The following is a 110873-nucleotide window of genomic DNA, read 5'->3' on the forward strand; positions in this document are numbered from 1 at the left end:
TGACGGCGTTCGACGATTCGCCTGCGCCCGTGGTGCGCGGCAATCTACCGAACGTCTATGACGGCATCTATCGCACCGCCTATTCCTACGGCATGTCCAAGGCGATGACGCAGCGGCTGATCAAGTTGCTGGCATCCGGTGTCGATTTCCAGTCGCGCCTCAGTCCCACGGATCGCATCGAGGTGCTGTTCTCGCAGCCCGATGGCGACGACCAGGCGTCCGACGAATCCGAGCTGCTTTACGTCTCCGCGACTTTCGGCGGCACGACGCGAAATTTCTACCGTTTCCAGATGCAGGACGGCAGCACCGACTATTTCGACGAAAACGGCAGCAGCGCCCAGCAGTTTCTGCTTCGCAATCCCTTGCCCAATGGCAGGTTTACGTCGGGGTTCGGTGCCAGGCGCCACCCCATTTTGGGGTATGTGAAAATGCATACCGGCACCGACTGGGCAGCTCCGGTGGGCTCGCCGATTATTGCCGCGGGCAACGGCGTCGTCGAAAAGGCCGGCTGGGCTGGCGGCTATGGCAAGCAGATCATCCTGCGGCACGCCAATGGTTACGAGACGTCCTACAATCACCAGAGCGCCTTTGCCAAGGGCATCGAGCCGGGTGTTCGCGTTCGCCAAGGTCAGGTTATCGGCTATCTCGGCTCAACCGGCCTCTCCACCGGTCCGCATCTTCATTACGAACTGATCGTCAACGGCACCAAGGTCGATTCGATGCGCGTCCGCCTGCCGGTCGGCAAAACGCTGAAAGGCGACGACCTCGTCGCCTTCAAGCGCGAGCGCGAACGCATCGACGACCTGCTCAAGCAGGAAGACAGCAATCAGCTGAAGGTAGCGAGCGCCAAGATCGAAGGCTGAGCCGACGTTTTCGTCGTCAGCCCTGCTGATTCGCCGTGTCGCGCGCCCATGGCAGCCGCTCGCCGGAAACCGTCATCCAGGCGGTGATTGCCGAAAGCAGGCAAAGCAGCGCGGTCACTGCGGCAACGGCCGCGAATGCCGCGTCGCTGGCGGCAAGCCGTGCCGCATCGAGACCGGGCGCCAGGCCGGCGGGCGCCGGTTCGCCGAAACCCGGAATGCCGGCACCGGTGCCGAGCACGGCAGCGTAGACCCAGGCCGCCAGCGATCCCATCGCCGCCACGGCAATCAGGCCGCCGATGCGCGAGACGGCGTTGTTGATGCCCGAGGCCGCACCCGTATCCTTGTCCTCGACCGCCGTCATGATGGCGGTCGAGAGCGGCGACACCACCAGCGCCATGCCGAACCCCATCAGCGCCATCAGCGGGAACACCCCCAACCAGAAATTGTGGATGCCCCAATAGGCCAGCAAGGCAAGCCCGGCAAAGGCAACAGCCACCACCAGACTGCCGCTGGCGATCGGAAAGCGAGGCCCGATGCGGTCGGACCACTGGCCGACCGGCCCGGACAGCAGCGCGATCAATGCCGACAGCGGCAGGAAGATGAAGCCGACCTCGGCCGTGCTCAGCCCCCATCCGGCGATCATGAGCATCGGCAGATAGAACAGATTGGCCGACAGCGCGAAATAAAGGAAGAAGGTCGCCACATTGGCGCCCGCAAACGCCCCAATCCGAAACAGCGATAGGTCGATCATCGGCTCGCGCCGCCGGCGTTCGAAGACTATGAACACGACGAGCAAAACTGCGCCGGCGGCAATACTCGGGCCGGACATCAGCCCCTCCCCGTCACCGCTCATCGAGGTCAGGCCGTAAGCGAGCGCTCCGAACGCCAATATGGCGAGTGCTGCGCCGCCGAGATCGAGGCTGCGCTTTTCCGCCGGCGCGTCGGCGGGAACCTTGGCCAGCAGAAGATAGATCGAGATAAGACCGAGCGGCAGGTTGATGGCGAAGATCGCCCGCCAGATGCCGTCGCCGAAGGCCGACAGCACGAAGCCGCCCAGCACCGGACCGAGCGCCACCGTCAGCGCTGATGCCGCCGCCCAGATGCCGATCGCCCGGCCGCGTTCCTTTTTCGGATAGGCTTTGGCGATAATGGCCAGGCTGCCCGGCACCATGACGGCCGCTCCAACACCCTGGATAGCCCGAAACGCAATAAGCACCGCCGGGTTAGGCGCCAACGCGCAGGCAAGCGAGGCGGCGACGAACAGGACGATGCCGGCGACGAAGGAATGGCGCAGGCCGAAGCGATCGCCAGCGGCGCCGCCGACGAGAATGAGGGCTGAAAGCGTCAATGCATAGGCATTGGAAATCCATTGCGCCTCGGCGAGGCTGGCGCCGAGATCGACGCGGATCGCCGGCGTCGCAATGGCCAGGACCGATCCGTCGATAAAGCCCAGCGCGGAAGCCAGGATCGCGGCGATCAGCACGAACCGCCGCTGCGCCTGCGGGCAGAACGTATCGGCCGGAAGTGAGCCGGTCAGGGGAACGGCGCCGATACCGACTTTGGTTGGCGTGTGCATGCCGCCTTACCTAGACCGCCGGCACGCCGCCGACAACCGGCCAGCAGGCTGTTCTCGTTGAAACCAGCCCGAACCTGGCCATGCAGGCAGGACCACACCAGTCCGGATGCAAACGGCAGATGCCGTGCTATGCTTCTTGCAGCGCGACTGGCAAGGGGGAAAATACCCGCATGAAACGACCGCTCGAACCGTCGGCGGAAGGGCGCGGGCGCGTCGTCGGCATCACCGACGGCGTGTTCGCCATCGCGCTCACCTTGATCGTCCTCGAGATCAGGGTGCCGGCACATAAAACGGTGCATTCCGAAAGCGAGTTGATCGCCGCGATCACAGCACTGGCGCCGCGTTTTCTGACCTATGCGCTCAGCTTCCTGACGCTGACCATCTTCTGGTTCGGCCAGCAGGCGCAGCACGGGCTGATCGCGAAGTCCGACAGGCGGCTTGCGACGCTGAACCTTTGTTTTCTCGGTTTCATCGCCTTGCTGCCGTTCTCGACCGATCTTTTGGCCGACTTCCTCGAATTCAGAACCGCCGTGCTCGTCTACTGGCTCAATCTTTTGATGCTCGGGCTGACGCTGCTCGCCAGTTGGCGCTATGCGGACAAAAACGGCCTCCTGGCGGAAGGCGTCGATGCGGAGACCACCCGAACGGTCTATCTGCGCATCGTCAAGGCGCAGATCCTGTGGGCGATCGGCGCTGCACTCTGCCTCGTCAGCCCGCTGCTCAGCGTCGGCTTCATGTTGGTGGTGCAGCTGATCTATGCGGCGGCGCCACGCGCGCGATTGCTGCGCAAGATCATCGGGTGAGTGGAGCGAAAACGCTCAACTCAGTCGACGAACTCCACCGTCACGCCGGGCGACACGATTTTGGCCAGCTCGCGCGCGTCCCAATTGGTCAGCCGCACGCAGCCATGGCTTTCGGTCTTGCCGATCTTGGACGGATCCGGGGTGCCGTGAATGCCATAGGTCGGCTTGTCCAGCGCAATCCAGACCGAGCCGACCGGACCGTTCGGCCCCGGCGGGATGGTCAGGATCCTGTCGTTTTCGCCCTGCTTGAAATTGATGTTCGGGTTGTAGGTGTAATTCGGATCCAACGCGACACGCGACACCGCATGGGTGCCGGACGGCGACGGCGTGTCCGACGAGCCGATGGTCGCCGGATAGGCCGCGACCAGCTTGCCCGCCGCATCATAGGCGCGGACCTGCTTGTTGGCCTTGTCGGCGATGATGCGCGCCACCGGCGTCGCCACCAGCCTGCCGAAATTGGCGACCTTGATGATGGTGCCGGGGCGGCTGAAATTGGCGTCCGGATTGAGCGATTTCAGATAGGCCTCGTCCATGTGGAAGCGCTCGGCCAGCGCCTCGGGCACCGACGTGTAGCCCATGCGGTCGAGCTGGGCCTTTTGGCTGTAGTCCTCCGGTATCGAGGCGACATAGGGGCCGGCCGCATCCTCGGGCGTGATCGTATAGGAGGCGAAGGCATCGCCACCGGATTGCGCCAGGGCGGCCTGGATGCCGATCGCATCGGTCGATTTCAGATTGCTGCCGGTGATCTCATTATAGGCGGCAAGCGCCTTGTCGACATTCGAGCCGAAGCGTCCGTCGATGACGCCTGGCGAAGAACCGGCACGGTCGAGCAGCACCTGCAGTGCCGCCACGTCCTGGCGGGCGCCGAGCGATAACGACGGGTCGACCGCCGTTTTGCCGCCAGTGCTTGGCGGCAAGGCCGCCTGCTCGCCCGGCACTGTCGGTTCGACCGGCTCGATCGAAGCCTCATTGAGCGGCTGGCGCTCAATGGTGCGCGGCTTCACCGGCTGCGCTTCCTCCGGAAAATTGTTGCCATAGCCGCCGTCATCCCGCGGCGCTTCGGGGAAGACTTCTGCCGAATTGTCGCCATAGGGGTCGTACTCGTCAGCCGGCGGCACGATGACCCTGCCTTCGTCTTCCAACCGCCTGCGACGGAACCGCGCCGTGTCCTCCGGATCGTCAAGATAATAGCGGTCGTCTTCGACCGGTCCGAGATTGCGCAGGCGCTCGCGGCGCAAGGCACGGCGATCGAGCCTGGTCTGCGGCGGCTGGATGGCGATAACCTTGCCGGTCTCCGCATCGACGATGACGCGGTTTCCCCTGGCGTCGTAATAGATGTCGAGATTGCCGTTCTGGGCGACAAGAATGCCGCCGTCATCGGCAGCACGACCCACCCGTGGCGCAGTATCCACTATCGGCGATGCCATCGTATTCGAAGCCAGCAGCCCGGCAGCAAGCGCTGAAAGGGTAAAGATGGTGCGCAACATGGTGGCCAAAATTCTCCGGTCCGTAATTGCCGCCGCCGGCATTGTCTCTCAAGAGCGCCGCGCGTCCTTTTGGGCTTAAGGACACTCTAACGCTTTAAATCTCCGCATCGTGCTTTGCGAAAATCAAAACTCGATTTCGGGCCGATGTGGTCGCGAACCCCTTCGCCAGCAAATCACTTGCGTACGATAAGGTTCCAATATGAACCGGGCATGAAGATGGCGGATTTCTGGCAGATCAACCGGCAATGAGTCCCAATTCCTTGCGCGCCTGCTTCGTCAGCTTCAGCGCGACGAGACGGTGGCTTTCGCGCAGATAATCCTTCAGCGCCTCGTCATCCATGCTTTCGCCTGTCTGGCGCTGGATCCATTTCATGCCGCGCGAGGCGAGATAGGGCGCCGGCCGAAGGCCCGGCTGTTCCCTCAGCACGTCATAGGCGATATCGGAGCATTTGAAGGTGACGAACGGCTCTTTGCCTTCACTCCAGCCGCCGATTGCAAACACCTTGCCGCCGACTTTCCAGACATGGGCGCCGCCCCACTGCACGACATGGGTCGTCGAAGGCAGCGAGGCGCAGAAGCTGTTATAATCGTCCAGTGTCATCTGCGCCCCGCCAATGATGGTAGACCATGAGATCATGGTCAAAAAAGAAGAGAGGAGCCCATCCCGATTCCATCGGGATGGAACAGGCTTTGGCTTGAAGTCAGGCGGCCGCCTCGGTTGCCACGACCGCCGGCTTCGAGCGGAAGTTCAGCCGGTCGGACCCGGCGGTGACCTTGACGGTCGAGCCGTCGAGGATCTCGCCGAGCAGGATCTTTTCCGCCAGCGGATCCTGCAATTCCTTCTGCATCACCCGCTTCAGCGGCCGCGCGCCGTAGGCCGGATCATAGCCCTTGGCCGCCAGCCAGTCGATCGCCTCCTGATCGAGCGAAAGCGCGATCTTGCGGTCGACAAGCAGGTTTTCCAGCCGCTTGAGCTGGATTTCGACGATGCGGCCCATATCCTGCCGGCGCAACCGGTGGAACAGGATCACCTCGTCGATGCGGTTGAGGAATTCCGGCCGGAACGAAGCCCTGACCACATTCATCACCTCGTCGCGCACCACGTCGACATCCTGGTCCTCGCCGAGATTGACCAGATATTCGGCGCCGAGGTTGGACGTCATGATGATCAGCGTGTTGCGGAAGTCGACCGTACGGCCCTGCCCGTCGGTCAGCCGGCCGTCGTCGAGCACCTGCAGCAGCACGTTGAACACGTCCGGATGCGCCTTCTCGATCTCGTCGAACAGCACGACCTGATAGGGCCGCCGCCGGATCGCTTCGGTCAGCGCGCCGCCTTCCTCATAGCCGACATAGCCTGGGGGCGCGCCGATCAGCCGGGCGACCGAGTGCTTCTCCATGAACTCCGACATGTCGATGCGCACCATGGCGCTCTCGTCGTCGAACAGGAAGCTGGCCAGTGCCTTGGTCAATTCGGTCTTGCCGACGCCCGTCGGTCCGAGGAACATGAACGAGCCGAGCGGCCGGTTCGGGTCCTGCAGGCCGGCGCGCGCACGGCGCACCGCTTTCGACACCGCCTGCACCGCCTCACCCTGGCCGACGACGCGCTTGCCGACCTCGTCTTCCATGCGCAACAGCTTGTCGCGTTCGCCTTCCAGCATCTTGTCGACCGGGATCCCCGTCCAGCGCGACACGATATGAGCGACGTGATCGGGGCCGACCACTTCCTCGACCATGCCGACCTTGCCATCCCTGGCTTCGGCCTGCTTCAGCTGCTTTTCGAGTTCCGGGATCTTGCCATAGGCAAGTTCGCCGGCGCGCTGGAATTCGCCCTTGCGCTGGGCAATGGCAAGTTCGTTGCGCGCCTCGTCGAGCTGCTTCTTGAGGTCGGCGGCAAGCCCGAGCTTCTGCTTCTCGGCCTGCCACTTCGAGGTCAGCTCGGTCGATTCCTCCTCGAGGTTCGAGAGTTCCTTCTCGAGCCGGGCGAGCCGGTCCTTCGAGGCATCGTCCTTCTCGACCTTGAGCGCCTCGCGCTCGATCTTGAGCTGCATGATGCGGCGATCGATCTCGTCCAGCGCCTCGGGCTTCGAATCGACCTGCATCCTGAGCCGCGAGGCGGCCTCGTCGACGAGATCGATCGCCTTGTCCGGCAAGAAGCGGTCGGCGATGTAGCGGTTTGACAGCGTAGCGGCCGCGACCAGCGCCGAATCCGAGATGCGCACCTTGTGGTGCTGCTCGTATTTCTCTTTCAGGCCGCGCAGGATCGAGACGGTGTCTTCGACCGTCGGCTCATTGACGAAGACCGGCTGGAAGCGGCGGGCAAGGGCCGCATCCTTCTCGACATGCTTGCGGTATTCGTCGAGCGTGGTGGCGCCGACGCAGTGCAGTTCGCCGCGGGCCAGCGCCGGCTTCAGCAGGTTCGACGCATCCATGGCGCCATCCGCCTTGCCGGCGCCGACCAGGGTGTGCATCTCGTCGATGAACAGGATGATGCCGCCGGCGGCAGACGTGACTTCGGAAAGCACCGCCTTCAGCCGCTCCTCGAACTCGCCGCGGTATTTGGCGCCGGCGATCAGCGACCCCATGTCGAGCGCCATCAGCTGCTTGTCCTTGAGCGATTCCGGCACATCGCCATTGACGATGCGCAGCGCCAGCCCTTCGGCGATCGCCGTTTTGCCGACGCCGGGTTCGCCGATCAGCACCGGGTTGTTCTTGGTGCGGCGCGACAGCACCTGGATGGTGCGGCGAATTTCGTCATCACGACCGATGACCGGATCAAGCTTGCCCGCGCGGGCGTCCGCCGTCAGGTCGCGCGCGTATTTCTTCAGCGCGTCGTAGCCCTGCTCGGCGCTCGCCGAATCGGCGGTGCGACCTTTGCGTACGTCGTTGATGACCTGGTTCAGCGCCTGCGGCGTGACACCGGCCTTGGACAGGATGTCGGCGGTCTTGGCCGACTTTTCCATGGCAAGCGCCTGCAGAAGCCGTTCGACGGTAACGAAGCTGTCACCGGCCTTCTTGGCCAGTTCCTCGGCGGTCGAGAACACCTTTGCCAGCGGCTGCGCCAAGTAGAGCTGGCCATTGCCGCCCTCGACCTTGGGCATTGCCTCCAGTGCCGTTTCGACGCCGAGCTTGACGTCACGGACATTGCCGCCGGCGCGCTCGATCAGCGACGCAGCCAGGCCCTCGTCGTCATCGACAAGGACCTTGAGGATATGCTCGGGGGTGAATTGCTGGTGGCTGCGGGAAAGCGCCATGGTTTGCGCGGACTGGATAAAGCCACGCACGCGCTCGGAATATTTTTCAAGATTCATGCCTGTCTCCTTCCGTCACCGGCCCGCTTCGCGGCACCGGATCAGATTGCGGTGACGGACCCGCCCGTTCGAGCCGGATCCTGTTCACGCAAGATATGGGACGCAAACCACGGACCCTCAAGACGCCTCGACACTGGCGAACGCATAATATTCCGAGCGCGCAAAAGGAAAACGGCGGAGATTTCTCTCCGCCGTCCAGGGTAAAGGATGCGCTAAGATCGTCTGAACGTTTCTTCGATCAATTCTCGACGTCGGCAATAATAGGTTGACCGCCGGCATCTTCAGCCGGCGCCGCATCGACATTGCCAGTTTCGGCACGGTCAGGGCCGGAACTGTCAGGGCCGGCATTGTCGTTGCCGCCATTTGCCTGTTCGACATCGAGGCGCGGACGACGCGGACGCCTGGGGCGGCGGGCCGGGCTGTTTTCGGCAGCAGCTTCGTTGAGCTCGGCCTGGGCGGCGAGACCCGCCGGCGAAAGGTTTTCGAATTGCGGTGCGGGCTCGCTCACAAAGACCGGCTCAGCGGCCGGCACGGGCTCCGCCTGCGCCGGCATCTCGTCGCGCTGTGGCTGTTGTTCGACGCGCTGGCCACCCTGCTGCTCGCCGCGCGCGCCATATTCGCCGCGCTGGCCGTTCTGACCGTAACCGCCATTGGGGCGACGGTCGCGGTGGCGTCCGCCATTGTTGTCGCGGCCGTCACGGTTATCGCGGCCGCCCCGATTGTCGCGGCTGTTTTCCTGGTTCAGAGCCAGTTCGGCCGGCGTGCCATCGATGACCGGCTGCGGGCCGGCACCGTGATTGGCCGACGCCGAGGCCTCGTTGGCATTGTTGTTGCCGGCATTGTCGAACTCGTCGCGATCCTCGTCGCCGTCATCGTCGAAATCGTCTCGATTCTGCTGCGCGTTCTGGATCGGCATCTGTGCCTGAGCGGCTGCGATGATGCGGTTATAGTGCTCGGCATGCTGGAGATAGTTTTCCGCCATCACCCGGTCGCCGGAGCTTTGCGCGTCACGGGCAAGGGTTGCGTACTTCTCGGCAATCTGCTGAGCCGATCCGCGGATCTTCACGTCCGGACCGTTGCTCTCATAGTTGCGCGTCAGGGGATTCGGCCCCTTTCGGTTGTTGTTGTTATTGTTGTTGCCGCCGCCGCCATTGTTGTTGCGACCGCGCATGCGCCTGTTTTGCTGTTGTGGCCTCATTAGACTCTCTTCACTTTGAAATTTTCGAAAAACTCTTCACGAACGGAGGCGCTCATGCGGCCAGCCGTTTCGTTCCTTCACCGGCGTTCGCCCGCATCAATTGCGTTGGCGCCACGTGCCATCCTGTTCCGGTTACTTCACTTGCCGGACGATTCCCGCACGAAGCTTGGGCGTCGTTTGCGCAAGAAGGCAGCTATTTCCAAGGAAAACCGAATCGCTAAGAGCACTGCCTGCTTCGTCTCATCCGGTTAAGGCGACCCTAGCCGCATTCCCCGGTATTGCCAAGCGCTTTTTTCGCACTGCATCACGGCTTCCACCGTTCGAACACAAGAACTCTGTCGTTTCCGCCGAGATCACGAAACACCCCGACCGGACAGTACCCGGCCGCGGAGAATATCCCCGTAACCTGTTGGTGCTGCGTATGGCCGATCTCGACCGCAATCCTGCCTTGGAGTTCCAGATAGGCTGCCGCTCCTGCGGCGATCTTCCTGTAGGGGCTCAGACCGTCCACGCCGCCATCCAGGGCCTGGCGTGGATCGAAACCGCGGACCTCGTCCTGCAGATTTCCAATGTCGTCTGAGGGTATATAGGGAGGGTTTGCGACAATTACATGGTACCGGCCAGAAACTTTTTCAAACCAGTCGGATTTGAGCGCCGTGAACCGACCGGCGAGCCCCAATTCCCCGGCATTACGCATGGCCGTGACCAGCGCCTCTCGCGAAATGTCGACGCCGGTGGCGGTCGCGGCCGGGACAGCGCTGAGCAGCGCCAGCGCGATGGCACCGGTGCCGGTCCCCAGATCGAGGACGCGGCAGCCGCCTTCGCGTGCCGCCACTGCCTTGACGAAGGGCAGTATAGCCTCGACCAGCGTTTCGGTATCCGGCCGCGGCTCCAGCGTTTGCGGCGAAAGCGACAGGCGCAAGCCGTAGAATTCGCGATAGCCGAGGATGCGGTGCACCGGCTCGCCGGCGATACGCCGCCGCAGTGCGGCATCGATCGCTGCTCTCACGCCCGCATCGACCGTTTGCTCGGGATCGGCGATGGCCTGCGTGCGGGTCGTGCCGGAAAAATGCTCGACGATCAGCCTGGCATCGAGCGCCGGATCCGCGATCCCGGCCGCGGTAAGCCGGTTTCGCGCCTCCCGCAACAGTGAGGCGAGCGTGCCGGGGAGGCCGTCAGCCATCGAGGCCGATATCGGCGAGCAGCTTCGACTGGTGATCGGCGATCAGCGCGTCGATGATCTCGTCAAGCTCACCCATCATCACCCGGTCGAGCTTGTAGAGCGTCAGGTTGATGCGATGATCGGTGACGCGCCCTTGCGGAAAATTATAGGTGCGGATGCGTTCCGAGCGGTCGCCCGAGCCGACCTGCGACTTGCGCGATTCGGAGCGTTCCTCGTCCGCCTTGCTGCGCTCGAGGTCGTAGAGCCTGGCGCGCAGGATCTGCATGGCCTTCGCCCGGTTCTGGTGCTGCGACTTTTCCGCCTGCACCACCATGATGCCGGTCGGCAGATGGGAGATGCGCACGGCCGAATCGGTGGTGTTGACGTGCTGGCCGCCGGAACCCGAGGCGCGCATCGTGTCGATGCGGATGTCTTCGGCCCTGATGTCGATATCGACCTCTTCCGCTTCCGGCAACACCGCGACCGTCGCCGCCGAGGTATGGATGCGCCCGCCCGCCTCCGTCGTCGGCACACGCTGCACGCGGTGCACGCCGGATTCGAATTTCAGATGCGCAAAGACGCCCTTGCCCGAAACGGTGGCTATGATTTCCTTGTAGCCGCCGACCTCGCCCTCGCTGGCCGACACCGTCTCGAAACGCCAGCCATGCGCCGCGGCATAGCGCTCGTACATGCGAAACAGGTCGCCGGCGAAAAGTGCCGCCTCGTCACCGCCGGTGCCGGCGCGGATTTCGAGGATGGCGTTCTTTTCGTCGGCGGCATCCCTTGGCAACAGCAGGATTTGGATGTCCTGCTGCAGCGCCTCGATGCGATGCTTGACCCCTGGCAGATCGGCCTCGGCCAAGGCCCGCATCTCGGCGTCGGTGCCCTTGTCGGCGAGCATCGCCTCCAGATCGGCCTGTTCGCGCTCCGCGGCGCGCAGCGCCCTGATCTTTGCCACCATCTCCTGGATGTCGGCATATTCGGAGGCCATCCTGACATAGGCGTCCGCCGCCGGCCCGGCCGACATCTGCGCTTCGAGCATGTCGAAACGCTTGACGACTTGGTCCATACGGTCGCGGGGCAGGTTGATCATGGCGAAGTCTATAGCGGTATGGAGCGGTCGTCGGCAAAGGCTTGCAGCAGCGCCCGCATCGGCAGGCCTTGCGCCGGCGCCATCAGATTGTCGTCGAAGAACGCTTCCAGTTCGCTGAGCGGCAGTTCCGTCAGCATCGCCTTGACCGGGCCGATCGAAGCCGGCGACATCGAGATCGAGCGATAGCCAAGGCCGATCAGCGCCATCGCCGAAATCGGCTTGCCGGCAAGTTCGCCGCACAGGGTCACCGGCGTATGGTTGCGCGCTCCGGCGTCGGCAATTTTCTTCAAAACACGCAGGAACGGCGTCGAGAGCGGGTCGAAGCGGTCGGACAATTGGGTGTTGCCGCGATCCACCGCCATGACGAACTGGAACAGATCGTTCGAGCCGACCGAGACGAAATCGACCGCCTTCATCAACTCGTCGAGCTGGAACAGCAGCGACGGCACCTCCAGCATCGCGCCCACCTTGAGGCTGGTCGGCAAATGATGGGCAAAGCGCGACAAATGCCGCACCTCGCGATCGATGATCTCGCGCGCCTGCACGATCTCGCCGAGTTCCGTCACCATTGGCAGCATCAGCTTCAGTTCGCGCCCGCCGCACGCCTTGAGCAGTGCGCGGATCTGGGTGCGCAGCAGGCCGGGCCGGTCGAGCGTCAGGCGGATGGCGCGCCAGCCGAGCGCCGGGTTCTCCTCCTGGATCGACCCCTTGAAATAGGGCAGCACCTTGTCGCCGCCGATATCGATGGTGCGGAACGTCACCGGCTTGCCGCGCGCCGCCTCGAGCACGTCGCGATAGAGCCGCTCCTGCGCTTCGGCGCGCGGAAAAGTCGAGGCGACCATGAATTGCAGCTCGGTGCGGAACAGGCCGATGCCGGCCGCGCCAGCTTCGGCCAGTTGCGGCAGGTCGACCGCCAGCCCGGCATTCATCAGAAGATCGACCTGGACACCGTCCTTGGTCACCGACGGCTTCTTGCGCAGCTCGCGGTAGACCTCCTGCCGCCGCGCCCTGAAGCGCACTTTCTCGGCATAGGCCGCCTCGAGGTCGGGCTGCGGGCGCAGATGGATCGCGCCTTCCTCGCCGTCGACGATGATGGCATCGCCGTTTTCCGCCATGGAAACGGCGCCCTTCATCTGGCCGGCGACCGGTATGCCCATCGCACGGGCCACGATGACGACATGGCTGGTCGCCGCGCCGTCCTCCAGCACCAGTCCGCGCAGCTTGTCTCTGGGATAGTCAAGCAGCTCGGCAGCACCCATCGAGCGGGCGACGATAATGGCGTCCTTGGGCAGCGAGGCCGCGACGTCCTCCGGTCCGCGCCCCATAAGCTGCCGCAGCAACCGGTTGGCGAGATCGTCGAAATCGCTCATCCGTTCGCGCAGATACGGATCGGTCATGTGCAGCATGCGGGCACGCATGTCGCTCTGCACCTTTTCGACCGCCGCTTCGGCCGTCAGGCCGTTGCGGATCGCCTCCTCCAGCCGGCGTACCCAGCCACGGTCGTTGGCGAACATGCGATAGGCTTCGAGCACCTGGCGATGCTCGCCCTCGAAGGCGACGTCGCGGCGCTCCAGCATGTCGTCGATGGAGAGCCTGAGCGAGCCGAGGGACGCGTCGAGCCGCCTGACCTCCTCCTCGCTGTCCTCGTTGAACAGGTTGGTGACGACAATGCGCGGCTCGTGCAGCACCACATGGCCGAGCCCGACGCCTTCATTGAAGGACAGGCCGGTAAAGCTTACCGGGCGACGCAGATCGAGCTCGAGGCCGGGGCGCGTCAGCCGCTCCAGATCGCCGGTGGCGATCATCTCGGCGATCACCATCGCCGTCGTTTCCAGCGCCTCGACCTCGTCGTCTCGATAATGGCGCATGGTCTTGTTCTGCACGACCAGGACGCCGAGCGTCCGCCCTGCCCTCAGCACCGGCACGCCGAGGAAGGAATTGTAGATTTCTTCCCCGGTCTCCGGCAGGTAGGCGAAGGCAGGATGCTCCTGTGCATTGGAAAGGTTGAGCGGCCGCGCCGAGGCCGCGATCGTGCCGACCAGGCCTTGACCCAGCCTGAGCTGCGCCAGGTGGACGGCGTTCGGGTTCAGGCCTTCGGTGGCGTAGAGCTCGAGCACCGAATCGGCGCGCAGCACATAGAGCGAGCAGACCTCGGCAACCATGTTGGAGGCGATGTCGCGCACGATCCGGTCAAGCCGCTCCTGCGGCTCCAGCGGCTCTTGCATGAGCTCGCGGAGCCGTTTCAGCAAAACGCGCGGGCCACTGGCCGAATCACGCATCGCGGCTTCTTCTCCAATAGCATTTCAGCCGGTGCAGGTTGCCCTGCACAGCGGCACAAACGCAACAACTCAATTAGAGCGCCGTGCGTCCAATCGGACGCATAAAGGCCGCTCCAAGACTTTCGATCTGCTACTGCTTATCCAGACCGTAGACGGAATGCAAAGTGCGAACTGCTAGTTCCGTATAGGGACCGTCGATCAGGATCGAAATCTTGATTTCGGACGTTGTAATGGCGCGGATGTTGATCGACCTGTCGGCCAGCGCCTTGAAGGCGGTGGCGGCGACGCCGGCATGGCTGCGCATGCCGATGCCGATGACCGAGACTTTTGACATGCCGGCTTCCGACTGCACCACATCGTAGCCGATCGTCGCCTTCAGCCGTTCGAGCACGGCAAGCGCCTTGTCGACGTCGCCGGATGGCACGGTGAAGGTCATATCGGTGAACTTGCCGTCCTCGGAAATGTTCTGGACGATCATGTCGACGTTGATGTTGGCCTCGGCGAGCGGCCCGAAAATGCCGGCGGCGACGCCCGGCCGGTCGCCGACGCGGCGCAGCGATATCTGCGCCTCGTCCTTGGCATAGGCAATTCCGGTGACGACCTGCTGTTCCACGATCTCTTCCTCGTCGCAAATAAGCGTTCCCGGCGGATTGAGCAAATCCCCCATTCCGGGTGCATCGGGATCGTCGAAGGACGACCGCACAAAGGTACGCACCCTGTGCACCATGGCAAGCTCGACCGAGCGCACCTGCAGGACCTTGGCGCCCAGCGAGGCCATTTCGAGCATTTCCTCGAAGGAAATCTTGGCCAGCCGCCGCGCCTTCGGCTCGATGCGCGGATCGGTCGTGTAGACCCCGTCGACATCGGTGTAGATGTCGCAGCGGTCGGCCTTGACCGCCGCCGCGATGGCGACAGCGCTGGTATCGGAACCGCCGCGGCCGAGCGTTGCGATCCGGTTGTCCGGCCCGATGCCCTGGAAACCGGCCACCACCGCCACCTGGCCTTCGCCGAAGCGCTTGATCAGGAACGCGCCGTCAATATCGAGAATGCGCGCCGCGCCATGCGCGTTGTCGGTCTTGATCGGGATCTGCCAGCCTTGCCAGGAGCGGGCATGCACGCCGATATTCTGCAGCGCGATCGCCAGCAAGCCGGCGGTGACCTGCTCGCCGGCCGCGACGACGGCGTCATATTCGCGCGCATCGTGCATCGGCGAGGCCTCGCGCGTCCAATGCACGAGCTCGTTGGTCTTGCCGGCCATCGCCGAGACCACGACGGCGACCTCATGGCCGGCATCGACCTCGCGTTTGACGTGACGCGCCACATTGCGGATGCGGGCGATGTCGGCGACGGACGTTCCGCCGAATTTCATCACGATGCGCGCCATGGAAGCGAAATGCCTTTGACTGAATGCCGGACCGAGGGCCGAAAAGCGGAAATGCGTCCGACCGGGCCGGACGCTCAATGCGCGGCCTCCTTAGCCAAATGATCGCGGTTTCGCAAGGCATGCCGCCGCTGCCGGCCAGGCGACACACGAGCGCAGTGTCACGCCTGCACTGCTTGTTGGCAAATGCCGCTCGCTTCAGCCCTGCAGTGCCGTGGCTCTCCACAGGCGCGGATAATCGAGGACGAAACCGAGCGGCGAGACCTCCAGCATCTCGTTGTAGCCGAACAGCGGCGCGGCATAGGCGTAGTGTGCTGCATCGACGCGCTGATAGGTCTGTTCCAGGTGCGTCAGCCTCAGGTCGGGAAATGTCAGATAGGCCGCCGGGGCGGGCGTCGCGGTGCCGACATCGAGGGCAAAACGGCGGAGCGCCAAAAGGTTTGTGGCAGGCGTGAAGCCGAGATCGACATCGATGAGACCGTCGGCTTCCGCTTGATGCTCGCCGTTCAGCGTCCATTGGCGCTCGGTAAGCCGGTCGATGCCATAATGCAGCTCTTGCGTGCCGAGGAAGCCGTCGGCACGCGCCGAGCGCGTATGCCAGCCGGTATCGCAGTCCACCTCGTAGGCGATGCTGCACGGCTTGCCGTCCTGGACGAAAAGCGCGTGTCCCCTGAGGTTCCACCCGGAACTCGCTTCCGACAGCAGGCAAGCGTCGTGGCCTTCCTGGTCAAGCCGGCGCCAAAGAATGGAAGCAACCGTTCGCATCGTTGTGCACTCCTTCGATCACCATGTCTCTGCTTCGTCCGCCAGGGCATTGGTGTTTCCTTCCGGGACACCATCAACTGACATGTGCTGACACAATTGCCTCCGGCAAAAGGCGGTGCTGTCAGGCATCACGCGCATCGCGCTGCCGGCGGTGAATTTCGCGCCTTGACATTCGCAGCCTTGCGCCCGACTTCCTAGCGTCCGAGGAGACCACGCCATGCCAGAGCCCCGACGATCGACGATCGATGCCGGAGAGGTGGAACGATTTTCCGCCCTTGCCGCCGAATGGTGGAACCCGAACGGCAAGTTCCGCCCGCTGCATAAGTTCAACCCGATCCGGCTTGCCTATATCCGTGACCAGGTGGCGGCCCGCTTCGGCCGTGATCCGCGTGCGGCACGGCCGTTCGAAGGCCTGCGCTTCCTCGACATAGGCTGCGGCGGCGGGCTTTTGTGCGAGCCGATGGCGCGGCTTGGCGCCGAAGTGGTCGGCGCCGATGCCTCCGCCACCAACATCGAAGTGGCCAAGCTGCATGCGGCGGAAGTCGGCGTGAGCGTTGACTACCGCGCCATGACCGCGGAAGACCTGGCCGATGCCGGCGAAAAATTCGACGTCATCCTCAACATGGAAGTGGTCGAGCATGTCGCCGATGTCGATCTGTTCCTGGCCAAATGCGGCGAGATGGTCAAGCCCGGCGGCATCATGTTCGTCGCCACCATCAACCGCACGCTGAAGGCCCTGGGCCTGGCCATCATCGGCGCCGAATATGTGCTGCGCTGGCTGCCCCGCGGCACCCACCAGTTCGGCAAGCTGGTGCGCCCCGAGGAACTCGAAAAGGCGCTTGCCGGCGCCGGCCTGACCGTCATCGACCGCACCGGGGTCACCTACAGCCCGCTCGCCGATCGCTGGCAGCGGTCGAAGGACATGGATGTCAACTACATGGTGCTGGCGGAGAAGGTATCCGTCTGAAGCTTACGCCTTCTGGCCATATGTCTTCTGGCTTTGCGCCTTGGTGGTGATGAACACGCCGGCGGTGATGATGGCGGCACCGGCCCAGGTCAGCAACTGATAGCGCTCGCCGAGGAAGAGCGTCCCGGCAAACAGCCCGACCGCCGCCGCCACATAGCCGATCTGGCTGAGATAGACCGGGCCGCCGACCGCTTGCAGGCGGAAGAAGAAGGCGAACATCGCCGAGGCTGATGCCGCCTGTGCCGCAGCGACCAGCGGCACGCCGCCGAGCGACCCGAATGCATTGCCGCCCAGCAGGATCAGAATGCCGGCAAGCAGCATCAAGGCTGCTGCCAGATGGCTGCCGACGGCAAGCTCGATCGGGCCGGTGTCTTCAGGCCAGTCGACGGTGCGGTAGATGTTGCCGGCGGCGAGGCTGACCGGGATGAGCAGGCCCATCGCCACCCAGAAAAATTCGGCCGGATGGCCCGCTTCCCCGCGCGTCACGGCCACCATGACTGCGCCCACGAAACCGACGACTATGCCGACGATGCCCAGCATGGTCGGGCGCCTGACCCCGAGCAGCATCGAGAACACCAGCGTGACGACCGGCGACAGCGTGAACATGATGCCGCTGTAGCCGGCGCCCAGATGCGGAATGGCTGAAAACATCAGCAGATTGGGGATTGCGTAGGAGACGGCCGCGGTGACAAAGAAATAGCGCAGCCTGTGCGGCGAAAGCCGCATGCGCTGCCCGTTGAGCAGCAATGCGCACAAAAGCACGCCGCCGGCGCCAAGCGAGATGACGAAGGCCCAGACCATGGCGGGGACGCCGGCCGCCGTCGCGATCTTGCCGAACGGCAGCGTCAGGCCGAGCAGTCCACCGGTGACGACCAGAAGGCCAAGCGCCGAGTCCCAGAGAAATTTCATCGCCGTCCCATCGCCTGTTCGCACTTGGCCGATACCACAAGCTGAGGTACGATAAGGTAAAGATTCTTCACGTCAAGATACATAACGGTGAGAGACATGGATCGCGCAGCAAAAGCGATCGAGCAGTGGAAAAAGGAACGGCCGGATCTCGATGTCTCGCCGATGGCCGTGCTCGGACGGTTGAACGAGGCTGCCTCGTTGATCGCGCGGGAGCGGCTGGCGCCGCTGTTTGCAAGTTACGGACTGCAATCCGGAGAATTCGATGTGCTGGCGACGCTGCGTCGTTCCGGGCCGCCATACGCGCTGACGCCGACCGCTCTGTACGAGGCGACGATGGTGACATCGGGCGCGATGACCAACCGCCTCGATCGGCTCGAGAAATCCGGCTTGATCAAGCGCGGGCCACATCCCGACGATCGCCGCGGCATCGTCGTACAACTGACCCGGAAGGGCCTCGCTTTGATCGACGAGGCGGTTGCCGCGCACGTTGCCAACGAGCACGAGATACTTTCCGGCCTGATACGCCCGGAGCAGGTCATGCTGGCACGCCTGCTCGAAAAATTGATCGCGAGCCTAGGCTAACCAAACCGGCCAAAAAGGGCCGGCCGAGAAGGTGGAAAACTCAAATCCTGGCCGCGGAGCCTCGTTTGGGCCGGCGGACAGCTCTGATCTTGCCGCTGTTTCCGCCGCCACAGAAAAACTGGTCACCGCCATCGGATTCGAGCCCCGACACGCCTGTTCCTGGCGGCATATCGAGCTTCTCCAGGACCTTTCCCGTTTCAGGATCGATCCGCCGGACATCGCTCTCCTCACCCTCCCAGGTGCCATGCCACAGCTCGCCATCGACCCAGCTGACCCCGGTGACGACGCGGTTGGAAACGATGGTGCGAAGGATTGCCCCTGTCTCGGGATCGACCTGATGGATCTTTCGGCCCCGATGCTGCCCGACCCAGAGCGTTCCTTCGGCCCAGGCGAGCCCGGAATCACCGCCATTGCCGGGCGCCGGGATCGACGCCAGCACCTGGCCATTCTTCGGATCGATCTTGTGGATGCGATCCTCGGCGATCTGATAGAGGTGCTGGCCGTCGAAGGCCGTGCCGGCGTGTGCCGCGACATCGATCGAGCGCACCACTTTGCCGCTCGCCGGATCGAAGGCGTTCAACCTGTCACCTGACGCAAACCAGACATGCTCACCGTCGAAGGTAACGCCGTCGACGTGGTCGACACCCGGAAAGGGTCCATATTCACGGAGGATTTCGGCTGAGGATCGTTTCATAATACCACCCTAGTAGCCCGGCAGCGGGCCGGGGAGTAACAAGATTGTCGGGAAACCCGGCACCGGCGGGGTCATCCAGCGACGCGCCCGCCCGCGGCCGAACGACTGCACCTTGCCTGACTGGGCGAGTTGCTCGAGCGCCCGCTGCACGGTACGCGAACTGGCTCCAAGCGCAATCGCCAAGGCCGAGCTCGACCACGACTCGCCGTCGGCGAGGAAGGCGAGCACCGCGGCATGATCGTCCTCGACGGGCGGCGCCAGCACGACGACCTCGCCGGCGCGGCGCGGCGCCAGGGCAAAGCCCCGCTTCGTCGCGCTCACATCGGCCAAGCTCCGAAGCTCCGCGCGAAGCCGCCCGATTTCGACCCGTAACCGCGCGCGATGTGATTCGTCCGCGTCCTTTCCCCGGAAAGCGCGCGCAATAAGCGTCGATCTTGCCACGTCCCCCGGCCAGGCTTCGGCCAGCGCGCGGGCAACAGCGAACAGCACCGGGCGGGTCGCCAGCGAGACGACGGTGTCTGCGACCCGCACGACATTGCGGCATGCATCCACCACGAGCGCCCCCGACGCCAGGAGCGCTTCGACTTCGTCGAGCAGAAGGGGCCGTTCCTCGCCACGGGCGACAAGGCGTGCCGCCGGCGTCTCCAGCACCAGCGATGCGCTCTCCACCTCTGCGGTCAGCGCGGGGATGCCGGCCGCGGGGGGCCGCCCCGCCCCCCGCCGGCGCGGGGGCCCGGGCGGGCCCCGCCGCGCCCGCGGCCCGGGGGGGGAGGGGGCCGCGCGACAGCGGGGGGCGCGGCGGCCGCGCCCAGGACCGGTCCGCAAGCGGCGGATGGCGATGCCGGCGACAGCCAGCTCGTGGGCGGCCCGCGATGCCGGCGGCAGCGGCGAGGGATCGAAGCCGTCCAGCCTGCGCTCGGCTTCGTCTAGATGACCAATCAGCAGCAGGCGCCGAACTTCGAGGTTGCGCGCATGCGCGGCGTTGACGCGGTCGCCATGCTTTTCAAGCGTCGCCCGCGCGGTGTCGAGTGCCTTGGCCGGCCAGGCGAGGTCGCGCGAGACGAGCGCGATCTCGGCCTCGGCGACGATACACCTCGCGCGGGCCACGGCCTCCCTCGGGCTGAATGCGTGCGCCGCCCTCTTGAGAAGAACCTTCGCCCTATTCAGGTCGCCAAGCTGCGCCATCGCGATACCGCGCAACGCAAGGGCCGGCGCATCGTCGCGCAGCGCAACCCGTTTCAAGGCGCCGAGCGGATCGCCCGCCGCGAGCGCATGCGCCGCGGCCGTGATCAGCGAGTCCATCGGAATCCCGTCACACTTGTCACTCCCATGGCTTCGACATCCGGCGCTAAGTCCATCTCACCAACCAGTCGTATCGAGAATGGCGACTGTAGCCAACCTGAGTTGCGGCGCGCCTGAGTTGCGGCGCGATTGTGCACTGAGCTCGAACACAACGATAAGCACTAGGAGAGACGCAATGAAGATCGAAGGCACAACTATCCTGGTGACTGGAGCCAATCGGGGCATCGGTCGGGCACTGGTCGAGGAAGCCCTGAGCAGAGGCGTAAAGCGCGTCTATGCCGCAACCCGCCAAGCCATGGCTCACCCGGACCGGCGTGTGACGTCCCTGACCATGGATGTAACGAACGCTGCGCAGATCCGGGAGGCCGTCGAGAAAATCGATGCTCTCGATATCCTCATCAACAATGCCGGCGTATCGCCCTTCGACGACCTCAGCGACCGTCGCGTGCTCGAACAACAGCTCGCCGTAAACCTCTTCGGCGCGTATGACGTGACCCAGGCTCTGCTGCCGTTGCTGGCCCGGTCGCGGGGAGCCATCGTCAACATTCTGTCGCTGGCCTCTATTGCTGCCGTGCCGTTCAGTCCGGCTTACTCGATCTCGAAGGCGGCCTCGTTCTCACTGTCACAGTCGTTGCGCACCCTCTTGGCCGGACGGGGTGTCAGCGTCCACAGGGTCCTTCCCGGCCCCGTGGACACGGACATGACACGGGGCCTGGACATCCCGAAGGCCTCTCCGGAGTCTGTTGCGCGAGCGATCCTGGACGGCGTGGAGAACGGCGAGGAGGAAATCTTCCCCGATCCCATGTCGGAATCCGTGGCGGAGGGTTGGCGCAGCAGTGCGGTCAAGGCGCTTGAACGCCAGTTTGCAGGCTATGCGGAAGCAAGCCCGTCAAGTGAAGCAAGCCCGTCAAGCAGTGGGCACGAAAGAAGCAGCGAAACGACTACCCGAGAAGCCCATCCTTGCTGCTCGGCATGAAACTGCAGACGCCTGTGCAGGGGGCGGCAGCACCGCCGCCCTCGACGCCGGCGGTCGGCTGTCGCTGGCGACGGCGCCGACCTTCACGGTCATGGCGCGGCCTGGCGGAGATGCCTCGTTATGTCCCGGGCAAGTTGACGGATCAGTTGCGGTCGTCCGGGAAGCTGGGAATAGGCAAGAACTCGACGCCGTCGTCGGCGAGGCTCTTGGCCTCCTCCAGCGTCGCCTCGCCATAGATGCCGCGCGGATCGCTCTCGCCGAAATGGATTTTGCGCGCTTCCTCGGCAAACTTGTCGCCGACATAATCGGCGTTCTCGCGCACCTTCTCGGCCATGGCCTTCAATTGCGCCAGCGCCTGCTTCTGGGCCTCGCCCATGGCGAGCGCAATCTTTTCCTGGTTGCGCCCGGTCGAGACCGCGGGCGCCATCAGCGCCTTGTCGACCTTACGCGAGCCGCAGGCCGGGCAATCGACGAAACCGCGCTTCTTCTGTGTGTCGAAATCGTCGTTGCTGCGGAACCATGCCTCGAATTCGTGCTCGTGCTCGCAGGTCAGGGAAAAGCGGATCAAGAGGCGGCACCCCTGAGCGGCAGCGCGTCCACCGGACCGGCGTTGACGGCAAAATCGCGTGCGTTCTTGAGGTTCGGTATCTTCTTGCGCGCTGCGACCGACTGCGCCGGGTCGATTTCGGCGACGATCACCGCCGGCTCGTCATGCGCTGCTTCGGCGATGATGCGGCCCCAGGGATCGACGATCAGCGAATGGCCATAGGTTTCGCGACCGTCTTCGTGCACTCCGCCTTGCGCGGCGGCGACGACATAGGCGCCGTTCTCGATGGCGCGCGCCCTGAGCAGCACATGCCAATGCGCTTCGCCGGTCTGGCGGGTGAAGGCGGCGGGCACCGCAAGCAGATCGGCGCCGGCCAGCGCCTCGGCGCGGAACAGCTGCGGGAAGCGCAGATCGTAGCAGACGGCAAAGCCCAGCTTCGCGCCATCGATTTCGGTGACGACAGCCTCCGTGCCCGGCTCATAAGCGGCGGATTCGCGCCAGCTCTCGCCATTGTCGAGATCGACGTCGAACATGTGGATCTTGTCATAGGTGGCAATCGTGGCGCCGTCAGGCCCGAACAGAAGTGCGCGGTTGGCGAGCTTGCCGTCGGCGCGCAGAATGGCGGTCGAGCCGATATGCAGGAAGATGCCGAGTTCGTTGGCCAGCTTCCGCGACGTCGAGACGATGATGTCTTTGTCTTCGGAGGTGAACGAAGCGGCCCGGGCTTGGCTGTCGCGGATCAGCGCGCCGGTCATTTCCGGGGTCTGGATGTAGCTCGCGCCCAGGCCTGCCGCCTCGCGCACCAGCCGTTCCAGATCGACCGCATTGCGCTCCGGGCTGGTTCCCGAACGCATCTGGATCGCCGCCGCCTTGAAACCAGTCATCGTCATGTCCTTACCTGGCCGAGCCGTTGGCGAGCAATCTGTCCAGCCGTCCTTCCGCCTCCAATTCGTGGAGATCGTCGGAGCCGCCGACATGCGTGTCGCCGATGAATATCTGCGGAAAGGTGGAACGGCCGTGAGCCCGGGAGATCATCTCCTGGCGCAGCTCCGGCGAGAAGGAGGCGTCGTGCTCGGTGTAGGCGACACCCTTCCTGTCGAGCAGCCGCTTGGCCGCAGTGCAATAGCCGCACATCATCCGCGTGTAGATCGTCACATCGCCCATCGGTCAGCAACCCTGCCTCGTTCCGCTGTCATATAGGCTATATAGGCGCCGATTCGTCGGCCCGAAAGTCCCCCGGCAGCACGCGCGCGAAGGTCAGTACGTCGACTGCGCCGGCACCGCCCTTTTTTAACGCCCTGGCGACCGCACGGACCGTGGCGCCGGTGGTGTAGACATCGTCGATCAACAGCACCCGGCGGCCGGCGATTTCGATCTCCGCTTCATCAGGCACTGTGAATGCGGCGCGCACATTTTCCTCGCGTTCCCGCCGCTCCAGCCCGACCTGCTGGCGCGTGAGTTTGACGCGCTTGATGGCTGATGGCGCGAAGGGCCGATCGCCGAGCTGCGCCACCGCCCGCGCCAGTTCCGCCGACTGGTTGAACTGCCGCCTGAAGAAGCGCCGCCAGTGCAGCGGCACCGGCACGACCACGTCGGCCTCGGCGATGAGCTCGGCACCGGCGCGAAGCATCCAGCGCGCCATCCACGGCGCCAGATCGGTGCGGTCCTGATATTTCAGCCCTTGCACCATCTGGCGGGCAACGCCGGAATAGGCAACCGCCGCCCGCGCGCGCTCGAATGGCGGCGGGTCGGCTATCGCCTCCGCCGACAGGAACCCCTCACCCATATTGTGGGTGAACGGCGTGCCCATCACCGGGCACCATGGCCGTTCCAGCAGCCTGAGTTTCGGCCAGCAGGCGCCGCACAACACGCCGGGTTGCGAGACATGGCGGCGGCAGCCGGCGCAGACCGGCGGGAACAACAGCCGCGCCGGCCAGCCCAATGCCTTGCGGGCAATGCTCTTGATCGCAATACGCTTGATCTCTGGCATGGGATCGGCCACGTGGTTGGTCCTCCGCATCACTATATCAGAGAGCGAAGCACAAGGACCTGCCCATTGCAGCCCGTAATCGACACCTCGCTCTGGCTGGCGCGCAAGCGCCGGGCACTGGCCCGCCCTATCGCCGGGGCGGATTTCCTCATGCGACGGGCGGCCGAGGATCTTGCCGACCGGCTCGGCGCCGTCGAACGCAAGTTCGGCAAGGCGACCTCATTGTTTTGCCAGACGCCGGCAGCAGCAGAGGTGCTCGCAGAAAGCGGCAAGGTAGCGGAAAACGTATGCGTCGAGGCCGACGCCGCTTTCCTCGACGGCCGGCCAGGAGTGGTGGCGCCGTTGGAAACCGTGCCATTCGAGCCGGAAAGCCTCGATCTCGCTGTCTCGCTGCTGTCGCTGCAGGCGATGAACGACATTCCCGGCATGCTGGTGCAGATCCGCCGGGCGCTAAAGCCGGACGGGCTTTTCCTCGGCGCCTTCGCCGGCATAGGCACGCTCTCCGAACTGCGCGAAAGCCTGCTTGCCGCCGAGACCGAGCTCTACGGCGGCGCCAGCCCGCGTGTGATCCCGTTCACCGATGTCCGCGACGCCGGCGTGCTGCTGCAGCGCGCCGGCTTGGCGCTGCCGGTTGCCGACGTCGAGACGATTACGGTGCGCTACGATTCCCTCTTTGGCCTGGTCGCCGACCTGCGCGCAATGGGCGAGACCAGCGCGCTTGTCGACCGCAGCAGACGGCCGGGCACCCGAGCGCTGTTCGCGCGCGCCGCCGAAATCTATGCGGAGCGGTTTTCGGACGCCGATGGCCGCGTCAGGGCGAGTTTCTCCGTGGTCTGGATGTCAGGCTGGGCGCCCGATGCCTCTCAGCAAAAACCGCTGAAGCCGGGCTCCGCAAAAATATCGCTGAAGACGATCCTGGAAAACCCCGGCGGCCCCTGAGCATATCCCTGCGCAAAAGCTAGGCGTAGCCCTGCGCAACAGCCGAGCGAATCACTGCGCAAATGCGTTGGCAAGCCTGCTGCTGTTGTCGCTGAACAGCCACTCGATCGCACCGGCAGCCTGGCCGATGCCTGTGACAATGGCAAGCGACAGCACGGCCACGATCAAACCATATTCGATAGCCGTCGCACCCCTCTCGTCTTCTAAAAATCGTTGCAGCAAGATTTTCATGGGCGCCCATCCCTCTTGCCGGAACCTAGCGCCGACCCGTTAAGAAAGGTTAACGTGACAGGCTTAACGCGCGGTGAAACAGCTGCATTCCAATGCATGTCGCGCAAAAGTGTGCAGCGGTTTTGCGATAGCGACATGCATCGAAACAAGAACATAAAGCGCGTCGCATGAGGCCGGTCGAACGCGACGCGCTTTCAGATATCTGTTGAGGACGTCAGCAGTCACCGCTGCTTCTGCCATCGGCCCGAATGACGCAAACCGAACTGGGCAGCGGCTGCAGCACGCTCTTGCGCAGCGTATAGCTGTCGCGCTGGCCGATCGAGCCGGTGCTCATTGTATCAAGCCCATCGCGGGCAAACTGCGATCGGGTCCGGCTGTCGAGGTAGGGTGTCGCGATCAAGGCCAGAGCCACCGCGGCCGAGCCGAACAAAAGGGCGATGCGCAATATTCCCATGCCAGCATTGGCGGCGCCAGGAAGGCGATCGGGCCAAGGCAAGTCCCAGTCCTTGTCGAAGCTCATGCAAATCGCTCCCCAGCGGTGGAATCGGCGTAACCGCTTTGCGTCAATTTTTCACGGCCAGATAAATCTTTCATTAACGCTGCTGATATCGCTTCGCGGAGCTGCCCGGTTTACGGGAGATCGGCCGTTACAGCAGATCGATGAGGAACTGGATCAGCGGGGCATCGGCCGGCGGCATTGGAAAATCGCGCATCTGGCGCGGCCGCGCCCATTTCAGCACCTGACCTTCCCTGGGCTGGGCAATGCCGCGGAATCGACGGCAGACGAACAGCGGCATCAGCAGGTGAAAATCTTCATAGGAATGGCTGGCGAAGGTGAGTGGTGCCAGGCAAGGGATATCGGTCTCGATGCCGATCTCCTCATACAGTTCGCGGATCAGGCATTGTTCCGGCGTTTCGCCGGGCTCGACCTTGCCGCCCGGAAACTCCCATAGGCCGGCGAGTTGCTTGCCTTCGGGCCGCTGCGCCAAAAGCACGCGCCCGTCGGCATCGACTAGCGCGCAGGCCGCAACCAGGAGCAGGCGCTTGCCGACCGTGTCTGAGCCGCTCATGCGCCTTGTGGCCGGCGATAGTGATAGCGATAGACTTCGTCGAATCCGAGCGAACGGTAAAGCGCCAGCGCCGGCGCGTTGTCCGCCTCGACTTGCAGCCAGGCTTCCCGCGCCCCGCGCAGTCGCGCCCATTTCAGCGCCGATCGGATGAGGTGGCGGCCATGGCCCTGGTTGCGCACCGATCTGTCGGTGGCGATCTCGAACAGCCCGGCAAGGTCGCCGTCATGCACGCAGATCAACGTTGCCAGCGGCTCGCTGCCGTTCTCCAGCGCAAACAGCCCGGCCTCCGGCTGGATGGCGCCAATGATCTCCGACAGGCCGGGCCGCAGCGACACATCCGAGCCGCTCACCTTGAGCGCCGCGCCGATGAAACGGCTGATGTCCTTCAACGGAATCTGGTCCATGGCGTCGTCGAGCATAGCGTCCGCCAGCGCCAGCCGCATGACCAGCGACTCCGCGAATGTGCTCCAGCCCTCGCTGTCGAGGTACTTTGAGAGATCCGGCCCCGACAGCGGCGAGATGCGAAAGGTCAGCGGCCTGCCATAGGCGTCGAAGCGACGGCTGGCGCGGCCGATGCGCTCGGCAATGTGCTGAATGTCGCCCGGATCGAGCGGATTGACCGAATTCAGCCGCTTGGCCGGGTGGCCAGCCGTCAGCCGCACCACCCAGGTGCCATCATAATGGACGGCGGCCGCCGGCCAGGCGCGAAAGCCGGCCGCCTCGTAGCGGCGCACGATCGCCAACACGCTTGCCGGATGTCTGGAGGCCAATGTCATCAGCTCCGATAATCGCCATTGATGGCGACATATTCCTTGGTGAGATCGCAGGTCCACACCGTCGCCTTGCCGCGGCCGATGCCGATATCGGCGCGGATGCGGATCTCGTCGCGCTTCATATACGCCGAAGTCGCCGCTTCGGAATAGGCGGCGTCGCGCTCGCCCTGAAATGCCAGGCGGTTGTCGCCGAACCAGATCGACAGAAGGTCGCGGTCGGCCGGTTCGCCGGCCTTGCCGACGGCCATGACGACACGGCCCCAATTGGCGTCCTCGCCGGCGACTGCCGTCTTGACCAGCGGCGAATTGGCGATCGACAGCGCAATGCGCTTGGCCGAGCGGGCCGATTTGGCCCCGGTGACGGTGACCTCGACCTGCTTGCGGGCGCCCTCGCCGTCGCGCACCACCTGCAGCGCCAGCGATTTCAGCACCTTGCCGAGGGCACGGCGGAACGCGCCGAGGCGCGCATCCTTGGGGTCGGAAATTGCCGGCGCGCCACGCCTGGCGGCAGCACCTGTGGCGAACATCAGCAGCGTGTCGCTGGTCGAGGTGTCGCTGTCGACGGTGACCGCGTTGAAGGTCTTGGCCGTGCCGCGCGACAACAGATCCTGCAGCACCGGTGCTGCGATCGGCGCATCGGTGGCGATGAAGGAAAGCATCGTCGCCATGTCGGGCGCGATCATCCCCGCGCCCTTGGCGATGCCGTTGATGGTGACGTCGGCATTGCCGAGCTTGACCGTCGCGGTCGCCAGTTTGGGATAGGTGTCGGTGGTCATGATTGCCTTGGCGGCTTCGGTCCATAATTCCGGCTTGCCGTCCTTGATCAGCCCGGCCAGCAGGTGGCTGAACTTACCAGTATCGAGCGGTTCGCCGATGACGCCGGTCGAGGCCAGGAACACCTCGCCCGCTGTGCAGCCGGCCGCCTTAGCCGCCGTCTCGCCCGTGAGTGCCGTCGAGGCGCGGCCCTTCTGGCCGGTAAAGGCATTGGCATTGCCGGAATTGACGACCAGAACGCGCGCCTTGCCCGCCGTGAGGTTTTGCCGGCAGAAGTCGACCGGCGCCGACGGGCATTTCGACCTGGTAAACACGCCCGCGACGGTGGTTCCGGCGTCGAACACCATGGCCAGCAGGTCGGTGCGGTTCTTGTATTTTATGCCGGCCTCGGCGGTGGCGATGCGCACGCCCTCGATGGCCGGCATCTTGGCATATTTCTTCGGCGCGAGCGGCGAAACCTGTGCGGACATAGAAGACCCCGGGGCGGGAAAATCGCGAAAGGAACGCCGGTTTGCCCGATAGCGCGCGTCGGCGCAAGCCGTTTTCACAGCCGTTACGGGTGCCGGACGCCTGACACTGCCTCATGCCGCAAGCAGGGCTGTTGCAAATTTGTTGGCATCGCTGCGGCCGATAGCGCTATGATCCTGCCCTATGGGCAGGCTTGTGGTCTTGGCACTGGCGTTTCTGGGCTTTCTGCTGCTGCGCGCGGATGCGCAGACGGCGCGGCGCGTGGCGCTTGTGGTCGGCAACGGCAGCTACGCCGAAGCCGGCACGCTGGCCAATCCCGTCAACGATGCGCTCGACATTGCCGACAAGCTGCGCGCTATCGGTTTCGAGGTGATCGAAGGCAACGATCTCGGCAAGCGCGAGCTCGAACGCAAGATCGGCGAATTCTCCGATGCGCTGCAAGGCGCCGGTGCCGGGCTGTTCTACTATGCCGGCCATGGCCTGCAGGTCGACGGGCACAACTTCATCGTGCCGGTCGACGCCAGGCTGGACATGCCGGTCAAGCTGCAGCTCGAGGCGGTGCCGATCGACGAGGTCCTCGACATCATGGAGCAGCAGACCAAGGTCAGCCTGGTCTTCCTCGATGCCTGCCGCAACAACCCGTTTGCCCGAAGCCTCAGCCGCAGCGCCACGACGCGCTCGGCGACGGCTCTCGCCGGCCTCGCCCAGTTCGAGTCGACACGCGGCTCGTTCATCGCCTTCTCGACGGCGCCCGGCGCCGTCGCAATGGACGGGACGGAGCGCAACTCGCCCTTCGCCGCCGCACTTTTGCGGCATATGGCGGAACCCGGACAAAGCATCAACGACATGATGATCGCGGTGCGCCGCGATGTCGTTTCCGCAACGCGCGAGGCGCAGCGTCCCTGGGAGCAGGGATCGCTGCTCGAGCGTTTCGAATTCGTGCCGGGCGGAGACAGTGCCCAGCAACCGAAACCGGCCGTCACCCCGGCGCCCGCGTCTGAGGTCGCAGCGCTCGAACGCTCCGTCGGCGACAAGGGCGCCATCGAGCAGTTTCTGCGCCACGACTATCTGGCGCCTGATGCCAAGGCGATGCGCGAGACCGTCAAGCGGCTTTACGGTGCGTCGGCCACCATCTACGGCACGCGCTACGACAGCGAGGCCATCGTCAAGGTCAAGACCGACTGGTTCGCGCAATGGGCGTCGTGGTCGTTCGGTCTTGAGCCCGGCAGCCTTGAGGTGACGCCGCACGGCAAGGACCGCGCCGATGCGGTTTTCGCCATGACCTACGATTATCTGCCGAAGGACCACTCGGCGCAGCGGCTGACCGGCAAGGCACGGGTCATGCTGGAACTCGTGCTGGCCGACGGCGAGTGGCGCGTTGCGTCGGAAACGTCGCAGCCGCTGGAATGAACATCACCGGACCGCTGGGTTGATGAACCCGCGAAACGCCCGCTGCACGCCCGGAATCAGTCCCCAGATCATGATCGAGACCATCAGCGGCGCGATGACCAGTGTACGCTGCCAGATTTGCCACTCCTTGGTCAGCGGAAAAACCATGTACAAAATGGCAGTGATCACCGGGTAGACGCCGAGCAGCACCAGCAGGGCGAAGCGCAAGCGCGAAAAACGCGTGGCGACAGTCGAGGTCATTGCTGTTCTCCTTATCGTTACGGAACGTTCCGTTACATATGAACGGATCGTTTCGTTTCGTCAAGGGGCTGTGTATGATGGCTGCTGAGATCATCGGCAAGGAAGACGAGATGGGCGAAACCACCGATCCCGGGCGCAAGTCAGCCGGCGCACGGCGCAGCCCCGAAAGCGCCGATGCCATTCTCGACGCCGCCGAAGCGGTACTGGTCGAAGCCGGTTATTCCGGCTTCTCCATCGAGGCGGTGGCGCGGCGGGCGCGCGCCGGAAAACCGACGATCTATCGCTGGTGGCCAAGCAAGGCCGCTCTGCTGCTCGACGTCTACCAGCGGCAAAAGCGTGTCGACAATCCCGACACCGGGAACCTTGAGCAGGACCTCGTCGGCTTCCTGAAGAGCTTGTTTGCGCACTGGCGCGACACATCGTCGGGCAGCGTGTTCCGATCGCTGATTGCCGAGGCGCAGTCGGACGAAAAAGCGGCCGCCGCCCTTGCCGAATACGCAAGAGGGCGGCGCGTCCACACCGGCCAGATGGTCGAACGCGCCAAGGCAAGGGGAGAGGTGGCAGCCGACGTCGATGCCACTGTCGTCGCCGACCTGATCGCCTCGTACGCCTGGACGCATCTTCTGACGAACCGCCTCGACGAGGACGAAGCGACGCTGCACAGGGCGGTCAGCTATGTCTTGAAAGGCATCGTCGCTGACGATGCCGGCGATGCCACGGCGGTCCGGCGGCGGCGTCGACGCATCATCGTTCGCCCTACCAAATAGAAGCGACAGGGCGGCAGCGCGCCCTGTCGTAGCTCAATCTGGCCTATTTCGCGCTTTCCAGTGCGTCGACCGTCTTCTTCAGGTTGGCATCGGGGATGTCGACCTTGGCGTTGGCGCGCAGCGACTTGACCAGCGCGAAATACTTGTCGCGGATGACCGCCTGGCGGGCCTGGTCCTTGACCTCGTCGAAGGCCGGCGGCTGCTTGGTGCGCTTGTCCTCGACCTTGATGACGTGCCAGCCGAACTGCGACTGTACCGGCTGCTCGGTGTATTTGCCGACCGCCAGCGCAAACGCCGCCTTGTCGAATTCCGGCACCATCTGGCCAGGCCCGAACCAGCCGAGATCGCCGCCGCTGGTCTTGCCGCTCGGATCGCTGGTGTGCTCGTTGGCAAGCTTCTGGAAATCGGCACCGCCGTCGAGCTGCTTGATGATGGCGTCTGCCTCTTCCTTCGTCTTCACGAGGATGTGACGGGCGTGCACCTCGTTGGTGGGCGGCGTGTTGGCGATTTCCTGGTCGTAGCGGGCGCGGACCTCGGCATCGGTAACTTTGTTGACGACGCCCTTCTCGACCATTTCGCCATGCAGCGCGCGCTGCTGCAGGAATGCCATGCGGCGCTGGAAGTCGGGATCCTTGTCGAGGCCGGTGGTCACCGCCTGAGCCGCCATGACGCGGATTTCGATCGCCGCCGACAGCGCCGCGGCGCGGCGCTGCTCGGGCGGAAGCTGAGCGAACTGCTGCGACAGCTCGCCCTCGGCAAGCCCAAGGTCTGCCTCGGTCAGCGTCTGGCCATTGATGGTGGCGACCACGGCGTTCGGGTCGACCGGCTTGGCCGCCGGGGCGGGTGCCGCCGGCTGGGCAGGGGCGGCTTCCTGCGCCATCAACGGCGACAGCGAGAGGGCCGACAGCCCGAATGCCAGACCAAGGCTGGCGAGCGACGCGCGGCGGAACAATACAGACATTACGATTATCTCCAAAGCGGGGTAGCTAGAGCGGAATGGCTTCCAGACCAGCAGGATTGTGGCGGAATTTGGCGCGGTCGACAGGGCGAGCGCGGCGTTGACATCGAATGAGCCCCCTCTTATCTGTCCAACGACTTTGCGTCCAGAACCGTTTTCCGGGCGCTTTTTGCGTTTGTCCGCGTTCACGCGGATTTGATGGGGCCGGCCGGCGCCCGTCGCAATGACTTGGAATGCTATCGAAAGGGCCATTGGATGGTCAGTCTCGGCGGTCTCGCCCGTAAGGTTTTCGGCTCCTCCAACGATCGTCGGGTCAAATCGACCCGGCCGCGCGTCGAGGCGATCAATGCCATGGAAAACGAGATGCGGGCGCTTTCCGACGCCGAGCTTCAGGCCCGCACCGACAAATTCCGCCAAGACATCGCCAATGGCGCCAGCCTCGACGACCTCCTCGTGCCGGCCTTCGCTACCGTACGTGAGGCCGCCCGCCGCGTGCTCGGCATGCGGCCGTTCGACGTGCAGCTGATCGGCGGCATGGTGCTGCACAATGGCGGCATTGCCGAGATGCGCACTGGCGAAGGCAAGACGCTGGTGGCGACGCTGCCGGTCTACCTCAACGCGCTCGCCGGCAATGGCGTCCATGTCGTCACCGTCAACGATTACCTGGCCACGCGCGACTCCGAATGGATGGGCCGCGTCTACAAATTCCTCGGCCTCAAGGTCGGCGTCATCGTCCACGGCCTGTCCGACGAGGAGCGCCGCGTCGCCTACGCCGCCGACGTCACCTACGCCACAAACAACGAGCTCGGCTTCGACTATCTGCGCGACAACATGAAATACGAGCGCGCCCAGATGGTGCAGCGTGGTCACAGCTACGCCATCGTCGACGAAGTCGATTCCATCCTGGTCGACGAAGCCCGCACGCCGCTGATCATTTCCGGTCCGCTCGAGGACCGTTCGGAAATGTACAACACCATCGACACCTTCATCATCCAGCTGCAGCCGCAGGACTACGAGATCGACGAGAAGCAGAAGACCTCGATCTTCACCGAGGAAGGCACCGAGAAGCTGGAGAACATGCTGCGCGATGCCGGCCTGCTCAAGGGCGAGTCGCTCTACGACGTCGAGAACGTCGCCATCGTCCACCACGTCAACAACGCGCTGAAGGCGCACCGGCTGTTCCAGAGGGACAAGGACTATATTGTCCGCAACGGCGAGATCGTCATCATCGACGAGTTCACCGGCCGCATGATGCCCGGCCGCCGCTATTCGGAAGGCCTGCACCAGGCGCTCGAGGCCAAGGAGCATGTGGCGATCCAGCCGGAGAACCAGACGCTCGCCTCGGTCACCTTCCAGAACTATTTCCGCCTCTACAAGAAGCTCGCCGGCATGACCGGCACGGCGCTGACCGAGGCCGAGGAATTCGCCAACATCTACAATCTCGACGTCACCGAGATCCCGACCAACCTGCCGGTCATCCGCATTGACGAGGACGACGAGGTCTACCGGACGGTCGAGGAGAAATACAAGGCGATCGTCAAGGAGATCAAGGAAGCCCGCTCCAAGGGCCAGCCGACGCTGGTCGGCACGACTTCCATCGAGAAGTCCGAGCAACTGGCCGAACGCCTGCGCAAGGAAGGTTTCAAGGATTTCGAGGTGCTGAACGCCCGCCACCACGAGCGCGAAGCGGCGATCGTCGCCCAGGCGGGCAAGCCCGGCGCCATCACCATCGCCACCAACATGGCCGGCCGCGGCACCGACATCCAGCTCGGCGGCAATGCCGACATGCGCATTGCCGAGGAGCTTGGCGACATGCCGGCCGGCCCCGAGCGCGAGGCCAGGGAAAAGGAAATCCGCGACGACATCGCCCGGCTGAAGGAAAAGGCACTCGCCGCCGGCGGTCTTTATGTGCTCGCCACCGAACGCCATGAATCGCGCCGCATCGACAACCAGTTGCGCGGCCGCTCGGGCCGCCAGGGCGATCCCGGCCGCTCGAAATTCTTCCTGTCGCTGCAGGACGACCTGATGCGCATCTTCGGCTCCGAGCGCATGGACGGCATGCTGCAGAAACTCGGCCTCAAGGAAGACGAGGCAATCATCCATCCGTGGATCAACAAGGCGCTGGAAAAGGCGCAGAAGAAGGTCGAGGCGCGCAACTTCGACATCCGCAAGAACCTGTTGAAATATGACGACGTCTCGAACGACCAGCGCAAGGTGGTGTTCGAGCAGCGCATCGAGCTGATGGACGGCGAAGGCTTGTCCGAGACCATCACCGAGATGCGCGAAGGCGTCATCGAGGAGATCGTCGCCAAGAACATTCCCGAAAACGCCTATGCCGAGCAGTGGAACGTCGCCGGGCTCAAGGCCGAGATCGCCGAATTCCTCAACCTCGATTTGCCGGTCGAGGAATGGGTCAAGGAAGAAGGCATTGCCGAGGACGACATCCGCGAGCGCATCAGCCAGGCCGCCGACGCCGCCGCGAAAGAGCGCGCCGAGCGCTTCGGCCCCGACGTGATGAGCTATGTCGAGCGCTCCGTGGTGCTGCAGACGCTCGACCATCTGTGGCGCGAGCACATCGTCAATCTCGACCATCTGCGCTCCGTCGTCGGCTTCCGTGGCTATGCCCAGCGCGATCCGTTGCAGGAGTACAAGGGCGAGGCGTTCGAGCTGTTCCAGGCGATGCTCGGCAATCTGCGCCAGGCCGTCACGGCGCAGCTGATGCGCGTCGAGTTGGTCCGCCAGGCGGCGGACGCGCCGCCGCCCGAAGCCCCCGACATGTTCGGCAGCCATATCGACGGCAGCACCGGCGAGGACGATTTCGACGGCGGCGAGACGGCCGTGCTGGTCCGCCAGGAGACCAACGCCATCGTCGCCCCCGAAGACCGCGACCCGAAGAACCCGGCAACCTGGGGCAAGGTCGGCCGCAACGAGGCCTGCCCGTGCGGGTCGGGCAAGAAGTACAAACATTGTCATGGGGCGTTTGCGTAAGATGCGCCTTCCCTTCTCCCCGTCATACGGGGAGAAGGTGCCCTAAGGGCGGGCGGCGCCGGCCTTGGCGACTAGCCAATCTCCCCACCTGAGGGGGGGTGAGAAGCGGTCCGCGCAGCGGACGAAAAGCCAATTGCTTGGCTTTTCGAGCTTCGAACGCCGGCAGGCCAGAGCGGGGCGCGCTGTCCCGCCGACACCAAAATACGCATTTCGAATTTTCTGTATCTCGACCGGCGGTGGTGTTTGAGTTTGAAATCTAATAGCCGGGTGACGCACGCGCTGATGTCCGCGCTTCATGAAGATCGGAACCTGCTAAAGTGGGTAAAGACACTACTTTGATTCAATAACCCCGTTCGAGGTCGATCTTGTTGGACAGAGGCTCTCCTCTGGCGACTTGACCGCAGAGATCGGCGGCCTGGTCGATTCCAGAATCCACCCAGAAGCTCGCGACATGAGGTGTGACGGTCACCTTGGGATGAGTCCACAACGGCGATGAAGCCTCCAGCGGTTCACGCTCAAACACGTCAAGACAAGCACCAGAAAGCTGACCTTCGTCGAGAGCGCGGATCAGGTCGGCTTCGTTGACATGCGCGCCCCTGCCGACATTCACAAGGTAGGCACCTCGCTTCATTTTTCCAAAGGCACTCAAGTTCAGTATCCCACGAGTCTCACCAGTCAGGGGAAGTGAACAGATAACGTAGTCCCGACTTGTGAGTGCGCCCGCAAGCTGGGCACGGCCAAAGTAACTGTGTATGCCAGGAAGCGTCTTTTGATGACGAGACCAGACTGCTGTGTCGTAGCCAAAGTCCGCAAACAGCTTTGCGGCCCAGCCACCGATCCGGCCCGCACCAAGCACAACTATTCTTGTCTCGGAGATCTTCCGCGGCGCGATCGGATTCCACAACTTGCGGGCTTGTAGACTCATGTAATCCGCAACATGCCGTTGCTGGCAGAGAACGCGAAGGACGATGTACTGCACCACTTCCGAAGCCTGCTCACGCGTTGCGAGCCTGATGAGCGGAACACTCTTGGGAAAGCTCTGAAGATCAATACCCTCGACACCGGCTCCCAAATAGACGACGGCGCTTAGCCCCGTCATGGCATCAAAAAAGCCAGGCGGCAGGTCTTTGCCGTCGTCAATCACGTCGTCGGCTTCCTCGCCAGTGGCAATGCGCATGACGCGAACGGCATTGCCGATAATGTCGGCGGGGCGCTTCTGGCCTTTAGGTCCGGTCGGCATTCCTAGTTCTCCGCATGGCTAAAGACGACAGCGCCGTTGTCCTTACGAACTTCAACGGACACGATTCCATCATCACCCTTTCGGGTTTGGAACATGGAGGTTGCATGATCTTTCGCGGTCTTCTCCTCGTCGAAGATCACCTTGTCGACGATGCCCTGCCTTCCATACCAGATGACAGTGTAGACCATTGTTGCTGCCATGCGTTCCGCTAAGCATATAGGCGTTTTCGCATATGGGGCAAACGAGATAGGCGTTTCCGCGTATTTCAAACTGAGACACTACCGAGCAGGGTGAAGGGTTGCGCGAATGATGAATATGAAGCAGCGCACCCGCCCCTCATCCGCCTGCCGGCACCGTCTCCCCGTATAGAGACCGGGCGAAAGGCTCCCCCCACCCAACCGTTTCTTAATGTGTTTTCGTTAGACGCATAGCCAGAAAAGAGGCGGAAAACGGAGTGTGATCGGGGTGCGCTTTTCCGCGGCGACGACAGCCGGGCGGTTCTTGCCGCAGCGCCTTGCGCTGCGCATCAGGCCGCTGCTTGGCCTGATCGATGCCGTGCTGTTCACCGCAGGCGAGCGCGGCGAGGCCGGCCGCATGTCGCTGATCGCCTTTTCGGTCCGCATCGTCAGCGCCGTCATCGCCTTCGTCAGCCAGGTCCTGATGGCGCGCTGGATGGGCTCGTTCGAATACGGCATTTTCGTCCTCGTCTGGGTAACGATGGTCATCGTCGGCAACCTCGCCTGCCTTGGCTTCCACACCTCGGTCATCCGCTTCATTCCCGAATATCGCGAGCGCGGCATGCTGGCCGAATTGCGCGGCATCGTGCAGGCCAGCCGGCTGTTCGTGCTGGTTGCCTCCACGGCGATCGCCGGGCTCGGCGCGCTCGGCGTCTGGCTGCTGTCGCCCTTTATCGAAGACTATTATGTCGTGCCGTTCATCCTCGGCATCATCTGCCTGCCGATGATCGCCATGTCCGATCTTCTGCAAGGGCTGGCGCGCGCCAATTCCTGGGCGCTGTTTGCGCTGTCGCCGACCTTTCTGGTGCGGCCGCTGCTGATCCTGGCGTTCATCGCGCTGATGCTGCTGGTCGGCTACGCGCCGGATGCCAAAACGGCGATCTTCGCCGCGATCGCCGCCACCTATGCCACCACGCTCGGTCAGCTCATCGGCGTCACTTCACGCATGGACAGAAGGATCCCGGCCGGGCCGATGAAGCTGCATTTCGGCCAGTGGTTCATCGTCTCGCTGCCGATCTTCCTGGTCGAGAGCTTCTTCTTCCTGCTCACCAATGCCGACGTGCTGATGGTCGGCGCCTATCTCGATCCCAACGACGTCGCCGTCTATTTCGCCACTGTCAAGACGCTGGCGCTGGTGCATTTCGTCTATTTCGCGGTCAAGGCCGGTGTCGCCCAGCGCTATGCGCAGTTCACTCATGGCGAGCCGCAAAAGCTCGCCGCCTTTGCCCGCGAGACGGTGTCGTGGACGTTCTGGCCGTCGCTGGCGATGGCGCTGCTGGTGCTGACGCTGGGCGAGCCGATGCTGACCCTGTTCGGCCCGGAATTTGCCGCCGGCTATCCGCTGCTGTTCCTTTTGGTGTTCGGCGTCGTCGCTCGGGCCGCCGTCGGCCCTTGCGAAAGCCTGCTCACCATGAGCGGCAACCAGAATATCTGCGCCGCCGTCTACGCCATGACCCTGGCCTTCAACATCGCCCTCAACGTCGTGCTGATCCCGCTCTTCGGCCTGTGGGGCGCGGCGATGGCCACCGCCTTCGCCATGATCTTCGAGGCCGGCGCGCTGTCCTTCACGGTCTGGCGCAAGCTCGGCATCGTCATGGTGATTTTCGTGCCCGCCAAAGGAGCCGCCTGATGGCTGCCGTCCCCTTGCTCGAGGAAACCAGCGGCGGCCCGGCCGGTGCCATGGTGTCCGGCCTTGCCGGGCTTGCCCGCGAAGCTGATCCCGCCCATATCGAGATCCTCGCCAACAACCGGCCCGAGCGCAAGCTTGCCATCTATCCGGCCTCCGCCGGCTTCGACCTGGTCGAGGAGCTCGACTATCTCTGCACCCGCACGATCGAGCCGAACGTCTTCTTCAATCCGCGCTTCCTGGCTCCGGCCATGCCCAGGCTCGAGGACCGCGAGGTGCGGCTGGCGGTCATCCGCGACGGCGACCAGTATCGCAACCGGCTGCGCCTGCTGGTGCCGTTTTCGGTCGAGCGGCCGATGGTGCCGCTCGGGGTTCCCGTCATGCGCACCTGGTCGAGCCCGTTCGGCCCGATCGGCACGCCGCTGGTCGACCGCGACGATCCGATCGGCGTCATCGAGGATTTCTTCTCGATGCTGTCCAGGCCGCATCTCAAGCTGCCGAAGGTCTTCGTGCTGCCCGACATAAGGCTGGATGGTCCGGTGGCGAGCCTGCTCGCCAGCGTCGCCGAGACGCGCGGCCTGACGCTGGTCACCACCGGCAAGGCCGACCGCCCGGTGCTCGAAAGCGAGCTCGACGGCGAGGCGTATCTGAAGGCTTCGCTGCGCGCGCACCATTATCGCGAGTTTCGCCGCCTGAAGCGCCGCCTCGCCGACCTCGGCCGGCTGGAGCATGTCGTGGCGCGCGGGCCCGACGAGATCCGCCACGCCATCGAAAATTTCCTGACATTGGAGGCCGCCGGCTGGAAAGGCCGCGAGCGCACCGCCATGGCCATCGACCGCTACCGCGCCGCCTTCGCCCGCGAGGCGGTGCACCGGCTGGCCGAGCAGGATCTTTGCCGCATCCATTCGCTGACGCTCGACGGCCGCACCATCGCCTGCCTGGTCGTCTTCGTCGAGGCCGGCGTCGCCTATACCTGGAAGACCGCCTATGACGAGACGCTCGCCGCCTATTCGCCGGGCACGCTGCTGATGATCGAGGTGACCAGGCAGCATCTCGACGACCCCAACATCATGATGACCGATTCCTGCGCGGTGCCCGACCACCCCGTGATGAGCCGGCTGTGGAGCGAACGCAAGCCGATGGGCACGCTGGTGATCGGGCTGACGCCGGACGCCGACCGCCCCGCCCGCCAGGCGGCCTCGCAGCTTCACCTCTACCGCGAGACCCGCAACATGGCGCGCCTGCTGCGCAACCGGATGAGAAGCCTGCTGCGGCGACGGTAGCGCATCGGGTCCAAAGGGGGACCCGGCCCAGCCGACCGTCTCCGCACCATCGACCTGCTCGGGCCTAGGTCGTCAGGGTTAATTCTCCCGATCAGCGGAAAGGATTAGCATCGACGCAGTCCCAACAGGGATGAGGCGATCAATTACGGCCGCGCGTCCAGCATCACTGCCGCCTCGGTCCTGCACGGCCAGAAGAAAAATCTGGGAGGAATGCATGACGAAAACAACTCACCTCAGGCGTCTCGGTATCCTCACATTGGCAGGTCTCGTCGGCGCGTGTCTGAACGCCGCCGCTCCTCGGGCCGCCGAACCCGACAAGGCCGAGATCGATGCCCTGCGTAAATCGCTGTCCAGGTATGAAGACTACAAGGTTGCCATTCGCGAGCTTTATCTGTCGACGGTTGGATGCGTCTTCTACAGCGGCGAAAAGGTAGAGGGAGCGATGGACTACCCGAAGGGCGCGATGGGCATCCATTTCGTCAACGTCACGACTGTCGGCCCGACCGCGGATCCGACGCGCCCCAATGTGCTGATCTATGAGCCGGTCGGCGGCGAATTGCGCCTGGTCGGTGTGGAATGGCTCGTGCCCTTGACGCCGGACACCAAGGAGCCGCCGAAGCTCTTCGGCCAGACATTCATGGGGCCTATGGAGGGGCATTATCCGCTCATCCCGAAGGAGTTCCACCACTACGACCTTCACGCCTGGCTGTTCAAGGAGAACCCACTCGGAATGTTCAGCCCGACGAACCCGGACGTGAAATGCGACAATTATGCGTTTCCGATGCCGGAGCAGCCGACCAAGATGGTGCCGGGGCCGATGTGATAGCGGCTCGGGCTGCGATCCGCAGCTTGCCAGGAAGGGCTGCCGGATCTCAGACGTTATCCCAGAGGACGCTCCTGGGATAACGCCCAAGTAACCTCTCGAGGTTTCCCGGAAGAAAATGGTGCCCTCAGCCCGGATCGAACCGGCGACGCATCGGCAGCCTAGGGCAATTTCGCCATAGCGCATTCGCTGCGGGGCCGTTGGGCTCGCAGCGCGGTCGCCTATGACTTTGCGGGCATGGCTTGGACGAAAGCCGCCATCTGGCGTTCGAGCGCCTTGAACGCGCTGCCGCGCCAGCTCTCGGCCATGGACGCCGATTTTGGATCGGGGAAAATTTCCTCCTCCCCTCGCGCCATGCCGTCCAGGATACCTTTCGCGACGCTCTCCGCGGAGCTCTTCGGTATGTCGGCGTCTCTGCTCATGTCGGTGTCTATGGGACCAGACAGGACCGCATGAACGCTCACGCCACGAGCGCCGGCGAGAGCACGTAGCGATTGCGTCATGGAGAACGCGGCGGCCTTCGACAGCGAGTAGGACGGAATAATCGGGAAGGGAACGAGGGCCGCTTCCGACAGGATGTTGACCACGGCGCCGCGCGAACGCGTGAGCAGCGGCAGCAATGCGTGGGTTACGCCGTGCACGCCGAGCAGGTTGACGGCGAGGTGTCGCTCGAGCGCAGCACGATCGCCGAGGTCGTCGTAGAGCCCGATGCCAGCATTGTTGATGAGGATATCGAGGGACCCGATCCGCTCGACAGCCGCCCCAATCTGCGCCGTATCGGTCACGTCCAGGATCAGCGGCGTGATACGCTGATCCGCGTGGGCGAGCGGTTTGCGCGCGCCAGCATAGACGCGCTTGGCACCCCGCCTCAATATTTCCTCGACCAGCGCCTTGCCGAGGCCGCGGTTGGCCCCGGTTACCAGAACGGCCTTGTCTGTGACTTCCATCGATTTTGGCACGGCGATCTCTCCTCCTACTTGCATGAATGCAAGCCATTCGTTCTTGCATCATGCAAGTAGGTTATAGGTTTCTGTTCCATGCTTGGATGCCGTCCCCCTTTGCGTTGCTCCAGGGCAGCCGGCACCGGCACCGTCGCCGGGCGAACCCTTGCAATCAGGACCCGACTTCCAATGTCGTGTAGGAGATCGGCGATGGGCGCTCCAGGAAGGCGCCGGTTATGGCCGAGACGAAATTCTTCGCGTCCGCCGAGCGTAGAAAAGCGTCGCGCTCCTGCTTCGATATCCAGCGCTCGACGCAGATCGTAACATGGGGCTCCGCCTCCGAGCGAAAGACGCTGTAGTCGATGCATCCGCTTTGCCTGCGGGCCGCCCCTGCTACGTCCCGCAGGGCATTCCGCACCTTGCTCTCGATGCCGGGCTTCGCCGCTGCCGTCGTCATGACGATCATCTCGGCGCCATCGCTCGCTGTCTTGCGCTCGAGGCCGATGTTCTCGTTTTGCGGCACGACCGTTGGATTGGCGTTCTCTTCGCCCTTGTTGGGCTGCCCCTTGCCCGTCGAAATCAGGTCGCGAAGACTCGCGACATAGAAGCGCCAGGAGTCATGGCAGACGTCGTAGCATTCTTCACTCGGCTTCAGCCCGACATGGGTGAAGCGCAGCTCGGTACCCTTGTCGGTCGGCGCGATCTCGAAGACCACGTCCGTGCCGGTCCACTCGGTCGCATCCTTGACGAAGTTGAAGTAGTTCTGGACGACGTGCCAGACGACCTTCTTGCCGGGCACAAGCTCCGTAACCTTGAAGGTACCGCGGTGGATATCCTTGAAGTGATAGTAGAATATCGCACCGAGCTTGTTGGTATCGCCGTCGATGTCTTCGGACCACCAGGCGCGCGGATTGACAACCGCCGCAAAAACCTCTTCCGGGCTTTGCTCAACGACAAATGACGTCGTGTAATCTTCATCCTTTTTCATGACATTTCTCCTGTCTGGATCCGACGGTTGATGGGCACCCAAGTCTCGGGCGATGAAGTGAGCGACGCTCTCTCGAGCTCCATCGCTTGCATCATGCAAGCACAATGCATACTTGCATGATGCAAGTCAACAGGGTATGTTCACGCCATGCTTGGTCGTCTTTATGAAAAACAGAACTGCTCGGCCTCACGCGCCCTGGAGCTGGTCGGCGAGCGCTGGAGCCTGTTGATCCTGCGCGACGCGATGTTCGGCGGCTACACGCGCTTTTCGCAATTCCAGAAGAGCCTGGGGATTGCCACCAACATCCTGGCCAAGCGCCTCGAGGATTTCGTCGAGGCCGGCCTGATGGACCGTCGTCCGGGTGCCGCCGGCGAGCAGGCCGAATACGTCCTGACCCGAAAGGGGCTGGAATTCAAAACGGTCATCATCGCGCTGACCGAGTGGGGCGACAAATGGGTGCGGCCCGGGCCCATCTTCTACTGCGACCAATCCGACGGCAGGCCCGTCGAGGTGCAATTGCGCCGCGCCGACAATGGCAAGCGGGCCGATTTCGCCGACGTCGTGGCGGCCCTCCGCTAGGCACGGCGGCGGGTCCGGCCCGCAGCACGATCCAAGACGAAGCTGTTTCGAATTGTGCCATAAATGTTACCGCATAGCTCACCTCTCCAGGTTGCATCTGTGGCTCGGGTCTGGTGGATAGTCCGCGGGAGGAAACATGTCCGTCGGACAGCGATCGACTTTGCGGCAGCGTCTTTTTGCGTTTCTCGTCGCCGGCCTTGGTGGCCTCGCGGCGGCCGCCGCGTCATTCGCAATGACGGTGTATGAAGCATCCAACTCGCGGCCAACTCCAACGGTCGCAGCCGGCGAGCCCATCGACACCGGGCGCTGGGTTATTACGTTTCGCGGTGCCCGAACCGGCTCGGTTCCGCCGACGGGAACCGAGCCGTCCCAGCCGAAGACCTTTTTGATGGTCGAATTCGACCTCGACAACCGCTCGGCGGCGACCAGCAACGCCTTCGCGTCCATGTTTGACATCGACCCGCCGATCACGGACGTGCAGGCGCCGGCCTTCTATCTTGCACGCGACAAATGGATCGCAAGCGGCGTCCATCCCGGCATACCGGAACACATGATCGCCGCCTGGGAGTGGCCGAAGGCGCAGCCGCTGCCGCAGGATCTGCGTCTCGTGGTGGGCAGCCAGATCTACAAGCGGCGTGACAATCTCTACGGCGGCTCGGGCTGGTTCGATCGCGATCCGGTCGCGATCGTGGCATTGCCGGTAAAGACCGAAATGGTCGTCGGGCCGGGGCAATGAGAACAGGTCTCAAGGAAACCGGCGCGATCATCTTCGCGGCGGCGATCCTCTACGCAATGCAGCGGACTACCCCGCTCTACAGCAACATCACCTCGCCCGTCTCGATTGCTGGCGAGCAGGGTAAGCGCACCGACGCACGCGCCTTCGCGCTGGCCGTCGGCGACGTGCATCTCGCGCGTACCGTAAGGATCGAGCGCTTTGGCCAGACCCGGACCTACACCACTTCCGGGGTCTGGGTCCTGGTCGAGGCCGCCGCTGAAGCAAAACGCGAGAGCCTGACCCTGACCTCCGCCGAATGGCTCGGCCCGAGCAGGTTGCGCTATTCTCTCAGCCAGCGCATTTCCACCATGCCGGCAATGCTGCCGGCAGAGCGGCTGGAGCCGGGACTGCCAAAGCCCGTGCTCATGGCTTTCGAAGTCCCGGAAAACGAACTTGCGGGCGGAACCGTGCTGGTCGCGCCGTCGGCATTCACACCGCTGGGTGAAGAGGTCCGGGTGGCAATCACCGAACTTGCGCCGGGCGACATCCCTGGCGCCGTGACGATCCGCCGGAGCGATGGCCCGATGCTTTGGACGCTGGAGACCGAGTGATGGCGGAGGCCATTTCCCGTGCCGAGAGACGCCGCTACTGGCTGAGCCTTGCTGGGCTGGGCTTCGCCCTGCCGGTTGCAGTGCTGGTGCATTCCTGGGAAAGCCTGGAGGCATGGCGATCCGGTAGCGACCGCGACCCGATCGCGGTCGACAGGGGTGAGTCGCAGCGCTACGCCGGGGCCGAATGGCGGCTGACAACGCTGTCGCGCCTGCCCGGCGGCTCGGCAGATGAAGCCGTCGTGCTGGCCGAATTCGAGGCGAGGATCGAGGATCCTGGTCTCCTTGCAGAAAGCCCCTGCGCCGTTGTGCTCACAGACGCCGAAGGCCGCCGCTGGCTGCCTGCCTTCCTGACCCCGCCCGTCGTGCGCAAGATGTATCCCGAGGCAGCCGACAAGCCCCGCTGCGGCGGGCTGGCCTTCCAGCGTGCCGGCACGCGCGGCACGGCGCGCATGGCCGAGACTTTCGTCATTCCGGCGACGGCAAGCGGCCTGGCGCTGTCGGTCACGCTGGCGAACGCCAGGCCGCGCCATCTGCTCTTCAGGTAGCGGCCCTCAGCGGCTGCCGTTGCGCCGCCACCGCATATTCAAGCACCGCCGCCAGCAGCGCGATCCTCAAGGCGTCGAGCACTATGCCGCCGTCAAGATCGCTCGGACTGCCGATGAACACGCTGGCGACGCTGAAGACGACCTGCCATGTATCGAGGTCTGGCGCGCCGAGCGTCCGCGTCGCGCCGAACCAAAGCCAGGCGCCAAGCCAGCCGATCAGCCGGTAGGCGACGACGAAGGTGAGCAGCGTCGCGAGTCCTGCGCCGAGCGTGAGCTTGAGACAGGCCCAAATCGGCGCATAGCGCGAGCGGTAGCCTCCGAGGAAATGCGTGATGAAGTCGCTCAACCATTTGCGCCAGGTGGATTCGCGCGACGGCGGCGGCGCGGCCGCGACCGCAGCGGCCGACAGTTCGTAGCCGTTGATGATCGCCGCCATGACCAGCCAGACCATTGGCAGAAGCGCATAGAAGAACAGGTTTTGCGCCTGTTCCACGATGCCGGGCTGCTTGAACTCGACCGGCGTGAAGCCTTCGGCAGCGTGAGCGGCGATCGACAGGGCAAGCGATCCTGCGCCCACGCTGAGTTCGCTGCGCAACGCACTAGCCCCGATCCAGGTGATGAACTCGTCCTTCCAGATATCGAGCGCATAGAGCCCGATAAAAATCCAGCTTGCATCCGCCGCCACGACGAGCAGCCGCCAGTAAGGCCTGCGCGCGCCTTTGTTCATGCGCTTCGCGAACCAGCGGACCAACCAGCAGCCGACAATCGACGCAATGAGGCCGCTGGAGCGCAGCAGGCCGAATATGTCGGCGCTTTCTCCCAGCGGAATGCGTTCGAGCGCCAGCCGCGAATATTCTCGCACACTGTCGCCGAGGAATCCCCATGCGGCGTAATAGGCGAAGAAGGGCAGGATGGCGGCCGCGGTCACCGCCAGCAAGTGGTCGGCGGGCTGGGACGTTTTCTCCTGTTTCGCACCGCTTGCCGACATTTGGCGAAGCGAGGCGAGTGCCGGCAGTCCCGGACGCAGGGCGACGAACATCGCCACGATGACCAGAAGCTTCGTCATCACCACCAGCGAAAGCACAACCATCCCGCCGAGGGGATTGACGAGGCCCACCGTGACTGCCGCGTTGAGCAGGAGGTCGCGCGCTACATAGCCGATGGCGCCGAGAAGCAGCAGTTGCGGCCAGAAGCGGGCAATAAGACCCACGGTAAGGGAAAGAGGCCTGACAATATCGTCGGTCGTTGTCATGCCATGTGCATAGCCGAGCAAGACCGGCGCCTCAATCCACGGAATGTCCGGTTCGGCTATACCAGCTGACCGCGGAGTTGGCGGCGCATCCCTCGTGATGGCGGGGACCGCAGCACGCCCGATTGCGGTGGTGAGGAACGCCCAATTGCGCTTGGGTCTAGTCCGCGCACCGTTCAGCGGAAGCTTGGGCAGCTTGCGGCAACAGGCAAGACGCAACCATTCGATGCCGTCGAGGGCGTCGTGGACGATCCCACCGACGCCCTTGGGTTTAATAAGAAGTGGCGTGGGAATTTAAGAAATGGTGCCCCTAGCCGGGATCGAACCAGCACTCCTTGCGGAACTCGATTTTGAGTCGAGCGCGTCTACCAATTCCGCCATAGGGGCTCAGGCCGGGCGGCCTGGATGGGCGCGGACTATACGGTTGGAGGCCTGTTCGTCAACTGGCCAATTCCCGAGACCCTGTCTAGCCCAAGCCCAGGCTTTCGATTTCGTCGATCGGAGGCTTCGGTCCATAGTGGGCATCTCAGCCCGTTTGAACCCTTCTACCTCAACAGCGGCCACAGAATGCCGACGAATGCTGACACCCCATCCATGAGCCAATGCGCCGTCGCCAGCGGCAGGATGCGGCGCACGCGCAGGTACACGAGGGTGATGAATGTCGAATGGGCGATAGGCGCCAAGAGCCGGTAGAGCATGAAGTGTGGGTCGAACGTCAGCGGCATCACGGCGTGCTGAAACGACCAGGAAAACGCTACGACGGCAACGGCAAATCCCGTGCTTCCCGACAAGACTTGGAAACGCGGCAGAAGATAGCCGTTATAGGTGGTCTGCTCCGCAATGCCCCAGACCAACGGAAAGATCAGCACCCCGTAAAGCGCAGGCAAGAGCGGCAAAGGTCCGTATATTTGCAGTGCATCAGGGTTGCCGTAGACCAACAGGCTGCTGGCGATGATCCCACCGTAGATGAAAACGAGGCTCGGGAGGATGAGCGCGACGCCCAACAACAGATCGCGCCCCAAGCGTTTGCGATCGAAGCTGATAAAATCGAGCAGCGTGATGCCCTCGCGCCCGTGCAAGCCACCACAGGAGACCAAGGCAGCCCGCGTCGATCAAACTGCCGTATGCCGGCAGCCAAGCCCCTGCGTCGCGCCAGGGCGTTGCCGAACCGTGCGCTGCATAAATGGCCGCAACCAGGCCCTGCGCGGCAACAGCGAACGCCGAGCGCGCGAACAACATCAAGGCGGGGCCGGACCATGTCAGCACGCCGGCAGATCGCCGCTCGAGAATGGCGGCACGGGAGTTCGGGACTGTGGCTTCGCTCATGATCGGCTTCCGAACGCTACGGTGGAAACGAGTTCAGCCAATTCCGGTTTCTGGAGTGAAAGCAGAATGTGTCGAGCCGGCCATGAGCAAAACATCATCACCGAGGGCGGCTCACATCTCCTCGATGGCGTCGGCAATGTAGCCGCCGGTCTGACGCTTCCACAGTCGGGCATAGAGCCCGTCGCGTTCCAACAGCGCCGATGGTTTTCCCTCCTCGACGATGCGGCCTTTGTCGAGGACGACGATCCGGTCCATCCTGGCAATGGTCGACAGGCGATGGGCGATGGCGATCACGGTCTTGCCCTCCATCAGAACCGCGAGCTTGGACTGGACCGCCGCCTCGGCTTCGCTGTCCAGTGCGGACGTCGCCTCATCGAGAACCAGGATTGGCGCATCCTTGAGCAACACCCGGGCGATCGCGACGCGTTGGCGCTGGCCGCCGGAAAGCTTCACGCCGCGATCGCCGACGAAAGCGTCGTAGCCGGTGCGGCCTTCAGCATCTCTGAGATCGGCGATGAAGCCGTCGGCCTCGGCCAGCAGCGCGGCGTGCTCCAACGCCTCCGGCGGGGCATCGGGCCGGCCGTAGCGGATGTTGTCGCCGACGGAGCGATGCAGCAGCGAGACGTCCTGGGTGACGACGCCGATGCTCTCCCGAAGGCTGGCCTGGGTCACGCTGCGGAGATCCTGTCCATCGATCAGGATCGCGCCGCCCTTCAGCTCGAAGAACCTTAGGAGCAGGCTGACAAGGGTCGACTTGCCGGCCCCGGAGAGGCCGACGAGCCCGACCTTCTCGCCTGCGCGCACGGTGAGCGACAGGTCTTCGATCACCCTTTGGCCCTCGCGGTATTCGAACTGGATGTTCTTGAACTCGACTTCGCCGGCCGTGACGTCGAGCGGGTTGGCGTTCGGCGCGTCTTTTATAGTCGGCGGCGTCGTCACGACCGGCATTGCGTCGCGGATCGTGCCCACCGCCTGGAAAATCTGCTGGCCCATCTGCAGGAAGGCACGGGAGTTGGCATTGAGCCGCTGAACGATGGCGATCGATGCGGCGAACTGGCCAATCGTGACAAAGCCGGCGACAAATCCCCAGAGCCCTATGGCAACGTTGGTGAGAAAGAGCGCAACATTGAGCAGGACGACGCCCATGTCGGTCGTCAGATAGATGCGCCTTTCGCGCTGCTGGGTCTCGATGGCGTTTTCCATGACGGTGCGCATTGCGCCCGCCTCGCTGTCTTCCGCCGCAAACAGCTTGACCATCTGGATGTTGCTGTAGAGGTCGGTCATGGCGCCGACAACAAGGCTGCGCCCCCGCGCCGAGCGGCGCGAGCGTTCGGAATATTGGGGCACCGCCACCACCGCAATGGCGATGTTGGCGGCGATCCAGACGAACACCGGAAGCGCCAGCGGCCAGGATAACGCGCCAAGCAGAACGAGCGAACCGACGAGCTGCACCAGAAACAGCGGTATTCTGTAAAAGGCCACGACGATCTGCTGCTGCACGGCGGATGCGACTTGCGAAATGCGCGACGCAACCTGACCTGCGAAGAGATCGTGGAAGAAGGCAAGGTCCTGGCGTTCCACCGCCTTGTGGCCCTGCCATTGCATCGCCGCCGGCATGCATACGGCCACCGTCTGCGAGTTCAGCGCATTGCCCAGGAAGATGAGCAACGGCAGCACGGGGAAAACCAGCACGCCGAGCACGACCAGCGTCGGCCAGTCCTCGTGCAGGAAAACCGCCGCGCCCTTCGCGCTCACCCCGTCGACGACGAACGAGGCCCCCCAGATCGTCGCAAGGTTGATCCCCTCGATCGCCATCATCAAGACGGTAATGGCCGCAAGAGTGCCGCGGAACATCCTCGCGAAATGCAGGAGCAGCGCAAACGGCCCGCTCGCTGGCAGCGGCCCGGGTGGAATATCCAGCGGACGGATGAGCGTCTCAAAGGGGCGGTAAATGAAATCGGAGAACGTCATGGCGGCGCAAAGGGCGGATGGAAAGACAGGATGTGACAAAAATCGCCGTATTTAAACACGGATCGTGTTCGACGGGAAAACCCACGATTTATTAGATATTGCCTTGACGCACTTCAGGCGGGCAGGTGCTCGATGCCATGGCCTGGTCGTCAACTGGCCAAATCCCGACATCTGGGCTCGCTCAAGCCTCAGCCTTTCGATTTCGTGAAGCAGCTGCCATTGTGCAGCGCGGAAAATCTTTCTAGACAGGCGGCGCATGTCATTGAAGCGCACCTTGTCCGACGAGATTGATACGGCGCGCTTCCAAGTCTTGTTTGTACATGTCGTGACCCAAGACCACTACCGGTTTGGGCGTGCATTAGGAGTGCCGATGCTTCGCGGACTTTACGACTGGACCTTGTCGCTGGCGGCCAGCAAATCGGCCGAATGGTGGCTGGCCTTCATCGCCTTCGTCGAGAGCTCGGTGTTCCTGGTGCCGGCCGACGTGCTCTATCTGCCGATGGCGCTTTCGCGGCCGGATCGCGCCTATCGTTACGCGCTGGTCGCCACCGTCGCCTCGGTGCTGGGCGGCATCGCCGGCTGGTTCATCGGGCACTACGCCTATGACGCGGTGGCGCGGCCGATCCTCGAATTTTACGGCAAATATGACGAGTTCGAGGCGATGCGCGTCTCGTCGGGTGTTGGCTTCATCATCCTGATGCTGGTCACCTCCGGCCTCGCCCATCTGCCGCCGATCAAGGTGGTGACAATCCTGTCCGGCGTCATCGGCGTTCCTTTGCTGCTGTTCATCGTGCTGGCAATCGTTGCGCGCGGAGCTCGCTTCCTGTTTCTCGCCTGGCTCTTGCGCCGCTATGGCGAGCCGATCCGCCACTTCATCGAAAAGCGCCTTGGCCACATTGCGGGCGCCGGCGCCGCTGCCCTGATTTTGCTCTATATCGTCGTCAAATACGCCGTCTGAACGGCATCGAACCGAATGGACTGATTCCGATGACAGCGACCGTGAATGCCGATACCGGACGCCAGCGGCTGCGCACCGCCCTGTTCCTCGCCGTCGCCATGGCTGCCACAGTCGGCTCGGCGCTGGCCTTCCAGTATGTTGGCGGCTACATCCCTTGCAAGCTCTGCCTCGAGCAGCGCACCCCTTACTATGTCGGCGTGCCCTTGATGCTGCTGGCGGTGCTTGCGTCGGCCCTTAAGGCGCCCGCCTGGATAAGTCGTGGCCTGCTGGCCGTTGGCGGCCTGCTGATGCTCTACGGCCTCTATCTCAGCGTTTATCACTCCGGCGTCGAATGGGCGTGGTGGCCGGGCCCGACCGATTGCACCGCAGCCGCCGGACCGGTGGACACCGGCGGCAAGGGCGTGCTCGACGCGCTCGACAAATTCGTCCCGCCCTCCTGCGACAAGGCGGCGCTCCGCATCCTCGGCCTGTCCTTGGCCGGCTGGAACGCCATCGCCAGCTTTGTCCTGGCAGTCGTCGCCTTCCGCAGCGCCTTTGCCCGCGATTGAGCGGTTCACCCTTGCGCCGACGCGAGATTATTCAAGAATTCGGCAGGCTGAGGCGAAGGCCGGAAGCGCAGAAAATCGCTTCAGACGGCCAGCCTCCCGAATTATCGGATGATCTCAAGGCTCCAGTTCGACATCCCAGTACAGATAATCCATCCAGCTTTCGTGCAGATGGTTGGGCGGGAACAGCCGGCCGTTATTATGCAAATCATGCACCGTCGGCTGGTAGGGCTTCTGCAGCGGCCACATCTTGGCGTGGGCCGGCATCATGCCGCCCTTCCTCAGATTGCAGGGCGAGCAGGCAGCGACGACATTCTCCCAGGTCGTGGCGCCGCCGCGATGGCGCGGAATGACATGGTCGAACGTCAGATCGTCCGGCGTGCCGCAATATTGGCACTGGAAACGGTCGCGCAGGAAGACGTTGAACCGGGTAAACGCCGGATGCCTCGACGGCTTCACGTAGGCCTTCAGGCTGACGACACTCGGCAGCTTCATCGAAAAGGTCGGCGAAGACACGGCGTGTTCGTATTCGGCGACGATGTTCACCCTCTCGAGGAACACCGCCTTGATGGCATCCTGCCAGGACCAGAGCGACAGGGGGTAATAGCTGAGCGGACGGTAATCCGCATTCAGCACCAGCGCTGGAAGCCCATCCGGAGATACGGCAACCGTCACGTCGTTGACCTCCTTCACCCTAGAACCGGTCGACGCGGATACTGTAAGCCCGACATGACAGGGATGTGAAGCGGATTGTCGATCATGCCGGGTCTCAAAAACGCATGATTTCAATGCTTTTTTGCGGATTCAGGCCGGAGGCGCGGCATCCCTGCCCTTCAATTCGCGATAATAAGCCCAGAAAAGCCGCGATGCGACACCGCGCCACGGGCTCCATGATTCGGCAAGCCGGATCAGCATTTTCTCCGGCGGACGCGGGTCGATGCCGAGCGCATGGCCGACCGCGCTCTGCAAAGCAACGTCGCGCGCCGGAAAGATATCTGGGTGTCCGGCGGCAAACAAAAGGTAGACTTCAGCCGTCCACGGGCCGATGCCCGGCACCTTGGTCATGGCTGCGATCGCCTCCGTCGCATCGAGCTGGCAGAGGTGATCGAGGTCGAGCCCGTCGGCCACCGCCTGGGCGACGGCAATCAGGCCGCGCTGCTTGGGCCGCGACAGCCCGACCTCGCGGAAGACCGCCTCATCGGCGGCTAGTATCGCCTGCGGCGTCAGCGGATCGAGCAGTTTCGTCAGCCGGCCGAAGATGGCATCGGCGCTCGCGCGGGACACTTGTTGCGAAACGACGATCGAGGCAAGGCTCCTGAAGCCCGGCTCCGACAGCCTGAGCGGCACCTCGCCGGCCATGCCGCGCACCTTGTCCAGGCGCGGATCGAGCAGGCACAGCGCGTCCAGCCCTTGCGCAATGTCGTCGAGACTGGCGATGCGTTGCATGTCTGCTTGTTCCAAAATCAAAAGTGCCGCACGCTCCGTTGCGCGCCCCTCTGGACGCGCGACGCTGCCGGCGCAAAGTAGCAATTGGCGAAAGCGCCGCACAACCCGATTGCCGCCGGACAATGACACTGCTGACATTCCGCTTCGCGCCGAGCCCGAATGGCGAATTGCATCTCGGCCACGCCTATTCGGCGCTGCTCAACCAGAAAATGGCCAAGGCGGCGGGCGGACGCCTGCTGCTGCGCATCGAGGACATCGACACGACACGCTGCACGCCGGAATTCGAGGCGGGCATTTTTCGCGACCTGAAATGGTTGGGGCTTGGCTGGGAGGAACCGGTGCGCCGCCAGTCCGAGCACTTTGCCGAATATCGGGCTATGCTCGAGCGGCTGATCGAGGAAGAGCTTGTCTATCCAGCCTTCATGAGCAGAAGTGAGATCCGCGCCTTCATCACCGACAGCGAAAAGCGCGGCCGCGACTGGCCTCGCGACCCGGACGGCGTGCCGCTCTATCCCGCCGCCGACAAGGCGCTGCCGGCGAGCGAGCGTAAGCGGCGCATCGTCGAAGGTGCACCATTTGCCTGGCGGCTAGACGTCGATGCGGCAATGGCGCGGGTCGGCAGGGACCTGACATGGGCCGAATACACGGACGAGACGCTCTCCGAGGCGCGTCGTGTCGAAGCCCATCCGCAGGATTGGGGCGACGTGGTCGTGGCGCGCCGCGAAATCCCGACCAGCTATCACCTCGCGGTCACCATGGACGACGCGCTGCAGGGCGTCAGCCATGTCGTGCGCGGCCAGGACCTTTATTCCGCGACCAGCGTGCAGCGGCTGCTTCAGCAACTGCTTGGCCTGCCGCAGCCGGCCTATTTCCACCATCGCCTGATCCTCGGCCCGGATGGACGAAAACTGTCGAAGAGTCTTGGCGATACCGGCCTTGCCGCCCAGCGTAAGGCGGGCGCCTCGCCCGACGATGTCAGGCGGCTGGTCGGTCTTTAGACCGGTGAGCCGACGGCCATCAACGGCCCTCCTTCAATTCAAATGACTCTATGGATCAACCGTTTGGTTTTGCTTGCCGGCCCGAACGGCATTAAGCAATCGCCGCAGTCGATCCCTCACCCGAATTCACCGCGGCCTCCAGAAAATGCACAGCCTCAAGCGGTTCATCCCCGCCTCTTTCGTCGTCCTGTGGGCGACCGGCTTCATCGGCGCGCGCTATGCCATGCCGTGGGCGGAGCCTTTTACTTTCCTGGCTGCGCGCTTTGTCCTGGCCGCCATCCTGCTTGTCGCGTTGATGGCCGCGCTTGGTTCGAGCCGCGCCACCCGCGACGAGGCGCTGCACGCGGCCGGCGCCGGCATCCTGATGCATGGGGTCTATCTCGGCGGCGTGTTCTGGGCCATCCACCGGGGCATGCCCGCAGGGCTTTCAGCCCTGATCGTCGGCCTGCAGCCGCTGATCACGGCAGTGCTCGCCGGCCGGCTTCTGGGCGAGGCCATCCTGCCGCGTCACTGGGCCGGTCTCGGCCTCGGGTTGATCGGCGTGGTAATCGTGCTCTGGCCGAAGCTCGGCGCGCTCGGCGGCGGCGTGACCGCCGAAACATTGGGCGCCTCGCTGGTCTCCGTACTCGGCATGAGCGCCGGCACGATCTGGCAGAAGCGTTTCGCCTCCGGCGGCGATCTGGTGGCTGCCACGTTCTGGCAATATGTCGGCGGCGCATCGGTGATGGCTCTGGCCTCGCTCGCCTTCGAGACCCGAACGGTGATCGTCAACGGCGAACTGATCTTCGCCACGGCCTGGCTCGTGCTGGTGCTGTCGATCGGTGCCATCTTCCTGTTGATGGTAATGATCCGCGACGGCGAGATGTCGAAGGTCGCCTCGCTGTTTTACCTCGTGCCGGCCGTCACCGCGGTCATCGCCTGGGCATTGTTCGGCGAGCAGCTGAGCCCACTCCAGATCGCCGGCATGGCCATCGCGACGCTCGGCGTCGGGCTGGCGACGGCTCAGCCACCGACGCGGGCGCGCGCCTCCAAATAGCGGCTGATCGCGGCGTTGAGCTCGCCGCCGAGGATGAAGATCGCCGAGACGATGTAGAGGAAGACAACGGCGATCATGATCGAGGCGAGGCCGGCATAGGTCGTCACATAGGACGAGAAATGGTCGAGATAGGCGGCGAAGATGGTCGACCCGATGAGCCAGCCGACCAGCGTGAAGATAATGCCAGGCACGATCGAAACGAACCGGCGCTTGCCGGCCGGCAACCAGAAATGCACGGCGAACAGGCCGCCGATGATGACGACCGAGGCGATGACGTAACGCCAGAGGGTGATCGTGCCCATATAGGGTTTTATCCATTCAAGATGAGATTCGGCCAGCCGCGCCAGCAATGGCGCAAAGACCAGCAGCACGCTGATCGCCAAAAACCCGGCCGTCGCGATCAGCACGAAGATGATGCTCTGCACCCGCCGGTAGATGATGCCGCGCGTTTCTGAGACACGATAGGCGCGGTTGAGCGAGGTGCGCAGCGCCTCGATGCCGTTCGAGGCGAAGTATCCGGCAAGCACGATACCGTAGGTCAACAGGTCGCTGCGCCTGACGGTAAGCACGTTGAGCACTTCGCGCGCGATCGGTTTGGCGATCTGCTCGGGCCATGTGTCGAACACAAGGTGCACGGCGGTGTCGGCGAAAGCCTGCGCGCCGAAAAAACTCGCCAGCGTCGTGGCGAAGATCAGGAAAGGAAAAAGCGCCATCAGCGCGGTGATCGCCAGATGGCTGGCCATTGCCCAGCCGTCGTCGGTGTTGAAATGGCCGAGCGCGTCGTAGAGCACGCGTTTGAGGGCTACGATCTTCCGCAACAAGAACCGCGTTCCCTTCGATTGTCCCGACGCCGCGAATATGGGAAGGGTTTGCGGCAAATGACAACCCTCGGTCAAACCACCATTCCTCCCGAAGAAGAGTTGCGCACCATCATTGTCACCGGTGCCTCTTCCGGAATAGGCGCCTATTGCGCCCATGCTCTTAAGAAGGAAGGCTGGCGGGTGTTCGCAACGGCCCGAAAGCCGGAAGATATCGCTACGCTCGAGGCCGACGGCATCGAGGCCTTTTATCTGGACTACACCGAGCCCGGATCGATCGAGGCGCTGGTGGCGTCGGTGCTGGAGCGGACCGGCGGCCGGCTCGATGCCCTTTTCAACAACGGCGCCTACGGGCAGCCCGGTGCCGTCGAGGACCTGGCGGTCGAAGCTTTGCGGCAGCAGTTCGAGGCCAATGTCTTTGGCTGGCACGATCTCACTCGCCGTGTCGTACCGGTGATGCGCCGCCAGGGCCATGGTCGTCTCGTTCATTGCTCATCGATCCTTGGCCTCGCGCCGCTGCCTTTCCGTGGCGCTTACTCGGCATCGAAGCACGCCGTCGAGGGGCTGATGCTGTCCCTTTATCAAGAACTGCTCGGCAGCGGCATCCATGTTTCGCTGATCGAGCCGGGGGCGGTGAAATCGAAGATCGCCAGCAACAGCCTCCCCTGGTTCCTTGCGAACATCGATCACGAGAACTCAGTCCATCGCCTCGCCTATGCTGTGCAACTCAAACGGCTGCGGGCCGGCGGCAGCACATCGCGGCTGAAGCCCGGGCCGGAGGTGGTTTATGCCGCCTTGCGCCATGCGCTTCTGTCGCGGCGCCCGCGCCCGCATTATGTGGTAACTGTGCCGGCCAGGATCGGCGCGATCCTTAAACGCATCCTGCCGTCTTCGGTACTCTATCGTCTGCTCGCCAAACGCGCCTGAACGCAATCCAACCTGGAACACACCATGGCAACCGTCTTCAACATCCTCGCCGTTCTCGTTATGGTCGCCGTGGTGATCGTGCTGATCCGCGGCCTCATCAACATGATGCGCGGCGGCTCCAGCATGACCTCCAACAAGCTGATGCAGACGCGCGTGCTGTTGCAGTTCGTGGCCTTGGTGCTGATCATGCTGGCGGTGTATTTCACCCGTAAGTGACGCACCGGCCACCAGCCGGGAGGTAACCCGTGGTCAAGCTCAACAAGATCTACACGCGCACCGGCGACGATGGCACCACCGGCCTCGGCTCTGGTGAGCGGCGGCTGAAATCCGACCTTCGCATTGACGCCTACGGCACGGTTGACGAGGCAAATGCCTGCATCGGCATGGCTCGCATCCATACAGCGGCGGTAAATCCGGCGATCGATGCGATGCTCGGCCGCATCCAGAACGATCTTTTCGATCTCGGCGCCGATCTGGCAGTCCCCGATAATGGCAAGCCGCTCGACTACGAGCCGCTGCGCATCATCGCCTCGCAGACCGAGCGCATCGAACAGGACATCGACCTCCTCAACAAGGACCTTGAGCCGCTAAAATCCTTCGTACTCAACGGCGGTACGCCGGCCGCCGCCGCCCTTCACCTCGCCCGCACGGTGGCCCGCCGCGCCGAGCGCATCATGGTGGCGCTGTCGCAAGATCCAGACGAGCACGTCAATCGCGAGGCGATAAGATACATCAACCGGGTCTCGGACTTTCTGTTCGTCGCCGCACGCGCGGTCAATGACAATGGAAATGCCGACGTGCTATGGATTCCCGGCAAGAACCGCTGAATCCGCCGGAAGCGGGAGAGGCCCGATGTTCATTCCGCTCTACGACACCAACCGGCTGCGGCACATCAAGCTGCAATATGTGACGATCAGCCTGATCGCGCTCAATGTGTTGATCTATTTTGTAACAACACTTGGCGGCGAGGACTTCGCCAACGCCGCGGTATTGGGCCTCGGCTTCATCCCGTCGGTTGTGCATGACAGCGTCGAGCTCGCTCCGCAATTTGTCGTCATTCCGGAGAGCCTGAGCTATCTGACCTATTCCTTCCTGCACGCGGATATCTTCCACCTCGGCGGCAACATGCTGTTCCTGTGGGTGTTCGGCGACAATGTCGAGGATGCGCTCGGCCATGTCCGCTATCTCGTCTTCTACCTGCTTTGCGCCATTGCCGGCGCTTTCTTCCAGGGCTTGGTGGCCTGGGATTCGGAAGTGCCGCTGATCGGCGCGTCGGGCGCCATCGCCGGCGTCGTCGCCGCCTATCTGATCCTTTATCCGCGTGTGAAGGTATGGGTGCTGGTCTTCGCCCGCATCCCGTTGCGCATCCCGGCCTTCATCCCGCTCATCCTGTGGATCCTGTTCCAGATCTTCATGTTTGCCCAGGGTGGCGAGGACCAGGTCTCCTGGGCCTGCCACATCGGCGGCATCATCGCCGGAGCCGTGCTGGTGCTTGTCTTGCGCAGCCGCGGCGTGCCGCTACTCGCCGGCGCAGACGAGGAGCCGGCCGTGGTCGCCGGTCCGGTGCCCGTAGCCGTGGAGCCGGCGCCAAGCGACCCACAACCTGCGCAGCCGGCGCCGCGCTGGGGCCGGGGAAGCGTTTCCGGTCCGGACTGAACCGATTTGAGTGCTTTCGCCGAGGATCCGAGTGCACCCGGGATATTGACGGGCGGGGTCGCCGCAACTACGGAAGCGCCACCCTACTGGCGTGGCGAAGACCAGAATTCCGTCCGGAATGTCGGCTTTCGACAACTCTGAAGAGGTGCACGCTGCTATAGCGCGCCCGACGAGCGTGAAGAGACTATCGTGAAAGAGGTGACAGGCAAATGAAGATCCTTGTGCCCGTGAAGCGGGTTGTGGATGCGAACGTCAAGGTCCGGGTGAAGGCGGACGGTTCGGCGGTGGAACTCGCCAACGTCAAAATGGCGATGAACCCGTTCGACGAGATCGCGGTGGAAGAGGCGATCCGGCTGAAGGAAGCTGGCAAGGCCGAAGAGATCATCGTCGTGTCGATCGGGCCGCAGCAGGCACAGGAGACCTTGCGCACGGCGCTCGCCATGGGAGCCGACCGCGCCATCCTGGTCAAGACCGACGAGCAGACTGAGCCGCTGGGCGTCGCCAAGGTGCTGAAGGGGGTCGTAGAGGCAGAACAGCCCGGCCTGGTCATTCTCGGCAAGCAGGCGATCGACGACGATTCCAACCAGACCGGCCAGATGCTGGCCGCACTTCTCGGCTGGGCGCAGGGCACCTTCGCCTCCAAGATCGTGCTCGACGGTGACAAGGCCACGGTGACGCGCGAGGTCGATGGCGGCCTGCAGACGCTGGAACTGAAGATGCCGGCAATCGTCACGGCCGATTTGCGGCTGAACCAGCCACGCTATGCGTCGCTGCCGAACATCATGAAGGCCAAGAAGAAGCCGCTCGACGAGAAGAGCCCTGCCGACTACGGCGCCGACGTCAAGCCGCGGCTGAAAGTGATCAAGACCGAGGAGCCGGGCGGCCGCAAGGCAGGCGTTAAGGTCAAGAGCGTCGCCGAACTGGTAGACAAGCTGAAAAACGAAGCCGGCGTGCTGTAAGGCCAGGAAGGGACAACAAAAATGACAATTCTTCTGATTGCCGAACACGACAACGCGACGCTTTCCGACCAGACCGCGAAGGCGCTTTCCGCGGCGCTGCAGATCGGTTCGGACGTGCATGTGCTGGTTGCCGGCAAGGGCGCCAAGCCGGCAGCGGACGCCGCCGCCAAGCTCAAGGGCGTCACCAAGGTGCTGCTCGCCGACGCCGACGAACTGACCGAGCGTCTCGCCGAACCGCTGGCGGCGCTCGTCATTTCGCTTGCTGAGCCATACGACACGATCATTGCGCCGGCGACCTCGTCGGGCAAGAACGTCTCGCCGCGCATCGCGGCCCTGCTCGATGTCGCCCAGATATCGGAAATCATCGAAGTCGTGTCGCCCGACATCTTCAAGCGGCCGATCTATGCCGGCAACGCCATCCAGACCGTGCAGTCGAGCGACGCCAAGAAGGTCATCACCGTGCGCACTGCCTCCTTTCAGGCAGCACCCGAGGGCGGTTCCGCGCCGGTCGAGACGGTTCAGGCGGCAGCCAATCCCGGCCTGTCGAGCTTCGTCGAGAACAAGCTCTCCGAGACCGACCGCCCGGAGCTGACCTCGGCCAGGATCATCATTTCGGGCGGCCGAGCGCTGGGCTCCTCCGAGAAGTTCCAGGAGGTCATCCTGCCGGTCGCCGACAAGCTCGGTGCGGCGGTTGGCGCATCTCGCGCCGCCGTCGATGCCGGCTATGCGCCGAACGACTGGCAGGTCGGCCAGACCGGCAAGGTGGTGGCGCCCGATCTCTATATTGCCGTCGGCATCTCCGGCGCCATCCAGCACCTTGCCGGCATGAAGGATTCAAAGGTCATCGTCGCCATCAACAAGGACGAGGAAGCGCCGATCTTCCAGGTCGCCGACTACGGCCTCGTCGGCGACCTTTTCGTCATTCTGCCGGAACTGCAAAAGGCGCTTTGACGCCCTCTGCCAAAGCGTATTAAATTCTGCGGGGTGGGGTAGACGAAGTCGCCCCGCCCTTTTAGTTTGCACTGCACAAAAAGCAGGCCGCAAAGGCCTTGACGGGATCGGGTAATGAGCAAGATCGAGACGATCGGCATCATCGGCGCGGGCCAGATGGGTGGCGGCATCGCCCATGTATCGGCGCTGGCGGGCTACAAGGTGCTGGTTTACGACATTTCGCCCGACCGCATCGAAAAGGGCATTGCTACGGTCAGCGGCAACATGGCCCGTCAGGTCGGCTCCGGCAAACTTGAGGAAAAGCTGCGCAACGAGGCGATGGCGCGCATTTCCGCGGCGCCGGCCATGGCCGACCTTGCGGGCGCCGATCTGGTGATCGAAGCGGCGACCGAAGACGAGACAGTCAAACGCAAGATCTATGCTCAGCTCTGCCCGCAGCTCAACCCCGAGGCCATCCTGGCGACGAACACCTCGTCGATCTCGATCACCCGGCTGGCTTCGCAGACCGACCGCCCGGAACGCTTCATCGGCATACATTTCATGAACCCGGTTCCGGTGATGAAGCTGGTCGAGCTGGTGCGCGGCATCGCCACCGAGGACCAGACCTTCGAGGCAGCAAAAACCTATGTGAGGCAGCTCGACAAGACGATCACCGTCTCGGAGGATTTCCCGGCCTTCATCGTCAACCGCATCCTGCTGCCGATGATCAACGAGGCGATCTACACGCTCTATGAAGGTGTCGGGTCGGTCGACGCCATCGATACCGCCATGAAGCTCGGCGCCAACCATCCGATGGGGCCGCTGCAGCTTGCCGATTTCATCGGGCTGGATACCTGCCTGTCGATCATGCAGGTGCTGCATGACGGCCTGTCGGATTCGAAATACCGCCCCTGCCCGCTGCTGGTCAAATATGTCGAGGCCGGTTGGCTCGGCCGCAAGACCGGGCGCGGCTTCTACGACTATCGCGGCGAGCATCCCGTTCCGACGCGCTGATCGCCACCGCTACCAGCGCACGAAAAGCCGTCCGCCGACCGCCCCGAGCGCGGCAAGGCCGGCGATCGCGATCGTATACCAGGTGCCGACGAAAAGCGGCGAATCGTCGAAGCAATGCGCTGCATAGAAGGTCGCCGCCAGCCCGCCGGCAAGCAGGCCCGCGGTCGCACCGGCAAGCACCGGCCTTGTTGGCGCGCCATGGCGCAGCACCGCGAGAAAGACGGCAAGCGGGCCGATGCCGATCAACGGAATGAAGGTCAGGCAGATGACCATGTTCGTGCCGACCAGGCGCGTGCCCCAGTCGGACGCAGGCACGACGAGGAGTTCGAGAATCACGGCCATAATCACCAGCAGCGGCGCGGCGATCATCCAGCTCGCCGCCCGCCCTGTCGATGCACCGGGCGTCGACAGCGCGCGGACGAGGGCAAAGGCGCTGACGGCTAGAGCAATCGTGAAGACGAATTTGGACAGGAACCGCATCGTGTGCATGGCAAATGCGATGTCGGGACGTGGGCCGATCGTCAGCCAGAAAACCGCGGCCGCGATCACGATGGCCGCGCCGGTTGCAAGCAACCAGGCGGCGCCCAGCGGCAGCGCCTTGCTGCGGACATCGGCATCGAGCGCCTTGATAAGATCTTCGGTCCTCATGCTATTCCCGCCCCGCCCCGAACCGTTTGGCAATGGCGGCAAGCCCGCGGTGTAGTGACACCCGCACAGCCGTCTCGCTGATGCCGAATTTCGCCGCCGTCTCGCCGATCGAACGGCCTTCGACCGACACGGCCGAGACGACCGAACGCTGCGCCGGCGACAGGCAGTCGAGTGCCCGGTTGACGTCGCGCTCGCTGATCGTCTCCGATTCCGGCTCGGCAAAGGTCTCGGCGATTTCGTCGATCTCGATCTCGATCCGCCGGCCGCGCCGCCGGAACGCATCGATCAGCTTGAAGCGGGCTATTGCATAAACCCAAGGCAGCACCGGCGCATCATGGCGCCAGGTATGTCGTTTCACATGAATGGCCAGCAAGGTTTCCTGCACGACGTCCTCGGGATCGACCCCGCCCTGCACGATCTTGCGCCGGGCAAAGCCACGAACGAGGGCGGCGATCCGGTGCAGAAAGTCGGCATAGGCCCTGTCGTCTCCGGCGATTGCGGCCCGCAGCAGCCGGGAAAGCTCGGCTTCGTCCTTGCCGCTCACAAGAGTTCACTCCCCGATATTCGCGTCTCGGCGCTGGTTTGTTACGTGGCCGGCGAAATAATGTCCAAGGCAAATTAGCTGGGCATCACGAAAGTTTGCTCCTTTTGAGCGATTGAGCGGGCCAGAAATGTTGACTGCGCTAGTCATGTATTGATAGGTGCAGCATACCAAGCCAAAGACCATCGAAATCGAGGACGATGCCATGAAATATGCTCTTTCCGCCCTTGCCGGTGCGACAGCACTTGCAATCAGCCTGATCGCCGGCCCGGCGTTAGCCGAGGACGAGGGCATCGTCGTCTACAACGCCCAGCACGAAAACCTGACCAAAGCCTGGGCGGAAGGATTCACCAAGGAAACCGGCATCAAGGTCACCGTCCGGAACGGCGGCGACAGCGAGTTCTCCAATCAGATCGTTGCTGAGGGGTCCTCTTCGCCAGCTGATGTGTTCCTGACGGAAAACTCACCGGCCATGGTGCTGGTCGAGACAGCCGGCCTGTTCGCGCCGGTCAACGCCGAGACGCTGGCCCAGGTTCCGCAGGAGTACCAGCCGGCGAGCGGCAAATGGGTCGGCGTTGCCGCGCGCAGCACCGTCTTTGCCTACAACAAGACCAAGCTGACCGCCGACCAGCTGCCCAAATCGCTGCTCGATCTCGCCGATCCGAGCTGGAAGGGCCGTTGGGCCGCTTCGCCCTCCGGCGCCGATTTCCAGGCGATCGTCAGCGCCTTGCTGCAGCTCAAGGGTGAGACTGCCACGGCCGACTGGCTGAAGGCGATGAAAGAGAATTTTACCGCCTACAAGGGCAACAGCACGGTGATGAAGGCGGTCAATGCCGGCGAGGTCGAAGGCGGCGTGATCTATCACTACTACTACTACGGCGATCAGGCCAAGACCGGCGAGAACAGCAAGAATGTCGAGTTGCACTATTTCAAGCACGAGGACCCCGGCGCTTTCGTCTCGGTTTCCGGCGGCGGTGTGCTGGCCTCGAGCAAGCACCCGAAGGAAGCCCAGGCTTTCCTGAAATGGGTCACCGGCAAGGGCGGCCAGGACGTGCTGAAAACCGGCGATTCGTTCGAATACGCAGTCGGCAAGGGCGCCGAGTCCAATCCGAAGCTGGTGCCGCTGGCCGATCTGCAGGCGCCGAAAGTCGACCCGACGGCGCTGAACTCGAAAAAGGTGACCGACCTGATGACGGCGGCCGGCTTGCTTTAGCCGGCGTTCGTCCTAAAAGGGCAACCGACTGCGCTCCTGTGGGAATTCGCTTTCCGCGGGAGCGCTCTGTTTTCAAAATGGCATTTGCCCATGACCACAAGCTGCTCGCCACATTGTCGGCCGCCGATCGTTTCCGCCTCCGGGCGGACCCGGCGCAACGTCTGATCTGATGCAGTCTGCGATCGATCTCGCACCTTCAGGCTTGCCGGCCGACACCACGGCCGTGCGGGCACGTCGTTGGTCGGTCTCATGGATTGCGTTGGCTGCCGTCTTTGTCTCGCTTTTCGCGCTGCTGCCGCTTGCCTTCATCGTCTGGGTGGCGGTGCAGACCGGCTGGGAAACGGTGGCGGCGCTGGTGTTCAGGCCGCGCGTCGGCGAGCTTCTGGTCAACACCAGCCTGCTGGTGGTGCTGGCGGTGCCGATCTCGATCGTGCTGTCGGTGGCGCTGGCTTGGCTGACGGAGCGCAGCGATCTGCCGGGTGCCCGCTTATGGGCCTGGCTGTCGGTGGCGCCGCTCGCCATTCCCGCCTTCGTCCACAGTTACGCCTGGATCACCATGGTGCCCAGACTGCACGGCCTGTGGGCCGGCGTGCTTGTGTCCGTCATCGCCTATTTCCCCTTCCTTTATCTGCCGGTGGCGGCGGCATTGCGCCGGCTCGATCCGGCTCTCGAAGATGCAGCGGCAGCCCTTGGTCTCGGCCCGTGGCGGGTGTTTCGGCGTGTCGTGCTGCCGCAGCTCCGGCTCGCCATTTGCGGTGGCTCCCTGCTGGTCGGCCTGCATCTCCTGGCCGAATACGGGCTCTACGTGTTCATCCGCTTTGACACCTTCACCACGGCGATCGTCGACCAGTTTCAGTCGACCTTCAACGGTCCCGCCGCCAACATGCTGGCCGGCGTGCTGGTGACCTGCTGCTTCGTGCTGCTCGGGCTGGAGGTGCTGGTGCGCGGCGAGGAGCGCTATGCCCGCGTCGGCTCGGGTGCTGCGCGCCACCAGCAGCGCACGAGCCTTGGGCGCGCCACCATTCCTTGCCTGCTGCTGCCCGCTGTTACCACGCTGCTGGCGCTCGGGGTGCCGTTCGTCACTATCGGTCGCTGGCTCATGGCCGGCGGCGCCGATGTCTGGCGGCTCGACGAGATCGGCCTGGCGCTTGGTCAGACACTGTTCCTGGCGATTGCAGGCGCGCTGCTCGCCACCGTCGCGGCAATGCCGATGGCGTGGATTTCGATCCGCGCGCCGGGAAGGCTGCAACGCGTCCTGGAGGGCTGCAACTATATCGTCGGCGCGTTGCCCGGGGTTGTCATCGCCCTGGCGCTGGTCACCATCGCCGTGCGTATCGCCATGCCGCTCTACCAGACCCTGTTCACCATCCTGGTCGCCTATGCGCTGATGTTCCTGCCGCGCGCTCTGATTAGCCTCAGGGCGTCGATCGCACAGGCGCCGGTCGAGCTCGAACGCGCCGCCTCCAGCCTCGGCCGGTCGCCGCTCAAGGCGCTGTGGTCGACGACCATCCGCCTGTCGGCGCCGGGTGCCGCGGCCGGCATGGCATTGGTCGCGCTCGGCATCATGAACGAGTTGACCGCAACCCAGATGCTGGCGCCCAACGGCACCCGCACGCTGGCCATGGCGTTCTGGTCCTATAGCGGCGAGATCGACTATGCGTCGGCGGCGCCTTATGCCTTGATCATGGTGGCGATGTCGCTGCCTTTGACCTGGCTGCTCTACGTCCAGTCGAAGCGGATGGCCGGGCGATGAGCTTTCTCGAGCTGAGCGGCATCCACAAGCACTACGGCCCCGTGGCAGCACTTGCCGGCGTCGACCTCAGCGTGGCCAGCGGCAGCCGTACGGCGATCGTCGGGCCATCCGGTTGTGGCAAGACCACCTTGCTGCGGCTGATCGCCGGCTTCGAGGCGCCGGACCAGGGCCGCATCGTGCTCGATGGCGAGGTGCTGGCCGATGGCGACACGGCCGTGCCGGCGCATCGCCGCGGCATCGGGCTGGTGGCGCAGGACGGCGCTCTGTTCCCGCATCTGAGCATCGCCGCCAATATCGGGTTCGGCATGGGCCGTCACGAGGAAAAGCGGAGCGAGCGCATCGCCGAGCTCGCCTATGTCGTCGGGCTGGACAAAGGGATCCTGAAGCGCCGCCCGCACGAACTCTCCGGCGGCCAGCAGCAGCGCGTCGCGCTCGCCCGCGCCATGGCGATGAAGCCGCGGCTGATGCTGCTCGACGAGCCGTTCTCGGCGCTCGACACCGGCCTGCGCGCCTCGATGCGCAAGGCCGTGGCCGAGCTCCTCGAAACGGCCGGCATCACCACCATCCTGGTCACCCATGATCAGGCCGAGGCGCTGTCATTCGCCAGCCAGGTCGCGGTGATGCGCGACGGAAAATTCTCGCAGGTCGGCACGCCGCGCGAGCTCTATTTCAAGCCGAAGGACAGGATGATCGCCGAGTTCCTCGGTGACGCCATCGTCCTGCCGGCCAGGATCGCCGATGGCTTTGCCATCTCGCCGCTCGGCCGCATCGCCGTCGACAGCACGGAGCGGCGCGACGTCGCCCGCATCATGCTACGGCCGGAGCAGGTGCTGCTGAAACGGACATCGCATGAAGGCATGTCCGGCACGCCGGACATGCTGTTCGGCGAGGTGACGGAATCGGAATTCGCCGGCTCGATGTGCACGATCGCGGTGCGTCTCTTGAACAGCCCCGATCCGCCCGATGCTGCCGCCATCGGCAACACGCCGTTGATCCTGCGCAAGCCGGGAATGGACGCGCCGGCGATCGGCGAGATCGTCCGGCTGACCGTGTCGGGCAAGGCGCATGTGTTTGCCTGAACGGTTTGCACGAAGCCAACCTCAATCGACCCGTTTACCGGCCTGATCGAACCAGTGCAGCTTTTCAGACCTCGCCACGACGCGCAGTTGGTCGCCTGGCTTGGCGCTGGCGCGGCCTGAGACGCGCACGACGATACGGCTGCCGGCTGCCGCGCAGTGGAGAAAGCTTTCGGCACCGACCGGCTCGACTGCTTCCACTGTCGCCGGCAACGCAAGCGCGCCGGCCGGCGCCTCTGCCGCGAAGGTGATATCGGCATCCTCCGGACGAAAGCCGAGTGTCACCGCCTTGCTTTGTCCAGGCGCCGAGCCAATCACCGTCCCGTCCGTCAGTACCGAGCCTGGAGAGGCCCCTGTGAGGGCCAGCAGATTCATCGGCGGCGCGCCGATGAAGGAAGCAACGAAGGTTGAGGCCGGCTTCTCGTACACGTCGAGCGGCGCGCCGATCTGCTCGACCAGGCCGGCGTTCATGACGACAAGGATGTCGGCCAGCGTCATCGCCTCAAGTTGGTCGTGGGTGACATAGACCGAGGTGACGCCAAGCGAGCGCTGCAAATTCTTGATCTCGACGCGCATCTGCCCGCGCAATTTCGCATCGAGGTTGGACAGCGGTTCGTCGAACAGGAAGACTTTCGGGTTGCGCACGATGGCACGGCCCATGGCGACCCGCTGGCGCTGTCCGCCGGAAAGCTCGCGCGGGCGCCGGTCGAGCAGCGCCGAAAGCTCCAGCACCTTGGCTGTCGAGCGCACCCTGCTGTCGATCTCGTCCTTCGGCGTACCGCGGTTGCGCAGGCCATAAGCCATGTTGTCGTAGACCTTCATATGCGGATAGAGCGCGTAGTTCTGGAACACCATGGCGATGTCACGCTCAGTCGGACCAATGGTGTTGACCACCTTGCCGTCGATGGCGACTGTACCGGCAGAAATGGTCTCCAGCCCGGCGATCATCCTCAGCAGCGTGGACTTGCCGCAGCCGGACGGGCCGACCAGCACGCAAAGCTCCTTGTCGGGAATGGCGATGGAAACGCCCTTCACGGCTTCGACGCCGCTGGGATAGACCTTCTTGACATCCTTCAGATCGACGGTCGCCATCGGCTTCTCACTTTTCGGATTCGACCAAGCCGCGCACGAACCAGCGTTGCATCAGCACCACGACGAGGATCGGCGGCACGATGGCCAGCATCGCGGTGACCATGACCAGGTGCCATTGGGTATCGGCATCGGCGAAGGAAACCATCTTTCTCAGCGCGATGACGATGGTGTTCATGTCGTTGCTGTTGGTAACGAGCAGCGGCCAAAGATACTGCGTCCAGCCGTAGATGAAGAGGATCACGAACAGCGCGGCGATGTTTGTCCGCGACAGCGGTAACAGAATATCGAAAAAGAAGCGCCATGGACCGGCACCGTCGACACGCGCCGCCTCGACCAGTTCGCCCGGGATGGTCATGAAGAACTGACGAAACAGCAGCGTTGCGGTGGCCGAGGCGATCAGCGGGATAATCAGGCCGGCATAGGTGTCGATCATGCCGAGATCGACCATCACCTTGTAGGTCGGCAGAATGCGCACCTCGACCGGAAGCATCAAGGTGATGAAGATCAGCCAGAAGAAGGTCATGCGCAGCGGAAAGCGGAAGAACACGATCGCGTAGGCCGACAGGATCGAGATGAAGATCTTTCCCACCGCGACGCCCAGCGCCATGATCGTGGTGTTGAGGAGCAGTCTGCCGACGCTGACACCGCCGATACGACCAATGCCGCCGAACAGCGCCTCGCTGTAATTGTTCCATAGCTGGTCGCCGGGCAACAGCGGCAGCGGCGGCCTGAGGATCGTTTGCAGCGTGTGCGTCGAGGCAACGAAGGTGTAGTAGATCGGAAAAGCCACGATCAATATGCCAAGGATAAGCACGGCATGGGCGATGACGGTGCGGAGCGGAGATTGGCCGATCATCGCTGCCCTCAGCCGTAATGGACTTTGCGTTCCACATAGCGGAACTGGATGGCTGTCAGGGCGATGACGATGGCCATCAGGATGACCGACTGCGCCGCCGAGTCACCCAGGATCAGATTGACGAAGCCGTCATTGTAGACCTTGTAGACCAGCGTCTCGGTCGTCTTGCCCGGGCCGCCGCCGGTGACGGCATGAACGATGCCGAACGTGTCGAACAGGGCATAGACGGTGTTGACAACCAGCAGGAAAAAGGTTGTCGGCGCAAGCAGCGGGAAGACGATGGTCCAGAAGCGCTTGGTCTCGCCGGCGCCATCCATGGCCGCCGCCTCGATCAGCGTTTTCGGCACCGCCTGCAGGCCGGCGACGAAGAACAGGAAATTGTAGCTGATCTGCTTCCAGGCAGCCGCCGACACCAGCAGGATCATGGCGTGGGTGCCGTTGAGCAGCGGGTCCCAGGCGATGCCGAGGCTTCTCAGCAAATAGGCCAACGAGCCGATCGAAGGATTGAACAAGAAAAGCCACAGCATGCCGGCAATCGCCGGCGCCACGGCATAAGGCCATATCAACAGTGTGCGGTAGAGGCCTTTGCCGCGCACGGCCTTCTCGGCCATGACCGCGAGCAGCAGGGCCACAACCATGGCAACGATCGCGGTCGCAAGCGAGAACACCACCGTGACCTTGATCGAGTTGAGGTAGGCCGGATCGGCCAGCACCTTCCGGAAATTGGCAAACCAGACGAACCTGCTCTTCAGCCCGAACGGGTCTTGCCTGAGCATCGACTGGTAAAGCGCCTGACCGGCCGGCCAGTAGAAGAAAACCAGTGTGATGGCGAGTTGTGGCGCCACCAGCAGGTACGGCAGGATCTTGTTGGGAAATACGACGCGTGGAGACAGGCTGATTTCCCTCGCTATCCAGGGGTTGCCAACGCGAGCTCGCGTGGGCGATATTTCAACCGACTAATGCATGTCGCCCAAAAGTGCGCAGCGATTTTGGGGTAACGACATGCATAAGAACAAGAGCTTAAAGCGCGTCGCATGTGGCCATTCAAACGCGACGCGCTTTAACCGAGATAATCTCGTCAGTTCTCCAGCGCTTCCTTGATCGCGGCGTTGCCGCGTGTGACCGCATTGTCGAGCGCCTGCTGAGCGGTTTGCTGGCCGGCCAGCATCTTCTCCAACTCCTCATTCTGGATATCACGCACCTGCGGCAGATTCGGCAGGCGCACGCCCTTCGAGTTGTCGGTCGGCGCCTTGCCCGTCATCTGCAGGATGGGTGTCTCGCGGCCGGGGTTTTTGTCATAGAAGCCTGATTTCTTGGTCGCCTCGTACGCGGCGAGCGTCACAGGCAGGTATCCCGACTTCTGGTGCAGATATTCCTGCACATCGGTCTTGGACAGATAGGCAAAGAAGGCGGCAACACCCTTATATTCCTCGTCCGACTTGTTGCCGAACACCCACAGGCTGGCACCGCCCGGCGTGGTGTTCTGTGGTGCGCCCTTGGCGTCGCTATCGTAAGGAAGCTGGCCGATGCCATAGTTCATGCCGGACTTGACGATATCGCCGAGGCCGCCCGACGATTCGGTGAAGATGCCGCATTCGCCAGCGAGGAATATCTGCTTGGCTTCGGAGGTGCGCCCGCCATACTTGAACGTGCCGTCCTTGGCCAGGTCCGCGAGCGCCTGGAAGTGGTTGACGAAAATCGGCGCATTGATCTTGAGTTCGACATCGCCGCCGGCCAGGCCGTTCTGCTGAGTGGCCCAAGACACGTCATTCCACGCCGCGAAATTCTCCAGATGGATCCAGGTCAGCCAGGTCGAGGTATAGCCGCAAGGGGCGGCGCCGCTCGTCTTGATCTTCTTGGCAGCTTCCCACACCTCGTTCCAGGTCTTGGGCGGGCTGTTCACGTCGAGGCCCGCCTTCTGGAAAATGTCCTTGTTGTAGTAGAGGATCGGCGACGAGGAGTTGTAAGGGAACGACAGCATGGTGCCGTCCGGCTTCGAATAATAGCCGACGATGCCGGGCAGATACTGGCTCTTGTCAAAGGTCATCCCGGCACTGGTCAGCACATCGGCCGCCGGCTTGATCGCACCCTCGGCCGCCATCATCACGCCGGTGCCGACGTCGAACACCTGGAGGATATCGGGCGCCTGGCCGGCGCGGAAAGCGGCGATGCCGGCATTCAGCGTCTCCGGATAGGTGCCCTTGAACACCGGAACGAGCTCATAGTCGCTCTGGCTGGCGTTGAAATCCTTGGAGATCTTGGCGACGACCTCGGCGTTGGCGCCGGTCATGGCGTGCCACCAGCTGATCTGCGTGACGGCGAAGGCGGAGGTGGTGGAAAGCAGGGTCAAGGTGGCGGCAACACCGGCCGCGAAGCCGAAGAACTTCATGTTTCATCTCCCGTTTGTCATTGGCGAAAGGGGCACTCTCGCAAAGCCAATATGTGGCGCTGATGACAATCGGACAACGGTTTTGTTGCGGGTCAATGAACATCGCTTCCGGCTAAAGTGCGCTCGCTACCGAAAGCGTCGCCAGGAACTACATCACCGCCTTCTCGGCGGAGCGCATCGGTTTTCCCCCGAAAAGGCCCGCCTCATGGCCCGCGGGTTAACCATTCGTTAAAATCTCCAAGAGCTAATCAGTCACACCTCCCCTGTTATTTGGCAGACCGAGTGAACCCAGGATGCTGACGGTCTATAATTGTATTGTAAGTCAGCACGACCTGAGACTGGTCGCACTTGCCGCCCTCGTCTGCGGCATTTCTTGCTTCTCTGCAGTAAATCTCCTTAAGCACGTCGGCCGATCGACCAACCGAAACCGGCTTGTCTGGCTAATGATCGCCGCAACTTCGACCGGGTTCGGCATATGGGCGACGCATTTCATCGCCATGACTGCGTTTACGCCGGGAATACCAAACGCATACAATCCGGGATTATCCGCCTTTTCGCTTGCCGCCGCCGTCATCCTGACCGCGCTTGGGATGTGGGTTGCCACCTTGCGCCGCGGCATCGACCATTTCCTCGTCGGCGGTGCCATTCTCGGTGGTGCCATCGCGACGATGCACTACATCGGCATGGCGGCGTTCGAGGTCGAGGGCCGGATCGTATGGAACCTGCTCCTTGTCGCGATATCGCTTCTGGCCGGCGGGACGCTCGCGGCAATGGCGCTCCTTGTCGTCTTGCGCCGCCCGTCCGCGCTCGCAACACTTGGTGGCGCCGCGCTTTTGACGCTGGCGATTTGCAGCTTGCATTTCATCGCGATGGGCGCGGTGTCGATCATTCCGGATTCCTCGATTGAAATATCCGAACATTCCATCGAGCCCATTTCCCAGGCCTTTGCCGCAGCGGTCGCCAGCCTGGTAATCCTTGTGCTGTCAGGCGCCGCGCTGTGGATCGACCTGCGCTTTCGCCGGCAGAGGCTCGAGGCCGATCGCATGCACGATCTCGCCAATGCCGCGGTCGAAGGGCTGATCGTTTGCGATGGCACACGCATAGTCAGCGCCAATGACAGCATGGCGAAACTGACGGGCACGGCGACAGCCACCCTGAACACGATGCAACTCGGCGAGCTGTTCGATGGACAGAGCGCAGCCGATGTATCCGGCTTCGGCGAACAGGCACAAGAAACGAAATTGAGGGGCAGCGACGGCACGAGAATTCCTGTCGAGCTGATCGCCAGGAAGATCGCCTACTGCGGCAGGCCTCATACGGTGCTTGCCGTTCGCGACATCCGTGAGCGCAAGAAGGCGGAAGAAGAGATCCTCCGTCTCGCGCATTTCGATCCACTTACCGGACTTGCCAATCGGCGGAGCTTTTCTTCCCGGCTCGAAGCAGAAATCGCTTCGATGGAGCGTGGTAGCAAGGATGGATATCTGGCGCTCCTGCTGCTTGACCTCGACCGGTTCAAGCAAGTCAACGACCTCTACGGCCACAGCGCCGGTGACGCCACGCTGCAGAAGCTCGCGCACTGCATTTCTGGCATTCCGCGCCACGGACAGATGCTCGCGCGTCTCGGCGGCGACGAATTTGCCGTCTTAGCTCCGAACCTCCCCGACCCCCTGGCCGCAGGCCGCATAGCCGAGGACTTGCTGGCGGCGATCCGGGAGGAAAACAGGGTTTCAGTCGGCTCCGGCCTTGTTTCGGCCAGCATCGGCATCGCCTTCTTTCCGCTGGATGCCGAAGATCAGGCCGGCCTGATCGGCCATGCCGACACGGCACTCCATCGCGCCAAGACCGAGGGCAGGGACACCTATCGTTTTTTCGAGATAGCCATGGGCACCGCGGCCCGCGACAAGCGCGTGATGGAGCATGAATTGCGCCAGGCGATCGCCCGCAAGGAGTTCCACCTCGTCTACCAGCCGCAGAAGGAAATCCGCAGCGGCAAGATGATCGGCTTCGAAGCCCTGGTCCGTTGGCAGCATCCGGAGCGGGGCGACATTTCCCCTGCCGTTTTCATCCCCGTGGCCGAGGACAGCGGCGCCATCGCGCAGATCGGCGACTGGGTGCTGACGACGGCTTGTAACGATGCTGTTCGCTGGACAAATCCGCTGATGGTCGCCGTCAACGTCTCCGCCGTGCAGCTTCACAATCCGAACTTCAGCCGCAAGGTGCACGACGCACTGTCGAGATCCGGCCTCGCACCCGGCAGGCTCGAACTGGAGATCACCGAAACGGCCCTGGTGAAGGACATGCCCCGCGCATTGGCAACCTTGAGGCAGGTCAAGGCGCTTGGCGTGCATGTGGCGATGGACGATTTTGGCACCGGATATTCTTCGCTGTCCAACCTTAGCGCCTTTCCCTTCGACAAGATCAAGATCGACGGGTCGTTCATCAAATCGGTCGATAAGAACGGCCAGTTCGCGGCGATCGTCCGCGCCGTGCTGGGGCTTGGACGCGGTCTCGGGCTGCCGGTCCTGGCGGAGGGCATCGAGACGCCGGGCGAATTGCAGTTCCTTGACGCCGAGGCTTGCGAGATCGGGCAAGGCTATTACCTCGGCAAACCGGCTCCGATCGAGACATTCGGCGAGTTGACGGGCGTCACGGCTCCGGCAGTCCGCGCCGCCAGCCGGCGCGGCGCAAGCATCGCCGTGCTCAAGCCGCGCCTGCGCACGGTCTGAGCCTATCCCGGCTGAAGCGCTGCCTCGACCAGACGCTTGGCATCCGGCCCTGACCATTCGGCCGGGCCGTTCATATGGGCGATCAGGCAGCCTTGCCCATCGATCAGCATGGTGACCGGCAGACCGAGCGCCAGGCCGCGCGTCTTGACGTCGTTGAACAGTGCCATGGTGGCATCGCGATAATAGCCGAGCGCCTTGACGCCGGTGTCCTCGAGGAACTTCTTCGGCTTGGTATCGTCGCCGGCATCGACGTTGACTGCAACAACCTGAAACGCGTCGCTGCCCATCTCCTTCTGCAGTGCATCGAGCGCCGGCATTTCGGCGCGGCAAGGTGCGCACCATGTTGCCCACAGATTGAGCAGCACCGTCTTGCCGGCATGATCGGCGATCGTCGTCGGCTTGCCGTCGGGGCCGTTGAAGGCGAGGCTTTTCAGCGATTGCGGCGGATCCGCCGGCAAAAGCGCGGCGACTTGACCGGTAGCGGCCGCGGCGATCTTCTTGGCATGGTCGGTCCTGGCGGCGCAGGCGACGTCGTCCTTGCCGCCGCCGGCGGCCACTTGCGCGGGCGCGTTGTTGCCAGAACCGCTTTCCCTGACATATACCGCGACCGCGCCGGCCAGCACGCCCGCAACCAAAGCGGCGAGGATGAGACGCAAAGCCGGGAAAAATCTATTGCCGTCTGCCATTTTTCAAAAACTGCTCCGGAGCACGGGTTATAGCGATGAGCGACAAGAAGGCCAGCAACCAGATGTGGGGCGGACGTTTTGCCTCGGGTCCGGCCGCAATCATGGAAGCGATCAACGCGTCGATCTCGTTCGACCGCAAACTCTATGCCCAGGACATTCGCGGCTCGATCGCCCATAGCGAGATGCTGGCGCAAACGGGCATTATTTCGGCGGCCGATCAAGAAAAAATCAGTCACGGGCTGAACACGATCCTGGCAGAGATCGGGGCCGGCACATTCGAGTTCTCGACCAGGCTGGAAGACATCCACATGAATGTCGAGGCCCGCCTCGCCGATTTGATCGGCCCTGCCGCCGGCCGCCTGCACACTGCCCGCTCGCGCAACGACCAGGTGGCGGTCGACCTCAGGCTCTGGGTCAAAGACGAGTGCTTTCGTGTCGCCGAGGCGCTGAAAGGCCTGATCACAGCGTTCCTCGCCCGGGCCGAGGAGCATGCGGCAACGGTGATGCCGGGCTTCACCCACATGCAAGCGGCGCAGCCGGTGACCTTCGGCCACCACTGCATGGCCTATGTCGAGATGTTTGCGCGCGACCTGTCGCGCGTCCGCGACGCGATCGAGCGGATGGACGAAAGCCCGCTCGGTGCGGCCGCCCTCGCCGGCACCAGCTTTCCGATCGACCGGCACCAGACGGCAACGGCGCTTGGTTTTCGCGAACCGATGCGCAATTCGCTCGACAGCGTTTCGGACCGCGATTTCGCGCTGGAATTCTTGGGGCTGGCGGCGATCTGTGCGACACATCTGTCGCGGCTGGCCGAAGAGATCATCATCTGGTCGACGCCGCAATTCGGTTTCGTCAGGCTGTCGGATAGCTTCTCGACGGGTTCGTCGATCATGCCGCAGAAGAAGAACCCCGACGCCGCCGAACTGGTGCGCGGCAAGACAGGCCGTGTCACCGGCCATCTGGTCGGCCTGCTGACGGTAATGAAGGGCATGCCGCTGACCTATGGCAAGGACATGCAGGAAGACAAGGAATCCGTCTTCGACGCGGCAGAGACGCTCGACCTGATGCTGGCGGCGATGACCGGCATGATGCGCGACATGACGGTGAACACTGCCGCGATGAAAAAGGCGGCGGGCGCCGGCTATTCGACTGCGACCGACCTCGCCGACTGGCTGGTACGCACGCTCGGCCTGCCGTTCCGCGAGGCGCACCATATCACTGGCCGGGCGGTGGCGCTGGCCGAGGACAAGAAGGTCGGGCTCGACAGGCTTTCGCTGCAGGATTTGCAGTCCATTCACCCCGGTATCAGCGCCGACGTGTTTTCGGTTCTGGCCGTGCAGAATTCTGTAAGGAGCCGCACAAGCTTCGGCGGCACCGCGCCGTCCGAGGTGCGCAAGCAGATCCGCTACTGGAAAAAGCGGCTCGCCAAGGCGTAAGACGCGGGGTGCAATGGCCGCAAAACTCGGATAGAAGCGCTGCGGGCAACAGTTTCGGACGGATGACGCGATGACCGGAAGCAGGATTTTGGTGACGCTGACGCTGCTAGCGGCGATGGCGACCGTTGCGGCCTGCGGCAGGAAGGCTGCGCTCGATACGCCCTACGCGGCAGCCGTGCAGGCGCGCAAGGACGCCGAGAAGGCCAAGCAACCTTTGCCGCCGGAGCCGGAAAAACCTGTCGAGGACAAGAAATTCATCCTCGACCCGCTGCTCTGATTTTCGGACCGATCTCGTGAACCATTTCGACTACCGCGACGGCGTACTGCATGCCGAGGACGTGGCGATATCAGATATCGCCGCCAGTGTCGGCACGCCGTTTTATTGCTATTCGACGGCGACGCTGACCAGGCATTTTCGCGTCTTTGCCGAAGCTTTTGCCGGGCTCGACGCGCTCGTCTGCTATGCCATGAAGGCGAATTCCAACCAGGCTGTGCTGAAGGTGCTGGCAAGGCTTGGCGCCGGCGCCGACGTGGTCTCGGAAGGCGAACTGCGCCGCGCTTTGGCTGCCGGCATTCCGGCAAGCAAGATCCTGTTTTCAGGCGTCGGCAAGACCGCGCGCGAAATGGATTTTGCGCTCTCGGCCGGCATTCTCTGTTTCAACGTCGAATCCGAACCGGAGCTGGAGCTGCTGTCGGCCCGCGCCACCGCGCTGGGCAAGATCGCGCCGATCTCGCTGCGCATCAACCCGGATGTCGACGCCAGGACGCACAAGAAGATTTCGACTGGGAGGGCCGAGAACAAGTTCGGCATTCCCTGGCAGCAGGCGCGGAAGGTTTATGCCCGCGCGGCTGAGTTGCCGGGCATCAGGATCACCGGCATAGATACCCATATCGGCAGCCAGATCACCGAATTGCAGCCCTTCGACGACGCCTTCGCGCTGCTGGTGGAACTGGTCGGCGCGTTGCGTGCCGACGGGCATGCCATTGAGCATATCGATGTCGGTGGTGGCCTCGGCATTCCCTACCGCGTCGACAACAACCCGCCGCCTTTGCCCGAAGCCTATGCCCAGATCGTCAGTAAGCATGTCGCCAAGCTCGGGCTGAAAGTGATGTTCGAGCCGGGCCGGCTGATCGTCGGCAATGCCGGCATCCTGGTCTCGGAGGTCATCTTCGTGAAAGAGGGCGACGCCAAGAACTTCCTCGTCGTCGACGCCGCGATGAACGATCTGATCCGGCCGACCCTTTACGACGCCTTCCACGACATCAGGCCGGTGGTGCAGCAGCCGGTCGCGGCACCGCGCATGAAGGTCGACGTCGTCGGCCCGGTCTGCGAGACCGGCGACTATCTCGGGCTCGACCGTGACCTGCCCAGGCTGAAAGCCGGCGACCTGATCGCTGTCGCCACCGCCGGCGCCTATGGCGCCGTCCAGGCCGGCACCTACAACACCAGGCCGCTGGTGCCGGAAGTGCTGGTCGACGGCGACCGCTTCCACATCGTGCGCCCGCGCCAGACCTATGACGAATTGATCGGGCTGGATTCGGTGCCTGATTGGTTGACCTGAGAGATACCTTGCAGCGCTACAGCCGGTGCTGGATGAGCGCCCTGGCCTCGGCGATCCTGTCCTCGTTCCGGCGATAGAATATCCACTGCTTGATACGCTTGCTGCGCAAAAGCCTTGCCTGGGTGAGCACGCGCATATGCTCGCTGAGCGTCGCCTGCGTGATCCCCAGCTTTTCCGCGATCAGCAGCGCGCAGACCCCGTCCTCGACCAGATCACCGTCCGCCTGCGGCGGAAAATGCGCGCGCGGGTCCTTGAGCCAATCGAGGATCTGCAGTCTGCGCTCGCTGGCAATCGCTTTGAAGACGTCGACCTCTTGCATTTAGGCACTTTGCCAAGTTACTAAGTAATGTCAACTCTGAATGGCAACTCTGGGAGTGAAGCATGCTGCATGGCCACACGATCACCCGCGAGCGCATTGCGGCGATGGAACCCCGCATCCGGCCCTTCGTGCGCCACACGCCGGTGCTGCGCGTCGACATGGCCGATTTCGACCGCCCGCCTCTGCCTGTCGACCTGAAGCTCGAATGCCTGCAGCATTCCGGCTCGTTCAAGGCGCGTGGCGCGTTCACCAATCTCCTCGAACGGCCGGTTCCCGCAGTTGGCGTCGTCGCCGCATCGGGCGGCAACCACGGCGCCGCGGTCGCCTATGCCGCCATGCGGCTCGGCCATAAGGCGACCATCTTTGTTCCCGAAGTGAGCCCGCCGGCCAAGCTGGACCGCATCCGCGGCTATGGCGCCGAGCTGATCGTCGGCGGCGCCCGTTATGCCGAGGCGCTGGCCGCCAGCGAGAGCTTCGCCGAAAAATCCGGCGCGCTGCAGATCCACGCCTTCAACCAGGAGGAGACGCTGGTCGGGCAAGGCACGCTGGGCCTCGAGATCGAGGCCGACCTGCCGAAGCTCGACACGCTGCTGGTCGCTGTCGGCGGCGGCGGCTTGATCGGCGGCATCGCCGCCTGGTTTTCCGGCCGCATCAGGATCATTGCCGTTGAGCCGGAGGGTGCGCCGACGCTACACCGCGCTTTCGAGGCTGGCCGGCCTGTCGATGCCCCGACCGAGGGCATCGCCGCCGATTCGCTCGCGCCGAAGCGTGTCGGCGAAATGATGTTTCCTATCGCCGAGGCGTTCGTCGAGCGCTCGATCCTCGTCGGCGACGACGACATTATCGCCGCCCAGGCGGCGCTGTGGGACCGGGTGCGAATCATCTCCGAGCCGGGCGGTGCGGCGGCCTTCGCGGCGCTCCTGTCCGGCCGCTACAGGCCGGCTGTGGGCGAGCGCGTTGCCGTTCTGGTCTGCGGCGCAAACGCCAATCCAGCGAAATTTTGACAATATCCGGGGCATTATTGTTCACGTTTTGGGGAACCGCCTCGCCTTCGCCGTGTTTGTTGGTATCCTTAGGGCGACGTGCAGCCGCCTGAATGCACGACGTATGCGCTAAGATTTTGGGTCTTCGCATCGTGCTTCCCGAAAATCGACTTTTCGGGCCCATGCGATAGACTCGTGAGGTCCGGGCTATCCCGCCCGGCCAGGAAGGGCCGATGACGCAACGACCCGTCTTTACCAGCGATCGCAGCCTGGCCGGGCGCCTTGCCTTGAGCCGGCTGGCGACGCAGGTCTCGATAATCGTCGAGCGCGGCTGGCCGTTGCTGCTGCCGCTGATCATCGTCGCCAGCCTGTTTCTCAGTATCTCGTGGCTCGGTCTGTTCCCGCTTTTGCCCGATTTAGCGCGATTCGGTCTCATCACGGCATTCGGCGTCGCAGCGCTTGCCGCACTCTATCCATTGCGTTTCTTCCGCACGCCATCCAGTGCCGAGGTCGACCGCCGCATCGAGGCGGCCAACCGGTTGCTGCACAGCCCGGTGCAGGTCCAGACCGATCGCCCGAGCGGCAAGGAAAGCATTTTTTCGCGAGCCCTGTGGCGCGAGCATCAGCGGCGCATGGCGGACCGGCTGGGCGAGCTTGGCGGCGACGTGCCGCGCACGCGCGTCCCCGAGCATGACCCGTGGGCGTTGCGCGCCGTTGCGGCGCTTTTGTTGGTCACCGCCTTTGCCTTCTCCTTCGGGCCGTCGGGCGGCAAGCTGAGTGACGGGTTTGTTGCCCGTGCCGCGCGCGACGTCGTGCCGCCGCGCATTGATGCCTGGGTGACGCCACCGGCCTATACCGGCAGGCCACCAGTATTCCTCAACGCCCCTGTCCTTGCCAACAATGCCAATCAAGCGGCGCCGACCTTCACCGTTCCGGAGGGCAGCGACGTGTCGCTGCGCGTCACGGGCGGTTCGGGCGAGGAAACGCTGAGCTACGCCGACGCCGGCGGCAACACCCGCGCCATCGATCCGACCGGGCCGCAAGCCAAGCCAGAGGCAAATACTGCAACGCCTTCCACCGTGCGCCAGTTCAGCGGCAAGTTGACGGCCGACGGCATGCTGACGCTGCAATCCGGCGACGGCGAGCTCGGCCGCTGGGCCTTCGCCATAATCCCCGACAAGCCGCCGCAGATCCGCTTTGTCGGTGAGCCGAAACGCGCCGTCAACGGCGCCTTCGAGCTCAACTACCAGATCGACGACGACTATGGCGCGGCCTCCGCCAAGGCGGTTTTCGCATTGGCCGATCCGCAGGTGCCCAACGCGCATCCGCTCTATGGCCCGCCGGATATGCCGCTGACGTTGCCGCGCCGCGGCGGCAAGGCCAATGCCGCCAAAACGACGAAGGATCTGACCGACCATGTCTGGGCCGGTGGCAACGTCAAGCTGTCGCTTGTCGCCACCGACGGCGCCGGACACACGGCGACCAGCGAAACCAAGACGCTGGTGATGCCGGAGCGGCCATTCTCCAACCCCTTGGCGCGGGCCGTGGTCGAGCAGCGCCGCATGCTGGCGCTCGACGCCTATGCCAAGGACCGCGTCCTCGACCTGATGGATGCGATCACGCTCAGGCCCGAAGACACGTTCGACAATATGGCGCACTACCTCGCCATCATGAGCGCCCGCACCCGGCTGAAGATGGCCGACAGCGACGACCAGTTGCGCGACGAGGTCGCTTACCTCTGGGAGATCGCGCTCGGCATCGAGGAAGGCAATCTGTCGGCGGCGGAGAAGCGGCTGCGCCAGGCGCAGCAGGCGCTGCAGGATGCGATCAAGAACGGCGCTAGCGACCAAGAGATCGAGAAGGCGATGAAGGAACTGCGCGAGGCGATGAACCAGTTCCTGCAGGAATTCGCGGCGCGGGCGCAGCAGAATCCGAATGCGCCACAGATGCAGCAAAACGGCCAGGAACTGCGCCAGAGCGACATCGACCGCATGATGGACCAAATCGAGAACCTGGCGAAATCCGGCAATCGCGACCAGGCGCAGCAATTGCTGTCGGAGCTGCAGGACATGATGAACAATCTGCAGGCAGGCCGCCAGCAGCAAGGCGGCCAGCAGGACAGCGAGATGCGCCAGCAGATGGACAAGCTGGGCGAGATCATGCGGCGCCAGCAGGAGATGATGAACGACACCTTCCGTATGGACCAGATGCAGCGCGGCCAGCAACAGCGCGGGCAGAACCGCGACGAGCAACTCGGCGAGAACGGTGAGCAAGGCCCGATGGGCGAAGAGGGCAAGCCCAGCCCGGGCGACGACCGCGATCCGCTCGGCCGGCCGAAGCCGATGACGCCGCAGGAATTTGCCGATGCGCTGAAGCAATTGCAGGAAGGCCAGGGCAAGCTGCAGAGCGAGCTCGATCAATTGAGGAAGGGCCTCGAAGGCATGGGCCTCGACCCCAATGAGGGGTTTGGCGAAGCCGGCAAATCCATGGGCAATGCCGAACAGGCGCTCGGCGAGGGCGAGGGCGACCAAGCCGTCGGCCACCAGGGCCGCGCATTGGAAGCCTTGCGCAGGGGCGCCAAGGATATGATGAAGCAATTGCAAGCGATGCAAGGCGACCAGGGCGGCAACGGGCAGGGCGGACGCCAGCAGAATGCCGACCGTGACCCGCTCGGGCGGCCCCGCACCAGCGAGGGTCCCGATGACGGAAGTTCGGTGAGAGTGCCTGACGAGATCGACGTGCAGCGCGCCCGCCAGATCCTCGAGGCAATCCGCAAGCGGCTCGGCAACGCGCTCAGCCCCGATATCGAGCGCAGCTATCTGGAGCGGTTGCTGGAGCTGAAGTAAGGCTGCACTCTACATTTTTGGAAGATCGCCGTGCGCGGTCCTCCGTGGTGGCAGCTATCGCCGGACCGAGCGACGTGTTTAACGGTTGGTGAACGCCTCGCGGATCGCCTCTTCCATGCCGTCGATCGCCTCGCCGGAAGCGTTCGGATTGCGCCGCAGCACTACGTTCGAGGAATCGATGTCGCCGAAGCCGTCGGCGGCCGTAAGTTCGCGGCAGCCGGCCGGAATGTTGCTGCGCGAGATCGGCGCAATCGCCAGCCCGGAGGTGACGGCGAGCCGCAGGCCGCCATTGGTATCGCTGGTGTAGGCGACACGATAGGCGAGACCGCGCTGTTCCAGCGACTTTATCGCGAAATCCTTGCACCAGCCGGCGCGGTTGTAGAGCGCGATCGGCACCGGCCGGTCCTCATGCATGTGATGCAGCTCCGACGTCACCCATACGGTCGGATCATGCATCAGCACCTCACCGCCCGAGAGATCCTGCCATTCGAACACCACCGCCAGATCGAGCTCGCCGGCGGCGAGCGCCGCGATCTGCGCACCGGAATGCGCGTAGCGGACGGTGATGTCGACCTGAGGATGGCGCTTGGCAAAGGCACCGAGCGCGCGCGACAGGATCGCGTGGCCATATTCCTCCGGGATACCGATGCGCACCGGCCCGCCAAGCGGCGCCGCGACCATCGATGCCGCCGTCTCGTCGAGCAGCGAAACGATGCGCCTGGCGTTGGCGATGAGCTCGCCGCCGCGCCGCGTCAGCGCCACACCACGCGAGCCGCGCTCGAACAGGCTGTCGCCGACCATGCTTTCGAGCTTCTTCATCTGCATCGAGACCGCCGACTGGGTGCGGCCGGCCCGCTCCGCCGCCTTGGTGAAATTGCCGGTGTCGGCGACCGCGACGAAGGTGCGCAAGAGGTCGCTGTCGAGATTGGGTCGCATGTGCCCGCCATAAGAAAATCTGATTGCTGGCATCATTCCAATTCGTTTGCAACATGTCAAACGGCGGACGATAGTCGCCTCACCCATTGGATATGCGGCCGCGAAATCGGCCGCGGACCAATCAAAAGTCCTCACTCGTACCCGCTGCCCGAAACGGTGGCGGGTTCTTTTTACCCGGATGCAGGCCTGCTTCCGGCCGGCGCGCAGGAGACCGGAGCGCCCATGCAGAATCGGCTTGTGCTCGGCATCCTCAGCCTCTGTCTCGGCGTGTTGGTCTTTTCACTGCAGGACCCGCTGGTCAAGGCGGTGTCGAGCCGCTATCCCGTCACCGAGGTGATGGCGATCCGCTCGATCGTCGCCCTGCCGATCCTGGTTTTCCTCGTCCACGCCGACGTCGGATTGCAGGCGATCCAGTCGAAGCGGTTCGGCATGTTGACGATGCGCGCCTTCATCCAGTTCACCTCCTACACGGCCTACTATCTGGCAATCGCCGCGCTGCCGCTGTCTGACGCGGTGGCGCTCTATTTCATGGCGCCGCTGTTCATCATGGCGCTGGCTGGCCCCTATCTCGGCGAACGCGTGTCCTGGCAGGCGCTCGCCACCGTCCTGGTCGGCATGCTCGGCGTGCTGGTGATGGTGCGCCCGGGCGCCGGCGTGTTCGACTGGGCAGCGCTGCTGTCGCTAGGTTCGGCTCTGCTTTACGGTTTCTCGCAGCTGATGGCACGCAAGATCGGCGACACCGAATCCTCGACTGTCATGGCGTTCTATCAGAACGGCGCCTATCTGGTCGGCGCCGCCTTGGTGGCGGCATTGTTTTGGCTGGCAGGCATAGACCACGCCATGCATCCGAGCCTCGAATTCCTCGTCCGGCCATGGGTGTGGCCGACGACGCCGGATCTCCTCAAGATGGGGGCATGCGGCTTCGTTGCCTCGGCCGGCATGATCCTGTTGTCGCAGGCCTATCGGCTGGCGCCCGCCAACAGCGTCGCCACCTTCGAATACACCGGTATCATCTGGTCGCCGCTATGGGGTTTTCTGTTTTTTGCCGAAGTGCCGCGACCAGCGACGGCGGCCGGCGCAGCCCTCATCATCGGCGCCGGCCTGTTTGCGCTCAATGCCAGCCGGCGCCGGAGCGGCGCGCCAGCCATCGCTGCGACCTGCGACCCTGCCTGAAGGCCGTCGGCCTTGGGCTTTAGGCGAAGCAGGCGAGCGCCTGGTCGACACGGGCGCGAATTTCAGCCAGCGTGAACGGCTTTTGCACGACATCGAGAATAACGCCGTCCAATTCCTCGGCGCGCTCGCGCTGATCGGCAAAGCCGGTCATCAGCATGATCTTCATCGCCGGGAACAGCGCCGCTGCCGCCTTGGCCATCTCGATGCCGTCCATCTCCGGCATGCGGATGTCGGACAGCACAAGGTCGTAGCCCCCTTGCGCCGCCCTAATCAGAGAAAGACCGTGCACGCCGTCGGCGGCAATAGTGACATTATGCCCGGCGCGTTCGAGCGCACGGGCGGCGAGGGTGCGGACGGATTCATCGTCCTCGACGATCAGGAGCTTTGCCATGGGCAGGATATTTGGCGAGGAAAAGTTGATGTTTCCTGAAGGCGCTGAGTGTCGATGAGGCCTTTTCAGAATTCGCTCCGGCGAGTCAGATGGCGTGGTTTTCGAGAACCGGAGCGGAGCGGACGTTCGAGTCCGGGAGCTTCGCGCACGATCCCGAAATCGGTTTCGATTTCGGAAAGGATCATGCGCAAATCAAAAGTGCTACAGCGCCCTTTGCGCGTCCAAAGGACGCGCGGCGCTGTAGGAAGCGCAGAAAACTGTGTCAGGTGGCCGCCGGAGTAGAATTATCAAAAGGCCTCAAGCGTCGCCCTTGACGATGCCGACGAACGGCAATTCGCGAAACGCGTGGGCGACGTCCATGCCATAACCGACGACGAAATAATCGGGGCAGTCGAAGCCGACATAGTCGGCGTTGAGCGTGGTTTGGCGGCGCATGCGCTTGTCGAGCAGCACGGCGATGGCACAGCTCCTCGCGCCGCGCGACAGCATGAGGTCGCGGGTGAAGCTCAGCGTCTTGCCGGATTCGAGGATGTCGTCGATGAGAAGCACATCGCGGCCGGCGACCTCGTTGTCGATGTCGCGCAGCACCCTCACCTCACCGCTGGTTGTCCCGGCGCCATAGCTCGAGATGAAGATGAACTCGACCTCCGGCGACAGGCCGACATCGTGCATGGCACGGATAAGATCGGCGGCGAAGATGAATGATCCCTTCAGCACCGAGATTACCAGAAGGTCGTGGTAGTCGTGCCCGGCAATCTCCTTGGCAAGTTCCAGATTCCGCCGCGCGATGGCGGACGCCGAAAACAGGACTTCGATGTCCTTGCCGCGCACAACTGGCATTGGCCGCCTTTCCAGAAATGATCGCCTTGTAGGCGAAGCTGACCGAAAACGGTCTTCAACCCCGTTTCTAGGCATGTCGAGCGGTCTGGCAAGGCCAATCTTTGGCAGGGCGCCGCGAACGGTCTCCAGCGCGTCGCGAATCGTTTATCTGGTGACCTGTTGATTTTCTGGTGCCGTTCTAACGAACCAGCGCATGGCCGCCCGAAATCCAGAAGGCGGCAAAGGCGGCACCGACGCCGGCAATCCAGAAGATCGGCCCACCGTGCACCCACAACGGCCGTTCGACGGCGGTTTCGGGCTTGCGCAACATGTCCATGCCTTCGATCGAAGGCGTAGAAATCATGCGCGCAGGCGGCGGTGCAAAGTCTGGACTCGTAAAATGGCGGGGCAGCACCTCATAATCGGCATCGATGACGTCGGCGGTCACGTCGCGCATGATGCGTTCCGGCTCGGCGGCCGGATCGGTCATGATTTCGCCGGAAACCGGGCGCGCGGTTCGATCCTCAGCCATCGTGGCCCAACACTACGGCACCTGTTCGCTGTTCGTTTCTTTTGGGTAAACGGAAATGGTTAACGCTTCCCCACCGGAACCCCTGTGACTCGTTTGAAAAGCCCCCAAATTAACCGTCGGTTAACCATGCCGGCCGATGGTCTTTCCACAGAAAGGGCTGGCATCTTGCCGCCGAGAATTTCAGGTCGTCGAAAGTGATCCGCTTCGAAAATGTCGGCCTCCGCTATGGCATGGGTCCGGAGATCCTCCGCGACATCTCCTTGCACATTCCGGAGCGCTCCTTTCAGTTCCTGAGCGGACCTTCAGGCGCCGGCAAGACGACGTTGCTGCGGCTTCTGTTCATGTCGCTGAAGCCGACGCGCGGCCTGATCACCATCTTCGGCAAGGACCGCTCGCGCATCTCGCGCACCGAATTGCCGCATCTGAGACGCCGCATCGGCGTGGTGTTCCAGGATTTTCGCCTGCTCGACCATATGACCACCTACGAGAACGTGGCCTTGCCGCTGCGCGTGCGCGGCCGCGAGGAGGCGACCTACCGCACCGACGTCACCGAGCTGCTGAAATGGGTCGGCCTCGGCGAACGCATGCATGTGCTGCCGCCGGTGCTGTCAGGCGGCGAGAAACAGCGCGCCGCGATTGCCCGGGCGTTGATCGAGCAGCCCGAGATCCTGCTCGCCGACGAGCCGACGGGCAATGTCGATCCACCACTGGCGCGACGCCTGCTGCGGCTGTTCATCGAGCTCAACCGGCTGGGCACTGCCGTGGTGATCGCCACGCACGACCTCGGCCTGATGGAACAGGTCGACGCACGGCGCATGATCCTGGCCGGCGGAAGGCTGGACATCTATGACTGAGCTCTCCGTCGAACACTTCGAGGGTCACGACGCCGCGGCGGCCAAGCCCCGCGTCCAGCGCAAAATGGCGCCGATCGTGCCGGCGCAGAACATCGCCGGCCGGGCGCTGGTGCTGGTCATCGCCATCATGACGTTTCTGTCCTGCCTGACGTTTGGCGCAGTCACGCTGGTGCGTGACACCGCCTCGGTCTGGGAGAACCAGATCTCGCGCGAGGCGACCATCCAGATCAAGCCGGTCGACGGCCTCGACATGGAGGCCGCGCTTGCGCTGGCCTCGCAGATCGCCGGCGAATTCCCTGGCGTGAAAAGCGCCAGGATCGTCGACCGCGAAGCGACGGCCCGGCTGCTCGAGCCTTGGTTGGGCTCGGGCCTGAACATCGATGAGCTGCCGGTGCCGCGCCTGATCATCATCACCATCGACGAGAACAGTCCGCCCGATTTCGCCGCACTGCGCGCGGCGATCACGCCGAAGCTGCCGAGTGCCTCGCTCGACGATCATCGCACCTGGGTCGACCGGCTGGTTGCCATGGCCCGCACCACGGTGACGATCGGTATCGCAGTGCTGGCACTGATGCTGTCGGCGACGGTGCTGACCGTGGTATTCGCGACGCGCGGCGCCATGGCCGGCAACGGCCACATCATCGAGGTGCTGCATTTCGTCGGCGCCGAGGCGCGCTTCATCGCGCGCGAATTCCGCCGGCATTTTCTGGTCACCGGCATGAAGGGCGCCGCGGCGGGCGGCGCCGCGGCAATCCTCGTCTTCATCGTCTTCTCCTGGTGGTCGTCACGCAACATGGCGACGCCGCAGGCCGACCAGGCGACCGCCCTGTTCGGCAATTTCGCCATCGGCTCCGCAGGCTATTTCGGGGTCGCTGTCATGGTGCTGGTGATCGGCGCGCTGACCGCGGCAACCTCCCATTTCACCGTGGTTACCTATCTCAGCGACATCGACATTCGCCAGCCGGACGCCGGCTAAAGGAAAGATCGATCACGGATGAAAACGCATCGTCACGAAAATTGCATTTTTTTCCTACCAAAGGCCGTATTTCGGGATTAACCATTTCATGATGGACGTTCGGGACTCGACCGATACCGCTGGGTGCATGCCAGTGCTGGTTGCGCGTCCGCATGAATTCGCCGGGCCTGATGAATTTGCCAAGCCGGATCAATTCGCCACACACGGGCGGCTGCTGGCAGCCCGCTCCTTGCGACTTTCGGCCCTCGTTCTGCTCGCCCTTGTGGCGCTGTTTGTCGCCGGCTTCGGCTGGTTCGCCAACACCGTCAGCCGTCTGACGACGCCCGCCAATCCGGCAAGGGCCGACGCTATCATCGTGCTGACCGGCGGTCAGTCGCGCCTCGACGCCGCGATGGGCCTGCTTGCGTCCGGCAAGGGCGAGCGGCTTCTGATCAGCGGCGTCCATCCTTCCGCCAGCCGCCGCCAGCTTCAAGCCGCGACCGGCGGCGACAAGAGGCTGTTTTCCTGCTGCGTCGACATCGACCGCGCCGCGCTCGACACGATCGGCAATGCCGAGGAAAGCGCCAAATGGGTCGAGGACCATGCCTACGGCACGGTCATCCTCGTCACCAACAATTATCACATGCCGCGCAGCCTGCTGGAAATGGGCCGGCTGCTACGCGGCGCCAGGCTTGAACCCTATCCGGTGGTCAACACCAACCTCGGGAATGGCGGCTGGCTGACCAAGCCGGAAGCGCTGCGCGTGCTGTTCACCGAATACAGCAAATACCTGCTGGCGCTGGCGCGTGGCGTCATGCCGGTGAAGCAACCGCCCAACAGCGTCACGCTGGCCGACGCCGCGGGCGGAAACTGAACGGCACCGGCAGTTTTTATTCCCTGGCTGTTGCACCCGAGCGCAAGCGCGCGATCTCCTGCTCGAGCCGTTCTATACGCCTGTCTCGTTCGGCCAGAGCCGCCGCCACATCGGCCGCTTCGAAACGCTGCGGGATGTGCTGTGAGCAATTGGAATCCCAGGCAGAAACGGTAAACAGGATGACCTGTTCGGGTCGCGCTTTGTAGTCTTGCGGCATCAGCTTTGCCATCAGTTCGGCATCGCCCTCGACGACCTGCGCTGTGCCCCAGATCTTGATGCGCTGCCGGTGGGCATAATCGATGAGGAACAGGAAAGCCTGTGGGTTGTCGCTGAGATTGCCTTGGGTGATGAACTGCCTGTTGCCGGAAAAATCGGCAAAGCCGATCGTCCGTTCGTCGAGCACCTTGAGGAAACCGGCAGGCCCGCCGCGATGCTGGATGTAAGGCTGCCCGTCAGCATTGGCGGTCGACAGGAAGACGCTGGTCTGCGCCTCGATGAAGGCGGCGAGATCGGGCGTGATTGCCGCCTGCCAGCCACCACGCTCCTCAACACGGGCATAGGCCTGGCGCGAGCCCTTGCGGGCTTGGATCGCCTTCACCGTCGGTGTGAAGGCAACATCGCTGGTGTGAGCGTTCATGAAGACCCTCCTCAACTGCCGAGCTACGCTGCATTACTCACCGAAAAGTAGATACTTCCATCTTCGAGAAGCAGATGCGATATCTGCGATGCGTCCTTCCATTCTTCGGAAGGGCCAATTTTTTCGGGAAAGTTATGGATCGCCTCCACTCCATGTCGCTTTTCGTTGCCGCGGCGGAGACAGGCAGCCTTTCGGCTGCCGGGCGTCGCTTCGGCATTCCGCTGACGACGGTCAGCCGCAAGGTTTCGGACCTGGAAAGGCACCTGAAGACACGGCTGTTGAACCGCTCGGCGCGGCAGCTGTCGCTGACCGATGCCGGCCACGCCTATCTCGCCGCCTGTCGTCGCATTCTCGACGAGGTCGGCGAGGCCGAGCGAATAGCCGCCGGCGAGTACAGCGCCCCGACCGGCGAACTGATCGTCACCGCGCCGATCGTCTTCGGCCGCCTGCATGTGCTGCCGGTCGTCACCGCCTTTCTCGCCGCCTACCCCGACGTAAGTGTGCGGCTGACACTCGCCGACCGGATAACCCAGTTGGTCGAAGAGCACATCGATCTCGCCATCCGCATCGGCGCCCTTGCCGATTCGAGCCTGGTCGCCGTCCGCCTGGGTTCGATCCGCCGCGTCGTTTGCGCGAGCCCGGCCTATCTCGCCGAGCACGGCACGCCGAAAACGCCGCAAGAGCTTGCAGCACACAGTGCGATCACCTTCGAAGGGCTCAACGCCTCCGCCTGGAGTTTAGCCACCGGCAAGGCCGAATTCACCGTACCGGTCCGCTCCAGGTTACGGGTCAACACCGCTGAGGCGGCAATCGATGCGGCGATTGCTGGCGTCGGCGTGACGAGGCTGCTTTCCTACCAGATCGCCGCCGCGGTTCGGTCGGGTACGCTGCGCCCCGTGCTGCAGGAGTTCGAGCCCGAGCCATGGCCGGTGAGCCTCGTCCACGCCGGCCAAGGGCTGCTGCCGGTGAAGCTGCGCGCGTTCCTCGACTTCGCCGCCCCACGCCTGAAGCAGCGCCTGCTGCAGGCGGCGTGGCAGGCGTGACGAAGGACGGCCTACCGCAAAACCGGGCCGATCGCCCGCCTCGCACCGTTTCCTTTTTGCCGGCGCTTGGTGTAACCAACGCACACCTCCTCACCGGGCACTTGCTGTATGCTCTATTTCCGCTCGCTGGCGTTCAATCTCGCCTTTTACCTCAATCTGATCGTCCAGATGATCCTCTGGACCCCGTATTATTTCCTGTCGCCGCGCCACCGCGCCTGGTTCGTGCCGAAATTCTGGTCGCGCACCAGCATGTGGCTCTACGACAAGATCGCCGGCACCAGAAGCGAGATCACCGGCCAGGAGAACCTGCCTGAAGGCTCCTTCATCCTGGCGCCGAAGCACCAGTCCTTCTGGGACACGATCGCTTTCCTGCCGTTCCTCGACGATCCCATTTACATATTGAAGCGGGAGCTGACCTGGATCCCGTTCTTCGGCTGGTACATCTTGAAGATGCGGATGATTCCGGTCGACCGCGGCAGCCGCTCGAAGGCATTGAAGATGGTGATCGCCGCGACCAAACAGGAATTGGCGCGCAATCCCCGCCAGCTCATCATCTATCCCGAGGGCACGCGCCGGGCGCCGGGCGACGAGCCGGTCTACAAATACGGCATCGTCGAACTCTACGCGCAACTTGGCATTCCGGTGGTGCCGGTCGCTCACGTCGCCGGCCTCTATTGGCCGCGCCGCAAATTCCTGCGCTATCCCGGCACGATCAAGGCGCGCTTCCTGTCGCCGATCCCGCCCGGCCTCGGCAAGGACGAATTCATGCAACGGCTGATCGGCGAGACGGAGGCCGCCTGCGACCAGCTCCTCGTCGAGGCGTCGCAAACGCCGAACCCGCCGCCGATGCCGCCGACTGCGGTGAAAAGGCTTGGTGAGCTGGACGCGAAACCTGAATTGAAAGGCTGAGGCAACGGCCTCAGATGCCACAAGGGCTCACGGCAGGGCAGCCAGGGCGGCTGTTGCAACCAGCGTCACGGCAAACACCAGATTGATGATCCGCGAAGCCAGCGGTTTGCGCAGCAAACGTGCAAAGGCTGCGCCGGCGAGAAGCCACAAGAGATGAATGGCAACGATCATCAAGGTGAGAACCCCCAGCTTGGCTGAAATACCGAGACCGCCGGCGCCGGAAGACGCGCTGGCGAACACGGCGGCAATCGCCACATAGGCTTTCGGGTTGGCAACAGCCAGAAGAAACCCGCCAAGGAAAGTGGGAAGCGCCGCTCCACGGACGCGTGCCGTCAGTGGCGGCGCCGTCGCTATCTTGAACGCCAGGTAAAGGATGTAGGCTGCCGAGGCGACCGCCAGCAGCGCCGCGAGCTTCGGCAACGCGGCGAGAACGGCCATGATGCCCGTCGCCACCACCACGAGCACGAGGATCGTGCCAACAACGATCCCCGAGGCATAGCGGAGCGAATCCCGCAGGCCGAACGCGGCGCCGACCGCGGTGACGCTTATCGTCGCCGGCCCCGGGCTGCCCATGACGAGGGCCGATGCCAGCACAAGCGCCAGCAATTGCTGCCATAGCTGCTGATCGAGAAGAACCTGTCCGGCCATGCGGCGTCCCTGCATCCTGTGACGATGTAGGACGGTAGGCAAGGCAGCGGTGCGGGTCTTGAACGATCGTGCGCGGCTATGCGCTGGCCTTGTCGAGCTCGGCGATATCGTCCGGACTGAGCTGCAACGACGCCGCACGCACCAGGCTGTCGAGCTGGCCGAGCGTCGTCGCGCTGGCGATCGGAGCGGTGACGCCGGGGCGCGCCATGACCCAGGCCAGCGCCGCTTCCGCCGGCTTGGCCGAATGTCTGGCCGACACGGCGTCGAGCGCTGAGAGAATGCGCATGCCACGCGCGTTGAGATACCCTTTCACACCGCCGCCGCGCGGGCTTTTGCCGAGATCGGCTTCGCTGCGGTACTTGCCGCTCAAAAACCCTTTGGCGAGGCTGAAATAGGTGATGACGCCGATGTCCTCGGCCACGCACAGATCACGCAGCGGACCATCGAAGAACGAGCGGTCGTAGAGGTTGTATTCCGGCTGCAGCACCTCGTAGCGCGGCAGGCCGCGCAGGCTTGCTACGTCGAGTGCGGCGCGCAATTGGGCGGCGTCGAGGTTGGAAGCGCCGGCATAGCGGATTTTGCCCTTGTCGAGCAGTTTCTGGTAAGCACCGAGCGTTTCCTCATACGGGGTCGCAGGGTCGGGCCAGTGCGACAGATAGAGATCGACGGTATCGACCTGCAGCCGCTTCAGCGAGGCATCAATGGCCTTTTCGATATAGGCGGCGGACAGATCCCTTTTGCCCTGCCCCATGTCCGAACCGACCTTGGTGATGACGACAACCCTGTCGCGGTTGCCGCGACTCTTCATCCATTTGCCGATGATGGTTTCGGATTCGCCGCCCTGGTGGCCGGCAATCCAGCGCGAATAGGAATCGGCCGTGTCGATGGCGTTGAGACCGGCGTCGACAAAGCGGTCGAGCAAGTCGAACGAGGTTTTCTCATCGGCGGTCCAGCCGAACACATTGCCGCCCAGAACCAATGGCGCGATGGATAGGTCGGTGCGACCGAGACGACGTTTCTGCAAGGCTGATCTCCATGGTGATTCATGCTGAGGCGGGTGGGAGCCGCCGACCGGGCTAACCTATGTCACGCCATGGCAACGTCAAACGCATAGCCTCTTTTCCAACCCGCTGGCGCTTCACAAAACCGCGACCCGCCGCGCCGTGTCCGGCTTCCAAACCAGCCCCTCTGAGGAAATTGGCAAGTTTAGCACATAGATTGTCAAATCTGCCAATTCTGGCCTTTGCCGGCCGGCCATAAGTTCCGCGGCGCCGACGCAAATTTCGGCACGGTCTGGCCAAGCCCAGACTGTTTGCCCCGGATCGTTTGTTATGGAGACCGGCATGAAAGCAATTGTATTTGACGCCATCGGCTCGCCGCGCGACGTGCTCTACGTTGACGACCTGCCGATGCCGCGGATCGGCGATGGCGAGGTGCTGGTCAGGATGGTCTCGGCCTCGATCAATCCGGGCGACTTCCTGTTTATCCAGAACCTCTATCCCGAACCGAAGAAGCCGCATTTTCCCCAGCAGATCGCGGGAAACCATGGCGCCGGCATCGTCGAAGCCGTTGGCGCGAACGTTTTGCTGGAACCGGGCACGCTCGTCGCGTTCAGCTATTATGGCAGTTGGGCCGAGTACGCGGCCATTCCCGCCGAATGGCTGATCCCGTTGCCTGCCGGCTATCCGGTCGAACGCGCCGGGCAGATGGTGAACCCCATTACCGCGTGGGATCTGATGGTGGATTCCCGTGTGCGGCCTGGCCAGTGGCTGGCTGTCACGGCCGGCTATTCGTCGATTTCGACAATGGTGATGCAGTTCGCCCAACGACGCGGCATCAACGTCATCGCGCTGGTGCGGCGCTCGCACCAAAGCTTCGATCTGAAGACGCTTGGCGTCGCCGCCATTCTTGACCTTTCGGACTTGAAGGCAAGTATCCGGGAAGCCGTGATGGATATCACCGGTGGCGCCGGATTGAACGGGATTATCGACAATGTCGGCGGACCTGTCAGCGGCGAATTGATCCGCACCCTGGCGCTCGGCGGGCAGATGGTGATCAATGGCGGCATGAGTGCCGAGCGCTTCGAACTTCACAATTTCGATGTGTTGCTGAGCGGCGTGGAGATCAGGGCGAATATCTATCGCTACTTCTTTTCGCCGCCAGTCGAAGCCGACCGACCTGTGCTACGCGAGATCATCGACATCTTCGGCCAGCCCGGCTTCCACGTTCCTGTCGGCAGTCTCCGCCCGTTGACCGAGTTCAAGCTCGCCGTGGCAAACAGCCTGGATCGCGCCGATCTTGGCAAACAGATTTTCAGGATGTAGCCCGGACCACGACGCCGAAAGCATCATGGTCAACGACCAAAGAAGCTACGTCGCGACCCGTCTTGTCACCTCTTCCAGCCAGCGATCGCTTATACCCAGTGCTTCGAGGTGCTCCAGCGTGCTGAGCACGTAATCCTCATTCCTCCCCGACTGGCCGACGGCGCCGCGAACGACGGCTGCTGCCTCGGCGGCGTCGAGCGCACCGGCGTATTGCTCATGGCTGCGGTCCACGACATAGGCGATGGCTTCGACCGTCTCGCCCCCATCCGTTTCACGCTTGTCGAGGCGGACGCTGAGCACACGCTCGAGATAGACGTTGGTGACCAGCTCGCGTTCGCGCAGATAGGTGACGACCTCGTTGCGCAGCTCGCCTGGAACCCGGAACGCCAGCCCGATGCAGGAGCCGCCGCGGTCGAGGCCGAGCACCAGGCCCGGCCGTTCGCGCGAGCCGCGATGCACGAAAGAATAGACGCAGAGCGAACGGCGATAGCCATGCAGGCGGGCACGCCGCGTCTCGACATGCGCGAATCCCGGCCGCCAGATCAGTGAGCCGTAGCCAAAAACCCAAAAATCGCCCATATCGCCAAGCCTGATTGTGACGAACCACCTCACCGGTGGAGTCCGTCTACCTGTTGTTGCCGAAAGCGACAGCCCGCCCGTGCCACCCGCGTTAACGAAAGCCGCAGCATGACGTCAAGTGACGAGCGCCCGCCGCCCAGCCAACGTCGCCGCCTGTTGTGGCTTGCCGCTTTCGTCCTCGTGCTGTTCGGCATCTACAGCGCCGGCTGGTTCTACCTGGCGGACCTGGTCGAGAGTGCAACCGACAAGGCGGTCGCCGATCTCGACGACAAAGGCATCAAGGCCGACTGCGCCAATCTCGCGGTCAGCGGCTATCCCTTCACCTTCACGCTTTCTTGCGAAAGTCTGGCTTACGAGGACGACAGCCGCAACGTCGCTGCATCGACAGGCAAAATCAACGCCGCCACGCAGATCACGCGGCTTCTGTCGCCTGCCGCCGAGTTCAGGGGGCCGCTCAGGACCTCTGTTCCCGGCATGACGCCGCTGTGGATCGACTGGGATGATCTGCGGGCCGACATGAAGCTGTCCTGGCCGCTGCCGGGGCGCCTCTCGCTGCAGGCAGAAGGCCTGTCCGGCCAGACCGATCCGGCGGACGACACCGATCCTGTCTCGCTGTTCAGCGCCGGAACCGCCACCGGACAATTGCGCCCAAACGGCCCGGACATCGACTATGCCGGCAATTTCACCGATCTCGAAATCGACGCAGAGGCCATCGGCGGGCGCGTCTTGCCGCCACTCGACGGCAGCGGCGACGTGACATTGAAGAATGGTGTGACGCTGATCAAGGCAAATCCGAAGAGCCTGCGCGGCCAGGCGGTCGAAATCCGCGAGCTCGATCTGTCGTCCGGAACTGCGCGCATCACCGTTTCCGGACCGCTGTCGGTCGACAATGATGGTCTCATAAATGCCGACCTGATGATCAAGCTCAATGATCCGAAGGCCGTGGCGGCAATCCTCGCCACCGCCATCCCCGAGCAGAAGAAAGAAATCCAGACCGGCTTCGCCGGACTGGCGCTGCTCGGCAACGCACCGTCGATGCCGCTGAAGATCGTCAAGGGCAAGGCCTCGCTCGGCTTCATCCCGCTCGGCAAGATCAAGCCGCTCGACTAGAGCAATTCCAGGAAATTGTGAACGGTTTTCCGTCCGGATTGCGTCAAACAAAAAGATAGACCGGTTCGGCGTTTCCGTGAAACGATGAACCGTTCTGGGGCGGTACGGCCTGCGATCGGCTTGCCGCGGCTTATCCCTTCGGCGGGTGTTCGACTGCCTGGCGGCCGAAATCCGGTACGTCGATGTCCTGGCCGGCCTCGATAATCGAGCGGCGGACAGCGCGGGTGCGGGTGAACAGGTCGAACAGCTTTTCGCCGTCGCCCCAGCGGATCGCCCGCTGCAGCGAGGACAGATCTTCCGAGAACCGCGCCAGCATTTCGAGGATGGCGTCCTTGTTGTGCAGGCAGACGTCGCGCCACATGGTCGGGTCGGACGCCGCGAGACGGGTGAAGTCGCGAAAGCCGGAAGCCGAGTATTTGATGACCTCGGACTTGGTCACCGACTCCAAATCGTCGGCGGTACCGACGATGTTATAGGCGATGATGTGCGGCAGGTGCGAAACGATGGCCAGCGTCATGTCGTGATGCTGCGGGTCCATCGTGTCGATGTTGGAGCCGCAGCGGCGCCAGAATTCCGAGAGCTTTTCCAGCGCCACGGGATCGGTGCCGGCCAGCGGCGTGAAAATGCACCAGCGGTTCTCGAACAGTTCGGCAAAACCGGCATCCGGTCCCGATTTTTCGGTGCCGGCCAAAGGATGGCCGGGGATGAAGTGCACGCCATCAGGCACATGCGGCTGCATCTGCGCGATCACCGATGCCTTGGTCGAGCCGACATCGGTGAGGATGGCGCCCTTCTTCAGCGCCGGTGCGATCTCCTGGGCGACCGTGCCTGAAGAGCCGACCGGCACCGAAACGATGACCAGATCGGCATCGCGAACCGCTTCTTTCGCATCTGTCGTGTAGGTGTCGCCAAGGCCGAGTTGGCTCGCCCGCTCCAGCGTCGCTTCGCTGCGCGTCGAAATGGCGACTTGGCCGGCAAGTCCCTCGCGGCGGATGACGCGGGCCAGCGACGAACCGATCAGGCCGATGCCGACCAGCGCGATCTTTTCGAACATCGGTGAGGTCATGGTGCCCTAGCTTTTCAGGAATGTCGCGAGTGCTGCGACAACGCCGCGATTAGCCTCTTCGGTGCCGATGCTCATGCGCAGCGCGTTGGGAAAACCGTAGCCGGAAACGCGCCGCAATATGTAGCCGCGCGCACTGAGGTAGTCGTCGGCGGCCGCCGCCGAATGCTTTTTGTCCTCGGGAAAGTGGATCAGGATGAAATTGCCGACGCTCGGGGTCACCCGCAGCCCGAGCCCGGTCAATTGCTCGCTCAGCCAGGCCAGCCAGGTCTCGTTATGCGCGACGCTGCGCTCGATATGAGCCCGGTCGCGGATCGCCGCGATGCCTGCCTCGATCGCCGTCGCATTGACGTTGAAGGGCCCGCGCACGCGGTTGATCGCGTCGATGACGTGCGTTGGCGCATAGATCCAGCCGATCCTCGCGCCACCGAGGCCCAATTTCGAGAAAGTGCGGGTCATGACTACGTTTTCCGCGCTGCCCACCAACTCGACGCCAGCTTCATAGTCGTTGCGCCGGACATATTCGGCGTAGGCGGCATCCAGCACCAGAAGCACGTTTCGCGGCAGGCCCGCATGCAGGCGGCGCACCTCCTGGAACGGCACGTAAGTGCCGGTCGGGTTGTTCGGATTGGCAAGGAAGATGATCCTGGTACGCGGCGTCACCGCGGCGAGGATCGCATCGATGTCGGCGCGTTCATCAGTCTCCTTGACCGTTACCGGGACGGCACCGGCCGACTGGATGTAGATCTTGTAGACCATGAAGCCGTGTTCGGTGATGATGGCTTCATCGCCGGGCGCGAGGTAGGTCTGCGCAAGCAGGCCCAGGATCTCGTCGGAACCGTTGGAGCAGACGATGTTCGCCGGATTGAGCCCGTGCACGTCGGCGATCGCCTCCCGCAGGCGCCTGGCGCTGCCGTCGGGATAGACCGCGAGCTTGTCGGCGACCGCGCGCGCGGCCTCTATCGCCTTTGGCGAAGGACCGAGCGGGTTCTCGTTCGCCGACAGTTTGTAGACTTTGGCGACACCTTCCGGCGCCGCACTCTTGCCGGGCACATAGGCTTCGATGTCCATGATGCCGGCGCGGGGCGTTGGACGTGTCTGATCCGGTGTCTGGCTCATTCCATGAAATCCGTCGAGGATGCCTCCATCCGGAGGCCGCAGCGGAAATACAAGCCGTGGCCAGGAATGTCGAGGGGCGGCAATTCGGGATCAAGAACTTGCCGTTGACGAAGCCATGCGTCAGTCCTAGAAGAGCATCGACAGTTCCGTGGTGATTTGGCCGGTCGGCTTGCAGCCACGTTAAACAACTTGCTAAAGGGCCGTTTGCATCTTGTAACCGGCTTTGCGAAGGCATGGCCGGTTTTTTGTTGCCCAGACCGGTGGACAACTAAAGCCCGGGCAAGGAGATGTGATGGTCGCTTTGCGCGCTCGAAAAACCAACAACGAGGCCGACCAGCCGTCGAGCCCAGTGTTGCGTTTCGGCGCCGACAAGCCGCTCAAGCTCGACGCCGGCACGCTGCTGTCGCCGTTCCAGATCGCCTACCAAACCTATGGCACGCTCAACGACGCGCGCTCCAACGCCATCCTCGTCTGCCATGCGCTGACCGGCGACCAGCATGTCGCCAACACCAATCCGGTGACCGGCAAGCCGGGCTGGTGGGAAGTGCTGATCGGCCCCGGCAAGATCATCGATACCGACCGTTTCTTCGTCATCTCGTCCAACGTCATCGGCGGCTGCCTCGGTTCCACCGGCCCCGCCTCGACAAATCCCGCAACCGCCAAGCCTTACGGACTCGATCTGCCGATCATCACCATCCGCGACATGGTGCGGGCGCAGCTGATGCTGGTCGAGCATTTCGGCATCGAACAGCTGTTCAGCGTGCTGGGCGGCTCGATGGGCGGCATGCAGGTGCTGCAATGGGCCTCCAGCTATCCCGAGCGCGTCTTCTCGGCCCTGCCGATCGCCACCGGCGCCCGCCATTCCTCGCAGAACATCGCTTTCCACGAGGTCGGCAGGCAAGCGGTGATGGCCGACCCCGACTGGCATGGCGGCAAATATTTCGAGCACGGCAAGCGACCGGAAAAGGGGCTGGCGGTGGCGCGCATGGCCGCCCACATCACTTATCTGTCGGAAGCAGCGCTGCACCGCAAGTTCGGCCGCAACCTGCAGGACCGCGAAGCGTTGACCTTCGGCTTCGATGCCGACTTCCAGATCGAGAGCTATCTGCGCCATCAGGGCATGACCTTCGTCGATCGCTTCGATGCCAACTCCTATCTCTACATGACCCGGGCGATGGACTATTTCGATCTCGCCGCCGACCATGGCGGCCGGCTGGCCGATGCCTTCGCCGGCACCAAGACCCGTTTTTGCCTGGTCTCCTTCACCAGCGACTGGCTGTTCCCGACCGAGGAGAGCCGCTCGGTCGTTCACGCGCTGAACGCGGCCGGCGCCTCGGTATCGTTCGTCGAAATCGAGACCGACCGCGGCCACGACGCCTTCCTGCTCGACGAGCCGGAACTGTTCGCCGCCATCAAAGGCTTCATCGCCTCGGCGGCGCGGGCTAGAGGGCTCGGCGCATGACCTCGAAAAGTTGCACGCTTTTCGGATCAGGACCATGTGCCAGGCATCAGCGCATGACCCTGAAAAGTTGCAGACTTTTCGGATCAGGATCATGCGCCAGGCATCAGCGCATGGCCCCGAAAAGTTGCAGACTTTTCGGATCAGGACCATGCGCCAGGCAGGAGCCGAGCCAATGAGCGTCAACCGCGCCCAGCGCGTCGACCTCGAAGTCGTCGCCGATCTCATCCCGCCGCAGTCGCGGGTGCTGGACGTCGGTTCCGGCGACGGCCTGCTGCTCGAATTGCTGCAGGCGACCAAGAAGGTCGACGGCCGCGGGCTGGAACTGTCGCAGCGCGGCGTCAACGAATGCGTGGCGCGCGGCCTGTCGGTCATTCAAGGCGATGCCGACAAGGACCTCCAATTCTATCCCGACAAGGGCTTCGACTTTGTCGTCTTGTCGCAGACCTTGCAGGCGACCCGCAATCCGAAGCTGGTGCTCGACGAACTGCTCCGGATCGGCAACCGCGCCATCGTCTCATTTCCCAATTTCGGCCACTGGCGGGTGCGCTTTTCGCTGCTCTTCAACGGCCGAATGCCGGTGACCAAGGACCTGCCCTATTACTGGTACGACACCCCCAACATCCATTTCTGCACCATTCGCGATTTCGTCAATCTATGCGACGAGCTGGGCGCGACGGTGGAAAAGGCAACCGCGCTCGACGCCAACGGCCAGCGGATCGGCTTCTCCATGCCGTGGTGGTTCTGGAACTTTTTCGGCCAGCAGGCGGTATTTCTGCTGAAACGGTAGCAGGCCGCCCGCGAGCCGATCATTCCCCTTATTCAAGCACGTCGGTGGCCTTGTGCGGGTGCTCGACGCCGTCGACGAAGACCACGTCGGACTGAGAATTCGCGGTGCGCAGCGGCAAGATCTCCTGATAGGCGGGCGAGCGGTACCATCCGCGCGCCTGCTGCATGTCTGGAAACTCGATCATGACGAGGTGCCCCGGCCAATTGTTTTCAACCACGTCCACCTCGCTGCCATGCACAATGAAGCGCCCGCCGAACGGCTCAAGCGTGGCATCGATCTTCTGCAGGTACTCGACGATCGGCGGCCCCGGCGTGACCTGGCGCATATGGGCGACGGCGTAGGCGGTCATGGTGTAACTCCTTGTGGTCGAAAGCCGGACAACCGGCTTGATGGGAGCAGTTTGCCGGGACGTTGCGCGCTGGTCGATTACCCCCGAGGTAATGACACCGAATACAAAACTGGCGCGCCGCTGCCGTCACCTGAAAGATATTTCTGCCTGGCACCGATGATTTCCGCCCACCTGCGCTGTCCTTATCGATGGGCGCGCCTGGATGGTCCGGCGGCCGGGAACAGAGAGGTGATCCATGGGATCGTTGCAAAATCAGAATGTCGTCGTCGTCGGAGGCAGCCGGGGTGTCGGCCGCTCCATTGCGGAGGTCACCCTCAAGGAGAAAGCGACGGTGCTGGCGGTCGCCCGCGGAAAACAGGCCCTGGCGCAATTTGCCTGGGAGGTCTCCGGCGTGAAGACGCTCGCGATCGATGCGACGGTGGACTCCGCCCCCGATAAGGTCTTCGCCGCGCTTGAGCCGGACGTGCTGGTGATCTGCGCAGGTGCGCTGGCCCCTTCCGCGCCGGTGCATGAACAGAACTGGAAGGCCTTCTCGGCAAATTGGGACACCGACGTCAAGGCGTCGTTCCTGTTTTGCCGGGCCGCTCTGCGCCGTCCGCTCAAGCCGGGAACCCGGATCGTTCTGATCTCCAGCGGCGCGGCCTTGACCGGCGGACCACCCAATGCCGGCGGCTATGCCGGCGCAAAACGCATGCAGATGTTCCTGGCCGGTCATAGCCAGAAGGAGTCGGACCGGCTTGGCCTCGGCCTGCGCTTCATGGCGCTCGCGCCGATGCGGATCATGCCGGAGACCGGCGTGGGCAAGGCCGGCGTCGACAGCATTGCGGCCTATATGGGCATCCAGCCGGCGGACTTCATCGCCGCCATGACCGACATGCAGACGCCGGCCGATGTCGGACGGGCGGTGGTCGCACTCGCCACCGGCCAGCCGCAAGGCAGTTCCTTCATGGTGAGCGGGAGCGGGCTTGCCCCGGCCGCCTGAGGCGCGCGTAATGCAAACCTGACCCGGAACCCGAAAGTAGCATGACAGACGCTCAACCACCTCTGGAACCGGCCGCCCAGCCTATCCTCTATCGGGGGGCCTTCGAGAAGGTCACGGCCGCGCATCGCCGCGAGCTCAAGCTGCATTGCTATCGCATGATGGGTTCGCTGCACGAGGCCGACGACCTCGTCCAGGACACGTTGCTTCGCGCCTGGCGCGCAAGGTCGGAGTTCGACGGGCGGGGTTCGGTTCGCGGTTGGCTCTATATGATCGCGACCAATGCTTGCCTTAACGCCATCAAGGCGAGGTCGAGGGCGCGTCGCATTCTCCGGGAACCCGGACGGCCGCCGTCGCACGGGGCGGCCATAGGCGGGCCCGTAGCTGACGTCGCGTGGCTGGAGCCCTACCCCGACGCCGAGCTTCCAGACATTGCCGGCAGCGAGCCAGGTCCGGAAGCCCGTTACGAGAGCCGCGAGGCCGTCCAGCTCGCCTTCGTCGCCGCTATCCAGGATCTGCCGCCCAGGCAGCGCGCCGCGCTGCTGCTTGCCGACGTCCTGGGATGGTCGGCCGTCGAGACGGCGCGTTTGCTGGGCGGATCGACGGCTTCGATCAACAGCGCGTTGCAGCGCGCCCGCGCAACGCTGACGGCGCGCTATCCTGGCGGACGGCCGGCCAGCCGATCACGGCCCAACCCCGAAGAAGGCCTGCTGCTCGAACGTTACATGCAGGCCTGGCAGGCCGCCAATCTCGAAGGTTTGATCGAGCTCCTGCGTGAGGACGCCATCTATACCATGCCGCCTTGGCGCGAATGGTATCAAGGCCGCGAAGCGATCCGCGGTTTCTTCGAGACCGTCTGGCCGAGGTTCGGCGGCTTCCGCACGCTGGCCACCGCGGCCAATGGCCAGCCGGCGGTCGGGGTCTATTCCCGCAGCCACGATGACCCGGCGTGGCGGGCCCATTCCCTGCATGTGTTCGAGCCAGCCGAGGGCGGGATCGCTTCCTTGACGATCTTCATAGGGCCGCTCGGGCCATCTCTGTTCCCGGCCTTCGGCCTGCCACCGGCCTAGCTTACCCGTGGGCAAGCCTTACCGGTCGAGTTCCGGGAAATACGGGTCGGAAAAAAACCGCCGGTCGCGCTCGCCTTGCAGGCAGTCGATCGGTGCGTCGATGCGGATCGTCCTCGGATCCTCCTTGGGATACTCGACGCCGCTGACCTCGAGGATCAGTTTGCGGCGAGTGGCGGTGGCGAATTCGGAAACCGCATAGATTGGCAGGACGAACGAGCCCGGTCCGCCGGTGACGCATTCGGCATAATACCGGTCGAGATGGCTGAAGGTCGGTGACGGGCTGATCAGGATCGGCAACCCGTTGATGACGATGCCCTTCGCCAGCGCCGCATCGCGTGCCGTTGTGACCGGCAAGCCGGTGTTGTTTGGGCCATCGCCAGAGACGTCGATGACGCGGCGTTTGGCCACGAAGGCCGTGCCATCGAAAAGCTCGGCGCCGAAGGCCACGGCACCGGAAATCGAGGTGCCGCGGAAGCTCCTGAACGGGCGGGCCGCGATCTTGTCGGCGAAAGCGTTGGCGCTCTCCTTGCTGTCGATGACGTGCCAGGCAATGACCGCATCGTCGCGGATGGTGCCGGCCCATTCGAAATAGGCGATGGCGATGCGGCCGGAAGGGCCGGCACGCACGGCATTGATGAAGTCGGGATGGCGCAGCGCCGCGACATAGCCGGCGCGCTGCAGGGCAAACTCTCTTTCATCCATCGACTGCGAGATGTCGACGGCCAGCACCAGCTCGACGTCGACGGCAATGGCATTGGCGGGCGCGGCCACAGGTGCTGCCGGGGCGCAGGCAAGGCAGGCGAGCAGGGCGAGAGCGTCAAGCATGGCCGATCGGAACGTTCCCATCTGAAACGATCGCGATAGTTTTTCGCCGCGATCGCGGCGAAATAAAGCTTGGCTTCTATTTCTTTCGGCGGGCCGAGGCGATAATCGGGGGCGGTTCGATGGCGCCTGCCCTGACACGGGCCGGCTTGAGGGGCGGTTGGCCGGCATCCTTGACGATGGTCAACGCTCGCGGGAAGAAGCGGGTATTGTGCTGGCCGCGGCCGATATTGAGGATCGCGGCGTCGGGAAGGCGCTTGTCCAGCATCGACAGCACTTGCCTCAGCGTCGCGCCGTCGAACGCGTCCAGCGCCTCGTCGATGATCACCCATTTCGGCCGTCGCAAGGCGAGCCTGGCAAAGGCCAGCAGACGCTGCTCGTCGTCGCTGAGCTCACGCTCCCAGCGCGCCGAGTGATCGAGCGAGGACGACAGGCGTTGCAGCCCGACATCGGCCAGCACCTCCGAAATCTCGGCATCGCTCGCCTCCGCCGCGCCGTCTGAATGGTTGAGCACCTCGCGCAGCCTGCCGAGCGGGAAATAGGGAGTACGCGGAACGAAGATCGGCGCTTCTCCGGCCGGCATGCCGATCCGGCCGCTGCCCCATGGCCACAGACCGGCAATGGCGCGGAAGAAAAGCGTCTTGCCGGCGCCCGGATCTCCGGTGATCATGACGCGGTCGCCGGCGCGGATTTCGACATGCGGCTCGGCAAGCTTGGTGCATCCGTCCGGCGAGGCGATCTCGAGCTTCTCGAAGGTCAGGCTGCCGTCGGGATTTTCGCCGAACGAAATGCGCCTTTCCGTGTCGTGCAGCGCGTCGGTGTCGCCAAGCGCGATGCGGAAGTCGGCGACCCGCATCAGCGTGGCGCGCCAATCGGCGATGCCGCCGATATTGTTGATGAACCAGCGCAGCGAGGAATGGACCTGGTTGAAGGCGCCGACCGCCATCATCAAGCCGCCAAAGCTGATATCGCCGGCAAAATAGACCGGGGAAGCGACGAGGATCGGCGCGACGACAGTGATCCAGCCATAGGTGTCGGTTACCCAGGAAAGATTGATCTGGGCGCTGTAGATGCGCCGCATGGCGCCCAGCACCATGCCAAGGTCGAATTCGAGCCGGCGCCTGGCATCGGCCTCGCCATGCGCAAGCGCGATGGCATCGACATTCTCGTTGACGCGAACCACCGAGGAGCGCAGTTCCGCCTCACGCGTATAGCGATCGTTGTTGAAGCGGATCAGCGGCCGCCCGACCAGCCAGCTCAACCACGAAGCTGTGCCCGCATAGAGGATCGCCGCCCAGACCATGTAACCGGGTATGGCCAGCGAATGGCCGCCTATGTGGAAGACGAAGCCGGAAGACAGCGACCACAAGACGCCGACGAACGAGGCAAGCAGGATGCAGGACTGCAGCAGGCCGATGCCGAGACCGGTCGAAAGGTCGGAGAGATGCCCGGCATCCTGCTGCAGGCGCTGGTCGGGATTGACGCCGATGGCGCCGGCATGGGTCAGCCGGAAGGCACGCGCCGGCCGCATCCATTCGCCGATCAGGTCGAGCGTCAGCGCCTCGCGCAGCTTCAGGCGAAGCATCTGGTCGAGCCAGGTCTGGCTGACATTGAGCACCACAAGCCCGCCGGCGATGCCGGCGAAGACCAGAAGCTGATGCAGGAAAGCCGGCATGTCGCGCCGCGCCAGCGCGTCGTAGAAAGGCTGGTTCCAGCGATTGAGCAGAACCTGCCCGATCGAGCTCGCCACGATGACGGCGACGATGCCGATCGCTGCCCAAAGCAATTGTTTTCGCACTGGCGAGGTGGTCAGCGCCAATTTGATTGTTGCCAGCTGCTCACGCAGGCTGCTGGCTTCGATCGACGTGGCAAGCTTCTGGGCGCTGGGCTCGACATCCGGATGATCAGCCATGAGTGGATCCTTGCATTCGGAAGCGGTGCTAAACCCCGGTGATAGGATCGACCGCATATGCCTTCAATCGGGCAGCGAACCCGTCCGCGACAGATAGGTGAGAAAAAGCCTGCGTCGGATCACGAACGCGTCATCCTGGCTACGCCGGACGTTCGGCCCCCGACAGCCGGCCAAGCGTCGGCGCGCCATGCGGCGAGAGAACCGGCACGAAGACGCGGCGGGAGGCGCGCTGCGCCACCGGGACGCCCTGATAGAGCCGCTTCTGCGCCTCGACAACGATGACGCCCGAAAAGATCGGCCAGAAGCGCCGGCCGGCACGCTCCAGCACATTGTGGAACTGCATCATGAAACGTCGCGGCGACGGCGGAAAGAACAGCGCATCGGACCATGCCGCCGGCGTGAAATTCGCTTCGCGCAGCAATTCGGTCAGCTGGCCGCGCGAGAACGGCCGGCCATTGCCGAAAGGCGTATGCTCGAAGCGCGCCCAGACGCCTCGCCGGTTGGGCACGACGATGACGACACGGCCGGCCGGCGACAGCACCCGCCAGATCTCGTTCAGCGTCTCGCGCGGGTTCTCGACATGTTCGAGCGAATGGACGAGCAGCATGCGGTCGATGCAGGAATCGACCAGCGGCAGCTCCTCGTCGAAGACCAGGGCGGTCGCCGTCGGCCCCGTCGCCGGCCAGACCACCGCGCCCTGCGTCGCCGGCATGAAGGCAAAGACGCGCTCGGCATCGCTGCCGAAGCGCTCCAGCCATGGCAAGGTATAGCCGAGGCCGACCAGCCGCTCGTTGGGCACAACAGCCCATAGCGAGGACAGCGCCATGGTGATCGAGCGTTCGGCCAGGCGCCCGAGCGTGGTCGAATAGAAGGAACGGAGGTCGACAATATCTGAATGCATGGGCGGAACGGTAGCTTCGAAGCAGTCCAAGTTCAACAAAGGCAGATGACATCAGCTGGCAGGCGCCCTATGTCTGCGCCTGTAAACGGAGAGATATGATGCCGGTCGAGATCGAACAATTCATGTGCCGCAGCGACAATTTCGGCGTGCTGGTGCATGACCCCAAAAGCGGCCAGACGGCGCTCATCGACGCACCCGAAGAGGCGCCGATCCTGGCCGCCATCAAGCGCACCGGCTGGACGCCGACGATGATCCTGACCACCCACCACCATCTCGACCACGTCGAGGCCAATCTGGCGCTGAAGGAGCGTTTCAAGCTGCGCATCGTCGGGCCGGAAGCCGAAAAGGCAAAGATTCCCGGCATCGACGAAACCGTCGAGCAAGGCTCGGTCGTCCACCTCGGCGATGAGCGGATCGAGGTCATCGCCACACCCGGCCACACCGCAGGCCATGTCACCTATCACCTGCCGGCGTCAAAAGTGGCATTCGCCGCGGATACGCTGTTTGCGCTCGGCTGTGGGCGGCTGCTCGAATGCAAGCCGCCGGTGATGTACGAATCCCTGAAAAAGCTCGCAGCGCTGCCGGCCGAGACGGTCGTCTATTGCGGACATGAGTATACGCTGGCCAACGCCCGTTTCGCGCTGACCGTCGACCCGACCAATTCGGCGCTGAAAGAGCGTGCCGCCAAGATCGAGGCGCTGCGCGCCGACGGCAAGCCGACGCTGCCGACGACGATCGGCGAGGAACTGTCGACCAATCCGTTCCTGCGCTGGCACGATCCGGCGATCCGCAGGCATCTCGGCCTGGAAAAGGCCTCCGACGCCGAAGTGTTCGCCGAGATCCGCAAGCGCAAGGACAATTTCTGAGCGGCACCAGGAGCTAGGGCATGACCAGTTCCGCCGAAATCATCGCCCTGCTCGGCCTGAAGCCGCATCCGGAAGGCGGCTGGTATGCCGAAACCTTTCGCGACGGCGCGGCAGGCACGCGCGGCCATTCGACGGCGATCTATTTCCTTCTGGAGAAGGACCAATTGTCGGCCTGGCACCGGGTCAAGGACGCGGCCGAGGTTTGGCACTTCTATGACGGTGCGCCGCTGGCGCTGTCGATACATCGAGAAGGCGGTCCCGTCATCGAGGAGATCCTTGGCACGGCGCTTGCCGCAGGCGAGCGGCCGCAGATCGTCGTGCCGGCAGGCTGGTGGCAGTCGGCACGCAGCCTCGGCGAATGGACGCTGGTCGGCTGCACCGTGGCGCCGGGCTTCGATTTCGCCGCCTTCGAATTGGCCGAACCAGGCTGGCTGCCGGGCACGCCGTAGTGGTGAAGACCTGACGCTTGGTACCCAACGACAACAGCCGCTCAGGATGGAAAGCCGTCGTTCAGGTTGTCGCAAGAGTCACTCTCGAACCTCCGAAATTTTGCAACGGAAACTACCCTTGATATTCAGGGGGCGACCAATATGTCCCAACACTTAGGATTTCTGCGAAACTACCCGACGATGATCACTTGGCAGGTGATGGCCCCTTCCACGCTCTTCGCATAGGCGAGCCCCACCCGTTTCGACGAAACGGGCTCGTGACCGGGGAACCACTCGCCATATCTCGGCACGGACACGTCCAGAAGTCCGGGACGACCGCGCGGCATCTCGATCGCCGCACCAAGGACAAAACCGCCGAGCGCGCCGTTCGCTGTTGCCGCCCCTGTTCCCATCCGAATGGGATCGCGGTCGAGCACTCCGCTAGTCAGTGTGAACGAGCCGCCATCGCTGACAGTGGCCAACCCTGCCAACACCAGATTGACCTGGCCCATGACCTTATGGCGCAGGCCAAGCATAAACGTCTCTTCGGTGTACTTGCCAAGCGGCCCGAAATGGACATTGCCTGCGGTAGAGATGACGGCATCCACTTTGCCACATTTGGCGTACATGGCATCGAGCGATGCGCGGTCAGCCATATCAACCTGAAAGTCGCCACTAGAGCGGCTGGCCTTGATGATCGCGTGGCGGGAACCCAACTCGTCGCAAACCGCTTTGCCGATGTCACCTTCCGCGCCGACGACAATAATTCTCATGATATTTCTTCTGCCATCTCGTCATATCGTTTGAGCTTGTAGGCAAGGAGTTCGGCGCAGCCATCCAACGCAGCTCGCCGCTTGTCCAGATGCGCTGCGTGATCAAGAAGAACCGCTTTCCGTTCGGGCAGAGTCTCGCTGCCCCGCTGATAAAGCCGCGCAAAGTATCGCATCTGCTCCATGGGCATACCTGTCTCGCGCAGCGAGGACAGGAGTATTAGCCATTCGACATTCTCTGCCGAGAAGTCCCGCCTCCCGTCACGTCCTCGCCTGACCTTCGGAAGCAAACCCAATTTTTGATAATAGCGGATAGTGTCGATACCCAGTCCGCTTGTAGCTGCCGCCTCCGAAATGCGCATGTGTCGCCTACCCTGCCGATTGTGCGCTAGGCTACCAAGCTGGAGCAGCTCTAGGTCAAGCGAGAATTTTTTACCCTCTGATCTGACGACCTCGAGGATTGCGTCACAAAGGCTTGCCCATGGGCACCAAGCGTCGGATCTTTCGCCGTTTGCAGGCCGGCATCATCTGAATATCGACATGCCTAGCCTAAAACGAAACCCAGGGTGATCGCCAGCTGGCCGGCGTAATACAGCGCCCAGACCGCATGGCGCATCCAGGCACGGTGCGGCGAGATGGCGGGCAGCAGGAACTTTTCCGCGGCAAGCAGCCCGTCGGACAATATGAGCAGGGCGACGCCACCGATGACCCAGGCACTACTCAGGGTAAGCGCGCCAATGCCCATGGCGAGAATTGCCGCCACACGAAGGCCTATCGGCAGGCGCAGTGCCGGGCCGACGCGGCGCCGGAGCGCGAAAACCATCGCCAGCACCAACACGACCATCGCCAGCACGATCGCTGCCCGCCACGGCTCGGCCGGAAGCAGCCCGAGGCCGCCGCCGGCACGCAGGAACAGCACGAAGTAAAGCACATGAGCGGCAAGAAAACTGGCCGCGCCGCCAAGAAATGCCTTCTCGCCGTCGCGCGACAGGAAGGCGTCGCCGACCGCGCTGACGCCCAGTGCGGCGACGAGCAGCCATGGGCCGCTCTGCTGCACGACCAGCACCGCCAGCATCGCCACCGCCAATGTCCTTGCCGCCGACCGCGAAAGACGCGGCGGCATGCCGAGGCTGAACGCATAGATCACCGCCGCCGCCAATGAAAACAGCAGCGTCGCATCGGCATTGGCATCGATGCCGCCGGGAAACGGCATCAAGCGTTTGCCTCGCTCGTGTCCCTCTTGCGCAGCAACAGCGATTTCGCCGCCAGTGCCGCGCCGCCGGTGATCAGCACGCAGGCGGCGAGGATGCGCCATGACGGCTCGGCGAAGCCGGCGGCGATCAGCACCAGTGTCGACAGCAGCGGCGCGGCGTAGCTTGCCGCCCCCAGCACCTGGATGTTGCCGCGCTTGACACCGATGTCCCAGGCATAGAACGCCGCCCCTACCGGCATCAGACCGAGGCCGAGCACGGCCAGCCACTGGCCGGCGCCGTTGGGCAGCACCGTTTCTTCCAGCAACAGATGGCAGACGAGCGAAAGTGCCGCGGTGGCGGCGCAGAACCAGGTGACGATGCTGGTCGGCACCGACGGGAAGCGCCGCGATAACAGCGAATAGGACGACCACAACACGGCACAGACGGCGGCCATCGCATAGCCGAAGGCATAACGTGCATCGAAGGCAAGTCCGCCGCCCTTGGTGACGATCAGGACCGTGCCGGCAAGGCCGAGCAGCGCGCCGACGATATGGTTCCAGGCCAGCCGCTCGCCAGGCATCAGCGCCGATCCCAGCACGATCAGCAGCGGCCACAGATAGGCGATAAGGCTGGCCTCGACGGCCGGCGCATTGCGCAGCGCGGTGAAGTAGAAGAAGTGGTAGCCGAACAGGCCGGCAATGCCGATCACCCAGACTTTGCGTGGTATTTTGACTTGGCGCGGTATCTTCGCGGCGCCATCGGCTGCCGGCATGAACAGCCGGGCAACCAGGCCGACGCAGGTGCCGAGCGTAAAGGTGATTGCCGAAAGCAGGAACGGCGGCACCGAACCCGAAGCATCCGTAAACAGCGCCAGCAGCGCCCACATGGCGACCGCGGAGAAGCCGATCAGTGTTGCGCGCGCCATACCCGTCGCCCCGTGGCCCATTGGCGGCGCACCATCACGCCTATTCGTCTGCTTCGAACCGCTCCGCGCTGACCGTCAACGGGCCGATTTGCGTGCTGACCGTGGCGCGGATCGGCGCATATACGCCGCTTTGGCCGACCGGTGCAAACGTCACCATGATGCGGCTGCGTTTCTTCAGGTAGTTCAGCGCCTTGCGGTTCTTGCGGTAGCCGGCCACCGGCTCGAAACCCAGCCTGCAGGTGACCGTATCGCCCTCGTAGCCGGCCACCGAGATCGACCCTTTCGACTCGTAGGTCAGTTTCAGATCGGCACGCATTTCGCCGTCATAGAGCTTCACCGTGCGCCCGCAGACCTGGTCGAGGCTGTCGGCATGGATGACGGTCGCGGCCATCGGATCGAGGACGGATACGAGATCGCTGCCGACCAGGGGTATCCAATTCTCGGGATTGCGCTTCTTTGGCTCAGGCACGACCTTGGTCGAGGTGACCACGCCGTTGGCAAACTGGATGTCGATCATCGACGCCTTCTTGCCGGACGTGTAGTCGGCGCGAAACGCCTGCGGCTGCAACTGCTTGCCCGAAATCTTGCCCTTCGATGAGATCGTGCCTCGCGTATCGTCGAACAATGTGGCGAGCCCGGCGCTGGAGACGCTGCCCTCGATCGAATAGGTGTCGCCCTCGTAATGGCTGGAGAATTTCGCCTTGGCCACGGAAAGGCCGAGGAACGACACCGAATACTCGCCCGTGAAGGATTGCGGCTCGGCGGCCGAAACCGTCGTCGACAGCGCGACGGCGAACAGCACGACCAGGGCATGGAGGAAAGAACGAGGCATGGCGGGTCCTTGATTGTCGACCGGAGACGGGCGATCTGGCATGTCCCTGTGTGACCGCTTATAGGCTGAATTCCGGCCTTAATGTGAAGGCGGCGTCGGCAGGGAACACTGGGGCTGGTCGGTGGGAGGTGACGGAAGCCAGAAATGAAAAACCCGCCTCGGCGGGCGGGTCGTCGGCGCGAATCAGCACCATACCCAAATTAGTAGCATAGCTGCCGGCACAAAGCAAGAACAAAATGTGGCGCTCGATGAATTTGTCGATCTCCCCCCTTGCGGAGGAGATGCCCGGCAGGGCAGAGGGGGTGGGAAGGATCGCCAAGATCCAGCTTATCCTCCCAGTGCCGAGAGTTTTGGCTGCAACGGAGCTAAGTCGGAGGGACAGCACCCCCTCTGGCCTGCCGGCCATCTCCCCCGCAAGCGGAGAGATCGGCAGCTTCGCCACTGGTGCTCATCTCTTGAAGGTGCAATTCCCTCTCCCGAACCAACCCCAAGCTTGACGCATCGGCGAAATGCAACTATGGAACGCCAACTTTTTCCATAAGGCCGCCTGACCGAAACCGCGCGCCACCCGGCGCGGGTCGAATGTTTGGCCAGGACCGAGAACCGAAGGTTAGTATCATGTCCCGCACCTGCGAACTCACTGCCAAGGCAGTCATGTCCGGCAACAATGTGAGCCACGCCAACAACAAGACCAAGCGTCGCTTCCTGCCCAATCTCGTCAATGTGACGCTGATCTCTGAAGCGCTGAACCAGAATGTGCGCCTGCGCATTTCGGCCAACGCGCTGCGTTCGGTCGAGCATCGCGGCGGCCTCGATGCCTTCCTGGCCAAGGCCGATGCCAAGCAATTGTCGCAGCGCGCCCGCCTGTTGAAGAAGCAGATCGCCAAGAAGCTCGCCGAACAGCCGGCCGCCTGAATTTTTCGGCGGCAGCCGCCTTCCAGGGCGTGATCCGAACTCCGGATCGCGTTTCCGCTGGTTCCATTACCCAGGATAAAAAAATGATTTTCCTCTCGCGATACCTGCCCTTCGTGGCCGCCATGGCGCTCGTCGTCGTGGCCTCGAACATCCTCGTGCAGTTTCCGATGCAGGGCGCAATCGGCGGGTTGTCGCTGGCCGACATCCTGACCTGGGGCGCCTTCACCTATCCGTTCTCCTTCCTGGTCACCGATCTCGCCAATCGCCGCTACGGCCCGGCGGTGGCGCGCAGGATCGTCTTTGTCGGGTTCATGACAGCGGTGGTCTGCTCGATCGTCATCCCGCCCTTGCTGTTTCGCCACGGCCTGATCGAATTCGAGACCGCCGCCGACCGGCTGGTGCGCATTGCCGCGGCGTCGGGTGCGGCCTTCCTCACCGCGCAATTGCTCGACGTCACCGTGTTCAACCGACTGCGCCGGCAGAGCTGGTGGCGCGCGCCGATCGTCGGCACGCTGGTCGGCTCCGTTTTCGATACGGTGGTGTTTTTCACCGTCGCCTTCGCGGCGGCTTTCGCCTTCGCCGGGCCGAACGATGGCTTTGCGCTGGAGACCGCACCGCTCATGGGCATGCTGCCAGTCGAGACGATGCG

114 protein-coding genes, 1 tRNA gene and 1 riboswitch (2 of these 116 running past the window's edge) are annotated in these 110873 nt (G+C 63.6%); of the genes, 52 read left to right on the forward strand and 63 right to left on the reverse strand.

Annotated elements, in window-relative coordinates:
• Window positions 1-863 carry the end of a M23 family metallopeptidase gene (locus tag NKH91_RS23515; protein ID WP_023722302.1) on the forward strand. The gene continues 1096 nt to the left of window position 1, outside the view, so 863 of the gene's 1959 nt are visible here — the last part of the coding sequence; its start codon lies beyond the left edge, outside the window; its stop codon occupies window positions 861-863.
• A gap of 16 nt (window positions 864-879) precedes the next feature.
• On the opposite strand, the gene NKH91_RS23520 is transcribed toward NKH91_RS23515, so the two are convergent.
• Complete coding sequence (locus tag NKH91_RS23520; protein WP_352849365.1) at window positions 880-2439, reverse strand: MFS transporter; 1560 nt, start codon at window positions 2437-2439, stop codon at window positions 880-882.
• Between the two features lie 170 nt (window positions 2440-2609).
• On the opposite strand from NKH91_RS23520, the gene NKH91_RS23525 reads away from it, so the two are divergent.
• Window positions 2610-3242, forward strand: a complete 633-nt coding sequence (locus NKH91_RS23525; RefSeq protein WP_352849364.1) for a TMEM175 family protein — start codon at window positions 2610-2612, stop codon at window positions 3240-3242.
• A gap of 20 nt (window positions 3243-3262) precedes the next feature.
• Here the strand turns inward: NKH91_RS23525 and NKH91_RS23530 are convergent, their stop codons facing one another.
• The 9 genes from NKH91_RS23530 to NKH91_RS23570 form a co-directional block, all read right to left on the reverse strand.
• The gene (locus NKH91_RS23530) at window positions 3263-4729 is read right to left on the reverse strand and encodes a L,D-transpeptidase family protein (RefSeq protein ID WP_352496395.1); all 1467 of its coding nucleotides are present in this window, start codon (window positions 4727-4729) and stop codon (window positions 3263-3265) included.
• Between the two features lie 235 nt (window positions 4730-4964).
• Window positions 4965-5330: an MmcQ/YjbR family DNA-binding protein gene (locus NKH91_RS23535; RefSeq protein ID WP_023722299.1), complete on the reverse strand. Its 366-nt coding sequence runs from the start codon at window positions 5328-5330 to the stop codon at window positions 4965-4967.
• 100 nt (window positions 5331-5430) lie between these two features.
• On the reverse strand, window positions 5431-8037 hold the full coding sequence (gene clpB, locus NKH91_RS23540) for an ATP-dependent chaperone ClpB (protein ID WP_352593542.1): 2607 nt from the start codon (window positions 8035-8037) through the stop codon (window positions 5431-5433).
• Window positions 8038-8275: 238 nt separating this feature from the next.
• The gene (locus NKH91_RS23545; RefSeq protein WP_502899026.1) at window positions 8276-9235 is read right to left on the reverse strand and encodes a DUF4167 domain-containing protein; all 960 of its coding nucleotides are present in this window, start codon (window positions 9233-9235) and stop codon (window positions 8276-8278) included.
• Window positions 9236-9539: 304 nt separating this feature from the next.
• Window positions 9540-10418, reverse strand: coding sequence for a peptide chain release factor N(5)-glutamine methyltransferase (gene prmC / locus NKH91_RS23550; RefSeq protein WP_352496392.1), 879 nt, complete (start codon window positions 10416-10418; stop codon window positions 9540-9542).
• Window positions 10411-11490: a peptide chain release factor 1 gene (prfA, locus tag NKH91_RS23555; RefSeq protein ID WP_352496391.1), complete on the reverse strand. Its 1080-nt coding sequence runs from the start codon at window positions 11488-11490 to the stop codon at window positions 10411-10413. Before prfA ends, prmC begins: the two co-directional genes overlap by 8 nt.
• An 8-nt stretch (window positions 11491-11498) precedes the next feature.
• On the reverse strand, window positions 11499-13769 hold the full coding sequence (gene ptsP / locus NKH91_RS23560; protein WP_352483551.1) for a phosphoenolpyruvate--protein phosphotransferase: 2271 nt from the start codon (window positions 13767-13769) through the stop codon (window positions 11499-11501).
• Window positions 13770-13899: 130 nt separating this feature from the next.
• On the reverse strand, window positions 13900-15153 hold the full coding sequence (locus tag NKH91_RS23565) for an aspartate kinase (RefSeq protein ID WP_352496390.1): 1254 nt from the start codon (window positions 15151-15153) through the stop codon (window positions 13900-13902).
• A gap of 195 nt (window positions 15154-15348) precedes the next feature.
• Window positions 15349-15915: a putative glycolipid-binding domain-containing protein gene (locus NKH91_RS23570; RefSeq protein ID WP_023722293.1), complete on the reverse strand. Its 567-nt coding sequence runs from the start codon at window positions 15913-15915 to the stop codon at window positions 15349-15351.
• Between the two features lie 217 nt (window positions 15916-16132).
• Here NKH91_RS23570 and ubiG point away from each other — a divergent pair, with 217 nt between their 5' ends.
• Entirely contained in the window at window positions 16133-16882 is a 750-nt protein-coding gene (gene ubiG, locus NKH91_RS23575) for a bifunctional 2-polyprenyl-6-hydroxyphenol methylase/3-demethylubiquinol 3-O-methyltransferase UbiG (protein ID WP_023722292.1), read from the forward strand.
• A gap of 3 nt (window positions 16883-16885) precedes the next feature.
• On the opposite strand, the gene NKH91_RS23580 is transcribed toward ubiG, so the two are convergent.
• Window positions 16886-17791, reverse strand: a complete 906-nt coding sequence (locus tag NKH91_RS23580; RefSeq protein ID WP_352849362.1) for a DMT family transporter — start codon at window positions 17789-17791, stop codon at window positions 16886-16888.
• Window positions 17792-17887: 96 nt separating this feature from the next.
• Here NKH91_RS23580 and NKH91_RS23585 point away from each other — a divergent pair, with 96 nt between their 5' ends.
• Window positions 17888-18373 carry a MarR family winged helix-turn-helix transcriptional regulator gene (locus NKH91_RS23585; RefSeq protein WP_023722290.1) on the forward strand — a complete coding sequence of 162 codons (486 nt, stop codon included), beginning with the start codon at window positions 17888-17890 and terminating at the stop codon, window positions 18371-18373.
• A 40-nt stretch (window positions 18374-18413) separates the two neighbouring features.
• On the opposite strand, the gene NKH91_RS23590 is transcribed toward NKH91_RS23585, so the two are convergent.
• Together NKH91_RS23590 and NKH91_RS23595 are read right to left on the reverse strand one after the other, a co-directional pair.
• Window positions 18414-19067, reverse strand: a complete 654-nt coding sequence (locus tag NKH91_RS23590; RefSeq protein ID WP_023722289.1) for a Vgb family protein — start codon at window positions 19065-19067, stop codon at window positions 18414-18416.
• 9 nt (window positions 19068-19076) lie between these two features.
• The gene (locus NKH91_RS23595; RefSeq protein ID WP_352951008.1) at window positions 19077-20369 is read right to left on the reverse strand and encodes an ATP-binding protein; all 1293 of its coding nucleotides are present in this window, start codon (window positions 20367-20369) and stop codon (window positions 19077-19079) included.
• A gap of 175 nt (window positions 20370-20544) precedes the next feature.
• Here NKH91_RS23595 and NKH91_RS23600 point away from each other — a divergent pair, with 175 nt between their 5' ends.
• Window positions 20545-21345: an SDR family NAD(P)-dependent oxidoreductase gene (locus NKH91_RS23600; protein WP_352483545.1), complete on the forward strand. Its 801-nt coding sequence runs from the start codon at window positions 20545-20547 to the stop codon at window positions 21343-21345.
• A 142-nt stretch (window positions 21346-21487) separates the two neighbouring features.
• Here the strand turns inward: NKH91_RS23600 and NKH91_RS23605 are convergent, their stop codons facing one another.
• The 4 genes from NKH91_RS23605 to NKH91_RS23620 are packed head-to-tail and all read right to left on the reverse strand — an operon-like array spanning window position 21488 to window position 23894.
• Entirely contained in the window at window positions 21488-21913 is a 426-nt protein-coding gene (locus tag NKH91_RS23605) for a DUF1178 family protein (protein ID WP_352483544.1), read from the reverse strand.
• Window positions 21910-22776, reverse strand: coding sequence for a carbon-nitrogen hydrolase family protein (locus NKH91_RS23610; protein WP_352483543.1), 867 nt, complete (start codon window positions 22774-22776; stop codon window positions 21910-21912). Before NKH91_RS23610 ends, NKH91_RS23605 begins: the two co-directional genes overlap by 4 nt.
• Before the next feature lie 10 nt (window positions 22777-22786).
• Window positions 22787-23056, reverse strand: a complete 270-nt coding sequence (grxC, locus tag NKH91_RS23615) for a glutaredoxin 3 (RefSeq protein WP_352847636.1) — start codon at window positions 23054-23056, stop codon at window positions 22787-22789.
• A gap of 37 nt (window positions 23057-23093) precedes the next feature.
• Window positions 23094-23894 (reverse strand): ComF family protein, encoded by an 801-nt coding sequence (locus tag NKH91_RS23620; protein ID WP_352847635.1) that lies wholly within the window; start codon window positions 23892-23894, stop codon window positions 23094-23096.
• A gap of 54 nt (window positions 23895-23948) precedes the next feature.
• Here NKH91_RS23620 and NKH91_RS23625 point away from each other — a divergent pair, with 54 nt between their 5' ends.
• On the forward strand, window positions 23949-24821 hold the full coding sequence (locus NKH91_RS23625; RefSeq protein ID WP_352847634.1) for a methyltransferase domain-containing protein: 873 nt from the start codon (window positions 23949-23951) through the stop codon (window positions 24819-24821).
• Between the two features lie 51 nt (window positions 24822-24872).
• On the opposite strand, the gene NKH91_RS23630 is transcribed toward NKH91_RS23625, so the two are convergent.
• From NKH91_RS23630 to argJ, 5 genes are all read right to left on the reverse strand, one after another.
• On the reverse strand, window positions 24873-25052 hold the full coding sequence (locus tag NKH91_RS23630; RefSeq protein WP_023721039.1) for a Flp family type IVb pilin: 180 nt from the start codon (window positions 25050-25052) through the stop codon (window positions 24873-24875).
• 214 nt (window positions 25053-25266) lie between these two features.
• The gene (locus NKH91_RS23635; RefSeq protein WP_023721040.1) at window positions 25267-25572 is read right to left on the reverse strand and encodes a hypothetical protein; all 306 of its coding nucleotides are present in this window, start codon (window positions 25570-25572) and stop codon (window positions 25267-25269) included.
• 127 nt (window positions 25573-25699) lie between these two features.
• Window positions 25700-26122 carry a (deoxy)nucleoside triphosphate pyrophosphohydrolase gene (locus NKH91_RS23640; protein ID WP_352847632.1) on the reverse strand — a complete coding sequence of 141 codons (423 nt, stop codon included), beginning with the start codon at window positions 26120-26122 and terminating at the stop codon, window positions 25700-25702.
• Window positions 26119-26898: a GNAT family N-acetyltransferase gene (locus NKH91_RS23645; protein ID WP_352847630.1), complete on the reverse strand. Its 780-nt coding sequence runs from the start codon at window positions 26896-26898 to the stop codon at window positions 26119-26121. Before NKH91_RS23645 ends, NKH91_RS23640 begins: the two co-directional genes overlap by 4 nt.
• Window positions 26898-28139 (reverse strand): bifunctional glutamate N-acetyltransferase/amino-acid acetyltransferase ArgJ, encoded by a 1242-nt coding sequence (argJ, locus tag NKH91_RS23650; protein ID WP_352847627.1) that lies wholly within the window; start codon window positions 28137-28139, stop codon window positions 26898-26900. The genes NKH91_RS23645 and argJ overlap by 1 nt, the downstream gene beginning before the upstream one ends.
• Window positions 28140-28320: 181 nt before the next feature.
• Between argJ and NKH91_RS23655 the strand changes: the two genes are divergently transcribed.
• Window positions 28321-29547: a caspase family protein gene (locus NKH91_RS23655; RefSeq protein WP_352847624.1), complete on the forward strand. Its 1227-nt coding sequence runs from the start codon at window positions 28321-28323 to the stop codon at window positions 29545-29547.
• Window positions 29548-29550: 3 nt separating this feature from the next.
• Here NKH91_RS23655 and NKH91_RS23660 read toward each other — a convergent pair whose 3' ends face one another.
• A complete protein-coding gene (locus NKH91_RS23660) occupies window positions 29551-29787 on the reverse strand; it encodes a putative antibiotic biosynthesis monooxygenase (protein WP_352847622.1) in 237 nt (78 codons plus the stop codon).
• A 110-nt stretch (window positions 29788-29897) separates the two neighbouring features.
• Here NKH91_RS23660 and NKH91_RS23665 point away from each other — a divergent pair, with 110 nt between their 5' ends.
• Entirely contained in the window at window positions 29898-30554 is a 657-nt protein-coding gene (locus NKH91_RS23665) for a TetR/AcrR family transcriptional regulator (RefSeq protein ID WP_352847650.1), read from the forward strand.
• Window positions 30555-30597: 43 nt separating this feature from the next.
• On the opposite strand, the gene NKH91_RS23670 is transcribed toward NKH91_RS23665, so the two are convergent.
• A complete protein-coding gene (locus NKH91_RS23670; RefSeq protein WP_023721047.1) occupies window positions 30598-31515 on the reverse strand; it encodes a peptidylprolyl isomerase in 918 nt (305 codons plus the stop codon).
• Window positions 31516-31767: 252 nt separating this feature from the next.
• On the opposite strand from NKH91_RS23670, the gene secA reads away from it, so the two are divergent.
• Window positions 31768-34500, forward strand: coding sequence for a preprotein translocase subunit SecA (gene secA, locus NKH91_RS23675; protein ID WP_352847619.1), 2733 nt, complete (start codon window positions 31768-31770; stop codon window positions 34498-34500).
• Window positions 34501-34840: 340 nt separating this feature from the next.
• Here secA and NKH91_RS23680 read toward each other — a convergent pair whose 3' ends face one another.
• Window positions 34841-35740 (reverse strand): NAD(P)-dependent oxidoreductase, encoded by a 900-nt coding sequence (locus tag NKH91_RS23680; protein ID WP_352847616.1) that lies wholly within the window; start codon window positions 35738-35740, stop codon window positions 34841-34843.
• Between the two features lie 2 nt (window positions 35741-35742).
• Window positions 35743-35928, reverse strand: coding sequence for a hypothetical protein (locus NKH91_RS23685; protein ID WP_352456662.1), 186 nt, complete (start codon window positions 35926-35928; stop codon window positions 35743-35745).
• 277 nt (window positions 35929-36205) lie between these two features.
• Here NKH91_RS23685 and NKH91_RS23690 point away from each other — a divergent pair, with 277 nt between their 5' ends.
• From NKH91_RS23690 to NKH91_RS23700, 3 genes are all read left to right on the forward strand, one after another.
• Window positions 36206-37606, forward strand: coding sequence for a lipopolysaccharide biosynthesis protein (locus NKH91_RS23690; protein WP_352847647.1), 1401 nt, complete (start codon window positions 36206-36208; stop codon window positions 37604-37606).
• Complete coding sequence (locus tag NKH91_RS23695; protein WP_352641392.1) at window positions 37606-38886, forward strand: GNAT family N-acetyltransferase; 1281 nt, start codon at window positions 37606-37608, stop codon at window positions 38884-38886. Before NKH91_RS23690 ends, NKH91_RS23695 begins: the two co-directional genes overlap by 1 nt.
• A 214-nt stretch (window positions 38887-39100) precedes the next feature.
• The gene (locus NKH91_RS23700; RefSeq protein WP_023721053.1) at window positions 39101-39709 is read left to right on the forward strand and encodes a hypothetical protein; all 609 of its coding nucleotides are present in this window, start codon (window positions 39101-39103) and stop codon (window positions 39707-39709) included.
• 221 nt (window positions 39710-39930) lie between these two features.
• On the opposite strand, the gene NKH91_RS23705 is transcribed toward NKH91_RS23700, so the two are convergent.
• Window positions 39931-40668: an SDR family NAD(P)-dependent oxidoreductase gene (locus NKH91_RS23705; RefSeq protein ID WP_352495603.1), complete on the reverse strand. Its 738-nt coding sequence runs from the start codon at window positions 40666-40668 to the stop codon at window positions 39931-39933.
• A gap of 154 nt (window positions 40669-40822) precedes the next feature.
• Window positions 40823-41638: an antibiotic biosynthesis monooxygenase gene (locus NKH91_RS23710; RefSeq protein ID WP_352495604.1), complete on the reverse strand. Its 816-nt coding sequence runs from the start codon at window positions 41636-41638 to the stop codon at window positions 40823-40825.
• A gap of 147 nt (window positions 41639-41785) precedes the next feature.
• Between NKH91_RS23710 and NKH91_RS23715 the strand changes: the two genes are divergently transcribed.
• The 4 genes from NKH91_RS23715 (at window position 41786) to NKH91_RS23730 (ending at window position 44088) form a co-directional block, all read left to right on the forward strand.
• Window positions 41786-42217, forward strand: coding sequence for a winged helix-turn-helix transcriptional regulator (locus tag NKH91_RS23715; protein ID WP_023721056.1), 432 nt, complete (start codon window positions 41786-41788; stop codon window positions 42215-42217).
• Window positions 42218-42353: 136 nt separating this feature from the next.
• Window positions 42354-42953: a hypothetical protein gene (locus tag NKH91_RS23720; protein ID WP_031194561.1), complete on the forward strand. Its 600-nt coding sequence runs from the start codon at window positions 42354-42356 to the stop codon at window positions 42951-42953.
• Window positions 42950-43543 (forward strand): hypothetical protein, encoded by a 594-nt coding sequence (locus NKH91_RS23725; protein ID WP_352847612.1) that lies wholly within the window; start codon window positions 42950-42952, stop codon window positions 43541-43543. Before NKH91_RS23720 ends, NKH91_RS23725 begins: the two co-directional genes overlap by 4 nt.
• The gene (locus NKH91_RS23730; RefSeq protein WP_352847610.1) at window positions 43543-44088 is read left to right on the forward strand and encodes a hypothetical protein; all 546 of its coding nucleotides are present in this window, start codon (window positions 43543-43545) and stop codon (window positions 44086-44088) included. The genes NKH91_RS23725 and NKH91_RS23730 overlap by 1 nt, the downstream gene beginning before the upstream one ends.
• On the opposite strand, the gene NKH91_RS23735 is transcribed toward NKH91_RS23730, so the two are convergent.
• From NKH91_RS23735 to NKH91_RS23750, 4 genes are all read right to left on the reverse strand, one after another.
• On the reverse strand, window positions 44081-45340 hold the full coding sequence (locus NKH91_RS23735; RefSeq protein WP_352885093.1) for a hypothetical protein: 1260 nt from the start codon (window positions 45338-45340) through the stop codon (window positions 44081-44083). The genes NKH91_RS23730 and NKH91_RS23735 overlap by 8 nt on opposite strands.
• 299 nt (window positions 45341-45639) lie before the next feature.
• Window positions 45640-45724: transfer RNA gene (locus NKH91_RS23740), tRNA-Leu, on the reverse strand.
• 158 nt (window positions 45725-45882) lie between these two features.
• Entirely contained in the window at window positions 45883-46416 is a 534-nt protein-coding gene (locus NKH91_RS23745; RefSeq protein WP_352847607.1) for a CPBP family glutamic-type intramembrane protease, read from the reverse strand.
• A 358-nt stretch (window positions 46417-46774) separates the two neighbouring features.
• Window positions 46775-48634 (reverse strand): ABC transporter ATP-binding protein, encoded by a 1860-nt coding sequence (locus NKH91_RS23750; RefSeq protein ID WP_352483531.1) that lies wholly within the window; start codon window positions 48632-48634, stop codon window positions 46775-46777.
• Between the two features lie 370 nt (window positions 48635-49004).
• On the opposite strand from NKH91_RS23750, the gene NKH91_RS23755 reads away from it, so the two are divergent.
• Together NKH91_RS23755 and NKH91_RS23760 are read left to right on the forward strand one after the other, a co-directional pair.
• A complete protein-coding gene (locus NKH91_RS23755; RefSeq protein ID WP_352483530.1) occupies window positions 49005-49592 on the forward strand; it encodes a YqaA family protein in 588 nt (195 codons plus the stop codon).
• Window positions 49593-49621: 29 nt separating this feature from the next.
• Complete coding sequence (locus NKH91_RS23760; RefSeq protein ID WP_352847601.1) at window positions 49622-50140, forward strand: disulfide bond formation protein B; 519 nt, start codon at window positions 49622-49624, stop codon at window positions 50138-50140.
• A gap of 114 nt (window positions 50141-50254) precedes the next feature.
• Here the strand turns inward: NKH91_RS23760 and NKH91_RS23765 are convergent, their stop codons facing one another.
• Window positions 50255-50812: an HNH endonuclease gene (locus NKH91_RS23765; protein WP_023677956.1), complete on the reverse strand. Its 558-nt coding sequence runs from the start codon at window positions 50810-50812 to the stop codon at window positions 50255-50257.
• A gap of 129 nt (window positions 50813-50941) precedes the next feature.
• Window positions 50942-51583, reverse strand: coding sequence for a DNA-3-methyladenine glycosylase family protein (locus tag NKH91_RS23770; RefSeq protein WP_352847599.1), 642 nt, complete (start codon window positions 51581-51583; stop codon window positions 50942-50944).
• A 122-nt stretch (window positions 51584-51705) separates the two neighbouring features.
• Here NKH91_RS23770 and gluQRS point away from each other — a divergent pair, with 122 nt between their 5' ends.
• The gene (gene gluQRS, locus NKH91_RS23775) at window positions 51706-52581 is read left to right on the forward strand and encodes a tRNA glutamyl-Q(34) synthetase GluQRS (RefSeq protein ID WP_352495608.1); all 876 of its coding nucleotides are present in this window, start codon (window positions 51706-51708) and stop codon (window positions 52579-52581) included.
• Window positions 52582-52726: 145 nt separating this feature from the next.
• On the forward strand, window positions 52727-53617 hold the full coding sequence (locus NKH91_RS23780; RefSeq protein ID WP_352483529.1) for a DMT family transporter: 891 nt from the start codon (window positions 52727-52729) through the stop codon (window positions 53615-53617).
• On the opposite strand, the gene NKH91_RS23785 is transcribed toward NKH91_RS23780, so the two are convergent.
• Window positions 53584-54438, reverse strand: a complete 855-nt coding sequence (locus NKH91_RS23785; protein ID WP_031194564.1) for a YihY/virulence factor BrkB family protein — start codon at window positions 54436-54438, stop codon at window positions 53584-53586. The two genes, NKH91_RS23780 and NKH91_RS23785, sit on opposite strands and share 34 nt — an antisense overlap.
• Window positions 54439-54495: 57 nt before the next feature.
• Here NKH91_RS23785 and NKH91_RS23790 point away from each other — a divergent pair, with 57 nt between their 5' ends.
• From NKH91_RS23790 to NKH91_RS23820, 7 genes are all read left to right on the forward strand, one after another.
• Entirely contained in the window at window positions 54496-55362 is an 867-nt protein-coding gene (locus tag NKH91_RS23790) for an SDR family oxidoreductase (RefSeq protein WP_352483565.1), read from the forward strand.
• A 24-nt stretch (window positions 55363-55386) separates the two neighbouring features.
• Complete coding sequence (locus NKH91_RS23795) at window positions 55387-55578, forward strand: twin transmembrane helix small protein (RefSeq protein WP_023677950.1); 192 nt, start codon at window positions 55387-55389, stop codon at window positions 55576-55578.
• Window positions 55579-55607: 29 nt separating this feature from the next.
• Window positions 55608-56189 (forward strand): cob(I)yrinic acid a,c-diamide adenosyltransferase, encoded by a 582-nt coding sequence (locus NKH91_RS23800; RefSeq protein WP_352847596.1) that lies wholly within the window; start codon window positions 55608-55610, stop codon window positions 56187-56189.
• A gap of 25 nt (window positions 56190-56214) precedes the next feature.
• Window positions 56215-57018 (forward strand): rhomboid family intramembrane serine protease, encoded by an 804-nt coding sequence (locus tag NKH91_RS23805; RefSeq protein ID WP_352641379.1) that lies wholly within the window; start codon window positions 56215-56217, stop codon window positions 57016-57018.
• Between the two features lie 209 nt (window positions 57019-57227).
• On the forward strand, window positions 57228-57977 hold the full coding sequence (locus NKH91_RS23810) for an electron transfer flavoprotein subunit beta/FixA family protein (protein ID WP_023677947.1): 750 nt from the start codon (window positions 57228-57230) through the stop codon (window positions 57975-57977).
• Between the two features lie 21 nt (window positions 57978-57998).
• Window positions 57999-58928: an electron transfer flavoprotein subunit alpha/FixB family protein gene (locus tag NKH91_RS23815; protein ID WP_352847593.1), complete on the forward strand. Its 930-nt coding sequence runs from the start codon at window positions 57999-58001 to the stop codon at window positions 58926-58928.
• A 114-nt stretch (window positions 58929-59042) separates the two neighbouring features.
• Window positions 59043-59921: a 3-hydroxybutyryl-CoA dehydrogenase gene (locus tag NKH91_RS23820; RefSeq protein ID WP_352847591.1), complete on the forward strand. Its 879-nt coding sequence runs from the start codon at window positions 59043-59045 to the stop codon at window positions 59919-59921.
• A 9-nt stretch (window positions 59922-59930) separates the two neighbouring features.
• Here NKH91_RS23820 and NKH91_RS23825 read toward each other — a convergent pair whose 3' ends face one another.
• Complete coding sequence (locus NKH91_RS23825; RefSeq protein WP_352847588.1) at window positions 59931-60569, reverse strand: NrsF family protein; 639 nt, start codon at window positions 60567-60569, stop codon at window positions 59931-59933.
• Between the two features lies 1 nt (window position 60570).
• Window positions 60571-61113 (reverse strand): sigma-70 family RNA polymerase sigma factor, encoded by a 543-nt coding sequence (locus tag NKH91_RS23830; protein WP_352847585.1) that lies wholly within the window; start codon window positions 61111-61113, stop codon window positions 60571-60573.
• Between the two features lie 202 nt (window positions 61114-61315).
• On the opposite strand from NKH91_RS23830, the gene NKH91_RS23835 reads away from it, so the two are divergent.
• From NKH91_RS23835 to NKH91_RS23845, 3 genes are all read left to right on the forward strand, one after another.
• Window positions 61316-62323 (forward strand): iron ABC transporter substrate-binding protein, encoded by a 1008-nt coding sequence (locus NKH91_RS23835; protein WP_352847582.1) that lies wholly within the window; start codon window positions 61316-61318, stop codon window positions 62321-62323.
• Between the two features lie 169 nt (window positions 62324-62492).
• Window positions 62493-64076 carry an ABC transporter permease gene (locus tag NKH91_RS23840; protein ID WP_023721079.1) on the forward strand — a complete coding sequence of 528 codons (1584 nt, stop codon included), beginning with the start codon at window positions 62493-62495 and terminating at the stop codon, window positions 64074-64076.
• Window positions 64073-65155, forward strand: a complete 1083-nt coding sequence (locus NKH91_RS23845) for an ABC transporter ATP-binding protein (RefSeq protein ID WP_352847579.1) — start codon at window positions 64073-64075, stop codon at window positions 65153-65155. Before NKH91_RS23840 ends, NKH91_RS23845 begins: the two co-directional genes overlap by 4 nt.
• A 21-nt stretch (window positions 65156-65176) precedes the next feature.
• Here the strand turns inward: NKH91_RS23845 and NKH91_RS23850 are convergent, their stop codons facing one another.
• The 4 genes from NKH91_RS23850 to ugpB all read right to left on the reverse strand — a co-directional run bounded on the left by NKH91_RS23850 (window position 65177) and on the right by ugpB (window position 69489).
• Entirely contained in the window at window positions 65177-66244 is a 1068-nt protein-coding gene (locus NKH91_RS23850) for a sn-glycerol-3-phosphate import ATP-binding protein UgpC (protein ID WP_352847576.1), read from the reverse strand.
• A 7-nt stretch (window positions 66245-66251) separates the two neighbouring features.
• Window positions 66252-67100: a sn-glycerol-3-phosphate ABC transporter permease UgpE gene (ugpE, locus tag NKH91_RS23855; protein WP_352817704.1), complete on the reverse strand. Its 849-nt coding sequence runs from the start codon at window positions 67098-67100 to the stop codon at window positions 66252-66254.
• An 8-nt stretch (window positions 67101-67108) separates the two neighbouring features.
• Entirely contained in the window at window positions 67109-67993 is an 885-nt protein-coding gene (gene ugpA / locus NKH91_RS23860; RefSeq protein WP_352483564.1) for a sn-glycerol-3-phosphate ABC transporter permease UgpA, read from the reverse strand.
• A gap of 185 nt (window positions 67994-68178) precedes the next feature.
• Window positions 68179-69489 carry a sn-glycerol-3-phosphate ABC transporter substrate-binding protein UgpB gene (ugpB, locus tag NKH91_RS23865; RefSeq protein ID WP_352847574.1) on the reverse strand — a complete coding sequence of 437 codons (1311 nt, stop codon included), beginning with the start codon at window positions 69487-69489 and terminating at the stop codon, window positions 68179-68181.
• Between the two features lie 293 nt (window positions 69490-69782).
• Between ugpB and NKH91_RS23870 the strand changes: the two genes are divergently transcribed.
• A complete protein-coding gene (locus NKH91_RS23870) occupies window positions 69783-72215 on the forward strand; it encodes a bifunctional diguanylate cyclase/phosphodiesterase (RefSeq protein WP_352847571.1) in 2433 nt (810 codons plus the stop codon).
• A gap of 2 nt (window positions 72216-72217) precedes the next feature.
• On the opposite strand, the gene tlpA is transcribed toward NKH91_RS23870, so the two are convergent.
• Entirely contained in the window at window positions 72218-72901 is a 684-nt protein-coding gene (tlpA, locus tag NKH91_RS23875; protein WP_352483519.1) for a thiol:disulfide interchange protein TlpA, read from the reverse strand.
• Between the two features lie 35 nt (window positions 72902-72936).
• Here tlpA and argH point away from each other — a divergent pair, with 35 nt between their 5' ends.
• The 3 genes from argH to lysA all read left to right on the forward strand — a co-directional run bounded on the left by argH (window position 72937) and on the right by lysA (window position 75899).
• Window positions 72937-74337, forward strand: a complete 1401-nt coding sequence (argH, locus tag NKH91_RS23880) for an argininosuccinate lyase (RefSeq protein ID WP_352483518.1) — start codon at window positions 72937-72939, stop codon at window positions 74335-74337.
• 70 nt (window positions 74338-74407) lie between these two features.
• Complete coding sequence (locus NKH91_RS23885; RefSeq protein WP_023677931.1) at window positions 74408-74614, forward strand: hypothetical protein; 207 nt, start codon at window positions 74408-74410, stop codon at window positions 74612-74614.
• 16 nt (window positions 74615-74630) lie between these two features.
• Entirely contained in the window at window positions 74631-75899 is a 1269-nt protein-coding gene (gene lysA, locus NKH91_RS23890; RefSeq protein ID WP_352847568.1) for a diaminopimelate decarboxylase, read from the forward strand.
• A gap of 16 nt (window positions 75900-75915) precedes the next feature.
• Here the strand turns inward: lysA and NKH91_RS23895 are convergent, their stop codons facing one another.
• Window positions 75916-76218 (reverse strand): ArsR/SmtB family transcription factor, encoded by a 303-nt coding sequence (locus tag NKH91_RS23895; RefSeq protein WP_352591125.1) that lies wholly within the window; start codon window positions 76216-76218, stop codon window positions 75916-75918.
• A gap of 62 nt (window positions 76219-76280) precedes the next feature.
• Here NKH91_RS23895 and NKH91_RS23900 point away from each other — a divergent pair, with 62 nt between their 5' ends.
• Window positions 76281-77222: a threonine/serine dehydratase gene (locus tag NKH91_RS23900; protein WP_352847566.1), complete on the forward strand. Its 942-nt coding sequence runs from the start codon at window positions 76281-76283 to the stop codon at window positions 77220-77222.
• A gap of 212 nt (window positions 77223-77434) precedes the next feature.
• On the forward strand, window positions 77435-80047 hold the full coding sequence (locus NKH91_RS23905; protein ID WP_352789538.1) for a TIGR02302 family protein: 2613 nt from the start codon (window positions 77435-77437) through the stop codon (window positions 80045-80047).
• A gap of 78 nt (window positions 80048-80125) precedes the next feature.
• Here the strand turns inward: NKH91_RS23905 and NKH91_RS23910 are convergent, their stop codons facing one another.
• Window positions 80126-80983, reverse strand: coding sequence for a LysR substrate-binding domain-containing protein (locus NKH91_RS23910; RefSeq protein WP_023721091.1), 858 nt, complete (start codon window positions 80981-80983; stop codon window positions 80126-80128).
• A 222-nt stretch (window positions 80984-81205) separates the two neighbouring features.
• Between NKH91_RS23910 and NKH91_RS23915 the strand changes: the two genes are divergently transcribed.
• Window positions 81206-82156 (forward strand): DMT family transporter, encoded by a 951-nt coding sequence (locus tag NKH91_RS23915; protein ID WP_352847563.1) that lies wholly within the window; start codon window positions 81206-81208, stop codon window positions 82154-82156.
• Window positions 82157-82175: 19 nt separating this feature from the next.
• On the opposite strand, the gene NKH91_RS23920 is transcribed toward NKH91_RS23915, so the two are convergent.
• From NKH91_RS23920 to NKH91_RS23930, 3 genes are all read right to left on the reverse strand, one after another.
• Window positions 82176-82547, reverse strand: a complete 372-nt coding sequence (locus NKH91_RS23920; protein WP_352847561.1) for a response regulator — start codon at window positions 82545-82547, stop codon at window positions 82176-82178.
• Window positions 82548-82844: 297 nt separating this feature from the next.
• On the reverse strand, window positions 82845-83387 hold the full coding sequence (gene hpt, locus NKH91_RS23925) for a hypoxanthine phosphoribosyltransferase (RefSeq protein ID WP_254816654.1): 543 nt from the start codon (window positions 83385-83387) through the stop codon (window positions 82845-82847).
• A gap of 178 nt (window positions 83388-83565) precedes the next feature.
• The gene (locus NKH91_RS23930) at window positions 83566-83898 is read right to left on the reverse strand and encodes a hypothetical protein (protein ID WP_352847559.1); all 333 of its coding nucleotides are present in this window, start codon (window positions 83896-83898) and stop codon (window positions 83566-83568) included.
• 194 nt (window positions 83899-84092) lie between these two features.
• Between NKH91_RS23930 and ftsE the strand changes: the two genes are divergently transcribed.
• The 3 genes from ftsE (at window position 84093) to NKH91_RS23945 (ending at window position 86581) form a co-directional block, all read left to right on the forward strand.
• Entirely contained in the window at window positions 84093-84752 is a 660-nt protein-coding gene (gene ftsE, locus NKH91_RS23935; RefSeq protein ID WP_023677923.1) for a cell division ATP-binding protein FtsE, read from the forward strand.
• Window positions 84745-85728 (forward strand): cell division protein FtsX, encoded by a 984-nt coding sequence (locus NKH91_RS23940; RefSeq protein ID WP_352847557.1) that lies wholly within the window; start codon window positions 84745-84747, stop codon window positions 85726-85728. Before ftsE ends, NKH91_RS23940 begins: the two co-directional genes overlap by 8 nt.
• A gap of 88 nt (window positions 85729-85816) precedes the next feature.
• Window positions 85817-86581, forward strand: coding sequence for a YdcF family protein (locus tag NKH91_RS23945; protein WP_352847554.1), 765 nt, complete (start codon window positions 85817-85819; stop codon window positions 86579-86581).
• A gap of 16 nt (window positions 86582-86597) precedes the next feature.
• On the opposite strand, the gene NKH91_RS23950 is transcribed toward NKH91_RS23945, so the two are convergent.
• Window positions 86598-87218, reverse strand: a complete 621-nt coding sequence (locus NKH91_RS23950; RefSeq protein WP_352515876.1) for a pyridoxamine 5'-phosphate oxidase family protein — start codon at window positions 87216-87218, stop codon at window positions 86598-86600.
• Between the two features lie 134 nt (window positions 87219-87352).
• On the opposite strand from NKH91_RS23950, the gene NKH91_RS23955 reads away from it, so the two are divergent.
• Both NKH91_RS23955 and NKH91_RS23960 read left to right on the forward strand, forming a co-directional pair.
• Entirely contained in the window at window positions 87353-88261 is a 909-nt protein-coding gene (locus tag NKH91_RS23955) for a LysR family transcriptional regulator (protein ID WP_352847551.1), read from the forward strand.
• Between the two features lie 108 nt (window positions 88262-88369).
• Window positions 88370-89170 (forward strand): lysophospholipid acyltransferase family protein, encoded by an 801-nt coding sequence (locus NKH91_RS23960; protein WP_352847549.1) that lies wholly within the window; start codon window positions 88370-88372, stop codon window positions 89168-89170.
• A 27-nt stretch (window positions 89171-89197) separates the two neighbouring features.
• Here NKH91_RS23960 and NKH91_RS23965 read toward each other — a convergent pair whose 3' ends face one another.
• Window positions 89198-89818: a LysE family translocator gene (locus NKH91_RS23965; protein ID WP_352847546.1), complete on the reverse strand. Its 621-nt coding sequence runs from the start codon at window positions 89816-89818 to the stop codon at window positions 89198-89200.
• A 76-nt stretch (window positions 89819-89894) separates the two neighbouring features.
• Window positions 89895-90842, reverse strand: coding sequence for an aldo/keto reductase (locus NKH91_RS23970; protein ID WP_023721101.1), 948 nt, complete (start codon window positions 90840-90842; stop codon window positions 89895-89897).
• Window positions 90843-91161: 319 nt separating this feature from the next.
• On the opposite strand from NKH91_RS23970, the gene NKH91_RS23975 reads away from it, so the two are divergent.
• A complete protein-coding gene (locus NKH91_RS23975; RefSeq protein WP_352847543.1) occupies window positions 91162-92142 on the forward strand; it encodes a quinone oxidoreductase family protein in 981 nt (326 codons plus the stop codon).
• Window positions 92143-92187: 45 nt separating this feature from the next.
• On the opposite strand, the gene NKH91_RS23980 is transcribed toward NKH91_RS23975, so the two are convergent.
• Complete coding sequence (locus NKH91_RS23980) at window positions 92188-92721, reverse strand: gamma-glutamylcyclotransferase (RefSeq protein ID WP_023721103.1); 534 nt, start codon at window positions 92719-92721, stop codon at window positions 92188-92190.
• Window positions 92722-92829: 108 nt separating this feature from the next.
• On the opposite strand from NKH91_RS23980, the gene NKH91_RS23985 reads away from it, so the two are divergent.
• Complete coding sequence (locus NKH91_RS23985; protein ID WP_352847541.1) at window positions 92830-93831, forward strand: DUF2125 domain-containing protein; 1002 nt, start codon at window positions 92830-92832, stop codon at window positions 93829-93831.
• Window positions 93832-93961: 130 nt separating this feature from the next.
• Here NKH91_RS23985 and NKH91_RS23990 read toward each other — a convergent pair whose 3' ends face one another.
• Together NKH91_RS23990 and hisC are read right to left on the reverse strand one after the other, a co-directional pair.
• Window positions 93962-94897, reverse strand: coding sequence for a prephenate/arogenate dehydrogenase family protein (locus NKH91_RS23990; protein WP_352483504.1), 936 nt, complete (start codon window positions 94895-94897; stop codon window positions 93962-93964).
• A 6-nt stretch (window positions 94898-94903) separates the two neighbouring features.
• Entirely contained in the window at window positions 94904-96013 is a 1110-nt protein-coding gene (gene hisC / locus NKH91_RS23995; protein WP_352847539.1) for a histidinol-phosphate transaminase, read from the reverse strand.
• Window positions 96014-96151: 138 nt separating this feature from the next.
• Window positions 96152-96229, forward strand: a riboswitch (SAM riboswitch).
• A gap of 76 nt (window positions 96230-96305) precedes the next feature.
• Here hisC and metX point away from each other — a divergent pair.
• Together metX and metW are read left to right on the forward strand one after the other, a co-directional pair.
• Complete coding sequence (gene metX, locus NKH91_RS24000) at window positions 96306-97475, forward strand: homoserine O-acetyltransferase MetX (protein WP_292661143.1); 1170 nt, start codon at window positions 96306-96308, stop codon at window positions 97473-97475.
• A gap of 172 nt (window positions 97476-97647) precedes the next feature.
• A complete protein-coding gene (gene metW, locus NKH91_RS24005; protein ID WP_023721109.1) occupies window positions 97648-98262 on the forward strand; it encodes a methionine biosynthesis protein MetW in 615 nt (204 codons plus the stop codon).
• A 28-nt stretch (window positions 98263-98290) separates the two neighbouring features.
• Here the strand turns inward: metW and NKH91_RS24010 are convergent, their stop codons facing one another.
• Window positions 98291-98611 carry a DUF1330 domain-containing protein gene (locus NKH91_RS24010; RefSeq protein WP_352591151.1) on the reverse strand — a complete coding sequence of 107 codons (321 nt, stop codon included), beginning with the start codon at window positions 98609-98611 and terminating at the stop codon, window positions 98291-98293.
• A 235-nt stretch (window positions 98612-98846) separates the two neighbouring features.
• On the opposite strand from NKH91_RS24010, the gene NKH91_RS24015 reads away from it, so the two are divergent.
• Together NKH91_RS24015 and NKH91_RS24020 are read left to right on the forward strand one after the other, a co-directional pair.
• Window positions 98847-99593: an SDR family NAD(P)-dependent oxidoreductase gene (locus NKH91_RS24015; RefSeq protein ID WP_352847536.1), complete on the forward strand. Its 747-nt coding sequence runs from the start codon at window positions 98847-98849 to the stop codon at window positions 99591-99593.
• 41 nt (window positions 99594-99634) lie between these two features.
• The gene (locus tag NKH91_RS24020) at window positions 99635-100660 is read left to right on the forward strand and encodes an RNA polymerase subunit sigma-70 (protein ID WP_352951009.1); all 1026 of its coding nucleotides are present in this window, start codon (window positions 99635-99637) and stop codon (window positions 100658-100660) included.
• Between the two features lie 18 nt (window positions 100661-100678).
• Here the strand turns inward: NKH91_RS24020 and NKH91_RS24025 are convergent, their stop codons facing one another.
• The 3 genes from NKH91_RS24025 to NKH91_RS24035 form a co-directional block, all read right to left on the reverse strand.
• Window positions 100679-101485: a DUF1194 domain-containing protein gene (locus NKH91_RS24025; protein ID WP_352591157.1), complete on the reverse strand. Its 807-nt coding sequence runs from the start codon at window positions 101483-101485 to the stop codon at window positions 100679-100681.
• A 76-nt stretch (window positions 101486-101561) separates the two neighbouring features.
• Window positions 101562-103394 (reverse strand): ABC transporter ATP-binding protein/permease, encoded by a 1833-nt coding sequence (locus NKH91_RS24030; protein WP_023721115.1) that lies wholly within the window; start codon window positions 103392-103394, stop codon window positions 101562-101564.
• A gap of 139 nt (window positions 103395-103533) precedes the next feature.
• Entirely contained in the window at window positions 103534-104295 is a 762-nt protein-coding gene (locus NKH91_RS24035) for a class I SAM-dependent methyltransferase (RefSeq protein WP_352847533.1), read from the reverse strand.
• A 98-nt stretch (window positions 104296-104393) separates the two neighbouring features.
• Between NKH91_RS24035 and gloB the strand changes: the two genes are divergently transcribed.
• Entirely contained in the window at window positions 104394-105161 is a 768-nt protein-coding gene (gene gloB, locus NKH91_RS24040) for a hydroxyacylglutathione hydrolase (RefSeq protein ID WP_023721117.1), read from the forward strand.
• A 20-nt stretch (window positions 105162-105181) separates the two neighbouring features.
• The gene (locus NKH91_RS24045) at window positions 105182-105610 is read left to right on the forward strand and encodes a cupin domain-containing protein (protein WP_352483497.1); all 429 of its coding nucleotides are present in this window, start codon (window positions 105182-105184) and stop codon (window positions 105608-105610) included.
• Between the two features lie 170 nt (window positions 105611-105780).
• Here the strand turns inward: NKH91_RS24045 and NKH91_RS24050 are convergent, their stop codons facing one another.
• The 6 genes from NKH91_RS24050 to NKH91_RS24075 form a co-directional block, all read right to left on the reverse strand.
• Window positions 105781-106362 carry a short chain dehydrogenase gene (locus NKH91_RS24050; protein WP_352847530.1) on the reverse strand — a complete coding sequence of 194 codons (582 nt, stop codon included), beginning with the start codon at window positions 106360-106362 and terminating at the stop codon, window positions 105781-105783.
• Window positions 106359-106721 carry a MerR family transcriptional regulator gene (locus tag NKH91_RS24055; RefSeq protein WP_352847528.1) on the reverse strand — a complete coding sequence of 121 codons (363 nt, stop codon included), beginning with the start codon at window positions 106719-106721 and terminating at the stop codon, window positions 106359-106361. The genes NKH91_RS24050 and NKH91_RS24055 overlap by 4 nt, the downstream gene beginning before the upstream one ends.
• A gap of 182 nt (window positions 106722-106903) precedes the next feature.
• Window positions 106904-107572, reverse strand: coding sequence for a lysoplasmalogenase family protein (locus NKH91_RS24060; protein WP_352847525.1), 669 nt, complete (start codon window positions 107570-107572; stop codon window positions 106904-106906).
• Window positions 107572-108477 (reverse strand): aromatic amino acid exporter YddG, encoded by a 906-nt coding sequence (gene yddG, locus NKH91_RS24065; protein WP_352847523.1) that lies wholly within the window; start codon window positions 108475-108477, stop codon window positions 107572-107574. Before yddG ends, NKH91_RS24060 begins: the two co-directional genes overlap by 1 nt.
• Window positions 108478-108517: 40 nt before the next feature.
• On the reverse strand, window positions 108518-109309 hold the full coding sequence (locus NKH91_RS24070) for a DUF3108 domain-containing protein (protein ID WP_352495630.1): 792 nt from the start codon (window positions 109307-109309) through the stop codon (window positions 108518-108520).
• A gap of 58 nt (window positions 109310-109367) precedes the next feature.
• On the reverse strand, window positions 109368-109628 hold the full coding sequence (locus tag NKH91_RS24075) for a hypothetical protein (protein ID WP_352847520.1): 261 nt from the start codon (window positions 109626-109628) through the stop codon (window positions 109368-109370).
• A 299-nt stretch (window positions 109629-109927) separates the two neighbouring features.
• Between NKH91_RS24075 and rpmB the strand changes: the two genes are divergently transcribed.
• Together rpmB and NKH91_RS24085 are read left to right on the forward strand one after the other, a co-directional pair.
• Window positions 109928-110224 (forward strand): 50S ribosomal protein L28, encoded by a 297-nt coding sequence (gene rpmB, locus NKH91_RS24080; RefSeq protein ID WP_023721124.1) that lies wholly within the window; start codon window positions 109928-109930, stop codon window positions 110222-110224.
• 83 nt (window positions 110225-110307) lie between these two features.
• On the forward strand, window positions 110308-110873 hold the 5' portion of the coding sequence (locus NKH91_RS24085) for a queuosine precursor transporter (RefSeq protein WP_023721125.1). It continues 115 nt past the right edge of the window; the window shows 566 of its 681 coding nt (coding positions 1-566); the start codon lies at window positions 110308-110310; the stop codon falls past the right edge of the window.

The organism is Mesorhizobium sp. M0894 (genome assembly GCF_040319725.1).
Classification (GTDB): Bacteria; Pseudomonadota; Alphaproteobacteria; order Rhizobiales; family Rhizobiaceae; genus Mesorhizobium.

Bases quoted from the DNA above. Each gene is read 5' to 3' on its own strand.
- NKH91_RS23665 (WP_352847650.1), top strand. From the start codon at position 29,898: ATGGGCGAAACCACCGATCCCGGGCGCAAGTCAGCCGGCGCACGGCGC.
- NKH91_RS24020 (WP_352951009.1), top strand. From the start codon at position 99,635: ATGACAGACGCTCAACCACCTCTGGAACCGGCCGCCCAGCCTATCCTC.
- NKH91_RS23790 (WP_352483565.1), top strand. From the start codon at position 54,496: ATGACAACCCTCGGTCAAACCACCATTCCTCCCGAAGAAGAGTTGCGC.
- clpB (WP_352593542.1), bottom strand. From the start codon at position 8,037: ATGAATCTTGAAAAATATTCCGAGCGCGTGCGTGGCTTTATCCAGTCC.
- rpmB (WP_023721124.1), top strand. From the start codon at position 109,928: ATGTCCCGCACCTGCGAACTCACTGCCAAGGCAGTCATGTCCGGCAAC.
- NKH91_RS23710 (WP_352495604.1), bottom strand. From the start codon at position 41,638: ATGAAAAAGGATGAAGATTACACGACGTCATTTGTCGTTGAGCAAAGC.
- NKH91_RS23965 (WP_352847546.1), bottom strand. From the start codon at position 89,818: ATGGCCGGACAGGTTCTTCTCGATCAGCAGCTATGGCAGCAATTGCTG.
- NKH91_RS23730 (WP_352847610.1), top strand. From the start codon at position 43,543: ATGGCGGAGGCCATTTCCCGTGCCGAGAGACGCCGCTACTGGCTGAGC.
- NKH91_RS23520 (WP_352849365.1), bottom strand. From the start codon at position 2,439: ATGCACACGCCAACCAAAGTCGGTATCGGCGCCGTTCCCCTGACCGGC.
- secA (WP_352847619.1), top strand. From the start codon at position 31,768: ATGGTCAGTCTCGGCGGTCTCGCCCGTAAGGTTTTCGGCTCCTCCAAC.
- NKH91_RS23700 (WP_023721053.1), top strand. From the start codon at position 39,101: ATGACGAAAACAACTCACCTCAGGCGTCTCGGTATCCTCACATTGGCA.
- NKH91_RS23725 (WP_352847612.1), top strand. From the start codon at position 42,950: ATGAGAACAGGTCTCAAGGAAACCGGCGCGATCATCTTCGCGGCGGCG.
- NKH91_RS23585 (WP_023722290.1), top strand. From the start codon at position 17,888: ATGGATCGCGCAGCAAAAGCGATCGAGCAGTGGAAAAAGGAACGGCCG.
- NKH91_RS23900 (WP_352847566.1), top strand. From the start codon at position 76,281: ATGCTGCATGGCCACACGATCACCCGCGAGCGCATTGCGGCGATGGAA.
- NKH91_RS24060 (WP_352847525.1), bottom strand. From the start codon at position 107,572: ATGCCGTTTCCCGGCGGCATCGATGCCAATGCCGATGCGACGCTGCTG.
- NKH91_RS23820 (WP_352847591.1), top strand. From the start codon at position 59,043: ATGAGCAAGATCGAGACGATCGGCATCATCGGCGCGGGCCAGATGGGT.
- NKH91_RS23835 (WP_352847582.1), top strand. From the start codon at position 61,316: ATGAAATATGCTCTTTCCGCCCTTGCCGGTGCGACAGCACTTGCAATC.
- prmC (WP_352496392.1), bottom strand. From the start codon at position 10,418: ATGGCTGACGGCCTCCCCGGCACGCTCGCCTCACTGTTGCGGGAGGCG.
- NKH91_RS23590 (WP_023722289.1), bottom strand. From the start codon at position 19,067: ATGAAACGATCCTCAGCCGAAATCCTCCGTGAATATGGACCCTTTCCG.
- NKH91_RS23535 (WP_023722299.1), bottom strand. From the start codon at position 5,330: ATGACACTGGACGATTATAACAGCTTCTGCGCCTCGCTGCCTTCGACG.
- NKH91_RS23580 (WP_352849362.1), bottom strand. From the start codon at position 17,791: ATGAAATTTCTCTGGGACTCGGCGCTTGGCCTTCTGGTCGTCACCGGT.
- NKH91_RS23910 (WP_023721091.1), bottom strand. From the start codon at position 80,983: ATGCGACCCAATCTCGACAGCGACCTCTTGCGCACCTTCGTCGCGGTC.
- NKH91_RS23750 (WP_352483531.1), bottom strand. From the start codon at position 48,634: ATGACGTTCTCCGATTTCATTTACCGCCCCTTTGAGACGCTCATCCGT.
- argJ (WP_352847627.1), bottom strand. From the start codon at position 28,139: ATGTCCGCACAGGTTTCGCCGCTCGCGCCGAAGAAATATGCCAAGATG.
- NKH91_RS24035 (WP_352847533.1), bottom strand. From the start codon at position 104,295: ATGCATTCAGATATTGTCGACCTCCGTTCCTTCTATTCGACCACGCTC.
- NKH91_RS23950 (WP_352515876.1), bottom strand. From the start codon at position 87,218: ATGAACGCTCACACCAGCGATGTTGCCTTCACACCGACGGTGAAGGCG.
- ugpB (WP_352847574.1), bottom strand. From the start codon at position 69,489: ATGAAGTTCTTCGGCTTCGCGGCCGGTGTTGCCGCCACCTTGACCCTG.
- yddG (WP_352847523.1), bottom strand. From the start codon at position 108,477: ATGGCGCGCGCAACACTGATCGGCTTCTCCGCGGTCGCCATGTGGGCG.
- NKH91_RS23530 (WP_352496395.1), bottom strand. From the start codon at position 4,729: ATGTTGCGCACCATCTTTACCCTTTCAGCGCTTGCTGCCGGGCTGCTG.
- NKH91_RS23810 (WP_023677947.1), top strand. From the start codon at position 57,228: ATGAAGATCCTTGTGCCCGTGAAGCGGGTTGTGGATGCGAACGTCAAG.
- ubiG (WP_023722292.1), top strand. From the start codon at position 16,133: ATGCCAGAGCCCCGACGATCGACGATCGATGCCGGAGAGGTGGAACGA.
- NKH91_RS23895 (WP_352591125.1), bottom strand. From the start codon at position 76,218: ATGCAAGAGGTCGACGTCTTCAAAGCGATTGCCAGCGAGCGCAGACTG.
- NKH91_RS24050 (WP_352847530.1), bottom strand. From the start codon at position 106,362: ATGAGAATTATTGTCGTCGGCGCGGAAGGTGACATCGGCAAAGCGGTT.
- NKH91_RS23940 (WP_352847557.1), top strand. From the start codon at position 84,745: ATGACTGAGCTCTCCGTCGAACACTTCGAGGGTCACGACGCCGCGGCG.
- NKH91_RS23660 (WP_352847622.1), bottom strand. From the start codon at position 29,787: ATGACCTCGACTGTCGCCACGCGTTTTTCGCGCTTGCGCTTCGCCCTG.
- NKH91_RS23760 (WP_352847601.1), top strand. From the start codon at position 49,622: ATGACAGCGACCGTGAATGCCGATACCGGACGCCAGCGGCTGCGCACC.
- hpt (WP_254816654.1), bottom strand. From the start codon at position 83,387: ATGCCAGTTGTGCGCGGCAAGGACATCGAAGTCCTGTTTTCGGCGTCC.
- NKH91_RS24030 (WP_023721115.1), bottom strand. From the start codon at position 103,394: ATGGCTGATCATCCGGATGTCGAGCCCAGCGCCCAGAAGCTTGCCACG.
- NKH91_RS23755 (WP_352483530.1), top strand. From the start codon at position 49,005: ATGCTTCGCGGACTTTACGACTGGACCTTGTCGCTGGCGGCCAGCAAA.
- NKH91_RS23635 (WP_023721040.1), bottom strand. From the start codon at position 25,572: ATGAGCTTCGACAAGGACTGGGACTTGCCTTGGCCCGATCGCCTTCCT.
- NKH91_RS23815 (WP_352847593.1), top strand. From the start codon at position 57,999: ATGACAATTCTTCTGATTGCCGAACACGACAACGCGACGCTTTCCGAC.
- NKH91_RS23985 (WP_352847541.1), top strand. From the start codon at position 92,830: ATGACGTCAAGTGACGAGCGCCCGCCGCCCAGCCAACGTCGCCGCCTG.
- NKH91_RS23905 (WP_352789538.1), top strand. From the start codon at position 77,435: ATGACGCAACGACCCGTCTTTACCAGCGATCGCAGCCTGGCCGGGCGC.
- NKH91_RS23670 (WP_023721047.1), bottom strand. From the start codon at position 31,515: ATGTCTGTATTGTTCCGCCGCGCGTCGCTCGCCAGCCTTGGTCTGGCA.
- NKH91_RS23600 (WP_352483545.1), top strand. From the start codon at position 20,545: ATGAAGATCGAAGGCACAACTATCCTGGTGACTGGAGCCAATCGGGGC.
- hisC (WP_352847539.1), bottom strand. From the start codon at position 96,013: ATGAGCCAGACACCGGATCAGACACGTCCAACGCCCCGCGCCGGCATC.
- metW (WP_023721109.1), top strand. From the start codon at position 97,648: ATGAGCGTCAACCGCGCCCAGCGCGTCGACCTCGAAGTCGTCGCCGAT.
- NKH91_RS23630 (WP_023721039.1), bottom strand. From the start codon at position 25,052: ATGAAAATCTTGCTGCAACGATTTTTAGAAGACGAGAGGGGTGCGACG.
- ptsP (WP_352483551.1), bottom strand. From the start codon at position 13,769: ATGCGTGATTCGGCCAGTGGCCCGCGCGTTTTGCTGAAACGGCTCCGC.
- NKH91_RS23850 (WP_352847576.1), bottom strand. From the start codon at position 66,244: ATGGCGACCGTCGATCTGAAGGATGTCAAGAAGGTCTATCCCAGCGGC.
- grxC (WP_352847636.1), bottom strand. From the start codon at position 23,056: ATGGGCGATGTGACGATCTACACGCGGATGATGTGCGGCTATTGCACT.
- tlpA (WP_352483519.1), bottom strand. From the start codon at position 72,901: ATGGCAGACGGCAATAGATTTTTCCCGGCTTTGCGTCTCATCCTCGCC.
- NKH91_RS23595 (WP_352951008.1), bottom strand. From the start codon at position 20,369: ATGGACTCGCTGATCACGGCCGCGGCGCATGCGCTCGCGGCGGGCGAT.
- NKH91_RS23680 (WP_352847616.1), bottom strand. From the start codon at position 35,740: ATGCCGACCGGACCTAAAGGCCAGAAGCGCCCCGCCGACATTATCGGC.
- NKH91_RS23525 (WP_352849364.1), top strand. From the start codon at position 2,610: ATGAAACGACCGCTCGAACCGTCGGCGGAAGGGCGCGGGCGCGTCGTC.
- NKH91_RS23715 (WP_023721056.1), top strand. From the start codon at position 41,786: ATGCTTGGTCGTCTTTATGAAAAACAGAACTGCTCGGCCTCACGCGCC.
- NKH91_RS23565 (WP_352496390.1), bottom strand. From the start codon at position 15,153: ATGGCGCGCATCGTGATGAAATTCGGCGGAACGTCCGTCGCCGACATC.
- NKH91_RS23920 (WP_352847561.1), bottom strand. From the start codon at position 82,547: ATGGCAAAGCTCCTGATCGTCGAGGACGATGAATCCGTCCGCACCCTC.
- NKH91_RS23840 (WP_023721079.1), top strand. From the start codon at position 62,493: ATGCAGTCTGCGATCGATCTCGCACCTTCAGGCTTGCCGGCCGACACC.
- NKH91_RS23570 (WP_023722293.1), bottom strand. From the start codon at position 15,915: ATGCGAACGGTTGCTTCCATTCTTTGGCGCCGGCTTGACCAGGAAGGC.
- NKH91_RS23655 (WP_352847624.1), top strand. From the start codon at position 28,321: ATGGGCAGGCTTGTGGTCTTGGCACTGGCGTTTCTGGGCTTTCTGCTG.
- NKH91_RS23845 (WP_352847579.1), top strand. From the start codon at position 64,073: ATGAGCTTTCTCGAGCTGAGCGGCATCCACAAGCACTACGGCCCCGTG.
- NKH91_RS23915 (WP_352847563.1), top strand. From the start codon at position 81,206: ATGCAGAATCGGCTTGTGCTCGGCATCCTCAGCCTCTGTCTCGGCGTG.
- NKH91_RS23545 (WP_502899026.1), bottom strand. From the start codon at position 9,235: ATGAGGCCACAACAGCAAAACAGGCGCATGCGCGGTCGCAACAACAAT.
- argH (WP_352483518.1), top strand. From the start codon at position 72,937: ATGAGCGACAAGAAGGCCAGCAACCAGATGTGGGGCGGACGTTTTGCC.
- gloB (WP_023721117.1), top strand. From the start codon at position 104,394: ATGCCGGTCGAGATCGAACAATTCATGTGCCGCAGCGACAATTTCGGC.
- NKH91_RS24025 (WP_352591157.1), bottom strand. From the start codon at position 101,485: ATGCTTGACGCTCTCGCCCTGCTCGCCTGCCTTGCCTGCGCCCCGGCA.
- NKH91_RS23990 (WP_352483504.1), bottom strand. From the start codon at position 94,897: ATGACCTCACCGATGTTCGAAAAGATCGCGCTGGTCGGCATCGGCCTG.
- ugpE (WP_352817704.1), bottom strand. From the start codon at position 67,100: ATGATCGGCCAATCTCCGCTCCGCACCGTCATCGCCCATGCCGTGCTT.
- NKH91_RS23645 (WP_352847630.1), bottom strand. From the start codon at position 26,898: ATGACATTGGCCTCCAGACATCCGGCAAGCGTGTTGGCGATCGTGCGC.
- NKH91_RS23870 (WP_352847571.1), top strand. From the start codon at position 69,783: ATGCTGACGGTCTATAATTGTATTGTAAGTCAGCACGACCTGAGACTG.
- NKH91_RS24010 (WP_352591151.1), bottom strand. From the start codon at position 98,611: ATGACCGCCTACGCCGTCGCCCATATGCGCCAGGTCACGCCGGGGCCG.
- NKH91_RS23955 (WP_352847551.1), top strand. From the start codon at position 87,353: ATGGATCGCCTCCACTCCATGTCGCTTTTCGTTGCCGCGGCGGAGACA.
- NKH91_RS23695 (WP_352641392.1), top strand. From the start codon at position 37,606: ATGGCTGCCGTCCCCTTGCTCGAGGAAACCAGCGGCGGCCCGGCCGGT.
- NKH91_RS23770 (WP_352847599.1), bottom strand. From the start codon at position 51,583: ATGCAACGCATCGCCAGTCTCGACGACATTGCGCAAGGGCTGGACGCG.
- NKH91_RS23825 (WP_352847588.1), bottom strand. From the start codon at position 60,569: ATGAGGACCGAAGATCTTATCAAGGCGCTCGATGCCGATGTCCGCAGC.
- NKH91_RS24015 (WP_352847536.1), top strand. From the start codon at position 98,847: ATGGGATCGTTGCAAAATCAGAATGTCGTCGTCGTCGGAGGCAGCCGG.
- NKH91_RS23685 (WP_352456662.1), bottom strand. From the start codon at position 35,928: ATGGTCTACACTGTCATCTGGTATGGAAGGCAGGGCATCGTCGACAAG.
- NKH91_RS23795 (WP_023677950.1), top strand. From the start codon at position 55,387: ATGGCAACCGTCTTCAACATCCTCGCCGTTCTCGTTATGGTCGCCGTG.
- NKH91_RS23945 (WP_352847554.1), top strand. From the start codon at position 85,817: ATGATGGACGTTCGGGACTCGACCGATACCGCTGGGTGCATGCCAGTG.
- NKH91_RS23885 (WP_023677931.1), top strand. From the start codon at position 74,408: ATGACCGGAAGCAGGATTTTGGTGACGCTGACGCTGCTAGCGGCGATG.
- NKH91_RS23720 (WP_031194561.1), top strand. From the start codon at position 42,354: ATGTCCGTCGGACAGCGATCGACTTTGCGGCAGCGTCTTTTTGCGTTT.
- NKH91_RS23930 (WP_352847559.1), bottom strand. From the start codon at position 83,898: ATGGCTGAGGATCGAACCGCGCGCCCGGTTTCCGGCGAAATCATGACC.
- NKH91_RS23960 (WP_352847549.1), top strand. From the start codon at position 88,370: ATGCTCTATTTCCGCTCGCTGGCGTTCAATCTCGCCTTTTACCTCAAT.
- NKH91_RS24045 (WP_352483497.1), top strand. From the start codon at position 105,182: ATGACCAGTTCCGCCGAAATCATCGCCCTGCTCGGCCTGAAGCCGCAT.
- NKH91_RS24070 (WP_352495630.1), bottom strand. From the start codon at position 109,309: ATGCCTCGTTCTTTCCTCCATGCCCTGGTCGTGCTGTTCGCCGTCGCG.
- NKH91_RS23735 (WP_352885093.1), bottom strand. From the start codon at position 45,340: ATGACAACGACCGACGATATTGTCAGGCCTCTTTCCCTTACCGTGGGT.
- NKH91_RS23610 (WP_352483543.1), bottom strand. From the start codon at position 22,776: ATGACTGGTTTCAAGGCGGCGGCGATCCAGATGCGTTCGGGAACCAGC.
- NKH91_RS23975 (WP_352847543.1), top strand. From the start codon at position 91,162: ATGAAAGCAATTGTATTTGACGCCATCGGCTCGCCGCGCGACGTGCTC.
- NKH91_RS23805 (WP_352641379.1), top strand. From the start codon at position 56,215: ATGTTCATTCCGCTCTACGACACCAACCGGCTGCGGCACATCAAGCTG.
- NKH91_RS24055 (WP_352847528.1), bottom strand. From the start codon at position 106,721: ATGCGCATTTCGGAGGCGGCAGCTACAAGCGGACTGGGTATCGACACT.
- NKH91_RS23980 (WP_023721103.1), bottom strand. From the start codon at position 92,721: ATGGGCGATTTTTGGGTTTTTGGCTACGGCTCACTGATCTGGCGGCCG.
- metX (WP_292661143.1), top strand. From the start codon at position 96,306: ATGGTCGCTTTGCGCGCTCGAAAAACCAACAACGAGGCCGACCAGCCG.
- gluQRS (WP_352495608.1), top strand. From the start codon at position 51,706: ATGACACTGCTGACATTCCGCTTCGCGCCGAGCCCGAATGGCGAATTG.
- prfA (WP_352496391.1), bottom strand. From the start codon at position 11,490: ATGATCAACCTGCCCCGCGACCGTATGGACCAAGTCGTCAAGCGTTTC.
- NKH91_RS23780 (WP_352483529.1), top strand. From the start codon at position 52,727: ATGCACAGCCTCAAGCGGTTCATCCCCGCCTCTTTCGTCGTCCTGTGG.
- NKH91_RS23640 (WP_352847632.1), bottom strand. From the start codon at position 26,122: ATGAGCGGCTCAGACACGGTCGGCAAGCGCCTGCTCCTGGTTGCGGCC.